The 115,343-nt window shown below is 55.8% G+C and carries 91 protein-coding genes and 2 tRNA genes (1 of these 93 only partly in view); 51 read left to right on the top strand and 42 right to left on the bottom strand.

Going from position 1 to position 115,343, the window contains the following annotated elements:
* Positions 1-687 precede the first annotated feature (687 nt).
* Positions 688-1,161: an ATP-binding protein gene (locus H6F46_RS00445; RefSeq protein WP_190354742.1), complete on the top strand. Its 474-nt coding sequence runs from the start codon at positions 688-690 to the stop codon at positions 1,159-1,161.
* A 1-nt stretch (position 1,162) separates the two neighbouring features.
* Here the strand turns inward: H6F46_RS00445 and H6F46_RS00450 are convergent, their stop codons facing one another.
* The 3 genes from H6F46_RS00450 to smc form a co-directional block, all read right to left on the bottom strand.
* Entirely contained in the window at positions 1,163-1,756 is a 594-nt protein-coding gene (locus H6F46_RS00450; protein WP_242027720.1) for a Uma2 family endonuclease, read from the bottom strand.
* A gap of 3 nt (positions 1,757-1,759) precedes the next feature.
* A complete protein-coding gene (locus tag H6F46_RS00455; RefSeq protein WP_190404959.1) occupies positions 1,760-2,338 on the bottom strand; it encodes a Uma2 family endonuclease in 579 nt (192 codons plus the stop codon).
* 277 nt (positions 2,339-2,615) lie between these two features.
* The gene (smc, locus tag H6F46_RS00460) at positions 2,616-6,251 is read right to left on the bottom strand and encodes a chromosome segregation protein SMC (protein ID WP_190354744.1); all 3,636 of its coding nucleotides are present in this window, start codon (positions 6,249-6,251) and stop codon (positions 2,616-2,618) included.
* A gap of 187 nt (positions 6,252-6,438) precedes the next feature.
* Here smc and H6F46_RS00465 point away from each other — a divergent pair, with 187 nt between their 5' ends.
* On the top strand, positions 6,439-7,338 hold the full coding sequence (locus H6F46_RS00465) for a DUF4238 domain-containing protein (RefSeq protein ID WP_255508839.1): 900 nt from the start codon (positions 6,439-6,441) through the stop codon (positions 7,336-7,338).
* 97 nt (positions 7,339-7,435) lie between these two features.
* Here the strand turns inward: H6F46_RS00465 and H6F46_RS00470 are convergent, their stop codons facing one another.
* Together H6F46_RS00470 and H6F46_RS00475 are read right to left on the bottom strand one after the other, a co-directional pair.
* A complete protein-coding gene (locus H6F46_RS00470; protein WP_190354746.1) occupies positions 7,436-7,846 on the bottom strand; it encodes a PIN domain-containing protein in 411 nt (136 codons plus the stop codon).
* Positions 7,843-8,091, bottom strand: a complete 249-nt coding sequence (locus H6F46_RS00475) for a hypothetical protein (protein ID WP_190354747.1) — start codon at positions 8,089-8,091, stop codon at positions 7,843-7,845. The genes H6F46_RS00470 and H6F46_RS00475 overlap by 4 nt, the downstream gene beginning before the upstream one ends.
* A 226-nt stretch (positions 8,092-8,317) precedes the next feature.
* Here H6F46_RS00475 and H6F46_RS00480 point away from each other — a divergent pair, with 226 nt between their 5' ends.
* The gene (locus H6F46_RS00480; RefSeq protein ID WP_190354748.1) at positions 8,318-8,725 is read left to right on the top strand and encodes a hypothetical protein; all 408 of its coding nucleotides are present in this window, start codon (positions 8,318-8,320) and stop codon (positions 8,723-8,725) included.
* An 81-nt stretch (positions 8,726-8,806) separates the two neighbouring features.
* Here H6F46_RS00480 and H6F46_RS00485 read toward each other — a convergent pair whose 3' ends face one another.
* Both H6F46_RS00485 and H6F46_RS00490 read right to left on the bottom strand, forming a co-directional pair.
* Entirely contained in the window at positions 8,807-9,139 is a 333-nt protein-coding gene (locus tag H6F46_RS00485; protein WP_099532102.1) for a hypothetical protein, read from the bottom strand.
* 83 nt (positions 9,140-9,222) lie between these two features.
* Positions 9,223-10,293: a sodium-dependent bicarbonate transport family permease gene (locus H6F46_RS00490; protein ID WP_190354749.1), complete on the bottom strand. Its 1,071-nt coding sequence runs from the start codon at positions 10,291-10,293 to the stop codon at positions 9,223-9,225.
* Between the two features lie 794 nt (positions 10,294-11,087).
* Between H6F46_RS00490 and H6F46_RS00495 the strand changes: the two genes are divergently transcribed.
* The 3 genes from H6F46_RS00495 to H6F46_RS00505 all read left to right on the top strand — a co-directional run bounded on the left by H6F46_RS00495 (position 11,088) and on the right by H6F46_RS00505 (position 13,984).
* A complete protein-coding gene (locus tag H6F46_RS00495) occupies positions 11,088-12,008 on the top strand; it encodes a response regulator (RefSeq protein WP_190354750.1) in 921 nt (306 codons plus the stop codon).
* A gap of 511 nt (positions 12,009-12,519) precedes the next feature.
* The gene (gene hemC / locus H6F46_RS00500; RefSeq protein WP_190354751.1) at positions 12,520-13,482 is read left to right on the top strand and encodes a hydroxymethylbilane synthase; all 963 of its coding nucleotides are present in this window, start codon (positions 12,520-12,522) and stop codon (positions 13,480-13,482) included.
* Positions 13,483-13,687: 205 nt separating this feature from the next.
* Positions 13,688-13,984 carry a hypothetical protein gene (locus H6F46_RS00505; protein WP_190354752.1) on the top strand — a complete coding sequence of 99 codons (297 nt, stop codon included), beginning with the start codon at positions 13,688-13,690 and terminating at the stop codon, positions 13,982-13,984.
* Between the two features lie 163 nt (positions 13,985-14,147).
* On the opposite strand, the gene H6F46_RS00510 is transcribed toward H6F46_RS00505, so the two are convergent.
* Both H6F46_RS00510 and H6F46_RS00515 read right to left on the bottom strand, forming a co-directional pair.
* On the bottom strand, positions 14,148-14,906 hold the full coding sequence (locus tag H6F46_RS00510) for a HEAT repeat domain-containing protein (protein WP_190354753.1): 759 nt from the start codon (positions 14,904-14,906) through the stop codon (positions 14,148-14,150).
* A gap of 11 nt (positions 14,907-14,917) precedes the next feature.
* Positions 14,918-15,568, bottom strand: a complete 651-nt coding sequence (locus H6F46_RS00515; RefSeq protein ID WP_190354754.1) for a thylakoid membrane photosystem I accumulation factor — start codon at positions 15,566-15,568, stop codon at positions 14,918-14,920.
* A gap of 462 nt (positions 15,569-16,030) precedes the next feature.
* On the opposite strand from H6F46_RS00515, the gene H6F46_RS00520 reads away from it, so the two are divergent.
* A complete protein-coding gene (locus H6F46_RS00520) occupies positions 16,031-17,014 on the top strand; it encodes a GntR family transcriptional regulator (protein ID WP_099532097.1) in 984 nt (327 codons plus the stop codon).
* A gap of 84 nt (positions 17,015-17,098) precedes the next feature.
* On the opposite strand, the gene H6F46_RS00525 is transcribed toward H6F46_RS00520, so the two are convergent.
* Complete coding sequence (locus H6F46_RS00525) at positions 17,099-17,563, bottom strand: hypothetical protein (protein ID WP_190354755.1); 465 nt, start codon at positions 17,561-17,563, stop codon at positions 17,099-17,101.
* A gap of 182 nt (positions 17,564-17,745) precedes the next feature.
* Here H6F46_RS00525 and psb28 point away from each other — a divergent pair, with 182 nt between their 5' ends.
* Positions 17,746-18,087: a photosystem II reaction center protein Psb28 gene (gene psb28 / locus H6F46_RS00530; RefSeq protein WP_099532117.1), complete on the top strand. Its 342-nt coding sequence runs from the start codon at positions 17,746-17,748 to the stop codon at positions 18,085-18,087.
* Positions 18,088-18,186: 99 nt separating this feature from the next.
* Positions 18,187-18,705 (top strand): molybdenum cofactor biosynthesis protein B, encoded by a 519-nt coding sequence (locus H6F46_RS00535; protein ID WP_190354756.1) that lies wholly within the window; start codon positions 18,187-18,189, stop codon positions 18,703-18,705.
* A gap of 327 nt (positions 18,706-19,032) precedes the next feature.
* Here H6F46_RS00535 and H6F46_RS00540 read toward each other — a convergent pair.
* The 4 genes from H6F46_RS00540 to H6F46_RS00555 all read right to left on the bottom strand — a co-directional run bounded on the left by H6F46_RS00540 (position 19,033) and on the right by H6F46_RS00555 (position 21,726).
* Positions 19,033-19,113: transfer RNA gene (locus H6F46_RS00540), tRNA-Leu, on the bottom strand.
* Between the two features lie 14 nt (positions 19,114-19,127).
* On the bottom strand, positions 19,128-19,991 hold the full coding sequence (locus tag H6F46_RS00545) for a M48 family metallopeptidase (protein WP_190354757.1): 864 nt from the start codon (positions 19,989-19,991) through the stop codon (positions 19,128-19,130).
* A 59-nt stretch (positions 19,992-20,050) separates the two neighbouring features.
* Positions 20,051-21,397, bottom strand: a complete 1,347-nt coding sequence (murA, locus tag H6F46_RS00550) for a UDP-N-acetylglucosamine 1-carboxyvinyltransferase (protein ID WP_099532093.1) — start codon at positions 21,395-21,397, stop codon at positions 20,051-20,053.
* Between the two features lie 59 nt (positions 21,398-21,456).
* On the bottom strand, positions 21,457-21,726 hold the full coding sequence (locus H6F46_RS00555; protein ID WP_190404960.1) for a hypothetical protein: 270 nt from the start codon (positions 21,724-21,726) through the stop codon (positions 21,457-21,459).
* 69 nt (positions 21,727-21,795) lie between these two features.
* Here H6F46_RS00555 and H6F46_RS00560 point away from each other — a divergent pair.
* Both H6F46_RS00560 and H6F46_RS00565 read left to right on the top strand, forming a co-directional pair.
* Positions 21,796-21,879, top strand: a tRNA-Leu gene (locus H6F46_RS00560).
* A gap of 14 nt (positions 21,880-21,893) precedes the next feature.
* Entirely contained in the window at positions 21,894-22,670 is a 777-nt protein-coding gene (locus H6F46_RS00565) for an RNA methyltransferase (RefSeq protein WP_190354759.1), read from the top strand.
* A gap of 175 nt (positions 22,671-22,845) precedes the next feature.
* Here H6F46_RS00565 and H6F46_RS00570 read toward each other — a convergent pair whose 3' ends face one another.
* The 3 genes from H6F46_RS00570 to psbX form a co-directional block, all read right to left on the bottom strand.
* A complete protein-coding gene (locus H6F46_RS00570; RefSeq protein ID WP_234406568.1) occupies positions 22,846-23,415 on the bottom strand; it encodes a biopolymer transporter Tol in 570 nt (189 codons plus the stop codon).
* Between the two features lie 28 nt (positions 23,416-23,443).
* Positions 23,444-24,640: a Ycf66 family protein gene (locus tag H6F46_RS00575; protein WP_190354760.1), complete on the bottom strand. Its 1,197-nt coding sequence runs from the start codon at positions 24,638-24,640 to the stop codon at positions 23,444-23,446.
* Positions 24,641-24,776: 136 nt separating this feature from the next.
* Positions 24,777-24,899: a photosystem II reaction center X protein gene (gene psbX / locus H6F46_RS00580; protein ID WP_099533165.1), complete on the bottom strand. Its 123-nt coding sequence runs from the start codon at positions 24,897-24,899 to the stop codon at positions 24,777-24,779.
* 258 nt (positions 24,900-25,157) lie between these two features.
* Between psbX and H6F46_RS00585 the strand changes: the two genes are divergently transcribed.
* Positions 25,158-25,445 (top strand): YggT family protein, encoded by a 288-nt coding sequence (locus tag H6F46_RS00585; RefSeq protein WP_099533166.1) that lies wholly within the window; start codon positions 25,158-25,160, stop codon positions 25,443-25,445.
* Between the two features lie 51 nt (positions 25,446-25,496).
* Here the strand turns inward: H6F46_RS00585 and H6F46_RS00590 are convergent, their stop codons facing one another.
* From H6F46_RS00590 to H6F46_RS00600, 4 genes are all read right to left on the bottom strand, one after another.
* Positions 25,497-27,197 (bottom strand): MBL fold metallo-hydrolase, encoded by a 1,701-nt coding sequence (locus H6F46_RS00590; RefSeq protein ID WP_347278310.1) that lies wholly within the window; start codon positions 27,195-27,197, stop codon positions 25,497-25,499.
* A gap of 50 nt (positions 27,198-27,247) precedes the next feature.
* Positions 27,248-27,370: a hypothetical protein gene (locus H6F46_RS19480; RefSeq protein WP_099533167.1), complete on the bottom strand. Its 123-nt coding sequence runs from the start codon at positions 27,368-27,370 to the stop codon at positions 27,248-27,250.
* Positions 27,371-27,691: 321 nt separating this feature from the next.
* A complete protein-coding gene (locus H6F46_RS00595; protein WP_190404961.1) occupies positions 27,692-28,585 on the bottom strand; it encodes a PD-(D/E)XK nuclease family protein in 894 nt (297 codons plus the stop codon).
* A 27-nt stretch (positions 28,586-28,612) separates the two neighbouring features.
* On the bottom strand, positions 28,613-29,206 hold the full coding sequence (locus H6F46_RS00600) for a Uma2 family endonuclease (RefSeq protein WP_190354762.1): 594 nt from the start codon (positions 29,204-29,206) through the stop codon (positions 28,613-28,615).
* Positions 29,207-29,323: 117 nt separating this feature from the next.
* Here H6F46_RS00600 and H6F46_RS00605 point away from each other — a divergent pair, with 117 nt between their 5' ends.
* From H6F46_RS00605 to H6F46_RS00615, 3 genes are all read left to right on the top strand, one after another.
* Entirely contained in the window at positions 29,324-30,301 is a 978-nt protein-coding gene (locus H6F46_RS00605) for a serine/threonine-protein kinase (protein WP_190354763.1), read from the top strand.
* A 13-nt stretch (positions 30,302-30,314) separates the two neighbouring features.
* Positions 30,315-32,180, top strand: a complete 1,866-nt coding sequence (locus H6F46_RS00610) for a serine/threonine-protein kinase (protein WP_190354764.1) — start codon at positions 30,315-30,317, stop codon at positions 32,178-32,180.
* A 343-nt stretch (positions 32,181-32,523) separates the two neighbouring features.
* Positions 32,524-32,811, top strand: coding sequence for a hypothetical protein (locus H6F46_RS00615; RefSeq protein WP_190354765.1), 288 nt, complete (start codon positions 32,524-32,526; stop codon positions 32,809-32,811).
* 188 nt (positions 32,812-32,999) lie between these two features.
* Here H6F46_RS00615 and H6F46_RS00620 read toward each other — a convergent pair whose 3' ends face one another.
* Positions 33,000-33,164 (bottom strand): hypothetical protein, encoded by a 165-nt coding sequence (locus tag H6F46_RS00620; protein ID WP_190354766.1) that lies wholly within the window; start codon positions 33,162-33,164, stop codon positions 33,000-33,002.
* Positions 33,165-33,452: 288 nt separating this feature from the next.
* On the opposite strand from H6F46_RS00620, the gene nrdJ reads away from it, so the two are divergent.
* A complete protein-coding gene (gene nrdJ, locus H6F46_RS00625) occupies positions 33,453-37,862 on the top strand; it encodes a ribonucleoside-triphosphate reductase, adenosylcobalamin-dependent (RefSeq protein WP_190354840.1) in 4,410 nt (1,469 codons plus the stop codon).
* Positions 37,863-38,022: 160 nt separating this feature from the next.
* The gene (locus H6F46_RS00630) at positions 38,023-39,741 is read left to right on the top strand and encodes a tetratricopeptide repeat protein (RefSeq protein ID WP_190404962.1); all 1,719 of its coding nucleotides are present in this window, start codon (positions 38,023-38,025) and stop codon (positions 39,739-39,741) included.
* A 64-nt stretch (positions 39,742-39,805) separates the two neighbouring features.
* Here H6F46_RS00630 and H6F46_RS00635 read toward each other — a convergent pair whose 3' ends face one another.
* Positions 39,806-41,443, bottom strand: a complete 1,638-nt coding sequence (locus H6F46_RS00635; RefSeq protein ID WP_099533173.1) for an acetolactate synthase large subunit — start codon at positions 41,441-41,443, stop codon at positions 39,806-39,808.
* A gap of 159 nt (positions 41,444-41,602) precedes the next feature.
* Positions 41,603-42,994 (bottom strand): aldehyde dehydrogenase family protein, encoded by a 1,392-nt coding sequence (locus H6F46_RS00640; RefSeq protein WP_190354768.1) that lies wholly within the window; start codon positions 42,992-42,994, stop codon positions 41,603-41,605.
* A gap of 716 nt (positions 42,995-43,710) precedes the next feature.
* Between H6F46_RS00640 and H6F46_RS00645 the strand changes: the two genes are divergently transcribed.
* On the top strand, positions 43,711-46,758 hold the full coding sequence (locus tag H6F46_RS00645) for a CHAT domain-containing protein (protein WP_190354769.1): 3,048 nt from the start codon (positions 43,711-43,713) through the stop codon (positions 46,756-46,758).
* A gap of 138 nt (positions 46,759-46,896) precedes the next feature.
* Positions 46,897-47,163 carry a hypothetical protein gene (locus H6F46_RS00650; protein WP_143473006.1) on the top strand — a complete coding sequence of 89 codons (267 nt, stop codon included), beginning with the start codon at positions 46,897-46,899 and terminating at the stop codon, positions 47,161-47,163.
* Between the two features lie 202 nt (positions 47,164-47,365).
* On the opposite strand, the gene speA is transcribed toward H6F46_RS00650, so the two are convergent.
* Positions 47,366-49,513, bottom strand: coding sequence for a biosynthetic arginine decarboxylase (gene speA, locus H6F46_RS00655; RefSeq protein ID WP_242026374.1), 2,148 nt, complete (start codon positions 49,511-49,513; stop codon positions 47,366-47,368).
* A 323-nt stretch (positions 49,514-49,836) separates the two neighbouring features.
* Here speA and ndk point away from each other — a divergent pair, with 323 nt between their 5' ends.
* Positions 49,837-50,286 (top strand): nucleoside-diphosphate kinase, encoded by a 450-nt coding sequence (ndk, locus tag H6F46_RS00660; protein WP_099533180.1) that lies wholly within the window; start codon positions 49,837-49,839, stop codon positions 50,284-50,286.
* A 159-nt stretch (positions 50,287-50,445) separates the two neighbouring features.
* Here the strand turns inward: ndk and H6F46_RS00665 are convergent, their stop codons facing one another.
* Complete coding sequence (locus H6F46_RS00665) at positions 50,446-51,429, bottom strand: TIGR02281 family clan AA aspartic protease (protein ID WP_190354770.1); 984 nt, start codon at positions 51,427-51,429, stop codon at positions 50,446-50,448.
* Positions 51,430-51,712: 283 nt separating this feature from the next.
* Here H6F46_RS00665 and carA point away from each other — a divergent pair, with 283 nt between their 5' ends.
* Positions 51,713-52,894 (top strand): glutamine-hydrolyzing carbamoyl-phosphate synthase small subunit, encoded by a 1,182-nt coding sequence (gene carA, locus H6F46_RS00670; RefSeq protein WP_190354771.1) that lies wholly within the window; start codon positions 51,713-51,715, stop codon positions 52,892-52,894.
* Between the two features lie 377 nt (positions 52,895-53,271).
* Here carA and acsF read toward each other — a convergent pair whose 3' ends face one another.
* Entirely contained in the window at positions 53,272-54,333 is a 1,062-nt protein-coding gene (gene acsF, locus H6F46_RS00675; protein WP_099534061.1) for a magnesium-protoporphyrin IX monomethyl ester (oxidative) cyclase, read from the bottom strand.
* Between the two features lie 295 nt (positions 54,334-54,628).
* Between acsF and H6F46_RS00680 the strand changes: the two genes are divergently transcribed.
* Together H6F46_RS00680 and hemN are read left to right on the top strand one after the other, a co-directional pair.
* Positions 54,629-55,405: a heme oxygenase (biliverdin-producing) gene (locus tag H6F46_RS00680; protein ID WP_190354772.1), complete on the top strand. Its 777-nt coding sequence runs from the start codon at positions 54,629-54,631 to the stop codon at positions 55,403-55,405.
* Positions 55,406-55,621: 216 nt separating this feature from the next.
* Entirely contained in the window at positions 55,622-57,025 is a 1,404-nt protein-coding gene (hemN, locus tag H6F46_RS00685; RefSeq protein WP_190354773.1) for an oxygen-independent coproporphyrinogen III oxidase, read from the top strand.
* A gap of 464 nt (positions 57,026-57,489) precedes the next feature.
* On the opposite strand, the gene H6F46_RS00690 is transcribed toward hemN, so the two are convergent.
* A complete protein-coding gene (locus tag H6F46_RS00690) occupies positions 57,490-57,693 on the bottom strand; it encodes a hypothetical protein (protein ID WP_099534076.1) in 204 nt (67 codons plus the stop codon).
* Positions 57,694-57,812: 119 nt separating this feature from the next.
* Positions 57,813-57,977: a hypothetical protein gene (locus H6F46_RS00695; protein WP_158234473.1), complete on the bottom strand. Its 165-nt coding sequence runs from the start codon at positions 57,975-57,977 to the stop codon at positions 57,813-57,815.
* 192 nt (positions 57,978-58,169) lie between these two features.
* Here H6F46_RS00695 and H6F46_RS00700 point away from each other — a divergent pair, with 192 nt between their 5' ends.
* The 3 genes from H6F46_RS00700 to H6F46_RS00710 all read left to right on the top strand — a co-directional run bounded on the left by H6F46_RS00700 (position 58,170) and on the right by H6F46_RS00710 (position 60,379).
* Positions 58,170-59,273 (top strand): class I SAM-dependent methyltransferase, encoded by a 1,104-nt coding sequence (locus H6F46_RS00700; protein ID WP_190354774.1) that lies wholly within the window; start codon positions 58,170-58,172, stop codon positions 59,271-59,273.
* A gap of 89 nt (positions 59,274-59,362) precedes the next feature.
* Positions 59,363-59,638 (top strand): hypothetical protein, encoded by a 276-nt coding sequence (locus H6F46_RS00705; RefSeq protein WP_190354849.1) that lies wholly within the window; start codon positions 59,363-59,365, stop codon positions 59,636-59,638.
* A 66-nt stretch (positions 59,639-59,704) separates the two neighbouring features.
* Positions 59,705-60,379 carry a hypothetical protein gene (locus tag H6F46_RS00710; RefSeq protein WP_190354775.1) on the top strand — a complete coding sequence of 225 codons (675 nt, stop codon included), beginning with the start codon at positions 59,705-59,707 and terminating at the stop codon, positions 60,377-60,379.
* A 360-nt stretch (positions 60,380-60,739) separates the two neighbouring features.
* On the opposite strand, the gene H6F46_RS00715 is transcribed toward H6F46_RS00710, so the two are convergent.
* Positions 60,740-61,753, bottom strand: coding sequence for a type I glyceraldehyde-3-phosphate dehydrogenase (locus H6F46_RS00715; protein WP_099534083.1), 1,014 nt, complete (start codon positions 61,751-61,753; stop codon positions 60,740-60,742).
* A gap of 810 nt (positions 61,754-62,563) precedes the next feature.
* Between H6F46_RS00715 and murC the strand changes: the two genes are divergently transcribed.
* From murC to sir, 4 genes are all read left to right on the top strand, one after another.
* Positions 62,564-64,105 (top strand): UDP-N-acetylmuramate--L-alanine ligase, encoded by a 1,542-nt coding sequence (murC, locus tag H6F46_RS00720; protein WP_190354776.1) that lies wholly within the window; start codon positions 62,564-62,566, stop codon positions 64,103-64,105.
* 364 nt (positions 64,106-64,469) lie between these two features.
* A complete protein-coding gene (gene murB, locus H6F46_RS00725) occupies positions 64,470-65,393 on the top strand; it encodes a UDP-N-acetylmuramate dehydrogenase (protein ID WP_099534146.1) in 924 nt (307 codons plus the stop codon).
* Positions 65,394-65,649: 256 nt separating this feature from the next.
* A complete protein-coding gene (locus tag H6F46_RS00730; RefSeq protein ID WP_190354777.1) occupies positions 65,650-66,843 on the top strand; it encodes a glycosyltransferase in 1,194 nt (397 codons plus the stop codon).
* Positions 66,844-66,996: 153 nt separating this feature from the next.
* Positions 66,997-68,952 carry a sulfite reductase, ferredoxin dependent gene (gene sir, locus H6F46_RS00735; RefSeq protein ID WP_190354778.1) on the top strand — a complete coding sequence of 652 codons (1,956 nt, stop codon included), beginning with the start codon at positions 66,997-66,999 and terminating at the stop codon, positions 68,950-68,952.
* A 108-nt stretch (positions 68,953-69,060) separates the two neighbouring features.
* Here sir and H6F46_RS00740 read toward each other — a convergent pair whose 3' ends face one another.
* On the bottom strand, positions 69,061-69,780 hold the full coding sequence (locus H6F46_RS00740; protein WP_190354779.1) for a YdcF family protein: 720 nt from the start codon (positions 69,778-69,780) through the stop codon (positions 69,061-69,063).
* Positions 69,781-69,843: 63 nt separating this feature from the next.
* A complete protein-coding gene (locus H6F46_RS00745) occupies positions 69,844-70,758 on the bottom strand; it encodes a hypothetical protein (protein WP_190354780.1) in 915 nt (304 codons plus the stop codon).
* Between the two features lie 225 nt (positions 70,759-70,983).
* Here H6F46_RS00745 and ctpB point away from each other — a divergent pair, with 225 nt between their 5' ends.
* The gene (gene ctpB, locus H6F46_RS00750) at positions 70,984-72,342 is read left to right on the top strand and encodes a carboxyl-terminal processing protease CtpB (protein ID WP_190354781.1); all 1,359 of its coding nucleotides are present in this window, start codon (positions 70,984-70,986) and stop codon (positions 72,340-72,342) included.
* A gap of 168 nt (positions 72,343-72,510) precedes the next feature.
* Here ctpB and purH read toward each other — a convergent pair whose 3' ends face one another.
* Entirely contained in the window at positions 72,511-74,094 is a 1,584-nt protein-coding gene (purH, locus tag H6F46_RS00755) for a bifunctional phosphoribosylaminoimidazolecarboxamide formyltransferase/IMP cyclohydrolase (protein ID WP_190354782.1), read from the bottom strand.
* A gap of 56 nt (positions 74,095-74,150) precedes the next feature.
* On the opposite strand from purH, the gene H6F46_RS00760 reads away from it, so the two are divergent.
* Positions 74,151-74,786 (top strand): alpha/beta hydrolase, encoded by a 636-nt coding sequence (locus H6F46_RS00760; protein ID WP_347278311.1) that lies wholly within the window; start codon positions 74,151-74,153, stop codon positions 74,784-74,786.
* 653 nt (positions 74,787-75,439) lie between these two features.
* Entirely contained in the window at positions 75,440-76,081 is a 642-nt protein-coding gene (locus tag H6F46_RS00765; RefSeq protein ID WP_190354783.1) for a peroxiredoxin, read from the top strand.
* 208 nt (positions 76,082-76,289) lie between these two features.
* Here H6F46_RS00765 and H6F46_RS00770 read toward each other — a convergent pair whose 3' ends face one another.
* Positions 76,290-77,255, bottom strand: a complete 966-nt coding sequence (locus H6F46_RS00770) for a LysR family transcriptional regulator (protein ID WP_190354784.1) — start codon at positions 77,253-77,255, stop codon at positions 76,290-76,292.
* A 336-nt stretch (positions 77,256-77,591) separates the two neighbouring features.
* On the opposite strand from H6F46_RS00770, the gene H6F46_RS00775 reads away from it, so the two are divergent.
* On the top strand, positions 77,592-77,873 hold the full coding sequence (locus H6F46_RS00775; protein ID WP_190354785.1) for a hypothetical protein: 282 nt from the start codon (positions 77,592-77,594) through the stop codon (positions 77,871-77,873).
* Positions 77,874-78,062: 189 nt separating this feature from the next.
* Entirely contained in the window at positions 78,063-80,711 is a 2,649-nt protein-coding gene (locus H6F46_RS00780) for a CHAT domain-containing protein (protein ID WP_190354786.1), read from the top strand.
* Positions 80,712-81,005: 294 nt separating this feature from the next.
* On the opposite strand, the gene H6F46_RS00785 is transcribed toward H6F46_RS00780, so the two are convergent.
* Positions 81,006-81,614, bottom strand: a complete 609-nt coding sequence (locus H6F46_RS00785; RefSeq protein ID WP_099534148.1) for a hypothetical protein — start codon at positions 81,612-81,614, stop codon at positions 81,006-81,008.
* 170 nt (positions 81,615-81,784) lie between these two features.
* Positions 81,785-82,804, bottom strand: a complete 1,020-nt coding sequence (gene gap, locus H6F46_RS00790) for a type I glyceraldehyde-3-phosphate dehydrogenase (RefSeq protein WP_099534102.1) — start codon at positions 82,802-82,804, stop codon at positions 81,785-81,787.
* Between the two features lie 1,267 nt (positions 82,805-84,071).
* Between gap and H6F46_RS00795 the strand changes: the two genes are divergently transcribed.
* The 3 genes from H6F46_RS00795 to H6F46_RS00805 are packed head-to-tail and all read left to right on the top strand — an operon-like array spanning position 84,072 to position 88,638.
* On the top strand, positions 84,072-85,373 hold the full coding sequence (locus H6F46_RS00795; protein WP_190354787.1) for a polysaccharide biosynthesis/export family protein: 1,302 nt from the start codon (positions 84,072-84,074) through the stop codon (positions 85,371-85,373).
* A gap of 49 nt (positions 85,374-85,422) precedes the next feature.
* Entirely contained in the window at positions 85,423-86,832 is a 1,410-nt protein-coding gene (locus H6F46_RS00800) for a GNVR domain-containing protein (RefSeq protein WP_190354788.1), read from the top strand.
* 30 nt (positions 86,833-86,862) lie between these two features.
* Positions 86,863-88,638 carry an ABC transporter ATP-binding protein gene (locus tag H6F46_RS00805; protein WP_190354789.1) on the top strand — a complete coding sequence of 592 codons (1,776 nt, stop codon included), beginning with the start codon at positions 86,863-86,865 and terminating at the stop codon, positions 88,636-88,638.
* Between the two features lie 198 nt (positions 88,639-88,836).
* Here H6F46_RS00805 and H6F46_RS00810 read toward each other — a convergent pair whose 3' ends face one another.
* Complete coding sequence (locus tag H6F46_RS00810; RefSeq protein ID WP_158234476.1) at positions 88,837-89,943, bottom strand: tetratricopeptide repeat protein; 1,107 nt, start codon at positions 89,941-89,943, stop codon at positions 88,837-88,839.
* Positions 89,944-91,012: 1,069 nt separating this feature from the next.
* Between H6F46_RS00810 and prfB the strand changes: the two genes are divergently transcribed.
* A protein-coding gene (gene prfB / locus H6F46_RS00815) for a peptide chain release factor 2 (RefSeq protein ID WP_143473080.1) occupies positions 91,013-92,138 on the top strand; the annotation gives its coding sequence in 2 pieces (ribosomal slippage) (positions 91,013-91,087 and positions 91,089-92,138; 1,125 coding nt in all).
* Between the two features lie 92 nt (positions 92,139-92,230).
* Here the strand turns inward: prfB and H6F46_RS00820 are convergent.
* The 3 genes from H6F46_RS00820 to H6F46_RS00830 all read right to left on the bottom strand — a co-directional run bounded on the left by H6F46_RS00820 (position 92,231) and on the right by H6F46_RS00830 (position 95,834).
* Complete coding sequence (locus H6F46_RS00820) at positions 92,231-93,145, bottom strand: branched-chain amino acid transaminase (protein ID WP_190354790.1); 915 nt, start codon at positions 93,143-93,145, stop codon at positions 92,231-92,233.
* Between the two features lie 100 nt (positions 93,146-93,245).
* Positions 93,246-94,337, bottom strand: a complete 1,092-nt coding sequence (ychF, locus tag H6F46_RS00825) for a redox-regulated ATPase YchF (RefSeq protein WP_190354791.1) — start codon at positions 94,335-94,337, stop codon at positions 93,246-93,248.
* An 81-nt stretch (positions 94,338-94,418) separates the two neighbouring features.
* Positions 94,419-95,834 carry a hypothetical protein gene (locus H6F46_RS00830; protein ID WP_190354792.1) on the bottom strand — a complete coding sequence of 472 codons (1,416 nt, stop codon included), beginning with the start codon at positions 95,832-95,834 and terminating at the stop codon, positions 94,419-94,421.
* Positions 95,835-96,037: 203 nt separating this feature from the next.
* Here H6F46_RS00830 and cobA point away from each other — a divergent pair, with 203 nt between their 5' ends.
* Positions 96,038-97,720: a uroporphyrinogen-III C-methyltransferase gene (gene cobA / locus H6F46_RS00835; RefSeq protein WP_190354793.1), complete on the top strand. Its 1,683-nt coding sequence runs from the start codon at positions 96,038-96,040 to the stop codon at positions 97,718-97,720.
* Positions 97,721-97,870: 150 nt separating this feature from the next.
* Here cobA and H6F46_RS00840 read toward each other — a convergent pair whose 3' ends face one another.
* Complete coding sequence (locus tag H6F46_RS00840; RefSeq protein WP_190354794.1) at positions 97,871-99,037, bottom strand: hypothetical protein; 1,167 nt, start codon at positions 99,035-99,037, stop codon at positions 97,871-97,873.
* A 459-nt stretch (positions 99,038-99,496) separates the two neighbouring features.
* On the opposite strand from H6F46_RS00840, the gene H6F46_RS00845 reads away from it, so the two are divergent.
* A complete protein-coding gene (locus tag H6F46_RS00845; RefSeq protein WP_190354795.1) occupies positions 99,497-99,880 on the top strand; it encodes a histidine kinase in 384 nt (127 codons plus the stop codon).
* 191 nt (positions 99,881-100,071) lie between these two features.
* Positions 100,072-100,431 carry a dihydroneopterin aldolase gene (folB, locus tag H6F46_RS00850; RefSeq protein WP_099534150.1) on the top strand — a complete coding sequence of 120 codons (360 nt, stop codon included), beginning with the start codon at positions 100,072-100,074 and terminating at the stop codon, positions 100,429-100,431.
* A 104-nt stretch (positions 100,432-100,535) separates the two neighbouring features.
* On the opposite strand, the gene H6F46_RS00855 is transcribed toward folB, so the two are convergent.
* On the bottom strand, positions 100,536-101,258 hold the full coding sequence (locus H6F46_RS00855) for a DUF4079 domain-containing protein (RefSeq protein ID WP_099534122.1): 723 nt from the start codon (positions 101,256-101,258) through the stop codon (positions 100,536-100,538).
* 534 nt (positions 101,259-101,792) lie between these two features.
* Here H6F46_RS00855 and H6F46_RS00860 point away from each other — a divergent pair.
* The 9 genes from H6F46_RS00860 to H6F46_RS00900 all read left to right on the top strand — a co-directional run.
* Positions 101,793-104,192, top strand: coding sequence for a glycosyltransferase (locus tag H6F46_RS00860; protein WP_190354796.1), 2,400 nt, complete (start codon positions 101,793-101,795; stop codon positions 104,190-104,192).
* A 320-nt stretch (positions 104,193-104,512) separates the two neighbouring features.
* Positions 104,513-105,049: a pentapeptide repeat-containing protein gene (locus H6F46_RS00865; RefSeq protein WP_242027721.1), complete on the top strand. Its 537-nt coding sequence runs from the start codon at positions 104,513-104,515 to the stop codon at positions 105,047-105,049.
* Between the two features lie 366 nt (positions 105,050-105,415).
* Complete coding sequence (locus tag H6F46_RS00870; RefSeq protein ID WP_099534125.1) at positions 105,416-106,804, top strand: hypothetical protein; 1,389 nt, start codon at positions 105,416-105,418, stop codon at positions 106,802-106,804.
* 150 nt (positions 106,805-106,954) lie between these two features.
* Positions 106,955-109,663: a DEAD/DEAH box helicase gene (locus H6F46_RS00875; RefSeq protein WP_370567059.1), complete on the top strand. Its 2,709-nt coding sequence runs from the start codon at positions 106,955-106,957 to the stop codon at positions 109,661-109,663.
* A 24-nt stretch (positions 109,664-109,687) separates the two neighbouring features.
* The gene (locus H6F46_RS00880; RefSeq protein WP_190354797.1) at positions 109,688-111,049 is read left to right on the top strand and encodes an MFS transporter; all 1,362 of its coding nucleotides are present in this window, start codon (positions 109,688-109,690) and stop codon (positions 111,047-111,049) included.
* 386 nt (positions 111,050-111,435) lie between these two features.
* Positions 111,436-111,777: a DUF760 domain-containing protein gene (locus tag H6F46_RS00885; RefSeq protein WP_099534128.1), complete on the top strand. Its 342-nt coding sequence runs from the start codon at positions 111,436-111,438 to the stop codon at positions 111,775-111,777.
* A gap of 110 nt (positions 111,778-111,887) precedes the next feature.
* A complete protein-coding gene (locus tag H6F46_RS00890; protein ID WP_099534129.1) occupies positions 111,888-112,559 on the top strand; it encodes an RNA polymerase subunit sigma-70 in 672 nt (223 codons plus the stop codon).
* A gap of 239 nt (positions 112,560-112,798) precedes the next feature.
* Positions 112,799-114,559 carry an ABC transporter ATP-binding protein gene (locus H6F46_RS00895; RefSeq protein WP_190354798.1) on the top strand — a complete coding sequence of 587 codons (1,761 nt, stop codon included), beginning with the start codon at positions 112,799-112,801 and terminating at the stop codon, positions 114,557-114,559.
* Positions 114,560-114,626: 67 nt separating this feature from the next.
* On the top strand, positions 114,627-115,343 hold the 5' portion of the coding sequence (locus tag H6F46_RS00900) for a glycerate kinase (RefSeq protein WP_190354799.1). 210 nt of this gene lie beyond the right edge of the window; the window shows 717 of its 927 coding nt (coding positions 1-717); the start codon lies at positions 114,627-114,629; the stop codon falls past the right edge of the window.

Below are 115,343 nucleotides of genomic sequence, written 5' to 3' on the forward strand. Positions count from 1 at the left end.
AGGAGCAACCCAAGTGTTGGTCAATTCAGGCGTGATGTCTGAGGCATGATGTCTTAAGCGTAATGTCGGCGTAAGATGCAGCCGTTGCACTGAAATGAACCGAGTGAATGAAAGAAGCCAGATGAAATGCACCGGATGAAATACGCCGCATCGCGTAAACAAATCAAATGGGGCAAATGGGGTCAATCGAATGGGGTCAATCAAATGACATCAGGCGAACCAAATTGAGCCGATGACAACGGGATCGCGCCGAGTCCGATCGGCCCTTGATGTAGATGAGCACCGAGCATGGACACCCGGGATGAGCGTCGATGGGGATTGCCGCCATTCCAGTTGAATAGTCCGGAAGGGTTGAGCCATCCTCCGAAGCAAGTTAGCCTGGGGAGTAATGCGTGATCCTTCACGAATTGTCCCTGGGATTGGCGGCTGAGGGTTGAGTTGGCTGGGCCTGGGCCACAACGTGCAACGGGTTGCGATCGCGCCCCGAAACGGACGAGTCTCGGTCACGGGAATTCCGCCCTGGCTGGAGTAGGAATCGTGAGCTATCAGTGGAGTACCTGGAATGGTACGGACTACGGCTGATTTTGGCACAATGCCTGGGATGGCGTGGCTAAAATTCAGGGTTGAGACTGAAGGCTTGAGAAATTCCGAACGCTTTGCTTGAACGCGCCGCAGAGGTTGGATGCTTTGAATCCCAGCGTAAACCAAACGATTCGACTTCGCATTGCTAGCGATTTGGCGGTGCTCGATCGCGTTTTGAACTGGTTTGACACGCTCGATCGCCCCCACGTGCCTCGTACTGTGTGGCTCCAATGCCTCTCGGTGCTGGCGGAGGTTTTTACGAATGCGGTGCGCCATGCCCATCGCCAACACCCTTGCGACACCCCGATCGAGCTGGAGGCAGAACTCACGGCCACGGCCTTGACCTTGCGCCTTTGGGATCATGGGGAACCGTTTGACTTGCGACAGGCGGTGTTGGAACGGGGCCAAACTCCCGAACCCCCAGAAACTCTTGATATTGAGAAGCTCAGCGGTGGCGGACGGGGCTTGACCATTCTGAATCGGGTGGCCGATCGCCTGAGCTATGATCCCCAGCCGGATGGTCGCAACTTGTTGGAATTTGTGAAATATTTTGAACCGGTGCTCCCGATCGCGGATTGAGTCAAACCTCGCCGCCAAACTCAATCGCCTCGTACAGATCCGCAAGCGGCAATTCCACTGACACCGCATCCAACAACACCCGATCGCTCAATTGCCCATATTCACTGAACAGCCACTGCTGATCCCCCGTTCGGGCATAGAGTTCCACATGGGGCTGATATTGATCAATTAACAAATAGTTTTGCAAGCTTGCGATCGTCCGGTAGGCGGCGAATTTTTCAGTGCGATCGTAAGCTGCTGTTGATTTGGAAAGTACCTCAGCAATCAGGATTGGATTCATTACGGTATCAGTGCGATCGGGCTTCCGCTCAATGGGTCGCTTTGCCACCATCACATCAGGATAGGTATATAAATTCGGCTCCGGAATCCACAGCCGCTGATCTGCCAATGCCAGATCATAGGCTTGTCTTCGCAAGGCAAATTTCAGAATCGTAATCAAATTAATCGCAATGAAATTATGCTCCGGTGTACCCCCTGTCATTGGAACAACTACCCCATTGCGATATTCATTTCGAGTTTCAGCCAGAACTTCTTGGGCTAAATAATCATCAGCGGTAATGATTGCAGGTTCCGGTAATAGGGCGATCGGCATCATTCACTAAAACTCCAGCGCTTCATAGAGGTCAGAGAGATTTACTGTTACCGCAAGTTGATCGAACAACACCCGATCGCTCAATTGCCCATATTCACTGAACAGCCACTGCTGATCCCCCGTTCGGGCATAGAGTTCCACATGGGGCTGATATTGATCAATTAACAAATAGTTTTGCAAGCTTGCGATCGTCCGGTAGGCGGCGAATTTTTCAGTGCGATCGTAAGCTGCTGTTGATTTGGAAAGTACCTCAGCAATCAGGATCGGATTCACTACCGTATCGGTGCGATCGGGCTTCCGCTCAATGGGTCGCTTTGCCACCATCACATCAGGATAGGTATATAGATTCGGCTCCGGAATCCACAGCCGCTGATCTGCCACAAAAATACTGTATCCCTGACCTTTTAAAGCGGTTCTGAGCAGAGCATTCAAGACACTCGCAATTTCGTTATGCTCCGGTGTACCCCCCGTCATTGGAACAACTACCCCATTACGATATTCATTGCGAGTTTCAGCTAAAACTTCTTGGGCTAAATAATCATCAGCGGTAATGACTGCAGGTTCCGGTAATAGGGCGATCGACATGGCAAACCTCCTAGAAGATTGCTGGGGGTATTGACCCAATGGCCTCAATCGAGTTGTTTGCTCCAAACCCAAAAGAGGGAGAGCAGATCCCCCTCTTCATTTATTTTATGGTGCAAATTTGGGCAAGCGATCGCGCTGAGTCTTCAGGAGTCGATCGCGCATGATTCTGACGACTGCAACCGGCGCGATCGCATTTCGATCATTTAAGTGACTTATTGCCTGTCGTTACGTAATTTGTGCGATTCTTAGGCGATCGCCCGTCAGGATGAGAGTTTTGTTACAACACCACGCCCAGGACTTGGGTTTGTGCGCCTCGGGCTTGGGTCACACCAATCACCCGATCGGACGCTTCAATGGTGGGACGGCGCAAACTAACCACAATGAACTGCGCTTCGGCGGCCTGTTGTTTCACCATTTTGGCCAGGCGCTCCACGTTCGACCCATCCAGGAACATATCCACCTCGTCGAAGGCATAGAACGGCGAGGGGCGGTAGCGCTGAAGGGCAAAAATGAAACTGAGGGCCGTCAAGGATTTTTCGCCCCCGGACATGGAAGCCAGCCGTTGCACCGGTTTGCCTTTGGGGTGGGCCACCAGGTTGAGGCCGCTTTCTAGGGGGTTTTCGGGATCATCCAGTTGCAAGCGGCCGTCACCTTGAGATAGCTCGGCAAAGATGATTTGAAAGTTGCGATCGACCGCATCAAAGGCTTCATAAAATGCCTGTTGGCGCAAGGTGGTGAAATTTTCCACCCGCAACAACAATTCCGTGCGCTCCTGCTCGATCGTCGCCAGTTTTTCACTCAGTTGATTCAGCCGGCCTTGCACTTGATCGTATTCTTCCAGGGCCAGCATATTCACCGGCTCTAGACTTTCCAAGCGGCGCTGCAAAGTGCGAATCATTTGATCCAGTTGTTCGCGGTGGGCGGCCAATTCAGCGGGATCACTGGGCAGGGGTTCCGAGTCGGGCGGCAGGTCGGGCCGATCGCCCTCGGCTCGGTTTTCCAGCTCTTGCAATTCCGATTGCTGTTGTTGTTGGGTTTCTTGGAGCCGATCGCGCTGGAATTCCAGGGTTTGGAGCGCTTGGCGTTGACGATTCAGCGCTGTTTCTTGGCGATCGCGCTGTTGTTTGGTTTCGCCAAGGGTGGTTTCCAAAGCCGCAATTTGCCCTTGTAGATCAGCGATCGCTTGATCCAATTCCGTTTGGGTTTGCTGAAGCTGTTGGAGCCGATCGCCCACTGTGGTGATTTGGTCTTGGGCTTGGGCGATTTGTTGCGCCAGTTGTTGGCGCTGTTGGCTGAGGCGATCGACTTCGCGGGTTTGGTCGGCCTGCTGGGCTTGGGCCGATCGCAAATTGTCCGCCAATTGTGAGAGCACCGATTCCCGATCGCGGATTTCCGTTTGGGCCTCGCTCCATTGGCTGTGGGCGGGCGAGTCCTCCAGTTGGGCGATCGCCTGGCGCAGGTTGGCCAACTGGCGCTCGGCGGCCGGCAAGGCCCGATCGAGCTGGGCCAAGCGTTCCTGGCTGGTGGTCAGTTCCTGGGTCAGCCGATCGCGCTGTTGGGCCAGGCGATCGCGCTGGCCCGTGGTGGCTGTCAGGGCCGCTTGCAGTTGCTCCAGTTGCCGTTGGGCATCGCGGCGGGCCTGGCGCAAATCGTTCAGGGTTTGGGTGTGGCGCTGGCTGTCCAATTGAGCCTGGGCGATCGCCCCATCACAACGGCCCAACACCCGATCGATATCCCGCAGCCGATCGCGCAGTTCCGCCGCCGCCTTCGCCTCCTCCGTCAGTTCGCCCCCGCCAAACCGCAGGCCGCCCCGGGACTTTTGCATACTGCCGCCGGTCATCGCCCCGCTGGTTTCCAGCAACTCCCCATCCAGCGTCACGATCCGATGGCGACCCAGGAGCGATCGGGCCTGATCCAACCGCTCAAACACCACCGTCCCGCCAAACACATACTCAAAAATGTTCCGGTAGCGATCGTCAAAATCCACCAGGTTGACCGCGTAATCCAGCCAACCCGCCACCGCCGCCCGACCCCGAGCCATGGCCGCCGACTCGCCGCCGCCACCGCCGCGAATTTTGTTCAGGGGCAAGAAGGTGACACGCCCAGCCCGCTCCCGTTTCAGGATTTCGATCGCCGCCGCCGCCACCGCATCATCTTCCACCACCAAATGGCCCAGCCGCGCTCCGGCCGCAATCTCCAAGGCCACCTGATAGCGCGGTTCCACCTGCCCCAAATTGGCCACCAGGCCGCAAACGCCCGGTAAGTCACTTTGCAGCAGCAATTGCACCCCAAACGTGCCTTGGGCTTCCCGTTGGGCCTGGGTTTGGGCTTCCAGTTTGTCCAGTTGCCGTTGCACTTGTCGCTGCTCGTCCTGCAAGCGGCTGCGGGTTTTCTGTTGGAGCTGCAACTCCTGCTCAGCGGCGGCCAACTGTTCGGCGGCCGTTTGGATTTGGGGTTCCAAGCTGCGGGTTTGCCGATCGACCGTTTGGAATTCCCGATCGTGCTCATTGAGGCGATCGCCCGCCCGCTCCCATTCCGTGGCGATTTCCGCCAATTGGGTTTCGATTTGCTTCAGCCGCTCCTGCAAGGTGGCCCGTTCCGTACGCTGGGGATCGATCGACTCTTGGATCGTCTCCAACTGGTGGCGCAAGTCCGTTTGCTGTTGCACCCAAGCCTGGGACGCTTCCGCCAACTCCGCCGCCTCGGCCCGGGCCCGGTTCAGGTTGGCCGCCGCCCGATCGTGGGCCTGTTGCAACTCCTCCAGGCGCTCTTGCAATTCCGGCCCGGTGGCGGCCAAGGCGGCCTCGGTGCGATCGACCTCCGTCACCTCCGCTGTTAACCGGGCGATCGTCTGTTGTTGGGTTTGCTGCTGGTGGGTCAGCTCCGTTTGTTGGCGTTGCACCTGATCCCGTTGGGCCCGGTGGGTGGCTAGCTCCGTTTGCAGGGCAATTTGTTCCGACTCCCCCAGGGATTTCACCGTTTGGTTCAGCCGCTCCAGTTCCGCCGCCTGGGTTTCGACTGTCGCCCGTTCCGCCACCAGGCGATCGGCTAACTGCGCCAAATCCTGTTCCCGCTGGGCGATCGATTGGCGCAGTTGCTCCACCTTCGACTGTTCCAGCAGCCAATCCACCACCGCCAAGCGCCCTTGCTGGCCCTGCATTTCCTGGCGAATTTGTTGATATTTCAGAGCCTTGGTGCGGTCTTTGGCCAGGCGATCGCACTGAATTTGCAACTCCTGCTCCAGGATGCGGCAGCGATCTTCCCGTTCCTTCACCTCTTCGAGGGTTTGCTTGGTTTGGATAATTTTGCGATCGAAGTTGGCCACCCCCGCCAGCTCATCAACAATCTGCCGCCGCTCCCGGGGGTTCATGGAAATGATGCTGGTCACGTCCCCTTGCAGCACCACGTTGTAGCCCTCGGGATAAATCCGCAGCTTCGAGAGGGATTGGTGCAACTCGCTGAGGGTGCAGGGTTCGCCGCCAATGTAGTAGTTGGAGGTGTAGGTTCCCTGTTGGGTGACGCGCAGTTTGCGGGTGACAGTCCATTCACTGAGGGGCTGACCGTCGGCATCACGCAAACCGGGCAAGTCTTCGGCGGCTTCGGCGGAAACGGTGGCCAGCAGGGCGGCTTCTTCGCTCAGATCAAAGGTGACAGTAACGGCAGCTTCCACGGTCGATCGCTTGCCTTTGCCTTGGCCCTTGCCCATTTGTCCCTGGTTCACCAAGTCGGGCAGGCGATCGGCCCGCATTCCTTTGGAGGAGGAAAGACCGAGGGCAAACAGCAGCGCATCGAGAATGTTGGATTTACCGGAGCCGTTGGGGCCCGAAACCACGGTGAATCCGGGCAGCAAGGGAACTCGCGTCGTGCCGCCAAAGGATTTGAAGTTCGTGATTTCAACTTGCTTGATATACAACGGGCCGGCGACCGCTCACGGGGCGGGTTACAGGGACGGGGAAGACGGAAACAGCGTTCCACCGCGCTATCTTACCCAAAACTCTTGCGAAACGGCGATCGGCCCGTCACGCTGTGTCATGCCTCGGGCAGTCCAGTCTGCTATGACAATGGATTTTTGAAAGAGTCTTTAAAGTTAAACCAAGGTAATGAAGAAGCGCCGTCAACACTATGTATGGAGACATTACTTGGAAGCGTGGGCACTGAATGGAAAATTATGGTGTCATCATTTCGGCAAAAACGTGTTCTCAACAAGTACGCAAAACGTTGCCCATGAGAGAGACTTCTATCGCCTTCGCGAAATGTCTGAATTTGACCTTTCAGTAGTTAGAGAGTTCGTAATAAAGCCATTGACCTTGGATCTGCGTGAAATTGCTGAAGGGTGGGTTTCCCAATTTACTCAGTTATTTGAGATCAAGCGACAATTGCAAGATCTAGGAGATGTGTATGTCGAACCTGTTTTAGATGAATATATCAACAATCTAGAAGAGGATATTTTGGCTGATCTTGAACAACGAGCAGTTCCTTTTCTTGAGATGCTTCGCGGCGAGAACTCTATATTGTTTTCTGACGCAGAAGAGTCCGTGTTTCACACTTGGTTCCTAGCTGCACAATACTTCCGTACACCAACTATGTTGGAGAAGATGACCAGTGATCTCAGGACGATACCAGGCTTTAATATTGATGCATCTTTTGGTTTGATTCGGACAATCTATTCATGCAATGTTGGTCGTGCACTTTGGCTTAGACGGAACAACCTTCATGTGACCTTTCTCCGTGCCAGTTCTAGCCCCCTCATCACTGGAGATCAACCCATGGTGAATATGAAAGCGATCAACCTAGAACCAGGATTACCCCCACAGGAGCTTGAACTCTACTATCCAGTATCCTCAAGTTTAGGAGTTTTATTTGACTTTGGTGCTCCTTCTCGTTCTTGCACTGTGAAGCATCTAAGTACAGAGGAAGTACGCGCCTATAATCGGGTGATTGTCCAAAAATCGACACGACAAATCTATGGCATTGATCGCGCTTCCATCGAAGATATCTAATGGCAGAGCTGTAAACCAATCTGAAATTTTCAGAACTTAATTCGATTATTCAAAAGCTTGCTAGCGTCGATTGAATAACTCAAATTAGCCTAAGCAACTAAGGCGAAATGACTGGTATTTCTAGTCGGTTAAAACGTCGATAGATTTGAAAATCACTATCCAGGGTCATCACTGTACTGTTCGGACGTTGCTCTGATAAACAAACTAAGCAAGCATCCGCTAGAGACATAGGCACAGAATGGTATTGACGCATCAACTCGATAACCCTAGCCTGACTGTTTTGAAGCGAGAAATCAACCCTTAGTAATCCCCGCTCAATCCACTGAAGCATCATCTCTCGACCACAATTGGTACGCCCGAGCAGAAACCAAGATTCCGTAAGAACGGGTTCACAGGTAATCAGGGGAGATGGCAGTTGCCTAAGCTGTTTTGTCGCCCAGTCATGGTGATGGTCACGCCGGTTAATGACGGCAACCAAGGGGCCGGTGTCAATTAAAACCTCTTTCACTCGCGCCCCATGCCTTCTAGATAGTCGGGATTTGTCGAGAGATCACTTGGCCCTTCAGCACTGCCAATTAGAGAACCAGCGAGATCAAACACTGAAGGAGAAGGCTCTGGACGGCTGAGGAGCGGGGTGACTTGCGATCGCTCGGCCAATAGCAAGTTGATGAATTGAATTACCAGTTGTTGGAGCGCTTGGGGAAGCTGGCGAAACTGATCTAGAAGGGTTTGCTCGATCGGGCTGGGAGTCATGGGGCGATTACTGGTGAGACTATGACCATTTTATGAGGATGAATCAATTTGTTTTTCAAGACTCGATCGCCCCGTTGAATCAAAACTCTGATTGCAAACGCTCAGGCAACGTGATCGCCCAATCAAAAAATAGTGGACGGAGCGATCGCTTTCTGTTCCTCCACATGGGTTGGCGCTGAGGAAGTGGCGCAAGGTATCTTGCAGGCATCCTCTTCCAAGTCAAGCTTTGATCATTGCCATGATGGATAGCTATCCTGGAGAACTTGAAGCCCTAACGCTATTGGGTCTGGCGGTCGTAGGGTTAATCGTTGGTGGGTTGCTGGCAATTGGCTTTCTGTTGATCTCAATTTTTGTGCGCCGCGACGAATCTCCCGGCGTGATCAAGGCATGGGCGATCGCCGCCTTATTGATCTTCATCATCAACGTCTTCGTCTATAGCTGGTTAATCGGGCTTGGTCGCGATAACCTCGTCCGCGATGGCGAGCAACGACCATTAATTACCCCGCCCCCAGTCTTGTTTGTCAGCATGAGCCTGATCAATTCCCTCGGGCCCAGCGTGAGTGTCCTGAGTCCGCTCGTGGTGTTTTGGGTGAAGCACCCTCCCCGTTCTCGACATTCGCCCAGGCAAGATTAAATATTAAAAAACCGGGGTCATCCCCCGGCTCTCGTGATCAAAGTTGTGTTTCAAAACTGGTTGCGTTTCAAAACTGATGACCTAGCAGCCCTCAGGCCCACAGAAGCTGTGCGCATACAGCACCTCCGCATCACAGATATAGATGATGCCTGCGTAATTCAGGAAGAACTCCACCGCCACGCGATCGGCGATCGCCTCAGCCAGGGTGCGAGTGTCGGTCAACACCTCAAACTTGATATTCGCTTGGGTGTCGGAAACATTGGGCTGCCCGGACGATCGCACGTTGCGGCTGCCCTTGCCGCCCGTTTCCAACACCGTATACCCCTTGGCCCCGCACTCTTCAATGATCTTGGCCACCTTCTTCAGCAACACCTTCTCGGTGATGATGACAAGCTTTTTGGCTGGTTTAGCCATGTTGGTTACCTCTTTTGTCTACTACTCTAACGAGTCTGTCGGGCCGTGAGAAAACACCGACAGACCCCACCTGCTTGGGGCGATTAACCCCCGAGTGCTTGAGCCAGCCCGATAAAGAATGGAATGCACAGACCGATCGCGATCGGCGTACCAACGGCCGTGGAAGCACCAATGTAGGCGGAAGGGTTCGCCGACGGGATCCCAGCGCGCAAGGTGGGCGGGCCCGAAATGTCTGAGCTAGAGGATGCAATGACCGCCAGCACAACCACACCACCCAGGCTGAAGTTCATCGTGTAGTGAGCAATCATGCCCAGACCAAAGGCAATCAGCCCATGGAGAAAGGGGGCCACCACACTGTAAACAACGTACCACTGAGCCACTTTGCGCAGTTCGCCAATCCGCGACCAAGCTTCCATCCCCATCACCAGCATCAGGATTGAAAGCAAACCCCGGAAAGCCGGATCGTAGAAGCTTTCGTAAACGCTTTCCGGCTTGGTGAGAATCCCCAAGGCCAAACCGAGCAACATGGCAGACAAAGCGGGCCCTTGCAGGCTTTCTTCGATAATCGGCCAGATTTTGACCTTACTATCACCCTGCTGCTGGTCGCGATATTCCTGACGGGTGCTGGGCTGCTCCTGGGAATTCACAGCAGCGGCTTTGCTGCGCTTTTTCTGGTTGAGATAAATGTTGGCTACAACAATTGCCGTGACCAGCGCCGGAATATCCATGAAGGGATAAAGCGCGCCCGCCCATGCTTCATACCCAATCTTTTGTTCTTCGAGCAAGGTCAGGGCTGCCGCCATGGTGGAACCACTGACCGCCCCAAACAAGCCACCCGTCGCGATCGCATCAACGGTCTTGACCTTTGGTAATTTGGCCAAGGTGTAGCGGGCGATGAAGACAACTAGAATCCCTACGGTTGCTGCAAATATAACCGGTAAAACCATTTCGGTCAGGTTGGAATTCCGAATTGCAATTCCACCGGTCAAACCGATTTTGGTGAGCAACATGAAGACGATGATTGTACAAATCGACTCTGGAATTACCAATTGGCTTCCGAGTGCTGCAATCACCATCCCCCCAATCAAAAAACCCAGTGTGGGGGACTGCAACTGAATAATGAAGTCCTTGACGAAAAGGGACAAGAAATCCACGGATACCTCCTAGTCCACTGCATGAACTTTAAAAGCGTTAAAGAAAGTCAGAGGGAGGCACTTCATTCCCATAGCACAGATGTTGCTCAAAAAATCTGTATCTAGGGTGTTCGGAAGGAGCCGATCTCCAGGCAGGTCTCGAAATAGTTGTGCTGAACTAATTTCTATAGACTCGTCTATCAGTTTTCTATAGATGGGTACGTGATGTAAATCCTTATGGGCACTGGACTGTCTTGGAAAACTGATTATGGGGTAAATCAGAACAAATATCGTGATGCTTGACTTTTAATGGCTTTGAATAATTGATGATTGGGACAATTAGAGCAGCTAATTGTTGGATCAATCCAGGCAAATATATTTTTCGTTAGCTCGGGATGCATCAGGTAATTGTCAGGTAATTTTTTGTCTCATTTGACCCGCAAGTTCTTGACTTTGATGCCGGATTTTGCTGAATCGGCTAGTTTCCGGCGATGATTTTCCGCCTATGGAGGGCGAAACTGTGGCGTTGGGGCTGGTTGGGGGCAATGCCTCACGGGTGTGGTTCCCCGGAATTCATGCTAGGACTGAGGGGGTATGATTTTGGGGCAATGGCTGCCCGGTGTTTCCCGGAACGGCCGCGGCGGTTGAGGAGTATGTCAAAATGCTCTCTGGATTGCCGCAACCCGTTTTGCGCCGTATTTTGCAAGCCGGTTGATGGTTGGTTGCCCGCCATTAATCAGGCCCCTAGGGGAGGTGTGATGCATCCTGTTTCGATCGCGATCGCACCCTATTGCCCCTGATGCACCCCACTTGCTATGAACAAACTCATCGTTGACCTCGAAGGCCTCCGCGAACAGTTGAAAAGCGCTCGCCGTCCCCCCAAACCCAAGATGCTCGTCGTCGATGACGAGCCGGATAATCTCGACTTGCTCTATCGCACCTTCCGCCGAGATTTCAACGTGCTCAAGGCCGAAAGCGGGGCCCGAGCCTTGGAACTGTTGGCCGAGGAAGGGGAAGTGGCTGTCATCATTTCCGATCAACGGATGCCAGAGATGAAGGGAACGGAGTTTTTGAGTAAAACCGTGCCCCAGTTTCCAGACACCGTGCGGATTATTTTGACGGGCTTCACGGATGTGGAAGATCTGGTGGAGGCGATTAACTCAGGACAGGTGTATAAGTACATCACCAAGCCTTGGGATCCTGATGAGTTGAAAACCGTGGTGCAACGGGCAGCCGATAGTTACGATTCTTTGAAGAATCGTTCGATCGAGCTGGAACGGGCCCAGGCGCAGATGCAACTGTTGGCGGCAATTTTGGCCGCGGCCGACAGCGGCACTTTTGAGGTTTGTGCGGAGCGGCTGGCGACGGCGTTTGTGGAACGGTTCGAGGCCGATCGCTGCACCATTCAGCTCGTGCAAGAAGGGCAACTGGGCAACTACAGCGGCCAAGCGGGAGCTACTTCTCTGGTGGGTGATCCGCTCAGCCAACAGGCGATCGCTGAGAAAAAGCTGCAAGTGTGTTTGAATGCGGCGGCGAATGCGGAGTTGGCCGGAACAGCATTCTATCAAGAGAGCGGGGTGGCAACCCATGTGGTGATTCCAGCCATCTATCGCGATGCGGTTGGGGCTTTGGTGTCGTTGCAGTTTGCCAATCCCATCACCCTGGAAGAAAGTGAAGCAACCCAAATGTATTTGGCGGTGCAACAGGCGGCCTTTGTGCTGACCACGCTGCCCTAGTAGCACGGCAAGCGGATTTTGAGCTGATTTCGATCGGTCAACTCAGGTCAATTCAGATCAACTCAGGTCAATTCATTAGGTCAATTCAAATAACCGTTGCTGTTGCCAGATCGCTCACCAGATCGCTCGGCAACAAGGGGCTGGCGCATCTTGTTATAACGACTGACTCCGCAATATTGGCCCCATGAATCAAGGCAGCCGCGCTACTCGGTTGAGTTGTGAATTTTTGGGGAGATAGATTTTTGGGGGCTTGATCCCCTTTGGGGTGATTGTTAACGAACATGTCGATCGCTCGATCGCGATCGCGCCCGAACGGTACGCTAGACCGCGCCTGATCCCACCGGATGCTCGGGTTTGCTTCTCCCAGTTAGCGAGCAAAGTCCCATAAAAATTCCAACCGGATGCGCCCGATGGCGCTGAGGGGTGGCCAGATTGGCTCGATCGTCCGCCAACTGCCGATCTAGACAATCTGAGGATTGCAACTAACGTTCGTTAACCGACCTCCAACCGTATGTCCGTCGCTAGTCCCACCCGTACCATCCGCATCGGCTCTCGTAAAAGCCAATTGGCTCTTGTGCAAACGCACTGGGTACAAGGAGAATTGCAGCGGCATTTTCCGGACATTACGTTTGAGGTCTGCGCGATCGAAACCCAAGGGGATAAGGTGCTGGATGTGGCCCTGTCCAAAATTGGGGACAAGGGGTTGTTTACCCGCGAGTTGGAAGATGGAATGCGCGACGGGATCTATGATCTGGCGGTGCATTCCCTGAAAGATTTGCCAACCCGCCTGCCGGAAGGGCTGACCTTGGGTTGTGTGACAGAACGGGTGAACCCGGCTGATGCGGTGGTGCTCCATGCCCAACACAAGGGCAAAACGATCGACCAATTGCCCGCAGGCGCTGTGATTGGTACGTCGTCCCTGCGGCGGTTGGCTCAGTTGCGCTATCACTACCCCCATCTGAGCTTCAAGGACATTCGCGGCAATGTGAATACTCGGCTGAAGAAGCTCGACAGCGGCGAGTATGATGCAACGATTTTGGCGGCGGCCGGTTTGCAGCGGATGGATTTAGCCGATCGCATCGATCAGTTGTTGCCGTCGGATGTGTCGCTCCATGCGGTGGGCCAAGGGGCCTTGGGCATTGAGTGCCGCGAGGGCGATGAGGACATTTTGCGTGTGCTGAAGGTGCTGGAGCATGAACCCAGCAAGTGGCGCTGCTTGGCGGAACGGGCTTTCCTGCGCGATTTGGAAGGGGGCTGCCAAGTCCCGATCGGGGTGAATACCAGCTTGGAGGGTGATACCCTGACCCTGGCGGGCCTGGTGGCCAGTGTGGATGGCAAGCAACTGATCAAGGACACCGTGAGCGGCCCCCACACCAGTGCTGAAGATCTGGGCACGGAGTTAGCCCAAAAACTGCGCGCCCAAGGGGCCCAGGAAATTTTGAATGAGATCCTGGCTCAGGTCAATCGGGGCTAAGGGGTTGCCTGCGGGCGGCTCCTGATGTGGATCCTGATGAGGCGATCTTGGGCCCACAACCTGAGTCCATCACCTGAGTCTGTGGGTTTTGGATGTCGGTTAATCCGGTTCGCTGGGTTAATCCGGTTCATGCTGAATTTCGCTTGAGGATCCTGGGGGCGATCGGGCAAGATGGAACTGTCTTGCTCGATCGCCCCTTTGGCTCATGGATATTGCCAGTCTTTTGCTGCGTGCGGCCGTTGCTCACATTCCCCAAACGGTGATGATTCCCCTGTGCTTTGGGTTGGCTTGGTATTTGGTGGCCGTTCTGGTGCGATCGATCGCCAGCTTCACCCAAGAGGGCGTTTCGCGGGTGCGCACTTTGCACCAAATTCCCTGTGCAGACTGTGCCTTTTTCACAGGCGATTACCACCTCAAATGTCCCGTCCGTCCCAGCGAGGCCCTGTCAGAAGCGGCGATCAACTGTCCAGATTTCCAGCCCAAAACCACTCCCCTGGCTTAGGGAATGTTTGAGCAAGATTTTGGGGCACAGGTCAAGCCAGCATCGCCGTCGGGGCAAGGGGCTGAAGCCCCTTGTCTTTGTTGGTTGGGAAGACCCGTCAGGCGGCCGTTTAGGCTTCCGCGTGAGGGGTGAATTCAACTTAGGGGTGAGTTTGACGGCTCGGTTATAACCAGCCTTCCTGCTCCAGTTCCGCAATGATTTGCAAAGCGCGGGAATCTCCCAGCTTCAAGAGGGCCGATCGCGCGTCTTCCTTGATGCCGAGTTCGCGATCTTCCACCAGGGCTTCAATCAACCCATCCACGGCTCCCGCATAGATCGCATTGGAGGGCAAGTCGCGGCACAGTTGCCCCAGGGCCCAAGCACAGTTACTGCGCACGGCCGGAACAGGATCTTGGCGCAGGGCCACAATCAGCGGCGGCACGGCCCCCACGATCGCCTCATAACCCACGGCTCCCATTTGCCCCAGGGAACTGGCCGCCCACAGGCGCACGGCCGCAATGTCCCGTTGCAGGGTTTGCACCAACGGAGCCAAGGCCCGGCGATCGCGCCCATTGCCCAGGGCCCAGACAATGCCTTTGCGCACGTAGCCATTCCAATCCCGTTGGAGTTGGCCAATCAAGGGGTCGATCGCCTCTGGATCTGGGTTGCGGCCCAAGGCATAGGCGGCGCTCATCCGCACCAACGGACAAACATCGTTAATGAGTAAAATCAGCCGTTCGCTGGCTCTGGGGTCTTGCAGCTCACAAAACGCTCTGGCTCCCACCGCACGCTGGGCCGGATCCGGATCTTGCAACAGTTGCAACATCACGTCTGGATCGGGGAGCGGCGCGGCTTCGCTCGGGGGCGGAGTTTCGAGAATGTTCAGATGATCTGACTCTGCTGAATCTAAGTCGAGTAACCCGAGGTCATCATTCACCGGCATAGCAGTCCTCCTTAGCGATCGCGGTTGGCCGATTGCGCCTTGGAGGCCGGCTTGGCCGGTTCTGGAACCAATTCCACATTCACCTCATTCACTTCCCGGCGGCGCAGTTCCACGGACTCCGAGCGCGGCAACAGGTTAAACACTGCTCGGAACCGATCGTCCAGTTCCTCGAAGGACACTTGACCGGCGCGATCGAGCAATACTTTCCCCGATTGATCAATTAAAACCGTTTGGGGCACAACGCCACGGTAGTAGTGCGCCGGTTGCAGTGGATCCGCTACCGGCTCCAGGGGCAGAGAATCGGCCACAATGGGCAAAAAGTCCGCCGCTTTGCCGTAAAACGCCTGCAATTGGGAAATTGTGGAGGAAAATCGCTTGCAATCGCGGCTATCGTCCACAAAAAACACCAGCAGGGTGGGTCGCTGCCGTTCCCGCGATTGGGCCAAGGTCACCCGAGGCGGCACCAAAGAACCGTTGCCCGCATAGAGCGCAAAAATATTGCCATCAAAATTATCGTCATTCAATGTGGCCTGGGCTGGCAGGGCCCCCAAGGCCCAACCCCCGATCGTTAAGGACAGCAACAGGGCGATCGCCCGAGCTAGCCCCTGTCGTCCCCACCAGCGAGCAATAGCGCTGCCCAGTGCCAAACCCCGAACCCACATGACTATCCGTGACATTGAAACCGTGACATTTAAATCGTTAAAAAACGCAAGACAAAAACGCGAAACAGACAGCGTATAAGCCCCTTGCAGAGCCTATCCTATCGCGAACCGCGAAACCCCCCACGTCTGAATTGTGGCCTAATGCCCCGATCGGTCGCCGCAACTCTGGGACAATTGCGCCGGTCTGCCGGAGTCTCTCCGGGCGATCGCGCCAGGCTTCCTTGGCGGAAGATGTGCCACCCAACGGGCCGATTGGAATTTCCATGGGTATGATGGGGGGCAAGATCAGCCCAAAACCAGCCCTGTTCCGGTCAGTTCTTCGCCTTTTCGCTGAAAGGATCCTGGTCGGCACGCTGGGTCAAGGGTTTCCGTGACCACTCCTCTTCAGCGCCTCTCTCCCCTACGCTTACCGTTGTCTGTTCTATTCATTAACCCATTGAGCGAGCGGCTCTAGCTTTAGCTATGGTTCGGTTCCGTATTCAAGCTGACAGTGATATTCCGGCATCCACGCAGTTGTTTAACCAAATTCGGTTTGCGATCGCCTCGCGGCAGTTTCCGCCGGGGCATCGTTTGCCCAGCACCCGCCAACTGGCCATGGAAACGGGCTTGCATCGCAACACCATCAGCAAGGTCTATCGCCAGCTTGAAGATAACGGCCTAGTGGAAGCCCAGCCCGGCTCTGGCATTTACGTGCGGGCCTTGGGCCATGAAGGCGGGGCCCAACTCCGATCGCCCGTTTTTGACAAAAACCCCGAAGCCTATCAACTGGTGAAGCAAAGCCTCGATCGGCTAATCGAAGCCGGTTGCAGCCTCAGCACCGCTCGGGAACTGTTTTTGGGGGAAGTGGATTGGCGGTTACGATGCAGCGCCCGCGTGATTGTCACCGCCCCTCAACAGGACTTGGGAGTGGGCGAAATTATGGCCGGTGAAATTGAGCAATCGCTGCAAATTCCCGTGCAATTGGTGGCCATGGAAGATTTGCCAGCCGCGCTCGATCGCACCGCTTCCGCCACCGTGGTCACCAGCCGCTACTTCATTGGCGATGCGGAAAAAATCGCCGCCCCCAAATCGGCCCGCGTCATCCCCGTGGATATTTATGACTATGCCGAAGAAATTGAATTCGTGAAGAATCTCCCGGCCGGTACGCGGATCGGTCTGGTCAGCATCAGTCCCGGTTGGCTGCGGGCTTCGGAAGTGATTGTCCATAGCTTCCGGGGCGAAGAAATTTTGGTGATGACCACCCTCCCCAGCGACACCTACAAGCTCGGGGCATTGGTCAAAACCGTGCGCTATATCGGGTGCGATCGGGACAGCTTCCCCAAGGTCAAGGCCGCCGTTTCCGCGCACCGAGAAGACATCATCCGTCCCCCGCAGGTGATCTGTTGCGAAAACTACATCGGCAGCCAATCCATGAACCATCTCCAACGGGAGTTAGGCCTGGCCTAGGAACGGCCAAATTTAACCATCGGCCAGACTAGTGATTGGCCATAGTAAACATTGGCCGCGGCAAAATCACTGGCCATAGCAAAGTTACTGACCACGATAGTTGGACAGTCGCGCCAGGGTTGCCAAGGGTTGGACACCCGGATATTTTCGCCCCCGAATTTCCCAGGTAGGATAGCCCTCGATCCCCGCCTGCGCGCACAGTTGCGGCTGCGGGTTGCGGCCTCGGGGGTCGCACTCAATGTAGCGAATTTGGTTGAACGCCTGACCAAATAATTCCTTTTGATTTTGGCAATGGCCGCACCAGTAGGCTCCATACATTTTTGCGCCAATTTGCCGCAGGTGTTGGGCCAAGCCTCGGGGGGAAACCGCCAGCATCCCTTCCCAGGATTGTTCGATCGCCCCTTGAATGGCGGGAGCTGCGGCCTTGGCCGGGTTCGCTGGGGTGGCTGCTTCTGCCAGGGTCGCCACCAGTCCCGCGCCGGCCAGGGTGGCGGCACAGCTCAGAGCAATCCAAGCTTGAGTCGTTAGCAAGTTGCGGTTAGGTTTCATAACCAATCCTGTTGTGCTCGTTGGAGTGCGGGTGTTAGGCGCGGGTCGTTAGGCGCGGGTTTGTAGGCATTGATGCGCGGCGATCAGCGGCGGTTGCCCATTTGGTGGGGTGGAGGTTTTGTGCGATGATCGAACGACGCTTTTTGGCGGTTCATCACGCTTCAACTACCAGTTTTAACAATATGGCAGTCATTCAATTCATCCGAGGCATTAACGAAGAGGTGGTACCTGATGTCCGCTTGACACGATCGCGTGATGGGAGCAACGGCCGCGCCATCTTTATCTTTGATAACCCTAAAACGTTGGCTGCATCCGCTGATCAAGAAATCACCGGCATGTACCTGATCGACGAAGAGGGTGAGTTGATGACCCGTGATGTGAAAGGCAAGTTTGTTAACGGTCAGCCGTCGGGCATTGAAGCCTACTACGTCATGACCTCGGAGAACGATTGGGAACGGTTTATGCGGTTTATGAATCGCTACGCTGAAGCGAACGGCTTGGGCTTCACGAAGGCTGACAGCTAGCGATCGCCCAACTACTCAATTAGCTACTCAATTACGCCTAGCCACTCAGCGCCCGACCATTCCACCATCCCAGAACCATGCCCGAGGGGGTGATCGCCCATGAGTCAGCCACAGTCCCTGGAGGGGCCCCATCCCGATCGCGAGTCTCTTCAGGTGCGTTGTGCGGTAATCACCGTCAGTGATACGCGCAATTTTGAGACCGATCGCAGTGGGCAACTGATTCGCGATCGCCTGACCTGGGCGGGCCACTCGATCGTGACCTACCAGATTTTGAAGGATGAACCGGCGCTGATTGCGGAAACAGTATTGCAACTGTGCCAAAACCCGGATATTGATGCCCTGTTGCTGAATGGGGGCACGGGCATTGCGCCTCGGGACACAACCTACGACGCGATCGCCCGGTTGCTCGACAAGACTTTGCCCGGATTTGGTGAGCTGCTCCGGCAACTGAGCTTTGCAGAGGTTGGCTCACGGGCCATGGCTTCCCGGGCGATCGCTGGGGTTTGCCAAGGAAAGTTGGTGTTTTCGATGCCCGGATCGAGCAATGCGGTTAGCCTTGCCCTGGATTCTCTGATCTTGCCGGAGCTAATTCACTTGGTGACTCAGCTTCAGAAATAGCGGATAGAGATTCTGGGTTACAGATCGAAGTTAAAGATCAAAAATACAGCCCTTACCTCGATTACTAAGCACAGTAGCCCGTAGGGTGGGCACTGCCCACCGAGCCGTTGCTTCATGGTATCTGTGATATGGCGTGCCAATCATTTCAGGTGAAGGCTGTGTGGATCGAAATGTTGATTTAGGAAGCTTCCTGGGTCGATTCAACCCGAGCTTAATTCAATCTTAATTAATCACGAATTCACTGATCAATTGGGTGAGTTGATCAATCGAGCAATTTAGTTCGATCAACTTCCAGCCTGATTGATTCTGAATTTGATGAATCAAAAGTGGGCAAGGAGAGATTCGAACTCTCATGGATTTCTCCGCCGCATTTTGAGTGCGGTGCGTCTACCGTTCCGCCACTTGCCCGTAGCGCTCTGCAATTATAGCGGATTTTTTGAAAAATGGTGCAACAAATCTCGATATTCTCGGCTGTGGGCCCAACGATCAATTTCACGGGCCCGTAACACGGGAACAGGATGGGTCAAAGTTGCGGTGCGAGCGCGTTTGAGGGCAGCTCCCAGTTGGGATTGGTCGATCGCGTCATAGGCCCGAGCCTGGGCCAGGAATGCTTCGACATTCAACAGGGGCGCAAGATTCGGTGAGCCACCCGCCAATTTCATCAACACCGAAGCCACCACCGTAGGATCTTGCACGGCCAACAGGGCCGCTCGATCGCAGGTGAATTCTGCACAACGAGACCACTCCAGCAGCCGCTCCTGCAAGCCCTGGGCGAACCACCGTCCCCACTCGGGCACTTGTCCCGCCGCCAACACCAACACGTTGGCCAGGGTCAGGTAGAGGCTATGTTCACACTTGAGATGGCCCAGCTCGTGGGCAATCACCGCCTGGGTTTCCAGGGGGGTGAGCAAGTCCAACAGGGCCGAGTGAATGACCACGAAGGGCCGCCGCCCTCGCATGGCAAAGGTGTAGGCGTTGGGAACCGGGTGTTGGCGCACGTAAAGCTGCGGTACTTCCAAGTCCAGCCGCTGGGCTGCCTCTTGCAACAGGTGGTGCAGATGGGGCAGTTGGTGGGGCCCCACCAACAGGCTGGCGGCAATGTTTTCGAGATACATCACCTCCTCCGCGATCGGGCCCACCAAATTACGTACCAGCAAATCCAACCCCGGCCAGCGATCGAGCGATTGGGTCGCTGCCAAATCGAGGGGGTGTCGAAATTGGTTGGCACGCAGCCCCAACAACCGCAAAGGCGCTGGGGAGGTGGAATGCTCGGAACCGTCAGCCATGGTGTTGGAAAAAGGAAGATTTGGAGGATGGGCCGCGGGGCCCTGGCTCTGGCTTGAGTTTAGCTCACGGCTGCGGGCACTGCGCCCTCTGCAAAACCATTCAGGCGCTGGATGTTGGCCCCGATCGAGCGGAGTTTGTTCTCAATGTTTTCATAGCCCCGATCGAGGTGATGCAGGCCACGGATCGTGGTTTTGCCCCGGGCTGCCAAGCCCGCCACCACCAAGGCCGCCCCCGCCCGCAAATCCGAAGCGGTGACCGGCGCACCGGACAGGAACGGCACGCCCTTGACGATCGCCACCCGATCTTTGACCCGAATGTTGGCCCCCATGCGATTCAGCTCTGCCACATGGCGCAGACGGTTTTCAAACACCGTTTCGGTAATGGTGCTGCTGCCTTCGCAGAGGGTGAGCAGGGCCATGAATTGGGCTTGCATATCCGTGGGAAAACCGGGGAACGGCAAGGTTTCCAAATCCGTGGCCAACAGTCCATGGCCGGGGAAAACGCGAATGTTGGTTCCCTCGATCGCCGTTTGCACCCCGATCGCCTCCAACTTGGCCAAAGTGGCGCTCATGTGGTCGGGAATCACTGGCCCCACCAACAGGTCTGATCGTGTGGCCGCTGCCGCCACCAAAAACGTTCCCGCTTCGATGCGATCGGGAATCACGGAATGTTCAGTGGAATGGAGCTTTTCCACGCCCTCAATCACCACCGTGTCCGTTCCTGCGCCGCGAACCTTCGCCCCCATCGCGTTGCAGAAATTCGCCAAATCAATAATTTCCGGCTCCCGCGCCGCGTTTTCCAGGATGGTTTCCCCTTCTGCGAGGGTGGCCGCCATCATCAAGGTTTCCGTGGCTCCCACGCTGGGATAGTCCAAATAAATGCGGGCCCCCGTCAGGCGCGACTTGCCGCGAATGCTGGCGAATACAATCCCGCTGTCGATATGCACGTCGGCCCCCATGGCCTGGAGACCCCGCACATGGAGTTCCACGGGCCGCGCCCCGATCGCGCAGCCGCCGGGCAGGGGGAACCGGGCCTCGCCCATCCGGGCCAACAGGGCCCCAATGGCAAAGAAGCTAGCCCGCAGTTGGCTCACCAACTCATAGGGAGCTTCGGCGCGGTTGATGTGGCGTGCGTCAATTTCCCATGTGTCACCCAGGCAGCGGGTTTTCAGCCCCAGCGCTTCCAACACCTGCCCCATCCGCGCCACATCCACCAGCAAGGGCACGTTACGGATTCGGCATTCTCCGGAGCACAGCACCGTGGCCGCCAACAGCACGAGGGCGGAGTTTTTGGCTCCACTGACTGAGGCATGGCCGCTGAGTGGCTGACCACCCACGATTTCGAGGATGGGTTCATCCGCTTCGCGGGAAGCAGAGAGGGGGGAAGTGCTAGACGGGGAAACTATGGCCGTGGTCCTCCAAAAACGCGCGCCAAGCTGAAATGTTGCGAGAATGCAAATTTCGTTTAGATTCTACACAACTCAACTTCCCTGGCAATGTTCTCCAGATCCCGAAACCCACGCATGGGGGGCGATCGGTCAATTCCGGTTTTGGCACTTTCCCAGCAAGCTGCACCCCCCGTCAGGGCGATCGGACGGGGCGGGTCGATTACCTGAGCCAATTCTCCTCGGAGGGGGTTAACTAGCGTCTGAGGGGTACTGGAGCGGGAGCAAAGATCATGGGCGATCGCTGGCGATCCGATCGCCATGGAACCCACTTTTTCAATGCTGCTCAAAAAAATCCAAAAAAATTTCTAAAAGGGGTTGCGCTCCAGACTGAAAGTGCTAATATTGATTCCGCGCAAGCGGAACTGGCGGAATTGGTAGACGCGCAAGATTCAGGTTCTTGTGTTCGCAAGGACTTCCGGGTTCAAGTCCCGGGTTCCGCATCTTAAACGCCAACATGATTACAAGCGTCAAAAACCCACTGGTTAAGCAGCTTAAAAAGCTCCATCAAGCCAAGGGAAGACGCGAAGAAAATCAATTCTTAATCGAGGGAACTCATCTGTTGCAAGAAGCAATTGCAGTGGATTATTCCCTCGATTTTGTTTGTTGCACACCCACTTGGCAAGAAAAATATCCGGCGGATTTTGCGCGGGCGGCGGCCCACGCCCCGATCGAGCTGGTGGCCGAGCCAGTGCTCCAAGCGATTGCCACCACAGTGAACCCGGACGGGGTGGTGGCGGTGGCCCAGCGTTGCCCGATCGCCCCTCAGCGATCGCTCCAAATTGCCTTGGGCTTGGAACGGCTTCAGGATCCGGGGAACCTGGGCACGATCGTGCGGGCGGCGGCGGCGGCCAGTTGTGACCAAATTTGGTTAAGTGACGACAGCGTTGATCTGGATCATCCCAAGGTGTTGCGCTCCACGGCGGGTCAGTGGTTCCGAATGCCGATGCAGGTGGCGGAAGATTTGCGATCGACTGTGTGCGACCTGAAGCAACAGGGCTTCAAGATTGTGGCCACAGTACCCACGGCCGACCTCAGCTATTGGGAGGCGGATTTGCGATCGCCTGTGATGGTGTTGTTGGGCAACGAGGGCGCGGGTCTTTCTCCGGAGCTAATTGCTGAGGCGGATACGGCTGTGCGCATTCCCCTTGCACCGGGGGTTGAGTCCCTGAATGTGTCAGTGACGGCGGCGCTCCTGTTGTACGAAATTCAACGCCAGCAAACCCGGGCCTAGAAACCCATTTCAGCCCAGAGCTTCACCCAAGCATTTCTCTCCAAATTTTCAACCAGAATCCTCAATCCAACTCTTCAACCAGGGTCTTCAATCCAAAACTTTAACCAAAATCTTTAACCAAAATCTTTAACCAGAATCTCAGGCCCCAGCCTGTAGGGTTGAGAACTGAGAAGTGCTAGGGTTCCGTGCTGGGTTGGGGTTGTCCTTCTGGCAAATCCAGTTCGATGTTGGTTCCCCGATCGAGCACTTCAATATCCCACTGGCCCCGGGCCCCGCTTTCAAACACAATAAAGCGACCATCGGGACTGATGCGGGGCGATCGTACCCAACCGCGATAGCCCTGGGTGAGCACTTGAACCTGGCCCGTCGCCCGATCGTATAGCTCAACTTCTGGGCGGGCGTAGTCGCTGGCCAGATACACCAAATAGCGACCGGTTTGGCTGAGGCTGGGTTGCTCGGCGATCGCGTCTCGGCGGTTTAACCGAGGCAGCTCAATGAAGCGGCGCTGCTGCAAGTCAAATAGCAAAATCTGGCGGTTGCCCCCTCGGTTGGAAACAAAGGCCAACATCCGCCCATCGCCGCTGAGACTGGGCTGCTCATCGGCATAGCGGGAATTGAGGGTGAGGGGAATGTTGAGGTTGGCTCCGTTGCCACAAGCAACCAGGAGCGCGGCTGTGCTGAGAACAACCGCGCTCCGGCTTAGGGCCCGTTGACCCAATCTGAGGGACGATCGCAAAACGGACAAGGGCGTTTAGGGGAAGTTTCGCTGGAGGTTAGCGTTCAAACTTAACAGGGCGATCGAAGTCGTCTTCGTAGCGATCGCTGCCATTACCGTCGGAAAAACGGGCTTCCGAGTCACGGCTGCTGCCCAGGGATCCATCACCTTCTTCGTCCTTGGGACTCAGATCTAGGGGCGGACGACTGCTGGCCTGGTCGGCGTAGCGATCCCAATCTTCTTCGGTGGGTTCCGGGTCGATCGGTTGATAGGACACGTAGCTATCGGCGGGTTCCACCTCTGCGGCATAGCCATCGCTGTAGCTGCTTTTGCGGGCGGGCGGTTCGTCAACGTAGTTGGTGCGGCTGACCGGTGGCTCATCGGCCAAGGGAGCCGTGCCAGAACGACGCTTGCGCGTGGGAGCGCGATCCTCGGGGCCGCTGGGTCGATCGCGCCGACTGCGAGGGGATCGATCGGGCTGTTCCCAGCGATCTTCGCCCCAAGATTCCTCCGATCGGGTGGGGTCAACTCTTGTGGAGTCAACTCGCGTGGAGTCAGCAGCGGGGCGACGGCTCGATCGGCTCACGGGCGGCTCGCTCCAATCGGCTCCCGTTTCGGGGCGGTTGGGCGGGCGCTGGGCGGGCCGACGCTTGCGAGGAACACCACCACCATCGGGGCTGGCTCCGGCACTGGGGCCGCCAAAGGAATCGCGGTCATCGCGCGGGGGGCGTTGGGTCGGCGGTCGGCGGCGCGGCGGCGCATCATACCCACCATCGCGACTATCGCGGCTGTCGCGGACTTCACGGCCATCGCGCGGTCGGCTGCCATATTCCTCGGCGGCGCGGCTGTCGCGGCTATCGTCGCTGCCCCGAATCCGGCGATTGTAGGGCTGGCGTTCGATCGGCTCCATGTCATCCAGTTCCGCCCGATACACCCGACTCACGGGCCGATCGTCATCCACCAGGGGTGCAGTGCGCTTGGCCTGCTCCGTGGTCACGTTCCGCAGCCGAATACTTTCGTAAGCGAAAAAGATGGCTGACCCTGCCAACAGGAATTGGCTGAATTGCAGAATCGGATCCAGCCGCCAGCTATTAAAAAACAGAATGCCACCGCACAGCAGACCCACCGCCGCGAAAAAGATGTCGTAATCGCGGGCCAGTCCTGGCTTGTACGATCGAATGAAATAGAGTGCAGCGCCCGCCACCGCGAGGATGATGCCGATGAGGCTGCCCCAGCTAAAGCCAACGTTAACCATCGTCCCTCAAGAACGTTACGGGTTTATTCTAACGACGAACGGCGGCTCCGATGGGGTTACCGGAACCGCCGTCCTTTGCGGGCGATCGCGCCGAGGCTATCCCAACCGCAGGGGCTGAGCGGCACGACAAGCAACCTTAGAAAGTGCGTTTTACCTTGTCGTTCTGGCTGATGACGATCAAGCCAACGGTAATCGGCAGCACCACAATTACGGCTCCCAAGAGCAGGCTCCACAGGAAATTCGCCAAAGAAGCAGTCATAGTTATCCTCGGATTGAAAACGCACAATTGGCTCTAGGGTTGTATTTTATCGCCCGATCGACGCTCTGTCGCCCCAGCGGAATTGAGAATTTCCCAGAATGATCCGTCAAGCTTTACGATCATCCGTGCTGCGGCTGATATCTCCGAGCGGGGTTGGGTGGCATCTGGGCCGGGCGCTGCCCTCTGAGCCAGATTTTGCGCTAGCCATCCCCCCGAGGCCGATCGCCCGCCCTTCTCAATTTCTACCCCAAGTTCGGCATGAGTACCGTTGTGATTGGATCGTGGGCCCTGAGCCTGCTGTTGGGTCTGTTCATTTTGTTGTTCATTGTCCGAATCGTGCTGACTTGGTATCCCCAGGTGGATGCCCAAAAGTTGCCCTTTAAGTTGGCGGTGGCTCCGACGGAACCCTTTTTGAAGGTGACCCGCGCGATCGTCCCCCCGATCGGCGGCGTAGACATCAGCCCGATCATTTGGGTTGGGTTGGTGAGCCTGTTGCGTGAAGTGCTGCTGGGGCAACAGGGGCTGATCACCATGAGCTTGAACTAACCGAAATGCCGAACTCTAGCCCAGCTCAAACGTTATTTAGGTGGGCTGTGTTTAGGTGGGCTGTCGATCGCTGTTGCTGGCATAGACCGGACAACAACCATCGGGAGCCACGCGGCGATCGGCCAGGGGAGAGGCGGGATTGCGGCAATGTTGCCCCCGATAAAATTGGCAAGTTTGGCAACAGATCAAGTCCGGTGTGTCGGGCCAGGCGGTGTTGCGATCGAGCACTTCCCGAGGGGACATGCCTCGCAACACCAAATCCGATCCCTGCCAGCGCACTTCCACCAGCCCCGTTTCCGCAAAGGCTTTCCAGCGGGGACTATGGACGATCGCATCAGGCAGATGCACCGTGGCGGCTCCCTCTCCGGTGCTAATTTCCCCTTCATATCGCTCGATCGGGGCGGCCGGTTGGGCAAAGCTTTCCCCGATCGGCAACTCCAAAGCAGCACCCGCACTGGGGCAATGGATTTGGTAGCGGCTGTTGAGTTCATCCAGGGCCGCCAAACCCGACAAATGATCAATGCCCCCATGGACGAACACCACATGCTGAGGGCGCATGTTGTGGATCAGTTGCAGCGTGCCCAAGCCGTCCGAATGTTCCGACAGTTCATAGGTGCTGTAAAGAATTCGATCGCCCTCATGGGGGCTGCGGAGAGGCTCGGCTTCCAACCGGCCACCCGCGGCTGCCTGCACAGACACCAACCAACGCCCCGTCTGACAGAAGCGATCGCACAGTTGGGCCACGGGCAAATCATCATCCACCAACAGCAGGCAGGGGCCTTCCAGGGCCAAATCGGGCCCGTTTTGATCGCTCGACAGCCGCCGCACCAGTGGCCGCACCCGATCATCCCAAAACAGATTTTGATGGCGGGCAAAATTCTGCACCGACTCCGGCAATCGATCGAGAATTGCCAAATAGGCATCACAGCCGGCCGCCACCTGGCGATCGACCCAAATGGTGAACTCGCGCCCCGTGAAGTAGTGGTGGCTGCGCAACAGCATCAACAGTTCTTGGCCCAGACCCAACAGCGGCACGGGCAACAGCACCGATCGCCCCTGGGCCAGGGCTTGGCTGACCTGATCCGCGAGGTCATTTTCCTGGCGGCGACGACGCGATCGACGGGCCACCCCGTAGGATCCCTCCACGATCAGCACATCCGGTGCAAGGCCGCGCACCTCCGTGAGGGGCATTCCTTCCACCAACCGGCCATTAGACAGGAAAAAATCCCCGCTGTAAGCCACGCAATATTCGCGCGATCGATTGCTGCGGGATTCGGCCCGGGACTGGTATCGCAACAGGGTGAGGGCCGCTCCCGGCAAATGACCAGCGGGCAACAGCTCCACCGTCAAATCATCAGCCAAGGCCACGGGCGATCGCCAAGGAAGGGCCTGGCAAAACAGCGGAATCGACTCCAGAGGGCGATCGAGCCAATTGGTGGGCAACAGTTGGGCCGTTTCGCCGCTGGCAAAAATCGGCAAATGGGGAAATTGCTCATGGAGCTTCAGCAAGCCGCGTGCATGGTCGCGGTGGGCATGGCTGCAAACCACCCAATCGGCCGGCATTCGGCCCCAGCCCACCATGCCCGATCGCGGTCGGATGGGGTTTGGATGATCCCACGCTTCACCCAGGAGGGGCGACAGGCTCCGCAAGCCACAGTCCAACATGACGCGATGGGTTCCCAATCGCACCACCAGACACATCCCTTCGCCCCCATGGCCCACGGCATAGGGCAAGCACTCTAGCTCGGTCACAGGTTTGGGTTCCTTGATCGATCGGCCGCCATTGGGCCGATCGCCCTTCGTTAGTGAGCCGAACCGTTGCCGTGATAGTTATCCGTGTCGTAAAACCCGTTGCGCGTGCCAAAAAACAGGCAAGCCACCGTGAACAAACCGGTCAACACCGCCAAAATCAATTTCACATCCATGGGACGCAACCACTCACACCAGCTAAAGGAAATAGGGGGGGAAGCTTGGGGAAATGTTAAATTCCCAAATTTTCCCAAATTTCATTGATGCCCCGGGCCGAAACCAAGGATCCGGCGGCGGGTTTGAGGCTTCGAGCCTTTCCTCTACCGTATCGAGCGGCTCCCGGGCTGTCAAATCGGGATGCAGCCAACGGCCCTGAGCAGATTGAGGCCAGGACAGATCAGATCCAACTGAGACCCAACTCAGTCCCGATCAGTTGGCAGCAAATTTCAAAAGTTAATTCCAAAAGCTAATTCTAAAATCCAATTCAAAAGCCCAATTCAAATCGGGATTTCCTCGATCGCGTCCCACAGGCGATCGAGCGGTTCCGTCAACGTCCAGGGCAGCGCCGCCACGGCCGATTCCGCCACCGAGGGCGATCGGCCGCAACGGCTGGCAAAGGAACACGATCGACAGGCGGGGCTGTGGGCCGGCAATTGCGGCAGCGCCTGCCCCCCGTGATAGGCGGCGATCGCCTGATCAATCGCTTGGCCCATCTCCAGCAATTGCGCTTGGGTTGATTGGTGCCAATCGGTGCTGTATGCAAACGTTTCGCAAGCCAACTCCGGCCCGTTGGCGGCGGTCGGGGCGGCCGGCGATCGGACAAACCAATAGCTCATGGCCAGGCGATCGGGCGGTAAATGGCTCGTTTCCGCCAACACAAAAAGATACAAACGGGTTTGCCAATCCTCTTGCAGTCGATCGCGCGACAGGGGTTGGGCGTGAGTTTTCCAATCAAAAATCTGCGCTTCCGTGGGCCGGGTTGCCAATAGGTCATACACCACAGTGAGTAGGCGATCGCCCATCACCCAAGTGCGGCGATGTTCCGCATCCAGTTCCCAATCGCTGGCTCCCGATTGATCCCACCACTGGCGCAGGCTATCCCAAGTGCGATCGACCGCATGATGGAGCGCTTGGGCTTCCGCATCCCCTTCTGCCCGCAAAACCAAGGACATCTTGGCCGCCGATTCAGCCCCCAATTCAGTGAGTTTGCAGTCCGTTCCACGGTTTTGAATGGATTGTTGCATCAGCCAATGGAATCGACTGCCCCAAACCATTCGTTCCTGTTGATGGGGATTGGCCGGCAACAGTAAACAATCCAAATAGAGATGTTGAAACTGTCGCGGACAGGTCATCCAAGCATTCAAAACCCCTTGGGACAAATGCTGCATCATGCAAAGCAATGTGGCTATCCAAAGCCATTAAAAATCAAGTTCTTGAAATAGTTCAGCGATCGGGAGGCTGAAACCTGGAATGATCGCTTCACCATCGAGGCGATCGGCTGTTTTAAGCAGGCGATCGGGTTCTTGGGGCGATCGATAAACCAAAATATAGCGCTGCTGTGGATTAATCACCCACATTAACCTTGTACCGTTAGCAAAATATTCCGTGATTTTCCCGTCAATTTCTTCGACGGTGTTTCCTGGCGATAATACCTCAACGGCTAAGTCGGGTGCGCCTTCGAGAAAGCCGGTGGGTAGGGTGGTGAGTCCTTGCAGTCGGTTTTTGGCAAAAAAGGCTAAATCGGGCGATCGTCTGTTGCCATTTTGCATCTTGAAGCCAGTGCTGGAGTCAAAGAGCAATCCCAGTTTTTGGCTCCGAATATAACTCCCCAATAAAATCATCAAGGTGCTACAAATGTGGCCATGTAAAGCATCTGAATTTCCTATATCAATCAGTTGATTATTGACAAGTTCATAGCGGTGGCCGTCGTTAGGCAGGGCCATGAATGCGGCATCTGTCCATGGGGGTGATGAGGTGGACTCGGGGGTGGATCGAGGTTGCGTGAGGGTCATGGCTGGCCTCGGGCGATCGCCTGGATAAGACCGATTATAGCGATCGCCCCTGGGCTGACCCAGAACGGCTGACAGGGCATAATCGAGGGAATGCAGTCGCGGACAACGGCAAGTGAGATGACGCTGAACCCTGGAGATCGGTTAGATGGCGATCGCTACAAAATTGAGCGGGTTTTGGGCTGCGGGCGATTTGCAATTACCTACTTAGCGATCGATGGTCAAAACCAAAACCGGGTGGCGATCAAGACCCTAAACGATAGTGCCAAGGTTCATCCTGACCTGGGCAAGCTCTGCCAAATTTTTCGGGATGAGGCGATGCAACTCAGGGCTTGCAACCATCCCCATGTGATGAAGGTCGATCGCCTGTTTGAGGAGGATGGTGCGCCTTGTGTGGTGATGGAACACATTGCGGGTGCAGACTTACAGGAATTGGGGCGATTATCTGTGGATGAAGCCATGCGCTACATTCGGCAAATTGGCTCGGCTTTGGACTATATCCATGGGCGCGGATTTATCCATCGTGATGTGCGACCGGCCAATATTCGGTTGCGGGCAGGTGAACCGGCGGCTGTGTTGATTGATTTTGGGTCAGCGCTGAATTTTTCGGATGAGTTGAGCGCGACGGAAACAGCCAGCCATGCGGGCGGTTGTGCAGCGCCGGAAGCCTACACGAGCAAGGGCGATCGCGGTTCCTACACGGATATCTATTCCTTGGGGGCGACGCTCTACACGCTTTTGGAGGGAAAAGCACCGCCCGATGCATTGGAGCGGCAACTCAAGGGCGTGGCGATTTCGTTTTCAGGGCAATATGATGCCAAGATTTGCCGGTTAATTGAAAAGGCGATGAAGCTGAACCCGGCAGATCGTCCGAAATCGGCGGCGGATTGGTTGCAACCGTTTCCCCAGGAAGCCAAGAAACCGTCATCGCTTAGCCTCAAAGGCTGGAATTGGCAAACGATTGCAGCCGTAATTGCAGCAGTTGGCGGTTTGTTGGCTGGTATTGGGGCAATGGCGGGCTGGTTTAAAAATGAACCGCCTACGCCGTCTTCGCCTGCTGCTTCGACGATTCAGTCCCCTGCCAAGTCAACTAAATAGAACGAGTATTTTTATGGTTTTGAGGCCGGGCGACACCCTGCGCGGGGGGCAATACGAAATTATTGCTGTTTTGGGGCAAGGGGGATTTGGAATTACTTACAAAGCTTTGGATCGTCATCTCAAGCGGTATGTGGTTCTGAAGTCGCAAAATGAGTATTTGCGGTATGACCCAGACTATGAGAAATACGTGGCGCGGTTTATGAAAGAAGGGCAAATCATGGCCACACTTGCGGCTCGTGAAATGCACCCCAACTTAGTCAAAGTATTTGACCTGTTTTCAGAACCGGTTAATCATCATTACCTGATGATGGAGTTCATTGAAGGACAGAATCTATTTGAGGCGGTGAAAGCAAGGGGGCGATTGCCAGAAATGGAGGTGATCTCCATTGCTAGACAAATTGGCAGTGCATTGGAGTGGATGCACGATCATCAGCTTGTGCATCGTGATGTACATCCCGGCAACATTATGCTGCGCCCTGATGGGAAAGCTGTACTGATTGATTTGGGAGGGGCTAAAGAATTTATACCGTCTTCCCAAAGTTCAAAAGGTATAAAGGGAAATGAAGCATTTGCACCCTATGAGCAAATTGTTAAGCCTGAAAAGGCAAGATATCCTTCAGCAGATATTTTCGGTTTGGCAAGTAGTTTATATTTTGCAGTCACCGGCGAAAGGCCTACTAAATCTCTATCTAGAAAGTTAGATGGCGGAAACTTAACGCCACCTTGCCAACTAGTCGCAATTTCAGAAAATTTCAATGCAATGCTGATGGCAGGATTGGAGCTAGAAGCGGCCGATCGCCCACAATCAGTGACTCAGTTTTTGCAAACTCTCACTGATAGGGATCGGCCACCTGAACGAATTGCTGAGAACCCTCCGCAACCTGAACCATCTGTCCAAGGTAATGAGACCGCTAGTCTCCCTTGGGGATGGCTTCTGGGGTCTATGATCGCTTACACAATTATTGGGATTGGTGTCAGTGTGCCACCATCATCACTACTAATTAACTGGGCTGTGGCTATGGCTATGGCTGTGGCATGGACATGGGCTGGAGCTGGGGTTGGGGCTGCTGAGGCTGTGACTGAGGCTGTGACTGAGGCTGTGACTGGGGTTAGTCTGACTAGGGCTAGGCATAGGGCTATGGCTATGTCTTTGGCTGGGGCATGGGCTGTGGCATGGGCTGTGGCTGGGGCATGGGCTGTGGCTGGGGCATGGGCTGTGGCATGGGCTGTGGCTGGGGTTTGGGCTGTGGCATGGGCTGGGGAATGGGCATGGGCTGGGGCTGGGGTTTGGGCTTGGTCTATGGCTGTGGCATGGGCAATTACTGGGGCTGGGACTACATCTTTGGCTAGGGCTATGGCTGTAGCTAGGGCTGTAGCTTGGGCTGTGGTTGGGGCTATGGCTATGTCTTTGGCTGGGGCATGGGCTGTAGCTTGGGCTGTGGCTGTGGCTGTGGCTGTGGCTAGGGCTATGGCCATAAATGTAGCTGGTCGTGTCGCTATGGCTAGGGCTATGGCTAAAGCTGAGGCTATAGCTAAAGCTGAGGCTAGGGCTGAGGCTAGGGCATGGGCTAGCTATATGGCTATGGTTGAGGCTAGGGCTGATGCTGTGACTGTGGCTGATGCTGTGACTGTGGTTGTGGCTGTGGCTGTGGCTGGAATGGCTCTATGGCGGGGATCTTGGGAGTTTATTGGTGGTTATGGATTTGTGTTTGTGGGTCTGTGGTGGGGAAGCTGGCCCCTGACCCTGGGTTTGCTCCCAGGAATTGCGGCTGAGGGAATGCGAGACCGCAAAGGGTTAGCGATTGTTTTGCCAACTCTGGCAGCTTGGATGGGCTTGGCGATCGGGTGGTGGATCTATCGCGCCGTGCATCCCGCCTAGATGGTTTTGGAGGAAATGCAGTCGTGGACAACAACAAGTGAGATGACGCTGAACCCTGGAGATCGGTTAGATGGCGATCGCTGCGAAATTGCTGCTGAATTGCATCATCTCGTACACCATCATCGGGATTGGTGCTAGCGCCTCAGTCACCCAACTGCCATCACTTAGCGGGTTGGTTTTCATCGCAGTTTTAGCCGGGTCTGGAGCTTGTTTTTGGGCTGAATATGCAGCTCTTGACTATCTGCTTGCTGTGCTTGGCCATACCTTTAGACTGACATCTAGACTCTTCCCAAATCTGATATCTACACCGCAAGATCGCACCTCAAAAGCTCTATGGGACATCGTGGGCGCTGCTGCGTTGCTGGCTTTGAGGGCCGTGGCGATCGCCTGGACTATTGCCGGGGCTGGGGTCGTTCTGTGGCACGGATCCTGGGAATTGGTCAGTGGCTATGGATGGTGGGTTGCGGCGCTCTGGTGGGTGAGCTGGCCCCTCAGCTTGGTTCTGTTCCCAGAATTCACAGTTGACAACCTGGGAATCAACAAAAAATTAGCCGTTACTTTGCTAACCCTAGCGGCTGGAGTCGGCCTCGCGATCGGGTGGTGGATCTATCGCACCTTGCATCCCGCCTAGCCAGTTTGAGTTGAGTTGCTAAGCTCTAAGTTCAGCAAACGATTTTCCTAAAAATTTAATCTTTTTCTGTATTCTGACTTCCTAATTTCAGCTCCATGAAAATTACTCATTTTACAGAAAATCTTGATAAGAATTTTTAGAAACAATTGACCTGAATTCTCCACGTCCGGGTTACCTTCAACAGAGTCTCAACGACCCAAAATCATTGAGTCGATCGCCCCAAAAATCCGCACCAGCCCGATCGCGCTGCTTTCGGCGCTCAACCAACAAACCACCCCAACTAACCATCCCAACCAACCATCCATCAGCCCCAAAGAAGTCCCGACCCAGACACAGAAATTTTCACCTCGCATTTCTGAATTTTCACTAAAAGTAAGTGAGTTTTTCAGCAACCATGCGCCAGAAACTGCGCGGCAACCTAGACAACTGGCTCAGGATCCATTTCAAGTGGGCCCCAGGGTGGCAAAAATACGAAAATCGTCGTTGACTGGTGGCGGATTCGCCATCACCCTGGCAACAATCATTTACAAGTCACCCAGATTTGGTGTTTATTGGATCGGCTGGTCATCGATCAACGCTACATCTTGCGTTGTGACCAGCGGCCTTTCGTGTCGTCTCAACTGTTGTTCACAGCCAATCCCATGGTGCAAGAACTGAACCGCGCTCAGCAGCAACCCGTCGATTTCCCTGACCACGCCCCCACCGCCTACCCGGTGTTTTACCGCACCTACAGCCGTCGGATGGACGGGGAGCGGGAATCGTGGCAGCAAACGACCGATCGCACCCTGCGCGGCTTGGTCAAGTTGGGCAATCTTTCCGATCAGGAAGCGAGCCTGCTCGATCGAATGCAGAAGCGGATTGTGGCGCTGCCATCGGGGCGTTGGCTGTGGGTTGGGGGCACGGACTGGCTGGAAAACCCGCAAAACTTTTCAGGAGCCTACAACTGCACCAGCACCAATGTCATCGACTGGAAAGCCTTTGGGCTGATGATGGACTTGGCGATGATGGGCTGTGGCACGGGCGGCGTGCTGGAACCGCGCTACATTGAACAGCTCCCACCAGTGCGCAACTCAATCACCGTAACGGTGACGGGCGAGCTGGGTACGGTTCCGGTGGGTCAACGCTTGCAGGAAACAACGGTGGATATCGTTGGCAACGCGGTGCGCGTGGTGGTGGGCGACAGTCGCCAGGGCTGGGTGAAGTCGTACCAAACCTTGCTGGATCTGTGCAGCGATGAGCGCTTTGATGGCGAAGTGCAAGTGGCGATCGACCTCAGCAACGTGCGGCCGGCGGGGGAAACGCTCCGGGGCTTCGGCGGCGTGGCTAACCCGATCAAGCTGCCGGAACTCTACGATCGGGTGACTCGCATCTTGAACCGGGCGATCGGTCGGCAACTCACCTCGGTGGAATGCTGCTTGCTTATCGACGAAGCGGCTGTCACAATTGTAGCAGGCAACATAAGAAGAAGTGCCGGAATGCGTCAGTTCAATAGCACTGACGAACTGGGAGCCAAGGCCAAAGACAATTTATGGCAGCAGGATGAGGCGGGGAATTGGCGAATTGATCCCGATCGCGACTCCCTGCGGATGGCCAATCACTCGCGAGTTTTTCATCACAAACCCACGGAAACGGAGTGCGTTGACGCGGTTCGCAAGCAGTTCTATTCCGGCGAAGGTGCAATTCAATGGGCTGGCGAGGCGATCGCCCGCAGCAATGCCGATTTGATCTCTGGAGATGATGAAAAGAAAGCGTTTATTGCTGCTTTTCAGGAACAGAAGGGCGCAGAGTGGCTGAAAGCAAAGTCACCAGAAATTGATGAGCGAGAATCTGCCCATCGCCTGCAACGCTATGGCTTGAATCCTTGCGTCACGGCTGATACCTGGGTACATACAGAATTTGGCCCGCGCCGGGTCAAAGAGCTGATTGGTCAACAGCATGGAACCTATGTCAATGGCGAGCTGTTTAGCACCACGGCAGAAGGCTTTTTCTACACAGGCGATAAACCAGTCTTCAAAGTAACCACTCGCGAAGGGTTGTCGCTGCGACTGACTGCAAACCACCAACTCTTGCGCGTGAGTGCTCAAACTCAAAAACGGCAGTATTTGGAATGGACCGCTGTTGAAGATTTGAAACCAGGTGATCGCCTCTCTATTCATAATCACCGTGATATTCAACCCTGGCCGGGTCACGGAACTTTTGATGAAGGCTGGTTGCTCGGAAACCTGGTTGGTGATGGCTCCCTCGCAGAAACAAGCTGGAGTGATCAAGGAATCCTCCGTTTTTGGGGTGATTCGCAACAGGAAATGGCTGAATATGCTGTGGCAACACTCCAAAAAACCGTTGCCTGTGGTGCAAAATTAGCTGGCTCCTATCATCCCCATCATCACCTACATCAAATTGCTTCGAGTGGGTTAGCAGCCCTAGCCGATCGCTTCGGTATCCACCGTCGTGAGAAATGGGTGACTGGTGAAATTGAGCGATCGAGCTATGAGTTTCACTGCGGTTTCTTGCGAGGGCTGTTTGATGCTGATGGCAGCGTTCAAGGCACTCAGCAAAAAGGCATTAGCGTCCGCTTGGCCCAAAGCAACTTGGCAACCCTAGAAGCTGTTCAGCGGATGTTGCTGCGAATTGGAATTGTTGCAACGATCTACCAAAATCGTCGGCCAGCCGGTGTCCGTTTGATGCCCGATTCCGATCGCAACTTGGCTCCTTACTTCTGCCAAGCGCAACATGAATTGGTGATTGCCAATGACAACCTCCCGGAGTTTCGCGATCGGGTCGGCTTCCAGCAACCAGAAAAACAAGCCAAGCTCAACGAGCTATTAAGTAACTACAAGCGCAAGCTGAATCGCGATCGCTTCAGTGTCACGATCGCTGAAATCGCACCTGACGGAATTGAAGCAGTTTATGACTGCACAGTTCCTGGCCCATCACGATTTGATGCGAATGGCTTCGTGGCTCACAACTGTGGTGAAATCCTAGGCGCTGATTTCCACTGCGTTGCCGGGAATACGCTGCTGATTACCCGGGACGGATTGCATGAAATTCAGTCCTTGGTGGGGCAATCCGTGGAAGTTTGGAATGGACGGCGCTGGAGTTCTGTTACGCCAATTTTGACCGGTCGCGATCGGGCACTTTTCCGCGTGAATTTTGCCGATGGTACGCATTTGGATGTTACGGAAGGCCATCGATTCTTTGTCAAAGATCGCTTTGGTCAGACCTATCAAGAACGGACAACGGCCGAATTGATCGACCAATTGCCGAACCTGAAATACGCCATCCATACGGAACCCTTCCAAATTGACCACCGCGATGGCGAGGCGATCGATCCGATCTGGGCCTACACCCTTGGGCAATTGGTTGGGGATGGTTCTCTCTGTCAATCCCATGGCAAGCCCCAACTGCAACTACGGCTTTATGGGGTCAAGAGCTACCAGAAGGAATTGGCGATCGCGGGTCGCACCTCGGGTCAACCTCGGTTCTATGCGGAAAACCCCGATACCCCTTGCTTGCTCTACACCGGCTTCGATCGAGAATTTGATCCGGAGCAGGTGCGGAACCTGAAGCAGACCGCTGAACCCTTTGAGGCGATCGCTCGCTGGAATCGTGAGGCCATTCTGCACTTCATTGCCGGTTTGATTGATGCGGATGGTTCCCTAACCGCAACCGGTGGTGTCCGCCTCTACCTCTCGGGCTACGATCGCGCCTATCGGGTCTATCTGTTGTTGCTGAAATGCGGCATTCGCTCTTCCATCAACCTGATGGCTCGGGCAGGAGAAGCGACCAACCTCGGCCTGCGTCAGAAAGATTTGTGGTACTTGCAAATCACTGACTGCGCAGCCATTCCTTGCCAGCGAGTGGATACCAGCCGTGGTCATCAACCGGCCGCTAAGGGTAAATGGCAGGTGATCCGCTCGATCGAACCGCTGGATGGTCGCCACGACACCTTCTGTTTCAATGAGCCGGAATTCCACAAGGGCGTTTTTGGCGGTACGTTGACCGGCCAATGCAACCTGAGCGAAATTCACCTCAATCAAATCGATCCAAAAGATCACCAAACCCAAGAGGATGCCTTCAAAGCTGGGGCCTTGTCGGTGGCAGGTTTACTCAACCATCGGTTCCAGGAAGAGCGCTACCAATACAGTCGATCGATTGACCCGATCGTGGGCGTTTCCTTCACTGGTTTGTTCGATTTCTTTGTGCAAGCCTTTGGGGTCGATTGGTTGCGCTGGTGGGAAGCGGGTCGCCCGGACACCGTGCAAGGTTTGGAATTTAAAGATCAGGAGCGGCAATACCTCAACCGTTGGCGGGAAATTGTCCACCAAACGGTTTGGGACTACTGCGATCGCCACGGTTTGCGCCGCCCCAACCGCTGCACGACGGTGCAACCCTCGGGCACAAAATCGCTGTTGACGGGGGCTTCACCCGGTTGGCATCCACCCAAGGCCGCGCGGTTCATTCGGCGGATCACGTTCCGCAAAAACGATCCGGTGGCGTTGGCTTGTCTGGACTATGGCTACAGTATTGTGCCGTCCCAGTCCGATAAGGATGAAAACGGCAACTTGCTGAATGATCCGTTTGATCCGCGCTGCACTGAGTGGCTGGTGGAAATTCCGGTGGCGGTGTCTTGGGCAGACTTGCCGGGGGCAGACACGATCGCGATCGAGCAGTTCAGCGCCCTGGCTCAGTTTGACTTCTACATGCAGGTACAAACCCACTACACCACCCACAACACCAGCGCCACGATCGAACTGCGGGAGCCGGAAATCGAACCGTTGGGCCGTCGGATTCACCAGGCGATCCAAAACGATGAGGGTTACATCTCGGCAGCGTTGCTGGCCCGGTTTGACGATCTGCAAACCTTCCCCCGGTTGCCCTTCGAGCCAATTTCGCGGGAAACCTATCAGGAAATGCACGATGCGGTGCTGCAACGGCGGCGGATCAGTAGTTTCCATGAGGCCCTGCGACGCTATGACAAGGGCGAAATGGCGGAAGCGGGCCCGGCGGGCTGCGATTCGGACAAGTGCCTGCTGCCAGAAACGAAGGGCTAGGGCCGGGGGCGATCGCACCGGTTGAGGCTGGGGCTGTGGTGGTCAGCCCAAATGGCTGATTGTCAGCGCCCCGGCCATCCTAGACTAAAGTCTGTCTTGGGTTGGTTTTGGGGTGATTTTGAGTTCGATCATTGCGAAATGGCGCGATCGGTTGTGCCACATGCCGAATGCTGCTGAGTTATATCAGCAATTAGCAACGGATTTGTGGGCCGCCGGTCAACTGGCCGCGGCCGATCGCGCCTTGGCCCAAGCACTGAAATTAGCCCCCGATCGCGCCAGTTTTTGGGTGCAGCGATCGGCCCTGGCTCACCAATTGGGAAACATTCAACGAGCGGCAACCGATCAGTGGCGGGCCCTGGAACTTGACCCGCAATTGGTGAGCAGTCGTGACCATTTGCAATTGGGTAATCAACTGGCTCAGCAGGGAAAATTAGCCCAAGCTCGCCAGTGCTATGAGTGGGCGATCGCCCAAGATCACCAATGCTGGGAAGCCTATTTTAACTGGGGTTGGGTTGCCCAAAAAAGCCAGGATTTTGCGGCGGAAGTTCAGATTTACCAACGGGCGATCGCTCAGGGTTGTCCCGATCCAAGACTGCCCGATCGCTTGGCCCAAGCCTGGGCCCGGCTCGGCAAAGCGGCCTATCTCGATCGAGCCTATGACCAATCTATTCAGGCCTATCAAAACGCCCTGAATCTCAATTCCCAACAAGCCAGCTACTGGAGTGATTTGGGTTGTGCTTTAACCGCAACGGGGCAGTGGACTGAAGCAGAAACAGCGCACCAAAAAGCAATTGCCCTTGATCCTCAAGCTGCCAATTATCATTATAATTTAGGAAATTTCTATTGGAAAAAGGCTGATTATTTGCAAGCCATTTCAGCCTTTCAGAATGCGATTCGGCATAATCTGCAAGATGCCAAAAGTCATTGGAATTTAAGCCATATTCTCTTGGTGTTGGGGCAACTCACCGAAGGATTTCGAGAATATGAATGGCGCTGGGCAACGGTGCAACCACCCCCAGAAATACCCCATCCCCAATGGCAAGGAGAATCGCTACATGGCCGCACCATTCTCTTGCAGGCAGAACAGGGACTAGGGGACTCTTTGCAATTCATTCGCTATGCGGATTTATTAGCAAGCTGGGGAGCAAACGTTTGGTTTAGTGGCCCTGTCGTTTTGCATCGATTTTTTGCCCAATTACCTGCTATCGATCGGGTCTTGCCTGTGCTGGAACCAGGGCAAATTCTTCCCGGCGTAGACTATCGATCGCCCCTCTTGAGCTTGCCCCACCAATGCAAGACCGATTGGGCAACAATTCCCAACCAAGTTCCCTATCTAACCGTTGATCCTGCCTGGCCACTGCCGCCGCCTTTCAAGGAATTACCCGCAAAACCCAAAAAGATTGGCATCGTTTGGGCGAGTGGCTATCGAGTGGAAGACGAACTGCATGATATCTATCTTGATAAGTCCCTACCTTGCGAGCTTTTGCTGAAGGCTTTGCAGGAATTTCCAGTGATGCTTTATAGCTTACAAGTTGGAAAAAATGCCCAGGACTATCAACCCTTGATCGGTCAATTTCCAAACCTCAATTTAGTGGATTGCAGCCCTTGGATTCAGGACTTTGCGGATACGGCGGCTATTTGTCAACAGCTTGATTTGTTGATCTCGGTAGACACTTCGGTGGTGCATTTAGCGGGTGGGTTGGGCAAGCCCACTTGGGTGTTGCTGCCGGCCCGCTGTGATTGGCGATGGCTGCTCGATCGCCCCGATTCTCCTTGGTATCCCACCATGCGGCTGTTTCGACAAGCAAAACCGGGCGATTGGTCAGAACCCTTGCAACAGGTGCGATCAACCCTGAATCATTGGTTGACCGTATCCTAGATTCCGATCATGGTGATTGCCTTGAGTTAAAGATTAGGTCACAGGGTGAAGACGAAATTGCAGGTTAGATCGAGCAATGTAAATTGCCGGATTTTTGCGAAAACTTGAAATTCTCCTGATAGTCCACAGGGCAATCAATCACAGCAGGTACAGAATCCGCCAAGGCCTGTTTCAAAATCGGCATTAAGTCTTCATTGGACTCCACCCGATAGCCTTTTAAGCCCATACTTTCGGCAAATTTCACAAAATCAGGATTGCCAAATTTGATGTAGCGCGATCGCCCAAAAGCATCCTGTTGCTTCCACTCAATGAGTCCGTAGCCACTGTCATTGAAAACCAACGTGACAAAGGGAGTGCCAATGCGCAGGGCGGTTTCTAATTCCTGGCAATTCATCAAAAATCCACCATCACCAGTCACGGCCAAAACCTTGCGATCGGGATGCACCAGTTTGGCGGCAACGGCTCCCGGAATTGCGATGCCCATGGCTGCAAACCCGTTGGAAATGAGGCAAGTATTGGGGCGATCGCAGTGGTAATTCCGTGCAATCCACATCTTGTGGGCCCCCACATCGGAGATCAAAATATCTTCGGGGGCCAGCACTTGCCGAATGTCATAAACAATTTTTTGAGGCTTAATCGGAAATGCTCGATCGCCTGCATATTGTTCATAATCCTCACGAATTTCAGCCCGCAATTGAACCGCAAAGGGTTCTGGTTGGTGGGAGCGATCGGTACGTCGCAACAGCTCCAACAACGAATCAGAAATATCGCCTACCACTTCCACTTGGGGGATGTAGCTACTATCAATTTCAGCGGGCATTGCACCCACATGGATAATTGGAATGGAGCCGTAAGGATTCCAGCGCTTGGGTGAATATTCCACCAAGTCATAGCCGATCGCAATGATCAAATCAGCGGCTTCAAATGCACAGGTAATAAAGTCCCGTTTTTGGAGTCCCGTTGTCCACAGGGCTAAGGGATGAGTGTAGGGAATAATGCCCTTACCCATGAAGGTGTTGACCACCGGAATTTGCAATTGGGTGGCAAACTCGGTGACCGCTTGATCGGCCCGGGCCCGAATGGCTCCATTGCCGGCCAGAATCAGGGGATTTTTTGCTTTGGCAATCAGGTTTGCTGCTGAATTGAGGGCACTGAAAGAAGCAAAAGTTTTTTCGTTCTGATCCGTGGCTAAGGGTTTGCCTTCCACGGCCATGGCAGCAATATTTTCGGGTACGTCAATATAAACAGCGCCGGGTTTTTCACTTTGGGCCCGTTTGAAGGCTTTGCGAATAATTTCCGGGGTGTTACTGGGGCGAACGACTTGGCTGCTCCATTTGGTAATTGGGGCAAAAATTGACACCAAATCCAAATATTGATGGGATTCAATATGCATTCGATCGGTGCCCACTTGTCCCGCGATCGCCACGACCGGTGACCCATCCAAATTGGCATCGGCCACACCAGTAATCAGGTTGGTGGCTCCGGGTCCCAAGGTGGATAAACAAACCCCAGCTTTGCCGGTTAATCGACCATAAACATCAGCCATGAAAGCAGCTCCCTGTTCATGGCGAGTGGTGATGAATTGAATTGAAGATTGGCTGATCGCTTCTAACAAATGAAGGTTCTCTTCTCCAGGCAGTCCAAAAATATATTGCACGCCTTCGTTTTCAAGGCATTTGACCAATAATTCTGCGGTATTCATAGATTAGGTTCCGGGATCGTCAATGGTGGTTGTTTAAACGAGTCAATTCCTGAGAGTCAATTCCTGAAGGACGGCGGTAGCTGTGGGTCATAGCAAGGGGCCGATCGTCGCGGGAGCAAGGGGCTGAAGCTGCTTGTCTTCTTCAATTTTTTCAAATGCCTAGTGAACCCAAACGGTTTTGGCGTTCATAAATTCCAACATGCCCTGACGAGCGAGTTCACGACCATAGCCGGAACGTTTGATGCCGCCAAAGGGCAATCGCGGATCCGATTTCACCAGGCTATTGACAAACACAGCGCCCGCTTGTAGTTGTTGAATTCCTTGCTCAATTTCTGAAGAATCCGTAGTCCAAATGCTGGCCCCCAAACCGAAGGGTGTGTTGTTGGCTAGGGCGATCGCCTGGTCGAGGGTTTCGGTGTGGAAAAGGAGGGCAACGGGGCCAAAGAATTCCTCTTGGGCGATCGGGGCGTTGGGGGGCAAGTCCGCCAGCAGAGTTGGGGGATAGAAGTGGCCGCCTTGCAGGGAGGGCGGCAGACGATCGAGCAGGGCCGCCCGATCACCCCCAACCACCACCCGGGCCCCGGCGGCGATCGCCCGGCTCACTTGGTCTGCCAACTCCTCCAGAATTGAGGCCGTGGCCAGGGGCCCCAACTGGGTTGCGCGATCGCCCGGATCGCCAACCACCAACCGAGCAAAGGCTTGGGCAATGGCTGCTTCAAAGGCCGGCCCGATCGATCCCACGGTGATGAATCGTTTGGCGGCGATGCAGGTTTGGCCATTGTTCAGCATTCGCGACGCAACGGCCGTGGCCACCGCTTGCTCAAAATCAGCACTGGGGCAGACGATGAGCGGGTCGCTGCCGCCCAACTCCAGCAGGGTTTTTTTGAGGTGGGTTCCGCAATGGCTCGCCAGGGCGCTGCCTGCCCCTTCGCTGCCGGTGAGGGTGGCCGCCGCCACGCGCGGATCCGCCACCAAGGTCGCCACCCGATCGCTCCCGATCAGCAAGGTTTGGAAGATACCCGCCGGAAAGCCCCCCGCCAAAAATAAGTCCTCTAGTTTTTGGGCCACCTGCGGCACGTTAGACGCATGTTTCAGCAGGGCCCCGTTACCGGCCATCAGGGCCGGAGCGGCAAAGCGAAACACTTGCCAATAGGGAAAGTTCCAAGGCATGACGGCCAAAATGAGGCCCAAGGGTTGATACCGAATGAAGCTGCGGTGAGCATCGGTTTCAACCATTTCATCCGCTAAGAATTCGGCTGCTCGATCGGCATAAAAACGACAAACGGCGGCGCATTTTTGCACCTCCCCGATCGCTGCGGTTAGGGGTTTCCCCATTTCCAAAACAGCCAACCGGGCGAGGGCTTCACAGTCCGTTTCCAGGCGATCGGCCACTTGGTTTAACCAGGCTGCTCGTTGGGCGATCGGCACAGTTTGGTAAGCCTGAAAGGCGCGATCGGCTAACTCCAGTTTGGTGGCTAATGCCTGATCGGTTAGGGGTTCAAAACTTTGAACCCATTGCCCCGTTGTGGGATTGATGGTTGCGATGGCCACTGGACACCTCCTAGTTTGTCCATCTCTGATCAGAACCTCTCTAGAACTGATCCAGAACTCATTAAGGACTGATCAAGCACTAATCAAGCACTAATCCAGTTCTAACTCAAAAGCTGATTGAAGGGTCAACAAAGGGCTAGTCAAAGAAAAATAACAGCAAGAAACAACGAGTAATTAAGCACTAATCAGTGGGCAATTCAAGTTGATTATGAACATCAATTGTGAGCATCAATTGAGAATGCCAAATTATTGTTCAGGAATTGCTGAAATAATCAATAAAAAACCAATAAACAGGAATCAAATAATCAAGATCGAAAAAAGAATTGAAAAACCTGAAAGAAATTCATGATCGATCATGATCGATTCATGTTTCATTCAACACCTATTGCTATCCTAGATGGGTTTTGGGGCCCAATTCTCGGTACTTCACAAAAACCGTGTAACCTTATACAAAACTACATCATGCCCAATCACACCAACCGTTAATGGGCCGTGAATGGGTCACTAGGGTGCAGCGCTTTACGAACGCTGGCAACTGAGTTTGTGCGACTGGGGCCAAGGGGTGTTGTCTTGAATTGCCGTTGTTTTTTGGATTAAGACTGTGCTGAGTTGCGCGTGACCTAATCGTTCTGCCGGGTCGCTTCAGCCTCGCCTGCGATTCACTGCCGCATCACTGGTTTCTCAGCTCTCCTCTTACTCACCCAAGGACAACTCCCATGGCAACTTGGCTCGATCGCTCTGGTAATCGGTTGCTGGTGCTGCTGTTGTGGGGCAGTTGTTTGGGGGGTGGGGGCGATCGCGCTTGGGCCTTTGATCCCGAGCATTTGCGCCAACTGTTTGCCACGAACCAATGCGAAGGCTGCGATCTGTCCGGGGCGGATCTCAGCGGCCAACGGATGAGCTATGCCAACCTAAGCGGGGCGGATCTGCGAGGTGCAAATTTATCGGGGGCCAATCTGAAGTCGGTTTTGGCTTGGCGTGCCAACTTGGCCGGGGCCAACTTGACGGGAGCCAATTTGGAAGATGCCAGCCTGTCAAGGGCCAATTTGCAGGGGGTGAATTTGCGATCGGCCACCCTGGAGGATTGCGATCTAGATGGCACGGATTTGACGGGGGTTGACCTCAGTGGCGTGGACTTGTCCCGAGTCAATTTCAACGGGTCTAACCTGACGGGGGCCCAGTTGATGGGGGCTGATTTGTCCTGGGCCGAGTTAAACCGGGCCAATTTGACCAATGCCGACCTCACGGGGGCAATTCTGTTTGGGGCTGACTTGAATCAGGCGAATCTGACCGGGGCCAAGCTGGATGGAGCCAACATCGATGGGGCCGAAATGGCGGGGGTGATTGGCTACAGCGGCCCGCTGCCCAAGGCGGGGCCAGCGATTCTGATTCAGGAGCAACAGGACTCGGCGGAGGGTAATCGCCTGTTGGAGCAGGGGGTGAGCCTGTTTGGCCAAGGTCAGTTGCCGGAAGCGCAGGCCACCTGGGAACAGGCCCTGGGAATTTATCGGCGCGATCGGGATGGGGCGGGCGCGGCGGCGGCCATGGCTCAATTGGCCTTGGTCAACTTTCAGCGGGGGCAACTAGATCAAGCGATCGATTGGGGATTCCAGGCGCTGAATCTGGCTCGGCAGGAGCGATCGGCCAGTGCCGAATCGGTGGCCTTGGGAATCATTGGCAATGTTCACTACGAACGGGCGGATTATCTGAAGGCTCTGGAGTTTTATCAACAACGGTTACAGGCTTCCGCTGGGGGCCCCTTTTACCATGCAGCTTTGATCGATCGCGCCAAGGGGGCGATCGCCATTGGCGACTATGCCACCGGCATGATCGACAGTTTGGAGGTGCTCAACGATCCGCTGCAAACGGCCACGCCTGTTCGGCGTTTAGGGGCCTTGATCACCATGGTGCAGGGCCTGATCGGTGCGGGAGACTATGCCCAAGCTCGCCGCTACCTGAGCGAAGCCCGCCAAGATCTGAAGGGGGTCAGCAATCGCCTGTGGGAGCCGGAGTTTTGGCAACTGAGCAGCGCCCTTGACTTGAACCAAGGCAACTTTGCGGCGGCGATCGCAGCGGCGGAACAGGCCTGGGCGATCGCCCCCAGCCCCCGATTGAAATATGCGGCCCAACGCTCGATCGGCCTGGCCCAAGCGGCCCAAGGCAACTGGGGCGCGGCCATCAAATCCTATGAAGCGGCGCTGAAAATTGCCCAAACGGTGAACGATCGGCGGGGCCAAGTGGAAGTGCTCAGTGACCTGGGCTTGGCCCTACACCAATCCGGTGACCTGAACCGAGCCGCCAGCGTCCTCACCCAAGCGAGCGAGGGTTGGGATGAGCTGGTGAAAACCTTCATTGGGGAAGATTATTTCAAAGTGGGCTTTATTGAGCTGCAAACTCAAGTCAATCAACGGCTTCAGGATGTGTACTTGGCTCAAAACCGCCCGGAACAGGCCCTGGTGGTGTCAGAGCAGGGGCGATCGCGCGTGTTTTTGGACTTGATGATGGGGAAATTGGCCGCCCAAGGTCATTTGTCGAACCCTGATGCCGCTGTGTCGGTGGAAAGCATCCAGGCCACAGCCCGATCGCAGCGGGCTACTCTGGTGATCTACGCGGTTCAGCAAGAGGACAGCACGACCTATTGCAGCATCTACAGCAAGTCTTGCCAATTGACCACCGCCAAGCCCCAAACCAGCGCCCTCAACCCGCCGCCGCCGAACCAGGTGAATATTTGGGTGGTGTCGCCCGAGGGACAAATTCACTTTCGGCGCGGCCAGTTACCCCAGGCCGAAAACCAGCCTCATCCGGTTCCCTTGAATGATCTGGTGGGCCGCAGCCGCAGCAAGGTGACCTTTCAACAATTGCCCAGCCTGCGCCAACTCCACAGCCTGTTGATTGAGCCGATCGCCGATCTATTGCCCAAGCAGCCGAGCGATCGGGTGGTGTTTATCCCCCAAGGCACGCTGTTTTTGGTGCCCTTTGCGGCCCTGCGCGATGCCGATGGCCAATACCTGATCCAAAATCACACCCTGTCGGTCTCTCCCTCCATTCGTGTGTTGGCCCTGGCCAGCAGCCAACTGCCCCTGCTCTCGACGGGACAGCCCCAACCCCTGCGCGGCCCGGCTTTGGTGGTGGGTAACCCAACCATGCCCCAAATTCCCGATCGCAACTTGGGCGACCAGGAGCGCTCCTTGGCCCCCTTGCCGGGAGCCAGCTTGGAGGCCCGGGCGATCGCCCAATTGCTGAACACTCAACCCCTGGAAGGCGCAGCGGCCACCGAAACCGCCGTCACCGCCCGAATGGAAGAATCCCAAATTATTCACCTTGCCACCCATGGCCTGCTGGATGACTACTTTGGTGAGGGGGTCATTCCGGCGGTTCCGGGGGCTTTGGCTTTGGCTCCCAGCCCCAATCCGGAAGGGGATGACCAAGACGGATTTCTGACCACTGAGGAAATCTTGAACCTGAAGCTGAAGGCGCAGTTGGTGGTGCTGAGTGCCTGCGATACGGGGCGGGGCCGACTCACCAGCGATGGGGCGATCGGGCTGTCGCGGGCGTTCATTGTGGCGGGCGCGCCCAGCACGGTTGTTTCCCTTTGGGCAGTGCCAGATCAGCCCACGTCGGAATTGATGTTGACGTTCTACCGGGAATTTTTGAAGTCGGGCGATCGGGCAGCGGCCTTGCGGGCGGCCATGCTGGATACCCAACAGCGTCACCCGGATCCGGTGAATTGGGCGGCCTTTTCCCTGGTGGGGGCAGCCCGTTAGGAATCGACGGGAAAACAGGCGATCGCCCTTGAATCTGTAACGTTCTTCAACGGAAGATTGACAGGCTTGATGATCATTCCGTAGCTTTAGATACAGAATTAGATACAGAAAAAGACTGGTCTTTTAAGCTGGGCGTTGATGTCCAAAGGAGTTGAGGCCATGCAACTGAGCGATCGCGTCACCCGTTCCTACAGCCCCACAACCTGGACGGCCGCGGCCAACCTTGCCCGCCCTCAGGAGCGCTGCTGGGTTGATCTGCTCTGGTTGCCCAATGATGCTTGCCACGATCGGGCGCTGTTGCTTTGTGAGCATGAGGATGAAGCCTGGACGGTGTGGATTCCTGGCCATGGCGAAATGGTGATTGCTCGATCGCAAATGGGCCCGATCGTCTGCGAAGCGGCCTAGCAACTTCGGCCAAGGTTTCCGTCCGAAATTTCCGAACAGAGCAGTGGCCAAGCAGCAGGATCAGCCGCTTGGCCACTGTTTGATTTGATCAGCACCATCCTGACTCACGCGAACCAGGGGCACTCACAGGGCATGAGCCGGAAAGCCAACACCCGATCGAGGTCAGCTCCCGGTAAAGCCACCCCTGCGAACGCTGATCAGCCTAAGGCGCGAGGTAGGTATAACCCTGAAGGCTGCGCTCATAGTTTTGTAGCAACAGTTGTGACTCCCGCAAGGAAATGTGTTTTTCCTGCATGGCCTGCTCCGCTTGCCGACGAATACTTTCCACCAAATCATCCGACTCGTATTGCACGTAGCTGAGGGCTTCCTTCATGGTGTCGCCCTTCACCACATGCTCAATCCGGTAGCCCTTGGGGGTGAGGTGGATATGAACCGTGTTGGTGTCGCCAAACAGATTGTGCAGGCTGCCCATAATTTCCTGATAAGCGCCGTTCAGGAACATGCCGAGGTAGTAGGGTTCATATTCCCGATCGCCATAGGCCTCCTGTTGGCTGGGATCAACCGGCTTCAGGGCGTGCAGTTCCAACACGTTTTTCACGTCGCGCAAATCGATGAATTGGTCGATTTTGCCGTCGCTGTCGCAGGTGAGATCGGCCAAAATTCCCCGCTCGGTGGGTTCTTCATCGAGGCGGTGGATCGGCGCGATCGGGAAAAGCTGCCCGATCGCCCAAGTATCCGGGGCCGACTGGAACACCGACATATTGATGTAGTAAATCGACGACATCATCTGTTCTAGGTATTCCAAATCATCGGGCACGTAATCTTCCTTGCGGACAATTTCCCGAATCTTGGTGCAACAAGCCCAATACAACCGCTCAATTTTGGCGCGATCGGTCAGGCTCAAATAACCAAAACTAAACAGACTCAAGGCCTCATCCCGGGTTTGCGTTGCATCGTGGAACATCTCTTGATAGTTGTCCCGATCGATCAACGAATAGGTTTCGTAAAGGCTCTTGAGGGCTGCGTGGTCTTCCGGTTCCGAGGGTTGCGGCTCCGTGAAAGCCATTTGGCTCACACTCAACACATCAAACACCAACACCGACTGGTGCGAAGCCACCGCCCGCCCGCTCTCGCTAATCAGGGTGGGAACCTTCACCCCTCGCGACGAACAGGTATCATTCACCGCCGCCACAATATCATCGGCGTAATTTTGCAGCGTGTAGTTGGTGGAAGCGTGGAAATTCGTCTTGGAACCGTCATAGTCGATTCCCAAGCCGCCTCCCACATCCAGGTATTGCATCCCCGCGCCCAGTTCATGCAGTTCCACATAAATCTGGCTGGCTTCGCGGATCGCATCCTTAATCACGCTGATTGAGGAAATCTGAGAACCGATGTGGAAATGCAGCAACTGCAAACAGTCGAGCATATCCGCTTGGCGTAGTTGATCCACCGCGCCCAGAATTTCCGGAATCGTCAGGCCAAATTTTGCCCGATCGCCCGCCGAATCTCCCCAGCGGCCCACGCCCTTGGCATTCAGCTTGGCCCGGACACCCAAAATTGGCTTGATGCCTAACCGTTGACTGGCGGAGATGGCAAGTTTCACCTCTTCCACCTGCTCCAGCACAATTACGGGCGTTTTGCCCAAGCGCTGGGCCAAGATCGCCGTTTCGATATATTCCCGATCCTTGTAGCCATTGCAAATCAGCATGGCTCCCGGGGTGGTCAACATCGCCAGGGCGATCATCAATTCTGGCTTTGACCCGGCCTCCAGGCCAAATTGATAGGGCTGGCCAAATTCCACCAGGTCTTCAATCAAGTGGCGCTGCTGGTTGCACTTGACGGGGAACACACCCTTATAGCCCCCGGCATATTTGTACTTGGCGATCGCCTTCGCAAAAACCGCCGTGAGCCGTTCAATGCGATCGGCCAAAATATCCGTGAACCGAATCAACAGAGGCAGACCCAAATTTCGCTGCTTGAGCGCTTCAACGAGTTCATGCAGGTCGATCGCCCCGCCGCGCTCCGCTTTTGGCGAAACCGTCACGTGACCCGCTGCATTAATCGAAAAATACGGCTCACCCCATGCCCGAATGCGATAGGTGGCTTCGCTGTTCTCGATTGTCCAGGGACGTTCCCCGGTCACGCTATTTGTTTTTTGTGCCAATTCCGTTAAACCCTGAATTGCCGTGCGTGCATCGGCCCGCATTCCGCGCTTGCGTCGTCCGCCCCGGTCACTGCGGGCTGTTGCTTCCGCTGCCTTTGCAGTAACCGACCCGTCCACCATTGGACTTTCGGCCTGGGCGATCGTCGATTCCGCCGTGGCAGTCTCGACCGTCAAATCGATCCCCATTTTTCGTCAACCTCCAGACGACAGTCCAGCTAGCAGCGGGTCTGCTTGATTGATATTGACCGGTAAGAACCGGACTAAGATAAACCAGCTTCTCAGTGTATCCTAATTCCAATCAAAAGGGCGGCAATCCCGGTGGGGTAAGGATTTGGTTAACTTTTGGTTATAGCCCCGCAGTCCTAGAACGACCGGTGAAGTCAACCGTGAAGCGCTAATCGACAGTCCCGGCGATCGATCCTGACCAAACTGGCCCATTTTTTTGCACTATTAGAAGGGCAAAAATTTCCCGCCCCTATTATTTTTCCCTTTCTTGAGGAGTGCAAGTCGTGGAACGTACGTTTATTGCCATCAAACCCGATGGCGTGCAGCGCGGTCTGATTGGTGAAATCATCAAGCGTTTTGAAGTCAAAGGCTTCACCCTCGTGGGTCTCAAGCTGCTGAACGTGAGCCGCGAGCTAGCCGAAGAGCACTACTCGGTACACCGCGAGCGCCCCTTCTTTGCTGGTTTGGTGGAATTCATCACCTCCGGCCCCGTGGTGGCGATGGTGTGGGAAGGTGACGGCGTGGTGGCATCGGCCCGCCAAATCATTGGGGCCACCAACCCCCTGACCGCCAATCCGGGCACGATTCGGGGTGACTTTGGGGTCAACATTGGCCGCAACCTGATCCATGGTTCCGACGCAGTGGAAACGGCCCAGCGCGAAATCGCCTTGTGGTTCAAGGATGAGGAGCTGGCCAACTGGTCTCCGACGATCAGCAAGTGGCTGTACGAATAGGATCGTTGATTAACCCTCGCCACTCGCGAGATTGGGGTGCGTCCTCAAATTCGATTCATGAAAACTTGATTCGTTGGGGCTGAGATATGTGAATCTGCTCAACCCCATGATCCTGGACAAGGGGCTGAAGCCCCTTGTCTTTGCTGCTTTTGGGGTCTTTTAGCCACGACTGTGGAACTCGATTTGATTGCCCCGAATGATCAGGTCATAGCCACCGAAAAAGTTTTGACCCAATAGTCCAATTTCCAAGGCCGGCGCAACGCCCACTTCTAGGTTGCTGACCGACAGGCCTTCCACTTGCACGGTGTCAACGCGGGCCAAGTCCATGGTGACGCGGCGATCGCTCGGGGTGGAAACCAAGATTTTGTCGTGGGGCCGAATACCGAGGGTTGACAGCATTTTGCTGGTGATCACGGTGGCGCTGGCTCCGGTGTCCAACATCATGGGAAATTTGCGCCCGTTGAAGGTCACTTCAATGACGGGAATGCCACTGACCCGCCGAATGATGGGGATGGTGGCGATGACGGGCCCGGAACTGGCGGCGGTGCTGTTTGGGCTGTCGCTGCCGGTTTCCGGAGCGGGCAGGTTGGAGCTGGTGTCAGGGTTGCCGCTGGGGCTGCTGGCGGGAATGGGGGTGGCGGCGGCTCCGGGCTGGGTTCCGCCGTTGCTGTCGGGGGTGGTGTTGCTGGTGGGGGCGCTCAGGGGTTGGGCGGCAATGGTGGCGGGGGGCTGGGCGATCGGCTGGCGCGATCGCTCCCGAGCATAGGCCAAGTTGCTGCGGTATTCCTGGATTTTGGCTTGGGCTTGGGCATGTTGGGCACTTTGGGGCGGGACTGATTGCAGCACCACGATCGCCTCTTGCCAACGGGACATGACATATTGCCAATCCGCTGGAATGTAGGCCGATTGGGTGAGCTTCGCTGCGCCATAGCCCAAGTCGAGGGCTTTTTGGAAGGTGGCGGCTCCGTCGATCGACGGGGTGGGTGCGGTGGGGGCTTGGGGCTTGGCGGCGATCGGGACGGGGGCGCTTTCGTTGGTTTCGACGGGCGCGGGGGCGGGGGCAGAGCCAAGGGGCAGCGCCTCACAACCGGCCAGGGCGATCGCCCCTAGCCCAATCCAGGTTGCCCACAGTTGCTTCCACATGGCTTTGATTTTTGGCTTGAAGGTTAACTGCAACGTTGACTGTAAAGAAGCCCCTTAATTTGGGGGATGGGTCGGGAAAATCAGCCCTTGGCATCTTGATCGATCAAAGTTGATCGAACAGGCGACAACCCCTGAAACCGACCTTGCCCCAATGTTTTTTCCTAGGTTTCCCAAAATCCTATAGAAAACTGTCGAATTTGATAGCACTCGCGGGCCAGAAATGATTGTATATAGACTTGATTTTATGCTCACTTCATCGACTGCTGCACAGGCATTGCTCACCATGTCTTCAACTTCCGATCGCCCAGCGCTTTTAGTCTTGGCCGATGGCAGCGCCTATTTGGGTCGCAGCTTCGGAGCCACCGGCACAACCGTTGGCGAAGTCGTCTTTAACACCGGCATGACTGGCTATCAGGAGGTGCTGACCGATCCGAGCTATTGCGGCCAGATTGTGCTGTTCACCTATCCGGAGTTGGGCAACGTTGGCATCAACCCGGAAGATGAAGAGTCCGATCGCCCCTATGTGTGCGGGGCGATCGCCCGCAACGTGTCTCGCCGGCCGAGCAACTGGCGATCGACCGAGGCCCTGCCCGACTACATGGGCCGCCATGATATTCCAGGCATCTACGGGATTGATACTCGGGCGATCGTCCGCAAAATTCGGGCCGTGGGGGCCATGAACGGGGCAATTTCCACGGAAATCTTGGATCCGGCAGATTTGCTGCGGTTGGTGCAACAAACCCCGAGCATGGCGGGCTTGAACCTGGTGAAGGAAGTCACCACAGCGGAAATTTACGAGTGGACGGAAGGAACCCAACCGGAATGGGAATTTAACCCGGCGACGGAGGCGGCCAAGGCCACCACGGGTGATCAGCCGTTGACAGTGGTGGCGCTGGACTTTGGCGTGAAGCGGAATATTCTGCGCCGGTTGGCGAGTTTTGGCTGCCGCATCATTGTTGTGCCCGCCAGCACCCCGATCGACACCATCTTGGGATTCAATCCCGATGGGATTTTCCTCTCGAACGGCCCCGGCGATCCGTCCGCTGTCACCGAGGGCATTGAAACCGTGCAACAACTGGTGAATGCCAACAAGCCCATGTTTGGCATTTGCATGGGTCACCAAATTTTGGGCTTGGCCCTGGGAGCCGAAACCTTCAAGCTCAAGTTTGGCCACCGCGGCCTGAACCAGCCGGCTGGCTTTGCGGGGCAACAGGTGGAAATCACCAGCCAAAACCACAGTTTCGCCATTTCTGACGGTTCCCTGACGGAAGGAGAGGTGGAAGTGACGCATTTGAACCTGAACGATCGAACGATCGCGGGCTTGCGCCACCGCCAATTGCCGCTGTTTTCGGTGCAATATCACCCAGAAGCCAGCCCCGGCCCCCACGATGCCGATTATCTGTTTGAAAAATTCGTGCGATCAATGCAAGATGCCCGCCGCAATCGATCGGCTGTCACGGCCTAGGCAACTGGGATCGTGTTTGGGCAATCAATCCCAATCGACAAGAACTCAAGCACGCTAACCCAACAAATCTAAGGTAGGGGCGCACATCGGTGCGCCCTAAATTGATTGTTTTATTTACTATTCTCGTGCAGAAATTTCAAATTCTTCCATAAAAAAAGGGGCCGAAGCCCCTCAACCACCAAAATTCCACCAAAGATTTAGAGAACTTGACCAGTGAATGATCGCCCTCATGCTTCATGCTTTAGAACTCAATTTAGAACTAACCATCAAGCATCAGAGTCGATCGCATCACCGGACGAGGAAAGCACTCAATTACAGACAATTCAGCCTGGGTCACTGAGTTAACAACCTAGGTACCAACTCAGCTAGCACCTCAGTTAGCGAACGGTTCCCCGTAGTGCTTCCGCATCCACCCCTGGCAACAGGAACAGACGCAGCAAATGCCCAAAAATTTGCACCTGAATCGGGAGCTTCTTCAGGGATTTCAACCACTTGGGCTGTGGTGATTTCTCGATCGCGCTCATCTGCTGATTCAGATCAGAACATTGATGGAGTCGATCGAGAAATTCTGGATGATCCACATTTAAAACAGACGGGAAAGCCCGCGCCGCCGTTTCGTTGGTTTTGCGAATCACTTCCGCATCGAAATCCGTGGGATTGATGCCAAGGGTGTGATAGAAATTCGCGCGCTCATGAACTGTCAAGGTGTGGGTTGCAAACACCGTCAGCAGGAAAAAACGGCTCCAGAGGCGCGATTGCCAGGTTTGCCACAGGCCGGGCTGCGATCGCAGGAGGGCCTTGAAAATATCGCCATGGCGATTTTCATCCTGACACCAAGGTTCAAAGTATTTGAACAGGGGATAAAACTGATTTTCGGGATGGGCGGCCAGGTGACGATGAATCAGAATGTAGCGCCAATAGCCAATTTTTTCAGACAAATAAACCGTGTAAATCACCCACTCGATCGGGAAGAAGGTGTACTGACGATTCTTGGTTAAATGTCCCAAATCCAGAGTACGCCCAAAGTCTCCCATGGCTTTGTTCAAAAATCCCGCATGGCGAGCCTCATCTCGCGCCATCAATTGGAACATTTCCGCCAACAAAGGGCTGCGCTGCTTCACACGGCGCGACAGTTCCTTAAAGAGCAAAAATCCCGAAAACTCAGAAACGCACGATCGCTCCAGGTAATCAATAAATGCTTGCCGAGCCTCGCCCGTAATATGATCCCAGGACTGATTAAACGATTGATCGCGCACAAAGTGGTCGCGATTATAGTCCGCGCGCATTTCCGCCAACATCGCTTCCAGTTCCGTGGCTTGGGCTGACAAGTCCAGGCCCGCCGCCACCTCAAAATTTGTGGTGTAAAAGCGTGGTGTCAGGAGATTTTCTTGAATTGCGACCTGCTTGGCGATCGCGGGTTTTGCCAATGAATCAACCATGGTCAAAGATCAAAGATCAGAAATTAAGGACTAGACCAAAACGGAACGAAGACTAAACAAAAACTCAACTTGCGCCTGCGCTAGCGTTCGGAGAACCCCAACCGTCAGCACTGAGCCATGGGACAGGGCAGGAATTGGGCTTGCTGGCGGGACTGGATGAGCCGGATCGTTGGGGATGACCACCTGCCGGGGGCTGGTTTGTTAAGTTATGAGAATTTCCTACTATTGAATCATTTAATCGCTATATGGTTATTTATCGTTAACAGAATTTTACGCAGCCTAGGAGCGGGCCACCATGAGCCACGACCTGAGCCACGACCTGAGCCACAGTACCCAACCCCTCGCCCCCGGCCACCAGCTCGCCGCACGCCTGCGGGAGGGAACCCAGCAATCCCACACCAGCGCCGAGAACACGGCCTACATGAAGTGCTTTCTGAAGGGCATTGTGGTGCGCGAGGCTTTCCAGAAACTTTTGGCGAATTTGTATTGGGTTTATGATGCCCTGGAAACGGAACTCGATCGCCTGAAAAATCACCCGATCGTTGGACAAATCTACTTTCCAGAGTTGCTACGGCGGGATCAACTCGCCCGCGATCTTGCCTTTTATTACGGGGAAGATTGGCCAACCCAAATTACTCCTAGCCCAGTCACACTCAACTATTTGATGCGAATTCATTGGGCGGCTTCAGAGCAGCCAGAACGGTTAATCGCCCATGCCTATGTGCGCTATTTGGGTGATTTGTCCGGCGGTCAAGGTCTGCGAACGATCGCCCGATCAGCTTTGAATTTGCCAGCCGATCAGGGAACCCGTTTGCATGAATTTGACTCATTGCCAACGCCCGAAGCCAAACGAGATTTCAAGATGCGCTATCGGGATCTCTTAAACGCACTGCCCTTGAATGAATCGCAAGTGGCGGGCATCGTTGAAGAGGCGAACCTCGCCTTTAGTTTGAATCGCCAGTTGGTAGAAAGTTTGGAACCGGTGATTCAAGCGGCCGTGAATCCCGCGATTTTTGAAGAAGTGGTTTTGCAATCTCGTAAGGGCAGCACCGAATTGGTGAGTGTGAGTTAGCGATCTCCCGCCATATTCGCCATTCATCTGCCGTTCACTCGCAATGGCTGGTGAATCTGGTGAATTCTCAGCCAATCAACTGTCCATCCCACAACAACCATTGCTCGGGCGATCGCTCGGTGAATTAATTTATTGATTTTCTGGGCGATCGCCGCTTTCTTTGCCTGTTCGCATTTTGCCTTTTGGTGTTTTTGAATCCCGCTAGGAACTCCACCCATGCAAGTTTTAGATCAAGCTTTAAATTTGGCCTTTGATGCAGATTTGATTCAAAAATATAATTGCTCTTTACCTCGCTATACCAGCTATCCGCCAGCCACGGAACTTTCGACTCAGTTTCCAGAACAAGACTGGATCCAATCCATTCAGCGTGGCAACGATCGCAAAACGCCCCTTTCCTTATATTGCCACATCCCCTTTTGCGAGTCGGCTTGCTATTTTTGTGGTTGCAACACGGTCATCACTCAACACAAGGCCGTCACAGAAACCTATTTGGATTATCTGCAACGTCACATTGAGCAAGTCTCAAGGTATTTATCAGATGATCGATTGGTCAATCAGATGCATTGGGGAGGCGGCACTCCGAATTATTTATCGATCGAGCAGGTGCAGCATCTCTGGAAAATTCTGCACCAACATTTTCAATTCACTGACGATGCAGAACTGTCGATCGAGGTGAATCCGCGACCGCTCACGGAAAGCTATGTTTCGGCCTTGCGATCGCTCGGCTTCAATCGCATTAGCTTTGGCATTCAAGACTTCAATCCTGTTGTTCAAGAAGCCATTAATCGCATCCAGCCAGAAGAAATGCTCTTCCAAGCGATGGATTGGATGCGGGCGGCTGAGTTTGAAAGCATCAATGTCGATTTGATCTATGGGTTGCCTTTCCAGGATCTCAACACCTTCCGAGAAACGCTGCATAAAACCCTAGCCCTGAATCCCGATCGAATTGCAGTGTTTAACTTTGCCTATGTGCCTTGGATGAAACCAATTCAGCGGCGGATTCCCTACGATGCATTGCCCTCAGCGGAAGAAAAACTAGACATTTTGCAGATGACGATCGCCACCCTCACGGAAGCGGGCTACACCTTCATTGGCATGGATCACTTTGCAAAACCCGATGATGAATTGGCGATCGCCCAGCGCCAGGGACAGCTTCACCGCAACTTCCAAGGCTATACAACACAGCCCGATTCTGATCTGATTGGGTTTGGTATGACTTCCATCGGAATGCTGAATGATGTTTATACCCAAAATCAAAAGCGTCTGCGGGATTATTACCGAGCTATTGACTATCAAACGCTCCCGATCGAGCGTGGGGTGACCTTAGACGCTGATGATATTTTGCGGCGTTCAATCATCATGGAACTGATGTGTCAATTCCAGGTCGATCGGGATGCGCTGGCCCAAAAATATGGACTGTCCTTTAAGCACAGTTTGGAAGCCCATTTTCCGCAGGAATATTTGGATTTACGGAATCTGGAAGCCGATGGCCTGTTAACCCTGATGACCAACCGGATCACCATCACCCCGATCGGTCGCCTGTTGGTGCGCAATATTGCTTCTGTGTTTGATCGCTATCTGCGTGCCCAGACCTATAACGGGTTCTCAAAGGCAGTTTAGAGAACGAATGAAGGGGATCAGCCTGGCGATTATTTTGCAGTGATCCCAAGCTGTAGAGACAAGGGGCTTAAGCCCCTTGTTTTTGTTGAGTATTATTTTAGGGAGTGATCTTCACTTGCTCTGAAAGCTATCTGTAGGGTGGGCAATGCCCACCTAATAATTGCTTTATAGCATCTGTGGCATGGTGTACCGGTCATGCTGGATAAAGGCTGTATTTTCGAGAAATGATCTCCATTGGCTCTGAAAGTAAGCTCCAGTTAATCTCCATGAATTAAAGTCTGCATTCTCAAACTCATTGCCAAAAAGTTGCAGCTTCAAATTGGTAAACAATGGGCAATGTGATACATGGTTCGTGATGATTGGTTTGTCAAAAATAAGGTTAGAACCACAGGGGCAAAATGATTGACAGCAAAATAACCGAGGTGCAGTAACAGGGCCCAGTCAAGGCCCGCAACCCCCAATCCCTAACGCTGACAAATCAAGCCAGCGGCCATCAAGCTAGACAGGGCCTGTTCCACTTCCGGGCGTGTGTATCGAGAGCAGGCGGAAATGGTGGCGGAGCTGATGGCGGTGGAGTTGTGGGCCAGCATTTGCACCAGGGCCAAAATTTCTCGTTCCACTTCAGTCAAAGTGTACTGAATGCGTTTACCCATGCGAACTTCAGTCATGACGACAACTCCAACCTGTGTGATGCAACCAAAAATCATTTCACCGAGCCGCGAAATTCACCCCATGTGCATCGGGGTTAGCAATTGTCGCGACTGGTTCGTCTAAAGAATCGTGGTTTTCAGATGGTTTTGCGGCGATCGCCATCCGTAGCCAGTTGTGAAATTGCCCTAGGCGAGATGCGATCGAGTGGGGGTGAGTGGTGCGATCGCGATCGCAAGCCAATTGCTTTCCGGTTGCCCTGGCCCGATCGCTCCCCCAAGATTGCGCCAAAAGATTGCCCCATCAGCTTTCCTGACAAGGGTTGATCAACAGTACAATCGCAATCAACCGAGGTTCCTCAACAGCTACGGCAACCCAATTCAGCCGAGTTCTGTTGATCTGGTTGGGAAAATCAGGACACCTTGGGAACCGACGGGTTGCGTTTGCACAATTTTTGGAATCTGGCTGCGTGATTGATTCATCTCCTAACTCACCCTTGCTCCCGAATTCGGCAGAAACCAGCGCTCCTGAAGGGCCGATCGAGCCGACTGTGGTTACGGATCCCGATCGGCTTGATCGCGCCCTGCTGCAAGGGGCCCACGCCTGGGAAGCCTCCCGTGGGGAGCTGGCCCTGCTTTGTGTGCCGGGGATGATCGATTTGCATGTGCGGCGGCTGGAGATGTTGGCCGCCGTGTTGGGCTATCCCTTTTCGCCGGAGGAAATGGCGCGGGTGCGAGCCACGGTGACCCAAAACGTGGAGGAAGGGTTTGCGGCTTCTCCCTATTCGCAATTGCTGGTGCGCTATTCGCCAGCTCCGCCTCCCCATCGGGGTCTGGTTTGGGACATCCGACCGGTGGCCATCTCCTACAGCGATCGCGCCAAATTGTTTTTGCAATACCGCCCGCCTAAGGATAGTGATCGCTATCCCGATGCCAAGGTGCTGGATTTGGCGGCGGCCCTGAGGGCCCAAGCCCCCGCCGCCACAATTCCGGTGTTGGATGTGGGAGCCGGGACGGGGCGCAACGCGATCGCCCTGGCCCAACAAGGCCACCTGGTGGATGCGATCGAGTTCACCCCCGAAATGCTCGACACCATTCGCCAACTGGCTAAGGATGCGGGTGTGGCGATCGACCTGATTGAGCAAGATATTCGCGATCCTGCCTTTACCCCCAAGCCCGATCGCTACGGTCTGATTGTTCTGACCGGTATGGTGCAATATTTCAGCGATCCGGCCCAACTGGCGCATCTGTTGGCCAAGCTGACTCCGGCGTTGCGGCCCGGCGGGAAAATTGTGATGGACTGCTTTGTCACCACCGATGGCTATGACCCCACGCCGCTGGCGCGGCAACTATCCTACGTGACTGATAGTTTTCTGTTGCAGCCAACGGAGCTAACCCGGGCGATCGCCTCGTTGCCCCTGCGGGTGGTGTCCGATGAGCCGGCCTTGGCCTATGAGCGGGAACACTTGCCCCCGGAAGCCTTGGCGGCCCGAGAGTGGTTGGATCCCTGGGCCACGGGCGATCGACTCTTCCCCTTGGGGGATCAACAACGGCCCCCAGTTTCTCTGCGATGGCTGGTGTATGAACGGGTCACGCCCTAGCGCTTTCGTTGGAAATTGCTCGATTTTCAGCGTTTCTGGCTTGTCTGACGGTTGATTTGAACTCAGAGATAACTCAGAGATATTGTCCTATGCCTGCAACCAATCCCAATTCCCCCGGTTCTCAACCAACGCCCGATCACCCCACTTGGAGCAGCCAGGCCCTGAGCCGTTGTTTACCGACACCGGAATGGATGTTGAGTATGGCCGTCTTGCCCGTTTTGACTGGTTTTGTGGGGATTCGGATGTTGGCAACGGCAACGGCAGAATTAGGAGAATTAGCGGAAGAAATCTTTCGGGGCGATCGGTTGCCCTTGCTGAATATTCCCCAACCCCAATCCAATGAGACCTCAATGGTTGAACAGTAATTGTCCTTCGTCGGTCGTGCGACGATCGGGCTATTGGATCACTCCTAACTTGGTTGCCAAAACACCATGCCCAATCGCCTAGCCCCCCTCTTAAACCCCGATCGTCGATATACCTTTTCCGACTACTTCGACCTCAATATTTCTACCCGCGAGCTGGTTGAATATTTTGGCTGTTCCTACCATCTTCAGCCCCTTAATCTCCCCCGCTGGCAGCAATCCAGCGGTGCGGCTGCGACGCAAACCCTCCGGCCGAGTGATGGCGTAAGCCTGACGGAGCAATCTCGCCTCCGTGCCACCTACACCCAAAAACTGCCCTTCATTTCGTTGACTTCGGAAACGGCCAAACGAGAATTTTATATTGCACCCCTGTTGTTGGAATTACTCGACTACGCCCCGATCGAAATTGAAGTGGAATATAGCCTCAATGGTGGTGAAAACCTCAGTGGAACCGTGGACTATTGCCTCAAGGCAGCCGATCAAATGCTGATTATTGAAGCGAAAAAGGGCGATTTAGAGCGCGGTTTTAACCAATTAGCCGTTGAATTAATTGCCTTAGATCGGGCGATCGCCCCTGGCCAACCCTGGTTATACGGAGCCGTGACGATCGGGAATGTTTGGGTTTTTGGCCAACTCGATCGCGCTAGCCAAGCGATTTATAAAGACCTCAATGCCTATACAATTCCTGGAAATCTAGACGACCTGATCGCCATTTTGCTGGGTATTCTTCAGGCTAAGTCGTGACATTTTAGAGGATCTCTGAAGAGCCTAAATGGCTAACCTTTCAGATCTTGCAAGCCAGCGAAGACAAGGGGCTTAGGTTCCGTGCCCCAGTCGTCGTAACAAGGGACTTGAGCATCTTGCTCCCCACGATCCGCTAACGGCAGATCTAGGGTTTTGGGCTAAATGATGATTATTGCTTGACCTATGCCAAAAAATGCTTTTCAGACCTCTTCTAAGTCAAGACTCCAAAATAGATTCATCAACAATCAAAAAAGGGAGGCAGAATATAACATCCTGCCTCCCGCATGATTCAAAAAACTACTAGCGAAGACTAGCTACAGAACATTGCAAGATCGAGTAGCTAGCTGAAGCCTTTGGAAACTACTTCCACTTGCGGGCAACCAGTTCCGCCAAGTCCACAACGCGCTGGCTGTAGCCCCACTCGTTGTCATACCAAGCGATGACCTTCACCATGTCGCCGCCCAGCACCAAGGTCAGGCTAGCATCCACGATCGAGGAAGCATCGGTTCCCTTGTAGTCCGAGGAAACCAAGGGCAGATCGCTGTATTCCAAAATGCCCTTCAGGCCGTTTTCAGCAGCGGCCTTCAGCACTTCGTTCACCTGCTCGGCGATCGTGCTCTTTTCCACTTGGGCCACAAAGTCCACCACCGAAACGTTCGGGGTCGGCACGCGCATGGCGATCCCGTTCAGTTTGCCCTTCATTTCCGGCAACACCAGGGCCACAGCCTTGGCAGCACCCGTGGAGGTGGGCACAATGTTCATGGCCGCAGCACGGGCCCGACGCACATCCCGGTGGCTGGCATCCAGCAACCGTTGGTCGCCAGTGTAGCTGTGGGTGGTGGTCATGGTGCCTTTGATGATGCCAAAGTTCTCATGCAACACCTTCACCACGGGAGCCAAGCAGTTGGTGGTGCAGCTCGCGTTACTAACGATGTTGAATTTGTCGTGGTCGTAGTCGCTGTCGTTCACGCCCATCACGAACGTGCCAACACCGTCACCCTTGCCCGGAGCGGTGATCAGGACTTTCTTAGCACCGGCTTGGATGTGCTTAGAAGCGCCTTCTTCGCTAACAAATACGCCTGTCGATTCAATGATCAGGTCAATGCCCCACTCGGCCCAGGGCAACTTGAGCGGATCCCGATCGGACACGCATTTGATCGTTTTGCCGTTGACGGTAATGGAATTTTCGTCAGCCTGAATGTCGGCATTTAGCTTGCCGAGCATCGTGTCGTACTTGAGCAAATGGGCATTCGTCTTGGGGTCGGACGTATCGTTAATGCCCACCAGTTCGAGCTGGCTATCTTGGCGGGTCAACCAGCATCTTAAGAAGTTACGACCGATTCGGCCAAAACCGTTAATGGCGACTCTAATCACTATGCTATGCCCTCGCGTGCTTTAGGGTGTATTAAGGAAATAGTTGACGGGTTTCCCACATTTTCGGAGCGGGAATGCCAGCCCTAATTCAGCAACCACTGAAGTTGCTCAACTAGACCACGGGTTGACGCTTTGTCGGCTGCTGCTGGCGAACCAGGCTGACGCTGATCTCTGCGTCTGTTTCGAGTCTCGGACTGCCCGCCCGCGACTTGAAGGCGTTGATTGTACCCAAAATCATATGGTACAGGCTAACTGCACGATCTGATTCCGGGAACTGAGGCGGGGTTGATCGGGTCGATCGATCCCCCCAAAACAGAGGGCGAGCACACGAAAAGCTGCCCCAAGCGATCGCCTGACAAGTGCCAAGCCATCATGCCAGCAATGTGCCCACATTTAACCATCGATCCCGGCCCAATCCCAAACTAATCGCAACGGATTTTGCAGAATTTTTGCGGGGATCATGATCGCTGGTTGCTGTTTGGCCTCGAAGTGAGTGATGGCCGCTGGGAATGAGACCCGGTGGGGCGATCGCCAAGAGCTGGGTTTGGGCTTGGTTAAGGTCTGATGGAGGTCTGCTGGAGGCTTGGCTAAGACCCCTCAAACACCCTTCTGGGTCGATCGGGCCAATTGGGCTGTTCCCCATCAAAATGGGTTAAATTCGCAAGAAATTCGTCAGATTTCAGGCCGCAATCGTTCGCCGAAACCCACAGCCCAGGCTGGTTTCAGGAGGATCAACGCTTCTCTGCGGCAATTTGACCGTTGCTGATATGATATGGCGTGATTGTTGGTGTGGTGTTTTGAGGAGCGGCAATGCCGAATCTTGTGGATTTTAGCGGAAGGCCTTTCCACTTTATTGGCATCGGTGGCATCGGCATGTCGGCTCTCGCGTATATTCTGGTCAAGCAAAAGATCCCCGTTTCTGGATCGGACGCGCGATCGAGCCATATTACCCAACGCCTGGAACAACTAGGTGCTCAGATTTTTTGGCAACAATCCGCAACGAACTTTGATGCCTTTCGTTCCGGTGTGCCTTTTGCAACTCCTCCCGCGCTGGCCTCTGATGTTCCCTTAGCGGCAACGGCCCTAGCCACGGCTCCCGAGACCGAAGCGCACTCCACCGCACCGCAAGCCCTGCCGCAGGTTGTCTGTTCAACGGCGATTCAGGCAGAAAACCCGGAATATCAAGCGGCGGTAGAGCTGGGTTGCCCAATTTTGCATCGCTCAGACCTGCTGGCAGCGCTGATGAGCCGATCGCGGGGGATCGCCGTTGCCGGAACCCACGGCAAAACCACCACCAGCAGCCTGATTGGTTACATGCTGCTCCAGGCAGGCATTGATCCCACCATCATTGTGGGCGGCGAGGTGGGCGCTTGGGAGGGCAATGCGCGCTTAGGTCAGGGCCCTTACCTGGTGGCGGAGGCGGATGAGTCCGATGGCTCACTGATTAAGCTTTCTGCGGAACTCGGCGTTATCACCAACATTGAACTCGACCACCCCGATCACTACCAGTCGCTTGATGGGGTGGTCGAAATCTTTGAGCAGTTTACCCACAACTGCCAACGCTGGGTGGGGTGTTTGGACTGTCCCACGCTGCGCGATCGCCTCAAACCCGATATTTCCTACAGCCTTGATCCCGATCGCGTGGCCGATTACACCGTGCTGAACCCCCAATATACGGCCCAGGGTGTGACAGCCACAGTGCTAGAACGTGGGGAGGTGCTCGGGGAAATCCAACTGCAACTGATGGGCCAGCACAATCTCAGCAATGCCCTGGCTGCCGTGGCCGTGGGTCGGGACTTGGGGTTGGACTTTGCCCAAATTGCTGAAGGATTGGCGGGCTTTCAGGGGGCCCAGCGTCGCTTCGAGCATCGGGGCACCGAGGGGGGAATCGCCCTGTATGACGACTACGCACACCATCCGAGCGAAATTCGCGCCACCTTGGCCGCGGCTCGCCAACGGTTGAGCGCCCAAGCAGGGCAATCGCGAGTAGTGGCAATTTTTCAGCCCCACCGCTACAGTCGCACCCAAACCTTTCTTGAGGAGTTTGCCCAATCATTTCAGGATGCAGATTTAGTGGCCATTGCGGATATTTATGCCGCTGGTGAGAAACAGGTTCCAGGACTCAGCGGCCAAACCTTGGCCGATCGGGTGGCGGCCTACCATCCCGAAGTGTCCTATTGCGGCTCGCTCGACAACACACACCAATTTCTGTCTGCGGCTCTTCAACCGGGTGACCTGGCCCTCTTTTTGGGTGCGGGGAATCTCAATCAAATCGTGCCTTCGGTGCTGAAGGATTTGGCAGCCCGGGCCGATCGGACCACAGATGATTGCAAAACCAGCAGCGCTCTCTAATCTGCGGGTGCATTGCCCGATCGGGTGCTGTTGCTACTTCGCTGACTGAACCGTTTTGAATCGACCTTTAGAGTTTGGATGCGCTCCATCGCATTCCAGTTCTCTATATCTAGGCTCATCTAGGCTCTGGAGCTTGATTTTGAATTTCGATTCTGGATCTTGATTTTGGATCTTGATTCTGGATTTCGATTTTGGATCTGGGTTGCGGGTCTTGGTTGCAGCTCCTAGTGCTCTGGTTCGGTTCCGCCTCTCGGCTTCCTTGCACCAGTTCACTGCATCCTCCCTAGTTGCAGTTTCTAATCGCAATTCGCAATTCGTTTGTTGCAATCCCTTGTCGCAATCTGTTTGTTGCAATTTTGAACCTATGGTGACTCAACTGCACTCACCCGCCACAAAGACGGGTAGCCTGATTCAGTCCAATGTCTCCCTAGCGCGGTTTACCTCTTTTCGGGTTGGGGGGCCAGCCGAATGGTATGCCGCTCCCAAAACCCTTGATGATTTATACGAGTGCTTTGAGTGGGCCGATCGCAATAGTGTTCCCGTGACCCTTTTGGGGGCGGGATCCAACCTTTTGATCAGCGATCGGGGCATTTCGGGTTTAACCATCGGCACACGCTATCTACGGCGGATTCAGATCGATCGAGAAAACGCCAGGATCACGGCCGGCGCTGGCGTATCCATGGCCGCCTTGGCCTGGAAAGCGGCCTATCTGGGCTGGGGCGGTCTGGAATGGTCGGTGGGCATTCCCGGCAGCATCGGCGGCAGCATCGTCATGAACGCTGGGGCCCATGGCAGCGAAATTCGTGACGTGTTGTTGCAAGCCACCGTTTTGGCTCCCCAAACGGGTCAAATCCAACACCGATCGGCAGCGGATTTGGGCTACAGCTATCGCACTTCCAGCCTGCAAGGAGACAGCCAACTGGTCACGGAAGCCACCTTCCAACTCCAGCCCGGCCACGACTCCCTAGCCCTGCAAGCCCAAACTCGCGAGCACCTGGAGCGCCGCCACGCTACCCAGCCCTACCATCTGCCCAGTTGCGGCAGCGTGTTCCGCAATCCGGAACCCCGCAAGGCCGGCTGGCTGATTGAGCAGTCGGGCTTGAAGGGGCATCGCATTGGGGGCGCGGAAGTGGCCCAAATGCACGCGAACTTCATCTTGAACCGCGATAACGCCACAGCTGCGGACATTTTTAATCTGATTGATTGTGTCCGAAATGAGGTGTACAGCCGTTGGGATGTGCTTCTGGAGCCGGAGGTGCGGATGTTGGGGCCATTTTGCGCCGTTTAACGCTGTCTGGTACTGCTTTTCACTGGCCAGCACCGCCCCAGCGCCCTTGAGTGGGTGTTGACGCGATCGCCTGTTGCGGGGCTTCGCGTCACGGGGCCAAGGCTCGATCGATCAGTGTATCGGCATTTGATCGGCTCTTGAGCGGCGTTCGATCGGTGTGATCAATTCAACCAAAGCCAGCGCCCCTAGGCAGCAACGGGCATGATTCCCGCCCCGTCAACCCATTAACTCAGCCCCTGTCAGGATGCATCACCCCATGATTCCATGCGATCGCCGCTATGCCCTGGTGCATGAATGGTTAACTCCGCTGGCCACGGGGGGGTCTGAGTTGGTGGTGCGGGAAATGGTGACCCAGCTCGATCGCTGGTTGCCGGAACCGGTGGCTTTGCACGCGCTGATCGATTTCGAGTCTAGCAATTCTGAAAGTTACTTGTATGGCCGAGCGATCGGCCATACCTTTTTGCAGCGCTTTCCGGGAGCCATTCGTGGAGTGCAGCGCTATTTGCCCCTTTGGCCCTTGGCGATCGAGCAATTAGACCTGCGAGCCTATGACATCATTCTGTCCTCGTCCCATGCGGTGGCGAAGGGGGCGCTGGTGGCGGCCCATCAGTTGCATGTTTGCTATTGCCATGCGCCCATGCGCTATGCCTGGGACTTGACCCATGATTATTTGGCGGGCAATCGATCGGGTCGTGGCCCGATCGGCTGGCTCACCCGCTATTTGCTGCATCGGCTGCGGTTGTGGGATGTGCTGGCGGCGAATCGGGTCGATTTCTTTGCGGCCAACTCCCGCACCACGGCCAATCGAATTTGGCGCTGCTATCGACGGCGGGCGGAGGTGATTTACCCGCCGGTACAGGTCGATCGATTCCCCCTGCAAACCACCAAGGATGACTATTACCTCTGCGTTACCAGGCTAGTGCCCTACAAGCGGGTGGACTTGATTGTGGAGGCGTTCAATCAGTTGGGGTTGCCCCTGATGGTGATTGGGGGCGGGCCAATGCTGGAATCCTTGCGCGAACAGGCTCAGGCCAACGTGCAACTGTTGGGCGAGCAGCCGGACGCAGTGGTGGCCCAAGCCATGGCCCAGGCCCGGGCCTTTGTCTATGCGGCGTTTGAAGATTTTGGGATTGCGCCCGTGGAAGCCCAGGCCTGCGGCACACCCGTGATTGCCTTTGCCCAGGGGGGAACCGGCGAAACGGTGCGCGACTGTCGCCAGGATCCCAAAACGGGCACGGGGCTGCTGTTTGAGCAACAAACCAGCGAGGCGATCGCGGCGGCGGTGACGGTCTTTGAAGACTATCGATCGCGCCTGAGTGCTGAGGCGATTCACCGCCATGCCCAGTCCTTCAGTCCCGATGTGTTTCGCGATCGTTACTTTGGGTTTGTGAACTGGTGTTGGCAGGAGTTTCAGCGCGATCGACAGACCCCAACTGAGTTTTTCCGTTAACATCCGCGCAACTCAACCCGCCTAAGCCCTACAGTGAATAGTGATGGATCGTGGATCCTACCGAGCCAATGGTAGGATGGAGTATCAATTCTCCGATATCTCGATCGACTTACGGGGCATTCAATCCCCCCCTTATTTGCCACTGCTGGACTCATGGCCAAATCTGCTAGCTCGCCGGTTGCTGCACCCACCGAAACTCGTCTCTCGAAAGTTGAAGGACTCAAAGAACGAAGCAACTTTCTCCGGGAACCCGTTGCGTCGGAACTGTTGCTGGACACCAATTATTTTTCCAATGATGCGATTCAAATCCTGAAATTCCACGGCTCCTATCAACAGGTCGATCGAGACCTGCAAAAGCCGGGCCAGGAAAAGCCCTATCAGATGATGTTGCGCACCCGCAGCCCGGGAGGGTTCATCCCGCCGCAACTATATCTGACGCTTGATCGCCTGGCCAGTGAATATGGCAACGAAACCCTGCGCGCCACAACCCGTCAGGGCTTTCAGTTGCACGGGATTCTGAAAAAGAACCTGAAGGCCACGATCGCCGCGATCGTCAACAGCATGGGGTCAACCCTCGGCGCTTGCGGCGACCTGAACCGCAACGTGATGGCCCCACCAGCGCCCTACAAAAACCGCCCCGAGTATCAACTGGCGTTGGCCTATGCCAACAACATTGCGGACTTGCTCACGCCGCAAACGGGGGCCTACTACGAAATTTGGCTGGATGGGGAAAAGGCCATTTCCGCCGAAGAAGACCCGGCCGTGAAGGCGGCCCGCCAAAGCAACGGCTCCACGCCCATGCGCCTGGACACGGAAGAGCCGATCTATGGCGCAACCTACATGCCCCGCAAGTTCAAATGCGCGGTGACGGTTCCGGGGGACAACTCCGTGGATTTGTTTTCCCAGGACTTGAGCTTGGTGGTGATCACCAATGAGCAAGGGGAGTTGGAAGGGTTCAATGTCTATGCCGGTGGCGGTTTGGGCCGCACCCACAACAAGGAAGAAACCTTTGCCCGCATTGCCGATGAAATTGGCTTTGTGGGGGCGGCGGATGTCTATGGCCTGGTGAAGGCGATCGTGGCGGTGCAACGGGACTATGGCGATCGCTTCGATCGTCGTCACTCCCGGATGAAGTACCTGCTGCACGATTGGGGGGTGGCCAAGTTCCGCGACCATGTGGAAGATTACTTGGGCAAAAAGCTGGAACCGGCGCGCCCCCTGCCCGCCTGGCGCTATGAGGACTTCTTGGGCTGGCACGAACAGGGCGATGGCCATTTGTTCTTGGGCCTGTCGATCCAAAATGGGCGGGTGCATGACCAGGGTGATTTCAAGCTGCGATCGGCCCTGCGGCAAATTGTGGAACGGTTCCAGTTGCCGATGCTGCTGACTCCCCATCAGAATGTGCTGTTCTATGACATCAAGCCGGGCGATCGAGCCGCCATTGCAAAAATCCTGACCGACTGCGGGGTTTGGGCGATCGAGCAAATTGATCCCCTGGAGCGGCTGGCGATGGCTTGCCCGGCCATGCCCACCTGCGGTTTGGCGATCACCGAATCGGAACGGGCCCTGCCGGGCTTTGTGGAGCGCATTCGATCACTGATGGAGCGCTTGGGCTTGGGTGATGAATCCTTCGTGATTCGGATGACCGGTTGCCCCAACGGTTGTGCTCGGCCCTACATGGCTGAGTTGGGTTTTGTGGGCAGCGCGCCCAACGCCTACCAGGTCTGGCTCGGGGGTTCTCCTAGCCAAACCCGCTTGGCCCAAACGTTTACGGAACGGATGAAGGATACGGATCTGGAATCGTTCCTGGAACCAATTTTGGTTTACTTCAAGCGATCGCGCGAACCGGGCGAAAGCTTTGGCGATTTCTGCCATCGGGTCGGGTTTGATACGCTGCGGCACTTTATGCAGGCCTATCGCCCGATCGATGCCAAGGCGGAGAAGGACGGCCAGCGAGCCAGTAACGGCAGCGCCGCTCCCCGCCATCGCATTGGCATTCGCGATGAGTTGTACAAGTCGGTGCAGGCCCTGGCTGCCGATCGGGGACAGTCGGCCACCGCGTTGATCAATGAGGCGATCGCCGCTTACCTGAATCAGCAGTCCAACTAGCTGCCGATTTCAAGCCAATCTCCAGCCGATCGATCTCGGATCGGGATCGGCTGGATTCAGCAAGCCTCAACAAGCCTCAATCGATCGGTTGTTGAGCCGTGCGGATCCCTAGCGGGTTGATGGTGCTTGAGAAGTCGCTGAAGGTGCGCGATCGGGCTGGGGCAATCCCTGGCTCGATCGCGCACAAATTTTAGATAGCCCCGCTTGATATTCACAGCGAAACGCTCGCTGACACCAAGCGGCCATATTCACCTGCTCTAAACGCCCCACCTGTTGGCATTGGGGACTATTCCACTGGCTGCCGATCGCCCAAGCGCCCGCACGTCCCACATCCAAAACGGTTTTCAGCGGGTTTTCTTGATTAGCAGGCACACCCGTTTCCGGCACGGTCACCACATCAACCCAAATACCGTGACTGCCCAGGATGAGCCGAGCCATGGCCCCGGCTCGCCATTGGTGGGAACCGGAAGTCATCAAAATCACCCGTTTTGCACCCCAACGCTGCAAGATCGGCAGACTCCAATAGCAGTTCCCAAACGTGGATTGGGCGCATTGCTCCAGCCAAACGCGATCGCCCTTCACACCAGCGCGATCGAACAACGCCTTGACACAGGGAGGCTTGGAACCCCCGGAAATCAGCACCCTCTGTTGGGGATGAGCCGCTGCCCACTGAACCGCCGCCATTTCGCGCCGAATGCTGCCCCCCAAGACCCACAGCACTTCCGGCGGGCCCGAAGCCGCCACCATCAACCGTCCGCCCCACCACAGGCCCCCCAAGGCCAGCAGACCAGCGGTCATCAGCCCAATTTTTCGATGAAATGGCTGCATAGGGCGATTGAGGGGAATCTAATGACTGAGGCGACTGAAACGATGAACTGATTAACACTCGATTCAACGCGCAGCAACACCGGGCGGCGGCAAAAACTGCGATCGACCATTGGGCAGCCGTGGGCCCCGCTTGGCTCCCATGGCTAACAATTCCTGTTCAGCCCGCTGAATCACTAGGCGATCGACTGCCGCTTGATACACCTCATTCCAGGAGTAAAACCGCACCGCCAACGTGTTGGGATCCCGGCGCAAAAAGTCCGCTGTTTCTTGGAAAAACGGAGCCACCCGCCGATATTTTGAAGTCATGGCTGCCCAGCGACCCGCCATTTCCAGGGAAGCCACGGTGGCCGGAATGTCATTCAGCAACAGGTATTGATCAAACGCCTTGAAGCGCCAAACCCAAAAGGCATCGGGTTGGTGCTTGGGATCCAGCACATCGGTCATGCGGGTCATGAGGGCCACGGATTTTTCCGGCTTGCCCGCATAGTACGCCACACCCGCCGAAATGAAAGGAGCCAGCGTGGTGAATCGGGGATCCCGCAGGGTCATCAGCTCAAAGTAATCTTCATTGGCCGTGTAGCCCGTGGCCTGGCGAACTTCCGTGTCTCCGAAATATTGCAAATAGCTTAAAAACGCCCAATTGGCCAGCAAATTATCAAACCCAAGGCTGGGCATTCGGGCCGCCAATTGCAATTGTGTACGGGTGCGATCCTGAGCCAAAACGGGATCTTCCAATCCCTGGGGAGCGCGTTTGATGGTGGCTTGTTGCAGGAGGACGATTCCCCCGATCGCGATCAGGGCGATCGCCCCATTGGTGAAGTGGCCTAACCATTGCAGCCGCCGGAGCGATCGGCTCAGGGCTGCGGTTGATGTTGCGGTTGATTCGGGCGAACTGGATAGGGACGATGAAGGGGATGGGGTCGATCGAGCAACCTGGGGGGATGGCGATTCAGGGGGCTGAGTACGTTTCCAAATCATGGTCAACTGCCCGTTAGAGATCCATGCGGGATTGAATGTGGCGATTCGATCGGTGTCTGGAGTCACCCACGGTTCCCGATCGGCGCTCTATGATGAATAGCAATCATCTATCAGCCATCCTGCCATAACTCCCAAAATTGCTGGGTGCTGGTTGGGGGCTAGTTTTGTATTCCCTTGATTTCATTCAAAAACGTTGGCCGTATGCCCCAGGTTGATCCCAAATCTATGCCCGCTGTCTCGTCGGTTTCGCGTCATTGGTTTGATTGGCGGCGATCGCCCAAGAGCCTGGGCGTAAAGGTGGCGATCGCGGCGGCCAGCGTTGCCCTGCTTCATCCAGCTCTGAGTTCGCCGGCCTTCAGCCAAGACCGGGAACCGCCCGCCCCGGAACCCGGCCAATTCCAAGACAGCCCCAAGCAAATCGTGGATGAAGCTTGGCAAATCATCAACCGTGAATATGTGGATGGGCAGTTTAACCAAAATGATTGGCAAGCCATCCGCCAAGACCTTCTGAGCCGCCAATATACGTCGCGGGATGAAGCCTACGAAGCCCTGCGCAAGGCGATTAAGCTGCTGAACGATCCCTACACGCGCTTCATGACTCCTGAGCAGTTTGAGGAGCTGACCAACCAAACGGCCGGCGAGCTGTCTGGGATTGGGATTCGGATGGGGGTAGATGACAAGACGAAGCACTTGCAAGTGGTGGAGCCAATGCCCAACTCACCGGCCGCTCGGGCCGGTTTGAAGACGGGAGATCTGATCCTGTCGATCGATGGGCAAGCCACCAAGGACATGTCTCCCGACAAGGCTTCCAGCTTGATTCGGGGCCAGGCGGGCACGGCGGTGAAGCTGGAAATTCAGCGGGCGGGCGGTGCGCCGTTTTCGGTGTCTTTAACCCGCGCCCGAATTGAAGTGCCGATCGTTCGATCGAGCCTGCAAACGGAATCGGGCATTCGGGTAGGCTATATCCGCCTTAATGAGTTCAGCGCCCATGCGGCCGAACAGATGGAGCGGGCGATCGAGGATTTGAAAGGCAAGCAGGCCGAAGCGTTTGTCTTGGATCTGCGCGGCAATCCGGGCGGTCTCTTGAACGCCAGCATTGAGATTGCACGCATGTGGCTCGATGCCGGAAGCATTGTCAGCACGACCGATCGCGCAGGAAACAGCCAAGCCGCCCGGGCTAACCGCACATCCCTCACGAACTTGCCGCTGGCGGTGTTGGTGGACGGCAATTCCGCCAGTGCCAGCGAAATTTTGACCGGGGCGCTGAAGGATAACCGCCGGGCGCTCGTGGTGGGAAGCCAAACCTTTGGCAAGGCCCTGGTTCAATCGGTGCATAGCTTGGGTGATGGTTCGGGTTTAGCCGTCACGATCGCCCATTACTACACCCCCGCTGGCACGGACATTAACAAAACCGGTATCAGCCCCGATGTGGAAATCAAGCTATCGGATGAGCAGGAATATTATCTGTTCTCCAATGGCGGGCGGCTGTTGGCCACCGAGAGCGATCCCCAATACACACGGGCTGTGACCATGCTTCGGAATCGGATCGCGGCCAATAACAATGTGGCCCCGCTGCCCCAGTAGGGACAAACTCAGTAGGGACAAAATATCCCCAACCTGAACCCGTCAATCAACGCTAACCATGACTAGACAAGGGGCTTAAGCCCCTTGTCTCCGATGATGCAGTCAGCGAGTGATGCAGTCAGCGATCGGCCGGACTTGGGAATGGCTTCGGAGCAGACTGCACAACCGTTAGTGCAGGAAGTGGCGGCGATCGGTCATCAGCATCACCAAACCCAGTTCATTGGCCGCTTTGATCGAGTCTTCATCGCGCACGCTGCCACCGGGCTGGACGATCGCCCCGATGCCCGCCGCCGCCGCCGTCCGCACCGAGTCATCAAAGGGAAAGAACCCATCGCTGGCCAAAACAGCGCCCGGGGCTTGGTCGCCTGCTTGGTTGAGGGCGATCGCCACGGAACCCACGCGATTCATTTGGCCGGCACCGATCCCCAGGGTCGATCGGTTGCTGGTCACCACGATCGCATTGGACTTCACATGCTTCACCACCCGCCAGGCAAAGGCCAACTCCGCGAGCTGATCCGCCGTTGGTTGCTTTTCCGTCACCACGCGCCAGGTGTTTGGGTCGCTGGGTTCGTCGTCGGCCGCCTGGAGCAAAAAGCCGCCCGCGATCGTCTTCACCGTGGCCGCCGGCCCCGCCAACAGATCCGGCAGCACCAAGACTCGCAGGTTTTGTTTTTTCTGCAACAAGGCGCGAGCTGCCTCATCACAGCCAGGAGCCACAATGCATTCCAGGAAGGTTTCCGTGAGCGCGGCGGCCGTTTCTGCGTCGATCGGGCGGTTCAGGGCCACGATGCCGCCAAAGGCTGACACCGAATCCGCTTCCAAGGCCTTGCGATAGGCCTCCAACAGGGGCGCATCAGCCGACGATCCCAGGGCCACACCACAGGGATTGTTGTGCTTCAGAATAGCCGCCGCCGGAGGAGCATCGGCGGCCACAAATTCCGCAATCAGGCTCCGGGCCGACTCCAGATCCACCAAGTTGTTGTAACTCAGTTCTTTGCCTTGGAGTTGTTCCGCAGCCGCCCAACCGCTGGGGGTGGAGCCGCTGCGATACCAAGCGGCGCTTTGATGGGGATTTTCGCCATAGCGCAGGCTTTGCACCCGCTTACCCGCGATCGCCCATTCCACTGGCGTTGCCAAGGCCGGTCGATCCAAATCGGCGGGATTGTCGGCCTGTTGGCTCAGGTAAGTGGCGATCGCGCTGTCATAGGTGGAGGTGTGCCAAAAGGCTTCGCGGGCGCACTGCAACCGGAATTCCAGGGATGGTGTGCCATTGCTGCTCAGCTCATGTAAGTAGCGATCGTATTGAGCTGGGTTGCACAGCACCGTTACGCGGCTGTGGTTTTTGGCAGCGGCGCGGATCATGGCGGGGCCACCGATATCAATTTGTTCGATCGCCTCCGGCAGCGTCACCCCTTCCCGGGCGATCGTCTGCTCAAAGGGATAAAGATTCACCACCACCAAATCGATCGCGGGGATCTCATTGGCAGCCAAATCAGCGCGATCGCCCTCCAAATCGGTGCGGGCCAAAATTCCCCCATGCACACGCGGGTGGAGTGTCTTGACCCGGCCGCCCAAAATTTCCGGGAAGCCTGTATAGTCCGAAACCTTGGTCACGGGGAGTCCTGCGGCTTTGATGGCATTAGCCGTGCCACCGCTGCTGACCAGGGTAAAGCCGAACCGTTCCACCAGTTGGCGAGCCAGTTCGATTAGACCAGTTTTGTCAGAAACACTAAGCAGGGCTGTCCGCGTCATGGAAGAGTCCGTTAGGATTGAGGCTTAACGGGTTCATTCTACCGAGGAGTTGTCGCGTGGCTTTATTAGAGGCGATCGCGATTTCCCCCGAGGCGAACCGCACACCAGCGGCAATGCTGGTCGCGCTTCATGGTTGGGGGGCAAATGCAAATGATGTGGCCGCGTTGGCTCCGTTGCTGAACTTGCCAGATTGGCAGATGGAATTTCCCCAAGCCCCCATGGTCTATCCCTACTCCAATGAAGGGCGCATGTGGTACGACTTGGAATCGTCCGATTATCCAGGCTTGCAGGCCAGCCGAGACCAGCTCCAAAACTGGCTGTTGGCCACCACGGAGCGATCGGGCATCCCGCTCGATCGAACCATTCTTTGTGGATTTTCCCAAGGTGGAGCCATGGCCCTAGACGTGGGGTTAGCGCTACCCCTAGCCGGCGTTGCTTCCCTCAGCGGCTATTTTCACACCCTGCCGCAAGTCAGATCCCTCAAACAGGGGCCCCAAGTGCTGGTGACCCACGGCCGCCAAGATCTCGTCGTTCCAATCCAAGCCGCCTGGCAAGTGCGCGACGATCTCCAAGCCCGCGATGCCACGGTCACCTATTTGGAACTCGATGGGGGCCATGAAATCCAAATGAGCCAAATTTCCGCCCTGCGCACCTTCTCCCTCGCCTGCATTTCAGCATCCTGCCCAAAATGATGGTTTAAGCAAGCATGGCCGATCGTTCAAGCCAGCATTGCTGAGGATTCAAAACCGCATGACGAACCTTTCAAGATCATTGCGGAACTTTACGGTTTGTCCCCAGAAGGATTGCAGATTCACGAAGACTGATAATTTCGCTACAGAGTCCTGCTATTCTGAACATCCAGATCGCAAGATTCGCATCCCGGGCCGTGATTAGGATGACCTGAACGCCTAATCGTTAAAGCGCTTCATTAATTTTTCCAGCAGTACAAGCCCCAGCTACAGCGGAGCTGCCAAGCCGAATCAACCGCATTTGTCGCCTGGAATTCCGCTGGCGGGCCTGTTGGGTGAAAAAGATCGAAAATCCGGTCGGAAAACTGGGGTTTCGTGGCATCATGATCTGCGGGCGCTCTCCCCTCTAGCCCCCCAGACCCATCAGCCCGCAAATTCACTCCTGACTGGTTTGATGCATCGTCGCGGGCGGGCAGTCCGAGACTTTAAACGGACGTGGAGGCCAGCGTCAGACTGGTTCGCCAGTGGTGGCCTGTGAAGCGTCAACCCCATTCAGCGACCTCGACCCGATTCGCTGGGTTCAGGCGCAGTGAGGAATCCTCACCCTTTGGGGCGAGGAGGATGTCAATCAATTAATCATTGACCAACGAAGAATCATGACTCTCAGACTTGGCGATACCGTCCCTAATTTCACGCAGGCTTCCACCCACGGCTCGATCGACTTCTACACTTGGGCTGGTGATAGCTGGGTAGTGCTGTTTTCGCACCCGGCGGACTATACCCCCGTGTGCACCACCGAGCTGGGCCGCGTTGCCCAACTGAAGGATGAATTTGACAAGCGTAATGTGAAGGCGCTGGCCCTGAGCGTTGACAGTGTGGATTCGCACCATGGCTGGACGGCCGACATTGAAGAAACCCAAAGCACGACGCTGAATTACCCGATTCTGGCCGACGAAGATAAGAAGGTGTCGGAACTGTACGGGATGATTCACCCCAATTCCAGCACCGGTAACACCCTGACGGTGCGATCGGTCTTCATCATCGATCCCAACAAAAAGCTGCGTTTGACGATCACCTATCCCGCCAGCACTGGCCGCAACTTTGATGAGCTGTTGCGTGTGATTGATTCGCTGCAACTGACCGATAACTACAGTGTGGCTACGCCCGCTGACTGGACAGATGGTGGCGATTGCGTGGTGGTTCCCTCGATCCCCACCGAGGAAGCTCGCCAGAAATTCCCCAAGGGCGTGACGGAAATCAAGCCTTACCTGCGCATGACTCCCCAGCCCAACAAGTAATTTCAATCAGTTTCTAATCTCCGGTGGTTTTTAATTTCAAGCTGAATCCTTGAGCTTGGGGTTAGGGCCACCTGGTGGTTAGCAACATCAACACATCAACAAATAGCCCCCCGATCGCCCTGGTGTGATCGGGGGGCTATTTTATTAGTCTGGTGTATTGGTTTGGTGTATTGGGCTGGTGTGTCGGGCTGTATTAATGGAACACCGATTAGGCAGGCCGTCCCGATCGCTTGAGATTGGGCCAGGGCTGTTCTGGTCGGGGTTGGCCCGGCAGCGTTAAATGGGCGATCGTTTCCTTCAGCGCATCACGCACCGCAAACACGGGCGGCAAATGCAGCGCATTGGCCAAGATGGCCAGGCCGATGTGTCGGTGAAAGGGCACGGGCAGCCGATAGGCCCTTACCTGGGCTGGGATCGGTTCGGCGGCCAGCCGGGCCATGACCGTTGCGCCCAATCCTTGGGCCACCATGCTCAGGATGGTGGAATCTTCCCGGACTTCGTAGCTGGGTTCCACGTTCAGGCCCAGCTTGGCGAAGCGATCGAGCACAATTTGCGCACACAAAAATCGCCGGGGCGGCAAAATCAGCGGGCGAGAAAACAAATCTTCCCAGGCAATCACCTCCGTGGCGTACCGATCGCTGCTGGGGACGATCGCCCAATATTCATCCATCATCACGTTCCAGGTTTCAAACTCACTGCCTGCGGGCAACAGAACAAAACCAACATCTGCCCGGCCGGCGCGGAGTTCTTCCTCAATGTCCTGGCTGGTGTCGTATTCATCAATGGCGATCGCAATGCCGGGGTAGCGGTGGCGCAAATGCTCGATCGCCTGAGGCAACAAGTGGGTGGCCACGCTGCGAAAACAGGCCACGCGCACATGGCCCGAATCGAGGCCGCGGGCGCTTTTGGCCTGGCGCTCAATGTTGTTGAGCAGTTCCAAAATTTTGCGGGCACTGTCGGCAATTTCGCGCCCGGTGTCGGTGAGGGTTGCGCCGTGGCGGCCGCGATTCAGCAAAATGGCCCCCAGTTCGTCTTCGAGGGTGGCGATCGCGTGGCTAACGGCGGATTGGGAAATGTCGAGATCCAGGGCGGCTTGGCTGAAATTTCCCCGATCGGCGATCGCCACCAGGGTTCGTAGTTGAGACAACTTGAGTTTTGCAGCAATTTCGCCCATAGCTGAGTCGATGTTGAATCGACTGGAAAGCGATCTAAAGATTCAGCAACTGATCCGGCAAATTCAGCAGATTAAATTTGCCAGGCCAAATCCGGCAAATTGAGAAAAGTGCCGTCAGAACCCGGAGCCGAATTGCGCTCGCCGAATTGCTTTCCATGCTATACCGGCACTTTGGAGGATCAACCAAGACATCCATCGATTTCATTCATACCTCCCATGCAAGCCATCGGTCGATCGAACCGCCGACCCTTGATAGGGTGAAGGCACAGCAAATCTCCTGGCTACCGCCTTCCACAACGATGGCCAGGAGATTTGTTTCTTCAGGAGAACCGAGTCATGCACTTTACCTCTGCAACCCGATCGCCCCTGCGGTGGTTGGCGGACTGCTGTGCTGAAAACACCATCCTAGGCAATTTTGGGCAACGGCTGGCCCATTGGGGTCATCAAGCAGTGATGCGGCTCAGCACGCCCGATCAAATCCGAATTTGGTCGCGGACGCTGCCAACCGGTGAGGAAATTTTTTACGGTTGGGATCCACGCACGGGCGATCGATTCTCTAGCCCGGCTGAGCGGGAACTCCGGAGCTGGCTAGAGGAGCGCCATCGCTATCGGTTTTGAATGACTGGCCATCAAACCAGTTCAAGACTAGGTAGGAACTAGTCAAAAGCCAGTCAAAAACCGGTCAAAACAATCAAAATCACGCTCAAAGCACCGTTAAAAGACCCGGGAAGAGACCGGGAATTCTGGATTGGTCGGTGATAGTGGAGAAAGGAAATTGATCCACAACAGCGAGCGTGATTGATGGGCATGGGGCAAGGTAACGAGCGGGCGTGGGGGCAATGGGGCCGATCGCTCCGATGGTTGGGTTGGGTGGGTTGTGGGTTGGTGTTGGGAACGGTTTCCTTCGCTGCGTTCCCCGCGATCGCCCAAGGGCCAGCCCCAGCCCCCCTGGCCACCCCGGCCGCCGCTCCGGAGTTTGAACAAGCACGCCAGGCCTACGAAGCGGGCCGGTTTACGGAGGCGATCGACCATTGGCAGCGGGCGGCCCAACAGGCGGCCCAACGGGACGATCGCGCAGCCCAAGGAGCCGCCTGGCATGGCATCAGCTTGGCTTGGGGGCAATTGGGCGATCGAGCAGCGGCCTTGAAGGCAGTGCAGCAGAGTTTGGGCCTGTTGGCGGCGTTGCGCGGCGAGGGAGCCGTGCGGCTGAGGGCGGCGGCCTTGAATCAGCAAGCCCGGTTGGAGCTGACCGCAGGGCAGGCGGCCCGAGCGATTCAACTTTTGGAGCAGGCGGAATCCCTGTATCGATCGGCGGGCGATCGGGATGGGCAATTGGGAGCCAGCCTGAATCGGGCCCAGGCCCTGCAAGCCCTGGGACTCTACGGGCGTGCTCTGATGGTGATTGAAGGGCAAATTGGCACTGCCCCGGAGGCCCCCCGCGAACCCACACGCTTGCAAGGGTTGGGCCTGCTGTCGGCTGGGGAGGCCTTGCGATCGCTGGGGCAATTGGCCCGAGCGGAAACTTGGTTGAGTCAAGCGGCAACGGTGTTGGAACAGTCGGGAACCCTGGCCGATCGCAGCACCGCCGCCCTGGCCCTGGCCCGCACCCGGGCCCTGTTGGCTCGCCAAGGGTTAGATCGCAATGATCCCCAATGGACGACTCTTCGACAACAGGCCATGGCATCGTTCGATCGAGCAAGGGTGGCGGCAGCGGCAGCCGGGAGCGATCGCGATCGGCTGTGGGGTCAGTTGGAGCGCTGGGAGATGGTGTTTCTGGGTTTGGAAACGGGCAGCTCACCCGGAGAAACCGTCAGCAAGGCTCAACTGCAAGCGTTGGCCACCCAGGTGGCACAGCTCCCGATCGGGCGCGATCGGATTGCGGCCCAAATGCGCCTAGCTCGCTGGTGGTCAACCGTGAATGAACCGGCCTTGGCCCTGGCAGGGTTGCAACAGGCGGCCCAAGCGGCCCAAGCCCTGGGCGATCACCGTTTGACGGCGGCGGTTTGGGGTCAGTTGGGCGAAACCTATCGGCAACGGGGGGAAACTGCCCTGGCGGCGCGTTGGCTGGAGCAATCCCTGGCGCTGGTGGAAGGGTTGGCGGCTCCGGAGGTGACCTATCGCACGGCCCGTTCCCTCGGGCAGTTGCGGGCCCAAGGGGGCGATCGCACTGGTTCCCTGGCGGCCTATCGCCTGGCCACCCAAGCGATCGGGCAATTGCGCAATGATCTGGCCGGGATGGATTCCGTGGTGCAGTTTTCCTTCCGCGATCGGGTGGAGCCGGTTTATCGGGAGTTTGTGGATCAGTTGTTGCGGGGCAACCCCAGCCAGGAAGACTTGCAAGCGGCCCGATCGGCGATCGAGGCTTTGCAGTTGGTGGAATTGGAAAACTTCTTTCGCCAAGCTTGTTTGGATGCCAAACCGGAACCGCTCGATCGGGCCATTGACGGGCGATCGGACACGGCCGCCGTGGAGGCCATTGTTTTAAGCGATCGCGTGGCCACCCTCACCAAATTACCGGGCCAACCATTGCGCTATGCCGTGGTTCCTGTGCCCCGAGCCACCGTTCTCCAAACCCTGCAACGGGTGCAACAGGCCGTCCAAGACCCAACCATTCCCAACCGGGAGCGCTTGCGCCTGTCCAAGCAGGTTTATGACTGGCTAGTGGCTCCGATTGCCCCAGAATTAGCCCAATCGGGAGTCAAAACCCTGGTGTTTGTGCTGGATGGGCCCTTGGCGAATATCCCGATCGCCGCCCTCCATGACGGAGAGCAATATCTCCTGGAGCGCTACAACACCACCAGAGCCTTGGGTTTGCAGCTTTTTGCCCCCAAAGCCCTGAACCCGCGATCGCTCAACGTCTTGGCGGCGGGTGTTTCGGAAGTGGCCCCCAGTTTCCAGGCGGAAAAATTGGGAGCCTTGCCCTTTGTGGCCGATGAGCTAGATATTTTGGCCCAGGAGTTACCGGCGGCCGTCCTGCGCGATCAGGCCCTGACGGAGCAGGCCCTGCGCCAAGCCTTGCAGCAAAACAACGCCCCGATCGTCCATGTGGCAACCCATGCCCAGTTCAGTTCCCGAGCCGATCGCACCTTTCTGTTGGCTTGGGATCGCCGCATTGAGTTGGCAGATTTTGACCAACTGTTGCGCCGACCGGCCAGCCGCCCCCCGATCGAACTCTTGGTGTTGAGTGCCTGCGAAACAGCCCGAGGGGACGATCGCGCCACCCTGGGTCTCACGGGCATTGCCATCCAGGCCGGCACTCGCAGCGTGTTGGGAACCCTGTGGCAGGTTAGCGACGAATCCACCGCTTTGCTGATGGGAGATTTTTACCAAAGCCTACGCACCGGAGCCACCAAGGCCGAATCCCTGCGCCAGGCTCAGCTTGCCTTGCTCAAAAACCCCAACTTTCGCCATCCCTTCTTTTGGGCCCCCTATATCCTGGTGGGCAATTGGCTGTGAAACCTGAAGTCAAAGCTGATCTTCCGGGACGGGATCAAAAAGAGCCGCTACGATCGGGAGCAGGCCACGGTTTGGCCCCAAAAACTTCCAAAGCCCCAAAAACTTGCAAGCCATTCTGGAATGGTTCGGTTTTTGAAGGGTTGTTTTGAAGGGTTGTGTTGAAGGATCGTCGCGATCGAGGACTGAAACGAGGATTAAGACTATGAATTGGCATGATCTAGGCACGTTGGTATTGCTGCTGAGTCCCGGGCTGTTGCTGTCGGCCATTGTGATGGGCATTTTTGCGGCCGGCGGCTAGGGCATGGGGCAACCCCCGGGCGGCACGGCATGAACCAACTCGCTGCCCGATTGGGGCCAGTCGCGCCGGTAGCGTGCGCCGGCCGGATCGCCCCAACCCAACTGCAACACCACCTCGCAGGGCAACGCTTGGCCGCGCGGATCCAAACTGACCCACTCAGCGCGATCAATCAAGCGCTGCTCATCACTGGGGGTGAGGGTGCAAAAGTCTCGCCCCCCGGCCACGCTCAGGTGGCGATCGAACCCCACCGTGACCGATCGCCAAAATTCGATCGCATCATCCTTAAAGCGCTGAAGGGTATGAATATCCTCCGGCAGCGCAACTAATTGATCATGTAATTCGGGATAGTTCAGCCGGTGGGGGCCGAGAGCGATCGATCGCCACACCAAGCCCGACACCCCCTGTTCACGCTGATAGGCATGAATTTGGGCCCGGAAGTTTTGATAAGCCGTAAATTTTTGAATCCCTTTGGGGTCAATCAGGCGATCGAGCGGCGCAATTCCTGATACTTTCGCCGTCAAATGTAGGCGTTGACCTTGCATACAGGCCCGCTGTTCTTCCGCCAAAATTTGTAATAACTCATCGGTGCTGTAGGGTTTTTCCATTTTTTCCTCCACAGTGCCTTCAGAGTGTTTTGGGATGCAATTTCATGACAGCATCACAGGCTAAAAGTGATGGGTCGAATCAAGCCTTCCACCATTACGAAAGTGCGAGAGCAAGGGGCTTAAGCCCCTTGTCTACTGCGTTAATCAATTAGCCAGTGACTAGCGAATGATTAGCTAATTTTGGCAGCCATCGCCACGATCGAATCAACCATCCGCATCGAGTAGCCCCACTCGTTGTCATACCAAGACACAATCTTGAAGAAATTCGAGTTCAGCTCAATGCCCGCCGTTGCGTCAAAGATGCTCGAATGGGCATCGCTCGTGAAGTCCGTGGAAACCACCGGATCTTCCGTGTAGCCCAAAACCCCCTTCAGCTCTCCTTCAGCGGCGGCCTTCATGGCGGCGCAAATGGCTTGGTAGCTGGTGGCTTGCTCAGTGCGGAAGGTCAAATCCACCACCGACACATCGGCCGTGGGCACGCGGAACGCCATGCCAGTCAAGCGCCCCTTCAGGGCCGGCAGAGCCAGGGTCACGGCCTTGGCGGCTCCGGTAGAGGCGGGGATGATGTTTTGCATGGCGCTGCGGCCGCCGCGCAAATCCTTGCGGCTGGGGCCGTCCACGGTGGGCTGGGTGGCGGTGGCGGCATGGACGGTGGTCATCAACCCTTCAGCAAGACCGAAGTTGTCATGAATCACCTTGGCGATCGGGGCCAAACAGTTGGTGGTGCAACTGGCGTTGGACACAATGAAATCTTTGGCCGGGTCAAAGCTGCTGTGGTTCACGCCTACCACCAGGGTCGGCACGCGATCGGGATCCTTCGTGGGTGCGGAGATGATCACGCGCTTTGCCCCAGCGGCCAGGTGCTTGCTGGCTCCCGCATGGTCAATGAAAATTCCGGTGGCTTCCACCACAAAGTCCACATTGTGGTCACCCCAGGGCAACTCCTCCGGGTTGCGACAAGCAAAACAGGGAATCAGTTTGCCGTTCACCACCAGGCCGCCTTCGGCCGCTTCCACCGTGCCCTTGAACCGGCCGTGGGTGGAGTCATATTTCAGCAAGTACGCGAGGCTCTCGGGGGGGAACAGGTCGTTAATTGCGCAAACTTCAATGTCGGGATTGGCGATCGCACCGCGAAACACCAATCGGCCAATGCGTCCGAAACCGTTAATGGCAACCTTAATCGGGGCCATGATCAAAACTCTCCTGCTTGCGAAGTCATGAATCAAACGGGCTTGAACCCACAGGGTCAGCCCCGGCAGTTATTTTGACCCAAGGGGTGAGGGAATCAATCCCAACGCGGATCAATCTCTCACGACCCTAAACCGGATTCAGGCAAGGGGTGACGGTTCTTGGCTTTTTTTCAAGACTCTTTTTCCAGTTTGCTCAACCCGATAGGGGGTTTGAAAGGCCAAAACGGATGCCTAATTCAGCGCACCAACCGACGAAAACAGGAAGCTGAAGCCGCTTGACCCGCAAATCGGGTGGTGATTGGTGAGTGTCTCAAGAGATCACCGAGCCATCTTCTAAAGCTGTTAAAGCTGTTTCTAAAGCTGTGGTGGGGCTGTGGTGGATTGGGTTTGGTTGCGATCGGGGTGATCGGTTCTGGGATCGGTGTTAATCGATTTCCTCGATCGCCGCTCGGTCAGGGAAGCACAATGGGTACATTTTCCAGGAGGGTGTTCGGAAGGGGTTGACCGGTGATGTTTGCCCTATGGTGTTCGCCAGGTATTTGCCAAGTATTTGCCAAAGTATTTCTCGAAATCTTGGTCAAACATTCACCAAGTCACAACAAACCTGGCAACATTAAGAATTGATGGAAAAATAGGAAAAGGCCGAAAATTTAGCCAATTTCGGGCGAGAAGTTTTATGCAAGATGAATTTTGAGTCAACCCTGCAAGATTACGGGGAATCTCGTGAAAATTGCTACCAAATCTTGATCATCACTAGTGCAATCTAAAGGGGCATCTGACCCGCCATCGATCGAGCCGTTGCCGAGGGATCCCGATCGCAACCCCCCCTCGGTTTCCCTTGCAGCAACCCTGAAACCCTTGGATTTTTGGGGATTGATTGCGATTGATCCCGATCGCCCCGTGAAGAATAACCGGATTCTGCGATGGGCAAGTTCCCTTGCAGCCGATCCCCAGGGGGAGTAATGGATGAGTTAACCTGAGCACCATCCTCGCTATCGGTCAGATTATGATGGTCGCGATGGTAGTTGATTCCCTGGAAACGATCACTTCTTGGGCAAATCTTGGGCAAATCTTGGGAAATTCCTCAAAATGCCCCAATTCCCGATCGTGACTGGGATTGAGGCGCAGGCCGCCCACCAAGACCCCTCAACCAGTGCGATCGCTCCATTGACGCAACTCATTCAAGAATCGGGTGCATTGCAGCGCAGTTACCGTTCTATGGTCACTTAAACCCTTGCCCGCGCATTTGCTCAATCCTCTGCTGTCTATGTCAGCCCTGCTTCAAAGCCCTCGGCCGTCGAGTCGAATAACTGCACTGCTTGTTAGCATTTTGGGTGGTTGCTGTTGGGGATCGATCGCCCAGCCCGTGGCGGCCCAGCCCCTTGGCCCTTTTGATGAACCGGCCCTCAGTGCGCCCGACGGCCCCTCCAGCGTTGCAGCACCCGATTCCACCCTCAATCCATCGGCTCACTCCACCTCCGGCAATTCCACGCCAGATTCCGCGCCAAACTCCGCGCCGAATTCTGCAACCCTCCAGCCTTTGCCCCGATTGCTTCCGGCTCCCACGTCCACCTCGGCGGGTTCCGTGCTTGATCCAACGCTTCAGCCCCCAATCGATGGATATCAATTGGATACGGGCGATCGGCTACAGGTGGAAATTTTTGATGTGCCCGAATTCAGCAATCGTATCTACCTGGTGCTGGTTGATGGCACGATTTCCGTGCCCTGGATTGGTTCTGTGCGGGCCCGAGGCTTAACTCCTCAGCAATTGGCCAGTGCCCTCAGCCAGGCCTATCGCCCCTTCGTCAAGACCCCGATCATCACCGTCAATGTTTTAACGCCCCGCCCGGTTCGGATTGGCGTTTCTGGGGAAGTGAATCGGCCCGGCTCCTACGCGATCGAGGTCAGCAATCGGGACGTAGCGCCCAATCAGCTTCCCCTTCAATGGCCAGACGTGACTCGGGCGATCGTGGCGGCCGGCGGCATCACCCCCCTCGCCGATATTCGCAACATCCGCCTCCGGCGCTCAGATCCCAGCGGCACTCCCCAAGACCAAACCCTTAACCTTTGGCAACTGCTGGAAAGTGGCGACCTCAGCCAAAATATCCTGCTTCGGGATGGAGACATGCTGATGATTCCAAAGGCCAGCACCTTTTCTTCTGAGGAGGTTTCGCGCGTGGCCCGGGCTAGCTTTGCCCCCGAAACGATCGGGGTGAACGTGGTTGGCGAAGTGAAAGCCCCCGGCCTCATCAAGCTGCCACCCAATGCCACCCTTAATCAGGCCGTCTTGGCGGCCGGCGGATTCCTGCGCCCCCGCGCCGTCTCCAGCCAAGTTGACCTGATTCGGATTAATCCCGATGGGTCAGCCACCGCCCGCCGCATCCCCATTGACCTGCAAGCCGGCCTGAATGAGGAAACCAATCCCCTGTTGCTGAACAACGACATCGTGGTGATTAACACCAATGGCGTGACCCGGATTACGGACTTCCTGCGGGTGTTGCTGTCGCCTGTGGATAATCTCTCGAACCTGCGTCGCCTATTGGCCCCCAGCGTTCCCGATTTTCAGTAATTCAATAAACTGCCTAGCCCTCGGCCTTCGATTTCATTACCTGAACCCTATGCAGTCCCAGACATCCCGCGAGGCGATCGACTTCAATCCCCTAGGGCTTATCCTTAAGGCTTGTCAACGGGCCTGGCTACCGGCTGCTTGTGTTTTTATTTTGGGCATGGGTGGTTCTGTGTTGGCGGCTCGGCGCGTGAAGCCTGTGTATGAGGCTGGAGCCAAGATTCTCTTCAGAATTGACTCCACTCAAGAGCTGACGGGTCTTGCACGGGATGAGTCGGATAATCCGCTGCGATCGCTGTTGGTTGACCAGAGTCCCATCAGTAATCAGATGGAAATTTTGCTCTCGGAACCATTACTAGAGCGCACCATCAAAAAGCTGGACTTGCGAGATAAAAAAGGCGAACCCTTAGGGCCAGGGGAGCTGAAGACAGCGCTGGAAGTCAAGATCATTGGCGCAACGGATGTGGTCAGCATTACCTATGTCAATGAGTCTCCAGAGTTGGCGGCGGCGGTTGTGAACTCCGTGATTGAGGTCTATCGCAATAACAACGTGGCGATCGCCCGAGAAGACACCGTTCAGGCTCGCATTTTTCTGTCCCGCGAGTTGCCACAGGTGGAAAAGCAACTGCGAAATTTGGAACTGAGACTTCAGCGATTCAAAGAACAAAATCAGGTGATTAATTTAGAAGAGGAAGCGCGAACTTCGGTGCTGGCTCTGCGGTTGCTTGATGAGCAAATTACCAACACAGAAGCCGCAGCGATGGAAGCGGCGGCCAAAGCCACAGTCTTGCGCCGTCAACTCAATCTTTCTCCCCAGGAAGCTGTGGTGGTGGCAGCCGTCAGCCAGTCCCCCAGTGTTCAGAAAGTTTTGGTGGATTTGCAAGACACCCAAAAAGAACTCGCAGAGCAACGATCGCGCTTTACGGACAGCAGCCCCACGGTTTCCCGGTTAATGGAACGGGAGCGGCAGTTGCAAGACATTTTGCAAAAGCGAATTCAAGAAACTTTGGGTGATCGGCAAGCGGTTCCGCCCAGCTTCTTGCAGGCTGGGGAATTGCGGGTGACTTTAATTCAGCAATACCTCAACTCCGAAACGGAGCGAGTGAGCGCAGTCAATAAACTCAAGTCCTTTGAAGATAGCCGATCGACATATCTCCGACGGAGCCGTAGCTTGCCCAAAATTGAACAAGAGCAGCGTTATTTGGAACGCAAGCTAAAGGCCGCCCAAGGAACCTATGAAACCCTACTTTCCAATTTGCAAACACTCCTGGTCAAGGAAGAACAGCGCAACAACAGCACCAGAATTTTAGAGCCAGCGACTGTGCCTCGTAAGCCATCTTCTGGTGGCAAGGTCAAGGTTTTAGCCCTAGGGTTATTTGGCAGCACCCTAATGGCTTCTGCAATTATCATCATTGCGGAAGTTTGGAGTTCTCGATCGCGCTCTGAAAAAAAGATGAGTTAATTAATTACTGCTTTTACGTTGCCCCTTCCCATGACTCAGGCTTTGCATCCCCTTCGTCGTTTATTTCTTTACCTGCCGCAATATCGCCGTCAGCTTTGGCAAGCGACAGCCTATTCGGTTTTGAATAAAATTTTTGACCTGGCTCCACCAGCTTTGCTGGGCTTAGCCGTTGACACATTGGTGCAGCGGCAGGATTCCTGGTTGGCTTCCTGGGGGCTTCAGGGAATCACCGAGCAATTCCTGGTGCTGGCGGTTTTAACCTGGCTGATTTGGATTTTGGAGTCTGTTTTTGAATATGCCTACAAGCGCGTTTGGCGCAATTTAGCCCAATCTATTCAGCATGATTTGCGATTGGAGGTCTATGACCATTTGCAATCCTTGGAGCTGGCTTATTTTGAAGAACGCAGCACCGGAGAATTGCTCTCAATTTTGAATGATGATGTCAATCAGTTGGAGCGTTTTTTAGACACGGGTGCAAATGATGTTTTGCAGGTGACCACGACCGTTTTGATCATTGGGGGTAGTTTTTTTGCGGTTGCACCTCAGGTGGCCTGGCTATCCATGTTGCCCATGCCATTTATTTTGTGGGGATCGATCGCCTTTCAGAAAAATTTGGCCCCTCGCTATTCCGAAATGCGAGAAACCGTGGGCTTGCTCAGTGCCCGGTTGGCGAATAATTTGGGTGGCATTTTAACCATCAAAAGTTTCACGGCGGAGCGCTATGAACACGATCGGGTGATGATCGATAGCAATGCCTACCGTCGTTCTAACCGACGAGCGATCGCCTATAGCGCTGCCTTTGTGCCCTTGATTCGAATGGTGATCCTTTGTGGGTTCACGGCCACTTTGGTGGTGGGCGGTTTGGAAGCGGCCGCGGGGCGCATGTCGATCGGGGTTTATAGCACCTCAATTTTCATTATTCAGCGGCTTTTGTGGCCCCTCACTACTTTGGGTCAAACCCTAGATAACTATCAGCGAGCCATGGCTTCTATTCGGCGAATTTTTAATTTGTTGGATACGCCCATTGATGCCCATTCAGGGACTAAAACCTTTGCCCCTTCGGAGATTCGCGGCGAAATTGTGCTTGATCGCGTGGCCTTTGCCTATCGGGGTCGATCGCCCGTGGTGCAAAATCTTTCCCTCACGATCCCTGCTGGTCAAACGATTGCAATTGTGGGGGCTACTGGCTCCGGCAAAAGCACCTTGGTGAAGCTGCTGCTGCGTCTTTATGAAATTAACGATGGCGCTATTTTGCTTGATGGGATTGATACCCGTGAAATCGACCTAGAAAGCTTGCGCGGAGCCATTGGTTTGGTGAGTCAAGATGTTTTTCTGTTCCATGGAACGGTGGCTGAAAACATCGCCTATGGGACATTTCACGCCACCCCGGATGAAATTCTAGCGGCGGCCAAAATTGCGGAAGCTGATGATTTCATTCAACAACTTCCCCAGGGCTACGAAACCATTGTCGGTGAGCGGGGTCAAAAGCTGTCGGGTGGGCAGCGGCAACGGATCGCGATCGCCCGAGCGGTTCTGAAAAATCCCCCCATCCTCATTTTGGATGAGGCTACGTCGGCGGTGGACAACGAAACCGAAGCGGCGATTCAACGATCACTCGATAAAATCACCCAAAATCGCACCACGATCGCGATCGCCCATCGCCTCTCCACCATCCGCAATGCGGACTGTATCTATGTGATGGATCAGGGGCAATTAGTGGAATCGGGCCGCCATGAAAACCTGCTCGATCGCAACGGAATCTATGCCGAATTGTGGCGATTGCAAACCGGCGATCAGGCGGCTTAGGGGCTGTCGTCATTTCCATCGCCGTAGGGGTTGGGTCTCCCACCCCTAACCCGGGCGATCGCTACAACCCTGTCCACCCCTGGGAACACCCAAGGATCACGGGAATGGGCGAGGAGACCTTGCCCCTACGGCTGATTGGTTTGCAGAACGAGGTCATCAGGGTTTCAGGCGATTGATTCCGAGAAACGACGATCGGCCCTAGCTCTTCGCCTCATCACTCAGCATCCCGATCGTGGTTTCCACCGCACTGCTATCCACCTCCGAGTCATCGGGCGAGTGACCCACCAGCGCCTCCCGCTGCCGAGCATACTCATTGGCTTTGGCATAATTTCCCAACGAGTAATAGGCCACTCGCAAACTCGCTAGCGCCTGTAACTCCACATCCAAGTCAGGAATCAGGCGCGAAACGGTCAACCGTTGCTGGTAATACTCGATCGCCGTGCCATAGTCAGCCTGGGCATCGTAGGCCACACCCAATGCTCCTAGGGTTTGCTCTTCACCTCGCAAATCCTTGAGGGCCCGCGTCACCGTTAGCCGCTGCTTGCAGTAATTAATGGCCTGTTGCATATTGCCCAGATGCCGACAGGCGCTCGCCAAACTGCGTAAAACCTGGTTCGCCGTTGCATAGTCATCATTGGCGTAGGACAACCGCAGTAGTTGGTCATAATATTCCACCGCGCTGATGTAGTCGCCGCAGGCATAGTAACTATTGCCCAAATTCTTGAGCACTTGCCGCTCGGCTTCCCGATCGCCCACCTGTCGCACTGCATCCAGGCTTTGGCGCTGATAAACGATCGCGTTGGGATAGTCCCCGGCGGCTTTGTAGGTCAAACCTAAATTATTCAGGATGGCAATTTGGCTATCTAGCTCCCCCATATCTCGGGCGATCGCCAGGGCCTCCTGTTGATACACAATGGCGCGATCAAACTGGCCCAAGTGACGGCAAGCATTGCCCCAATGGGCCAAGGCGTGGGTTTGGCCTTGCCAATTGCCATGGGCCCGGGTGGTGGCCAGCCAGCGACGCGCACAGTCCAGGGCTTGCTCATACTGATGGCGGGCATAGTAGCCCAAAAACAGGCCGTTATAGGCCCGTTCCTCGCGATGGTGATCCTTCACCGAGATCGCCAAGGTCAACAACGCCTCAAATAACTGTTCTGCCTGATTGAACTGCCGTTCTCGATAGGCCTCAAAACCGTCATGGAGCAGCTTGGCCATGGTGGTTTCCGCTTCTCGCAAGTCGGCATTGGTCGTGATTGTTTCATCCGAATCCATATCGTCCCCAGAGTCTCCGGCAGGATTCGACATAGGCGATGTCGAGAAATGACGGTTAGCAAACCAACCACAATCTTGGATTTGCACTTCCATATCTCTCAAGTTCCCGATCGCCTCGTTAGGAATAACCGCTCGGTCGTTACCCTTGAACCATTAATCAGCCCACCCATTAGGCCATATCAGGAGCAAGTTTGGCCAACGCCCACTGATGATTCCTAAACGGTTTCATTATACGTTGGGTCAGAAAAGTGCGTTTGCAAGCTCCTAGGAGCGATCGCGCACCAACCACACTGAATTGCAACTTTGAACCTGTCACTGTCTCCTGAGAGGATGTCTGAAAAGCCAAAATTGAGACGATCCTTGCCCTGCCGATCAACGAAATCAGAGGTTTAAGCCCCTTACCCTCGTCCTCATCGGGATTCGGCAAGTCCCTAGGGGCGCTGTTCAGACATCCTCTAAGATTTGGCGATCGAGTCTGCCACCTTTCTGAAGCATGGAACTCAAAAAGATCGCCATTCAGAAACAAACCCATTTGGGCAGATAGCTTATCAGAAACACCCGAACGCCCCACAGGGGATGAAACCCATCAGTGGGCGATCGCTCGGTGGTTATAGAGTCCCTGCAATCGGTCGGGGAGCGGCATCGATTTAGGGGATCATCTCCTCTGAAGCTGCCACGACCCAGCATTATTGTGCCCACAGCTCGCCTAGAACTTACAGGGGCGGCTCGATTGTCGCTACAGCCCAGCCCAGACCGGTCGATCGCAATTCGATCGCAATTCCACTTCCGCATCAGCAAAAGCAGGCAGGCAGAATGCCACAGGATTGCTATAGTCTTTAGGCTGTGACCTTGCCAACTGTTTACTGATCCTGTTTGCTAATCGCCCTTTGCTGATCGTGCTAATGACAGCGGCCTGCAAAGACATGCAAAACAAGATGTGTAAGCACGCACAAAGACCAATCCAAGGCCGATCCAAAACCGATCCAAGACCAACGAAAACGCACAAACCTGTACGAAAATGTACAGAAATGAGTAGCGCAAATCCCAGCGTTTAGCCCGTTTCATTACCTTGTTTCATCGCCTTAATTGCTAATTTGACCCTATGCTTGATGCCTCAGACCTGAAACGCCAAATTGATTTGCTGTGCGATCGCCTGGGCAACGCTCAGGACTGTCTTTGACCAAGCTGCTCTGAACGCCAAAGTAGCCGACTTGGAAAACCTAGCCGCCCAGCCAGACTTTTGGGACGACCAAAGCCAGGCCCAGCAAGTTTTGCAAGATTTAAATGATGCCAAGGGAGATCTACAACAGATCGATCGCTGGCAAAACACCCTCAACGACAGCCGCGCCGCCCTGGAGCTACTGGAATTAGAACCCGATGATGGTCTCCTCCAGGAAGCCTTCACCTCCTTAAATCAATTGGCGGCGGAACTGGATGCCTGGGAACTGCAACGCTTATTATCTGGCCCCTACGACAGCAAAGGAGCCGTTTTAAGCATTAACGCTGGGGCTGGGGGAACCGATGCCCAAGATTGGGCCGAGCAGTTGATGCGGATGTATACCCGCTGGGCAGAAAAACAACAATATAAAGTAGCGATCAGCGAGCTTTCTGAAGGTGACGAAGCGGGGATTAAATCCGTTACCTTAGAAATTCAAGGTCGCTACGCCTATGGCTATTTGCGATCGGAAAAGGGTACCCATCGTCTCGTGCGAATTTCGCCCTTTAATGCCAATGGCAAGCGCCAAACCAGCTTTGCGGGCGTGGAAGTGATGCCAATTTTGGATCATTCCATTCAACTGGATATCCCAGACAAAGATTTAGAAATTACCACTTCGCGGGCCGGCGGCAAAGGCGGCCAGAACGTGAACAAAGTGGAAACGGCCGTGCGGATTACCCACTTACCCACGGGGTTGGCCGTGCGTTGCACCGAGGAGCGATCGCAACTGCAAAACAAAGAAAAAGCGATGGTTCTGTTGAAGGCCAAACTGTTGGTGATTGCCCAAGAACAGCGGGCCAAGGAAATCGCAGATATTCGCGGCGACATGGTGGAAGCGGCCTGGGGAACCCAAATCCGTAACTATGTGTTTCACCCCTATCAGTTGGTGAAAGACCTGCGCACGGAATTAGAAACCACCGATATTCAGTCGGTGATGAATGGTGATTTGGGGCAATTTATCGAAAGCTATTTGCGCCAAGAAAGTCAAGCCGCCGATGCCGTTGGCTTGTAGTCCATTACCCTAAATATCTACAAGACAAGGGGCTTAAGCCCCTTGTTCCGATCACTTGCTGAGTCAAGTTTTGGTTATGTTTGACGTGCCATTTACAGCGCGATTTTGTGAACCCAATCGGCGTAGGCCGGTTCGCGATTTTCGACGATCGCCGTGAGGGTGTCTCGCAACAGATTGGTGACGGGGCGATCGCTCCCCAAGGTGTAGTTTTCAATCTTGCTCACCGGGGCGATTTTAGCCGCCGTGCCGCTGAGGAACACCTCATCTGCAATGAACAATTCGGTTTTATCCACGGGGCGAATTTCAACGGGAATCCCCCGATCGCGGGCGATCGTCAAAATGCTGTCGCGGGTGATCCCTTCCAGGATGTCTTGCTCAAAACCAGGTGTAATCAACGTGCCATTGCGCACCAAAAACACGTTCATCCCCGAGGCTTCGCTCACCTTGCCCTGGGAATTCATCATGATTGCTTCATCAAAGCCCGATTCCACCGCTTCGGTTTTGGCTAGGGATGAGGTGATGTAAGCACCCGCGATTTTGCCGCGCAACGGCAGGCTGCGATCTTCTTGGCGCACCCAGGAGCTAATCCGGCAAGCCACCCCTTCTTGGGACAGGTAATCGCCCATTTCCAAACCGTAGATAAAGAAGCTCTTTTCCACGCTGTGCAAACGGGGCGCAATCCCTAAGTCAGAGGTGTAAACAAAGGGGCGGATATAAAACGATTTGGTCGGTTTGTTTTGGCGGACAAATTCTTCGATCGCCCAAAGAATTTTGTCGGCGGGCAAATCGTAATGCAGGAATTTGGCACTTTGGCTGAGGCGCTTGCTGTGGCGATCGAGCCGGAACAGCAAAATCGTGTTCGGATCCGCCGGGTCAGGAATCCCGCGCAACCCGCCAAAGGCCCCCGTGCCGTAGTGCAGCGCGTGGGTTGCGATCGACAGGTTGGCATTCTCGAAGGGAATAAATTCGCCTTTGTAGTAGGCGATCGGCATGAAATTTTGGTGCATGGCGGGTTGCTGCGGAATTGCGATTCGATGGGATCAAATGGGCCAAATAACCGGGCGACCGGCGGGCAAGATGCCCGCGCTACGGTGATTCGGGGCAGGGCTAGACGTTAAATCTAAACAGCATAACATCGCCCTCTTGCACCACATATTCTTTGCCTTCACTGCGGACGAGGCCCTTTTCTTTGGCGGAAGAAAGAGAGCCAGTCGCCACCAAATCCGCGTAGGCCACGGTTTCGGCGCGGATGAAGCCCCGCTCAAAGTCCGAGTGAATCACGCCAGCCGCTTGGGGGGCCGTCATGCCCGCATGGATCGTCCAGGCGCGGGTTTCCTTTTCGCCAGAAGTGAAGTAGGTGCGCAGGCCTAACAGGTCGTAGGTGGCGCGAATTAGGGACTTCAGCCCCCCCTCGGTCACGCCCAATGAATCGAGGAAGTCCGCCCGTTCTTCATCGGATAGTTCAATCAATTCCGCTTCCACTTGGGCGGAAATAATCACCGTTTGGGCGTTTTCGGTCTTGGCCAGCTCCCGCACCTGCTCCACCCATGGGTTGCCGGTGGCCAGGTCATCTTCCGAAACGTTGGTGGCGTAGATCATCCGCTTGCGGGTCAGCAGGCCCAAGGTGGCGATCAGGGGTTCCTCTTCTTCGGTCAGGCTGACTTGGCGGGCGGGGCGACCATCTTCAAGGACGGCCAGGATCTTTTCGAGCACGACCAACTCCGCTTGAGCCTCTTTGTTGGCGCGGGCTTGTTTGCGGACGCGATCGGCTCGGCGCTCCACCTGGGCCAAGTCCGAGAGGATCAACTCCAGATTAATGATTTCAATGTCGCGGATCGGGTCGATCGAGCCGGACACGTGGATGATGTCGTCATTCTCAAAACAGCGCACCACATGGACGATCGCATCCACTTCCCGAATGTTGGCCAAAAACTGGTTCCCCAGCCCTTCGCCCTTGCTGGCTCCCTTCACCAGGCCGGCAATGTCCACAAATTCCACCCGCGTGGGGACGATTTGCTTGGACTTGGCCAAATCACTGAGCACTTGCAACCGTTCATCGGGCACGGAAACCACACCGACGTTGGGTTCAATGGTGCAGAAGGGAAAGTTGGCGGCTTCCGCTTTAGCGTTGGCAACCAGGGCATTAAACAGGGTGGACTTGCCCACGTTGGGCAGTCCGACGATTCCGGCTCGGAGCATGGGTCGATCGGGCGGGGTGGCTGGGACTGAATTGCAGTCTACTAGCTTATCGGAAATGGGGGCGGCCGGCTGGCCGTGGCCCTAACGCGGGACGGTGGCAACCTGGGCTAACCAGCGATCGATCCGTTGATCCCACTCCACGGACTGGCCCGGCTGGGAGCGATACCAGGCGATCGCCGCCGGACGACCTTGCCGCGCCGCTAGGGTGGTGGCTTTCCAAAACATCACAGAGGCTTGGTTTGGGGCAAATTGCAGCACCAAATTAACCTGTCGCTCCAGTTTTTCCCCTTCGGCGGAACGCAACCACCGCACCACCGTTGCCTGATCCCCCAGGGAGGCTTGTGCAAAGCGATCGAGCGCCCGTTGCCAACGGCTATCGCCTAGGTCGGCCAAAATCTGGCTGGGGATATCTTTTTGGGGTGAGTCGGCTCGCACCCGGGCCAGATCCGCATGGTAGCGCAGGGCATCGTATTGGGCCTGTACCCGATCGTCCCAAACCAGCGATCGATTCACCAGCCGATCGCGCAGGGGCTGCAATTTGGTTAAGGCCGGCGACCAAAGTTCCAGCTTGACCAGCTTCAGGGCCTCTTGGTATTGGGCTAAGTCGGTTAAATCGGTCGATCGCAGCAACGGTTCCGTCAGCACGATCGGTTCTAAGGAAACGGGATCCGGCGCAAACCCGGAGGGGATCGCTCGGTAAATTGCTAAGTCCGGTGCATCGGTGGCTGATTGATCGACAATTAATTCCGGTTCCCGATTGCCGGTGATCGATTCCCAAACGGGCGATCGATCCTTGGGGCTGCTCCACTGGCCTTGGACGCTCAGGTGGCCCGGTCGCCCCAAACGGCTAATGTTCAAATGCACAATCACGCCGTAGCGAAGTTGCTGGTTCGATCGGGGCAATTGTCCGCTCACCGTTAACCAACCGCCGCCCGCTGGGCCGCCCTTCAGGCCTTGCACCGCCATGAGCGGCAAGGGATCCGTGGAACCGCTGGTGGCCACACCGGCCTTAACCAAAGGAGCCAGCACCAAGGATTCCGGCGGCCCCTCCAAATCGAGCGTCGTGGTGAGCCGATAGGCCAAGGGGCGATCGCCCTGGGGTTCCGGGTTCGGGGCCTGGTAGGCCCGCAACTGGACGATCGGCCAACATTGGGGCCCCGCCGTGCAGTTGGGTTGCTGTTGCCGCACGGTGGCCACCAACCATTGACGACCCAGCGGCACAATTTCCCCCATCCGTTGGTTGCCCTTGGTCAATTCCGCCCGCAGTTGGGCCACGGTTTTCAGGTCGCGGGGCGTGATGCCTCCGGTGGCGGGCAACCATTGATCCAACCAAGCAGCCGCCTCGGGATCAACAATTGAGCGAACTCCCACCGCAAAGCCCGTCGTTACCAGGGCGATCGCCCCGCCCAGGGTCAACAGCGCCGCCACAGACAGGGACAGGGAAGCCGCCCGTTTCCAGGGTGCAGAGGGCGAAACTGTGTGGCGAACTTTGGCCATAACCAAGACCGGGGATGCAGCAGGTTGAATCAATCTAACCGATCGATTCACTCCATCGATCGCTCAAAAGGTATCTCAACCCGGATCGGCGGGGCGATCGGTTGGGCTACTCGGCGGGAGGCAGTGGTGCAGCCCTGGGGGTCGGCGGCCTCGGGCCGCAGATATGCGAAGTTGGAAATAACCGTTGCGTATAGGAGCCAACCATGGCCACAGCCTCGCCCAACCCGATCGACCCGTCCGTTGTGAACCCGCCCGTGGCCTTGGTGGGAGCCGGGCCCGGCCATGGGGCCTATCTCACCTTGCAAGCGGCTCAGGTGCTGCGCCAAGCGGAGGTGTTGGTGCATGATGCCCTAGTCGATCGGGCGCTGTTGGACTGGATTCCCGCCACCTGTGAACGAATCGACGTGGGCAAACGGGGCGGCCAGCCCTCCCCCAGTCAACCGGAGATCGATCGCTTGCTGGTGGCACAGTGGCGATCGGGAAAGCGGGTGGTGCGTCTCAAGGCGGGCGATCCCTTTGTGTTTGGGCGTGCCAGCAGCGAAATCCAAGCCCTGCAAGCGGCGGGGGCAACCTTTGAACTGATTCCCGGTCTGTCCAGTGCCCTGGCGGGGCCGCTGCTGGCGGGCATTCCCCTCACCGATGCGGTGCTGAGTCGTTGCTTCGCCGTGGCCAGTGCCCATGAACCCGATGAGTTGCACTGGGAAGCCCTGGCCCAACTGGAAACCCTCGTGTTTTTGATGGCGGGCCGATCGCTCCCGGAAATTACCCGCCAACTGATTCGCCACGGTCGATCGTCCGTCACGCCCGTGGCCGTCATTCGCGCCGCCGCCACTCCCCAGCAACAGGTTTGGACGGGCACGCTGGAATCGATCGCCCTGCAAACGGAGCGCATTTCCCTCTCGCCGGCCGTGGTGGTGGTGGGGGAAGTGGTGCGACTGCGGGATTTTCTGGCTCCTTGGGGTCAAGGGTTTGTGCTACCCCAACTGCCTGAGCTGCGTGAGTTGGGGCCAGCCGAGGAGATCGACCCGGTGGATCATCCTTCCTTGGTTCAACCGTTAATGGTTCAACCCTCGATGCCCCGACCCTCGATCACCCAACCCTTAGCGGGCAAAACCGTGCTCGTGACCCGATCGATCAACCAGGCAGGCAGCTTCACCGGCCGGCTTCAGACCGCCGGGGCCCAAGTGCTGGAAGTGCCCGCCCTGGAAATTGGCCCGCCCAGCACCTGGGAACCGCTCGATCGGGCCATTGCTGACCTCCAACGTTGTCATTGGCTAATTTTGACCTCCACCAACGGTGTCGAGGCATTTTTTAGCCGCCTTCAGGCTGCTGGCAAAGACAGCCGCGCCCTGGCCCGTTGCAAAGTGGCCGTGGTGGGTCAAAAAACCGCCCAATGTCTTCAGCAGTTCGGCATCGTGCCGGATTTCATCCCCCCGGATTTCATCGCCGATGCGCTGGTGAGCCATTTTCCCGAATCCCTGCGCGATCGCACCGTGCTGTTTCCGCGCGTGGAAACCGGTGGGCGCGATGTGCTGGTCAAAGAACTCAGCGACCAAGGAGCCACCCTCTGGGAAGTACCCGCCTACGAGTCCCGTTGTCCGGCAGCCCTCACCCCTGAGGCGATCGCCCTGCTGCGGGCCAAGCGGGTGGATGCCATCACCTTTGCCAGCTCCAAAACCGTCAAAAACTTCCTGATCCTGCTGCAACGGGCAGGCTTTGAAATTGATCAGGTGGCGGGGGCTTGCTTAGCCTCGATCGGGCCGCAAACCTCCCAAACTTGCCGTGATCTGTTCGATCGTGTCGATGCGGAAGCGCGGGAATATACCCTTGATGGATTGGCGGAAGCGTTGGAAACTTGGGCGATCGCGCAACAATCGACCCCCTAGCGCCAGCCGCCCCATCCCCAAGCCCAAGATTGACAGGCTCCAAATCAACTCCCCCCACCCAAGCGACCCAGGAAGGATCGTTAGGCAGGGGGAATTCGTTGTGCTGATTCTGAATTGAAGCTGATTCGGAATCGAAATCAGCCCGCCATGCTACTGCGGTGCTGCCTGGGCATTGGCCCGGGCGATCGCCGCGTTTTGGGCATATTGCGGGGCCCGATTTTGAGCAATGGAAGCATTCGGGCTGTCGGCCGGCACTTTCTGCATCAGAGCCGAAGCCGCCTGCCACTCTGCCGCCACCGTTGTCCATTCCGCCTTGGTCTTGGCCGTTTGGGCTAACTTGGCCGCGCTGGTGGCCTTGCGCACCGCTTCCGCAAAATCCGGATTCGGTTGATTGGCTGCGGGCGAAGCGGCCGGAGCGGGGCTGGCCGCCGGAGCCGCTGCTGGGGCTCCGGCGGCGGGGCTGGCCGGCGCAGGGCTGGCGGGAACCACTGCCGGAGCTTCAGCGGCGGGGGACTCGGCCGCCGGGGCTGGACTGGCCGGCGCAGGGCTAGCAGCGGGCGCTTCCGCTGGGGCCGGGCTGGCGGCGGGAGATTCGGCCGCCGGGGCCGGACTGGTCGCCGGAGCCTCAGTGCCATCGGCCGTAATCGCCGGTTCCGCTGACTCTGGGGTGACGGGTGGCAAATAAACTTGCACCTCCGGCGGCAAACTGGCCACCACCTCGTTGAGATGCCCTTTGGTGTAGAGGTAATACAACCCGCCCCCAATGGCAATCAGCCCCAGCAGCAACCCAATCAGGCCGCCGCCACCGCCCTTTTTGGCAGGCTTGGCCGGCTCGGAACTGTCTTCTGACTCCAAGGATTCATCATCATCCATGGGCAGTGAGTCATCTTCCATGCCGTACTGCGCGCCATAGCCGCCGCCGTAGCTGTCGTCATCCGATAGCGCATCCATATCCACGGGGGGCGTGTTGGGTGCTTCGATTTGCGACATGCTCAGCGCATCGAGGCCGTAGGGTTCGTCGTCGTCGAGGGAAATCGAATCAGTCCAATCGGTTAGCAAGCTGCCCGGCTGCCGCCATTCCACGGCGATCGAGCGGAGACCCTTCACCCCCAACTGGAGCATCCCCTTACGGATGAAGGCCAGCAGTGCTTCGCGGTTGACAGGCTGGGAGCCTTCCAACACCACACGCAGCACATCGCCACCACTTTCGGCTTGGACGTTGATGCCTTTGGGTTCCAGCGATCGCCGCATCAAGGCAGCAATCGCCTCCGGGTCGCCTTGTTTGGCGCGTTCCAGTTGCGGGTTCGTCGTTGCCATCGAAAAAATCTAACGAGGTTAACTCTGCGTTCGCGCGACTTCAGCACCCCACGGACGATCGTGCCAACGGCCAGGGTGGCCCGACGAAAATCGGCGGCCGGTTGGACTGCATCGCACCGTTGCACCCTGTACGGTGGCTGGGGGCTGGGGCGAGGAACCCATTGGCTTCCAAGTCTAGGGGATTGTGGCGGCAGTCATGGTGTTACCGCAACGCTTAGTTATCTCCTAACCGGGTTGCCGGGCCCTTTCCTGAACGGTTTAGCCCAAGGGCCAAATTCAGGAAAGGAGGCTAGGGGCCTTCTTCGGTCATAAGCTTCAGCCAACATCCACGGGGCGATCGGGGCTGGGGCGGTCTCGCAGACTATCCTACTCAAAATTTTTCGAGATGAAGACGGTTTTGATGGTTTGATGGATGTGTCGCAAGCATTTGGGTCTTTTCACCAGTCTTTGGGCGCGGTTATGGGTACGGCGTGTCACATTCTTGTTGAGGGCAATTCCGCAGTTGTCTATTCCAGTCGGAATGGTCAGCCTCAAAAGGTTTTGCCGGTTTTGGAGCCATTTCTAGACAAGTTTTGGCAGGAACGGGAAATTTCAGGCGAGTCGATCGACACTCCCGGTTGCCTGTTGGCACAAATCGTAGTGCGGTTTGGGTTTGAAAGCGCCGAAGATGATTTTTCCAACTTGCGGGTGGGGCCGTTGTTTGATGCCACGGTGCAATATCTTTACCAAGTGATGGGCGATCGCTCGGTGACAGTGTGGGTGCCAACGGATGCCTACCGAGCGGATCCCGGCTTGGGGTTATCGGCTTGTCAGCGGTTGGAACCCAGCACCCTCAGCAACTAAGTTTCCGCCACTCAACGCAGTGACTCAACGCAGTTCTAGGCAGGTCTAGAAGGTCTAGGCAAGGGGCAAAGTCATGGCCCCTGGTGTCTCCGTGCCGTAGGCATCGGAGCTGCGGAAATTTGAAACTGCCAACAGTGCCGCTGAATTGCTGCTGACTTGAAATGGTAGGGAGAAAAAACTTGGCTCAGAGTTTGGATCGGATCTATATCTCGCAAGTGCGATGCTACGGTTACACGGGACTTTTGCCAGAGGAAAAAGTTCTGGGGCAATGGTTTGAAGTGGATGCGACGCTGGATATTGACTTGGCTCCATCGGGCCAGAGTGATCGCATTGAAGATACGTTGGACTACCGCGCAGCGATCGAGCATATCCGCCAAACCGTTTCCCAATCCAAGGTGGACTTAATTGAACGGGTGGCCCAAAACATTGCTGATGGGCTGTTGACCCTGAAGGGGGTGGAACGGGTGGTGGTGCGGGTAACGAAGCCAGCCGCACCGATTCCAGAATTTGCAGGCACAATTGCGGTGGAAATTACCCGATCGCGTGGCTAATTCCTTGCGGTTAATTCGGTTGCCGTCGATTTGGATACAGTCGATTGGGTTGTAACCCCAATATCTGACCTTGGCTCGATCGCTTGGACGATCACCCTTACAAACTATGGAGCTGGCGGGGCAGGCGCTTGGCAGGTTTGAGTTTCGGCATTGCAGCCACCATACACAAAGCTCTTCTGCCAACTGAGGGGCAACTCCAACAAATCCCTTGCGCCGGTAAATCCCAGACCTAAGAACAGCAACAGGGCAACCACATTGGCCACAATATGGGCTTTGCGCCAGGTCTTGTTGCGGTAAATTTCCGGCAAAATTGCCAGGGCAAAAATCATTAATAGGCCAGCCAGGGTTCCATAGTAAAAATGGGAAACCCACCATTCATGATCGCGGCGATAGATTCCTTCTTGGGCTGCAATGATGGTTAGGCCCATGCCGGACAGGGTGGCAAATGTGGCTCGCCACTGTTTGCTGCTGGAGCGATACAAACAAATTAATGAGCCGATCGTTACGCCAAAAAATGCTAATTGGGTTGCCAATAGCCCACCCTTTTGGCTCCAATTAGCTGCATCCAACAGGTTGGTTTTGTCTGCAAATAAAATGTAGGCAAATGCAACCAAAATAATGCCAACAATCGATCCCGTCAGCCAGCGCCCAATCTCCACATGTTCGAGGCCAACGCTGGGCGGGATCTTTGATTTTTGACCGGCGGCGTTGGCAAGCCGACGTTGGCGAACCTGCCAAGCGGCCCGCGACACAATGCCAATCATTGGGAAGACAAGGACAACGGCTAGCCCTGGATGCAAAATCCCCAAAATGTCTACGGCTGTCATGGGTCTCTCTAGGTATTCGGGCTGATTGAAGGATGCTCAAGCACGATCGAGGAAGTCCGATTTTGGGCAGCTTTTAGATCGCCTTTAGGTGGCCGATCTAAGCACTGATTCAAGCCCCGCAACCCCTGATCAAAATTCTGATCAGAATATAGCTTGATCGCCCCGATGCCGTTAGTGAATTGTGATGGATCGGGGCGATCGCCGTTGTAACCCCATCTTTCAACCCTGTTGAAGATGGCGATCGCTCTTGCTGATAGTGCCCATTAGTGCCCGTTATTTTGTAAAGATATTTTTACAAAGAATTGTTACTCTGGCAGAGGGAGTGATGAACGACGCATCTTGCTCGATCGGGGGTCACCGCCGAATCAATCCGGAGTCCATAGGCTGGAATGGTTGAGTGAGCTTGGACTTGGGGATGAGCACGGCAGAGGCGACCAAGTGACCAGCGATCGAGTCAGATCCGATCGAGTCCTGACGGTGACATGAAATAGCGAAACGGAATGGCGTTTTGACGGTTGTAACGATTCTGAACCTATGACTCTTTCTTGGTTACGTCGTACCTCGCCGGCCCGGGCGCATGGTTCAAAACCACGGCGATTGACGGGGCGTTGGCTGGGCATTTTGGCTGGGGCGATCGGACTAATGCTGCTGCTGGCGGAATCCCTGGCTCGTTGCACTGGCCTGACGGAATTTGCCCAGTCGTCTTTGATGTTGCCCCTTTGGGGGTTGGAACTGTTGGGACAAACACCCGACCAGCCCGAATATCGCAGTTGGTTAGTGGCGATGGTGGTGGGGTTGGTGGCGACGGTGGCCCTCGTACCTCGCTGGCGACGAATGCCCAGCCAACGATCGCGCGCCTTGGTGGTGGCGATCGTGGGTGCTTTGACCCTGCGCTATATCGTTTGGCGGGTCACCATGACGCTGAATTTCAGCACGGTGGCCGATGGGCTGGCCAGTGGCTTGCTGTTGGTTTGTGAAATTGCCCTTTGGGTAAATAGTGGTTTGGATTTGGCGCTGATGTTGCGATCGGGCGATCGCCGGGCCGAAGCGGCCCGAGCCGCCGCGTTGGTTGCCACGGGCTATCAACCCACCGTGGATATTTGGATCCCCACCTATGGCGAGCCGGTGGACGTGTTGCGCCGCACGGTTATTGGCTGCCAAGCACTGAACTATGGCCCCAAGCAAATCTATTTATTAGATGATGGCCGACGGTCTGAAGTGCGTGACTTGGCCCAAACCCTAGGCTGTCATTACCTGACGCGGGCGAATAACACCCATGCCAAGGCCGGTAATTTAAACCATGCCTTGGGTTGCACCCAGGGGGAATTAATCGTTTGTTTTGATGCGGACTTTGTACCCACTCGCAACTTTTTGCAACGAACGGTGGGGTTTTTCCATGATCCCTCGGTGGGTCTGGTGCAAACTCGCCAGCATTTCTTTAACCCAGATCCGATTGTTTATAACCTGGGGCTGGGCGATCGCTTCACCACAAACCGTGACGTGTTCAGCCGCTATATCCAATCGGTGCGAGACGGCGTGGGCGCAAGCATTTGCTATGGCTCGTCCTTTGTGGTGCGCCGCAGTGCCCTGGAGCAGGTGGGCGGCTTTGTCACCAGCAGTCTTTGCGAAGACTACTTCACGGGGATTGCCTTGATGTCCAGTGGCTACCAAATTCGCTACTTGAATGAGGCCTTGAGTGCGGGGCTGTCGCCTGAGAGCATGTCGGCTTACATTGCCCAACAGCAGCGCTGGGCAGCGGGAACCATGCAGGGCTTTTTCATTCCGGAAAATCCGCTGACCATTCGGGGGCTGACGTTGGTGCAGCGGTTGCACTATGCCCAAGGTTGGTTTTACTGGGGCTTGTCGCTGATTCGGCTGTTGTTTTTGATGGCTCCGTTGCCGATCGCCCTGCTGGGCATTTCGCCAATGCAGGCGGATGTGATGGAGTGGTTGCTGTGGTTTTTGCCGCTTTACGTGGCCCATTTGGCCACCTGCAATTGGTTAAACCGGCGATCGTGTTCGGCCACCTTGGGCGATGTCTATGCGATTGTGAATTGCTTCCCGATCGCCCTCACGGTGTTGCACACGCTTTGGCGGCCCTTTGGCCGCGCCTTTCGGGTCACTCCCAAGGGCATTGCCCGCGATCGGGCGGTGTTTAACCCCATGCCGGGGCTGCCGCTGCTTGGCATTTGGGGATTGACGGCCATGGCTTGGGGCTGGTCTTTGGCGCAGGTGTTGGGGTGGTTGCCCTTGCCAGCGGGTCAAAGCGGTAGTGAGCTGAATTTGGCTTGGTTGACCTATAACTTGCTGTTGGTGGGAGCGGCGGTGTTGGCTTCCGTGGATGCTCCGAAGCCGAATCGGCATGAGTGGTTCCGGCGCGATCGCCCGGGGTTGCTGCAACTAGCCGATCGCCCCTGGCCCATGGGAGTGACGCTGCGTCTGGCTTCCGAATCGGGAGCCATTGTGGCCCTCACCCGATCGCCCCAACCCACTCCAAAATCGGGGATTGGGGCCCGTTGGGCAGCGGTGCGCCGGATCCTGTTAGGAGAACCGCAACCATCCCCAGTGACCCAGACCGCTTCGATGCTTGCGGATTGCTCGCCGCTGAGTGTCACCCCCGAGAACCCGGAGCAGGGGCAATTACACCTCATTGATCGCGCCTTTGGTCAGCCCTTGGTTTTGCCGGTGCGATTGCTCCAGCAGCCCGATCGCGATCCCCAAACCGAGGAAGCACTTTTGGAAGTGGCCTGGGAACCTCTGACCCCGACCCAACAACGGCAACTGGTGGAATGGCTCTATTGCCAGCCGGGCCAGTGGCAGCCTCGGGAATCGCCCGGGGAGTTGGCTTCCTTGGGGTTACTGTTGCGATCGAGCCTGTGGGCTTACCGACGACAGCGCGATCGCCGGGCCCGTGAGGCGATCGTGCTGCCCTAGGGGTAATCAACAGTGATGATTCTCAAAATTTCCTCAAGCATCACTCTCCAAGAATCATTCCCCAAGAGTCATTCCCCAAGAATTTTTTCCCTAAAGTCCTTCTTGGACAATTACCACCGAAAAAATCACCACCGGAAAAATCACTACCGGAAAAATCACCACCGACGGATCGGCTCGAAAAGGCTCATGGCAAAATGCCTATAGCCTCAAGCCGTTTCTCAAGCTGTCTTTCGGGGATCGCCGTCATGATCGTTTTTTCCCACCATTCTTCCCAACTCTCACGATCAGCTCGATCGATCCTGTCCTGCGGTTTTCTGTCTTTGGGTTTTTTGCCTCGTGGTTTCGTGTTTTCCCGACTACGGGCCGCCGTGGGAGCGATCGCGCTCACGGCCCTGCTAATGGCGAGTGGGCTGGGGATCGCTGCTCCCGCTTGGGCTGCCAGCTCTGCCGCCATCCGGGCCATTGACGATGCGGAAGTGAGCAACCGCAACTTCGCCGGCCAAAACCTAGAGCGGGCTGAATTTGCCAGCGAAAACCTGGAGCAAGCCGACTTCCATGGGGCCAACTTGCGAGGAGCCGTTTTCAATGGCAGCAATCTCAGCGGCGCAAACCTGCAAGGCGTGGATTTCAGCAACGGAATTGGCTACCTGAGCAATTTCAACGGCGCGGATTTAACCGATGCGGTACTGTCCGATGCGATGTTGCTGCGATCGACCTTCAAAGGGGCCAAGGTACAGGGAGCCGATTTTACCTACGCAGCGCTCGATCGCCTGCAAGCGGCCCGGCTCTGTGAATATGCGGCCGGCACCAATCCCCAAACCGGCGCAGATACTCGAGAATCGCTAGAATGCCCCTAGGGCAAATATCATTGGTTTTCCCCGCCGATTTCCCCCAGCGCTGGCCCCGAAGCGTCACTTCTGACCGATCGACCTCATGGGTACTGGTGTCAAAAATCACGCCTAGACCCTATCCCATGCGCTATAAATGCCATTGAGAGGAATGTCGCTGGATGCCATTGACTGGTGTTTAGCTCATCGGACAGAGCCAGACCGCTGGGCGGGGAGCCAAACAGCTCAAAAGTGATGATTCCGACCGCCTCGCTCAGAATGTCGGTTAAGATTCGGAAGATTCAACCTCAACCAACCTAGACATTGAGATTCCCAACCGCCAACGGTGGGGAGGCTGTCTAATCACCATCAGGCAAACCTATCGGGGGCAACGCGATGAGCCGAGAACGCGATCGAGAAGAATGCCTTGAGAAGCTTGTGTGGGCGACTCAGGCATCGGGGCTGTCGATTGATCGGGCCCCGCTCGATAAGATTGCCGCCACGATCGTGCAAACCATGACCGGCCCGTGGCGCTATTTCCACACGCCGGAGCACATCTTTGAAGTGGGGGGCCATGAAGACCCGATCGAGGTGCTCTCGGCCCTGTTCCATGACTTGGTTTATGTCCAGGTCGATCGCAGCGTTAACTTCAACCTCAGCTACTTCATCACCCCCTTTGTGCGCGAAGAGGGAGAAGCTTTAATTATTCGCGATCAATCTGAACTCTTGGAAAAAGACCAAACCTTTGCGTTGGTCACCGATATTTTTGGCTTTGAACCGGGGCAAACCCTCTCTCCCTATGCCGGGATGAATGAGTATCTCAGTGCCCTGGCCGCTGGCAAAATTTTAGAAGACTATGCCCCCGCTGCCCTGATTGCCCAAATCACCGCCTGCATTGAGGGAACAATTCCATTTCGGCCCAAGAGTGCCGAGGGGTTCAGTAACTGTGATGTTCTGTATCAGCGCCTGAACTCGGTCAATGAAAAATATGATTTGGGGCTAGATGAGGCGTTAATTGAAAAAACCGTCAAGCGATCGGTGCGCTTGGCCAATCGGGACGTGGGCAGCTTTGCCAACCCCAGCGCCGCTCGGTTCTTGGACAACACCTGGAGCCTGTTGCCGGAAACCAACCACAATCTGAAGTTTTCCACCTCCTACACGGTCTATCAATACCGAGTTGCCCTCCAAAAAATGGAAGGCTTCATGAATTCCCTGCAACCGGAGCGCATTTTTCATCAGTTCCGCGATGAGCCAGATGATGCCACCTTTAATGCTTTGGTGGAACAGGCCCGCAGCAACTTGGAAATTGGTCGCCTTTATCTGGGCACAAAATTATTTACGATCGCCTTTCTAGAGGCCCTATCCATGCGCTTTGGTAAGGATATTCCCCTGTCAATGTTGATGGGTGAAATGCCAAGCGAAGGGTTCAATGTTTCCTCCTTGGCGGACTTTTTGCCCGCGCTGGATCATGTCTATTACCCCCGCAACACCATTGAAGAAGAGGTGTTGACCCTGGTGGAAGTGGGCCGGTTGCAGGATTTTGACTACGACATCAAAAACTCGCCCCTCACGACCTACATGGTGAAGGCCATGGGCTATGACGAAATGTCACGACTGCGCGATCGGGGCAAGGCCTTCTTTGCCGGTGAACTATCCGCCGAGGCCTTCATTGCGGAATGTCCCCAAAAGATTGTGGCGGACGTGACGGAAGGGCTGGGCAAGCTCTTTGACAGCCGCAAGTCTGCCCTCAGTGGCCACAAGTTGGTGGCGGAAGTACCCGCCTAGGAATGACCGTGGAGCCGGTTGGGGGATGGGGGCGTGGTGGCACGGGTTTTCCAATTCGCTCTACTATTGAAGACGGTTCTAGCCTGTGCATCACCCATCCAACAGGTTAGGGTCGATCGCCCCTTCACCCCGTTTGAGTAACTGCCGCGCGTGACTGTTTCCCCCATTTCGCCCCAGGCCGGCTCAGTTTCGATCGCTCAAGGGCCGCCTCCTGCCGATGTTTTTGCCTTTGACCTCGATCGCTTTCAATTGGAAGCGATCGAGGCGTTGAATGCCAACAAGTCCGTGGTGGTTTGTGCCCCCACCGGTTCCGGCAAAACCCTGGTGGGTGAATATGCGATCTATCGCGCCCTCAGCCAAGGCAAACGGGTGTTTTACACCACGCCCCTCAAGGCCCTTTCCAATCAGAAATTCCGCGACTTTAAAGAGCAGTTTGGCGAAGATCGAGCGGGGTTATTGACCGGGGATGTGTCCATTAACCGCGATGCTCCCGTGGTGGTGATGACCACGGAGATTTTTCGCAACATGCTCTATGGCACCCCGATCGGGCAAATCGGCACTTCCATGACCGATGTGCAAACGGTGGTGCTCGATGAATGTCACTACATGAACGATTCCCAGCGGGGAACCGTTTGGGAAGAGTCGATCATCTATTGCCCCTTTGAAATTCAACTGGTGGCCCTGTCGGCCACCGTGGCCAACAGCCAGCAGCTCACGGATTGGCTGAATTATGTCCATGGGCCCACGGAGTTAATTTATTCTGACTTCCGCCCAGTGCCCTTGCGGTTCAGCTTTGGCAACTACAAAGGACTGTTTCCGCTGCTGGATGACGAAGGCAAACGGCTGCATCCTCAGTTCAAGTCGGAGCGCCGCAACCGTCGCAAGCCCCGTGACCAGGTGAAGCGGGATCTGCGGGCCGAAACGCCGGATATTCCTTTTGTGTTGGCCCAACTCCAGCAGCGGGACATGCTCCCGGCCATTTATTTCATCTTCAGCCGCCGAGGGTGCGATCGTGCCGTGGCCAATGCGGCCGGCCTCTCCTTGGTGTCCGATCGCGAAGCCGCGCTGCTGAAAACCCGCATCGATAGTTTTTTGGTCAAAAATCCCGGCGCGGCCCGCGATGGCCAACTGGCCGCCCTCTATCGGGGGATTGCTGCTCACCATGCGGGAATTTTGCCCGCCTGGAAAAGCCTCGTTGAAGAACTGTTCCAAGACGGCCTGATTAAGGTGGTGTTTGCCACGGAAACCCTGGCCGCTGGCATCAACATGCCCGCCCGCACCACGGTCATTTCCAGCCTGTCTAAGCGAACCGATCGGGGACATCGCCTGTTAAACGCCTCCGAGTTTTTGCAAATGGCTGGCCGAGCCGGTCGCCGGGGCAAAGACATTCAGGGCTATGTGGTCACCCTGCAAACGCCCTTTGAAGGAGCCAAGGAAGCGGCCCACCTGGCCACCTCCCAACCGGATCCCCTCGTTAGCCAGTTCACCCCCACCTATGGCATGGTGCTGAACCTGCTGCAAACCCACTCCCTAGAGGAAGCACGCAGCCTGGTGGAACGCAGCTTTGGCCAATATCTCTCCACCATTCATCTGATTCCCTACCAAGAGGAAGTGGAGGAACTGGCGACCGAGCTGGAGCAACTGCAGGCCCAAACAGCCGAGGTGGACTTGGCCCAAGTGGCCCAATACGAAAAGCTCAACCAGCGCCTCAAGGCTGAAGAACGGTTGCTGCGAACCTTGCAAGAACAAGCGGAGGTGGTGCGCGGCAAGGACTTGGCTCCCGCTTTGCAATTTGCCGTGGCGGGGACTGTCCTGGCTCTTAAGGGGCCGTCAATGCCGGTGAAGGAACCTTTGCCAGCGGTGTTGGTGCTGAAGGTGGCTGGCTCCGGGCGATTCCCCTATCTGGTTTGTTTGGGGATTGACAATGCTTGGCATGTGGTGAAAACCGAGGATGTGGCGGGCCTTTACGGTGAATTTCCGCGCATTTCAGCGGTTGATCGCCTGGAACCCCCGGTGGCTTTACCCCTGCGACCCGGCCAGCACCTGGCCGGCGACGAAGAAACCCTGGCCATCATCCATCGAATCCCTGTGCTGCCTGATCCGGAGGATGCGCCGGAAGTGATTGAGCAGCGAGAACGGGTGGAAGCGGTGGCGGCCCAATTGGAGGAGCATCCCGTTTCCCAATGGACTAATCGCAAATATCTGTTCAAGGCGTTGCACAACTTGGATGCGTTGGCGGCCACCCTGGCGGAAAAACGCGGCCAGTTGGGGCGCATGTCTGAGCGCTATTGGCAGGAGTTCGTGAATTTGATTGAAATCCTGCAATATTTCGAGTGTTTGGACGAAAACCACAAGCCCACGGAATTGGGCCAGGCGATCGCCACGTTGCGCGGGGAAAATGAACTGTGGTTGGGGTTGGCTCTGATGTCTGGCGAGTTCGATCGCCTGGAGCCGCCGCAACTGGCCGCTGCCTGTGCTGCCCTGCTGATTGAAGAACCCCGCCCGGACACTTGGACGGACGCACTCCCCACGGATGGCGTGTTGGCCACCCTGGAAGATCTGAGCGATCAGCGGCGAGAACTGTTTAAGATTCAGCGGCGCTATCGGGTGATGTTGCCGATTTTGCTGGAAGACGAGCTGATCGGTTTGGTGGAGCAGTGGGCCTTGGGGGCGGAGTGGTCGGACTTGTCGGCCCGCACCAGCTTGGATGATGGGGATGTGGTGCGGATGGTGCGCCGAACGCTGGATTTGCTCTCCCAGGTGATTCATGTGCCCTATTTGGCGGGAGACTTGAAGGATCGGGCCAGCGAAGCGCGGGCCCTGCTCGATCGCTTCCCGGTTTCGGAAACGGTCGATTAAATCCTTACGGGGTGGGGTCTGTTCATGGCCGTGTTGCGTCACACCAAAAAACGACTGAAACAGTGGCTGTTTCCCAAAGGCCGATCGCTCCGTTCCACAGTTCAATCCACGATTCAAGCCGCAGTTCAATCCACAAATCAAGTCACAACTCAATCCACTGGCCAACAATGGTTACCCCCCTTGTCCGGCGTGGTTTGGATTTTGACCCTGGGGCGCGTTTTGCTGCACCTGGGCACTGGCTTGGTCATGTTCTACGGAGCAATCTACTTTGTGGAACAGGTGGGTCTGTCGGCCACCGCCGTGGGCACGGCACTGGGGTTGGGTCAGTTGTCGGGGGTGCTGGGCCGGGTGGCCAGCGGTTCTTGGTCTGATTCGCCCCGGGTGGGCCGACGCAATGTGTTGCTGTTGTCGGCGGTGGCTTCGGCCCTGGGGGACGGGGTGTTGGGGTTTGCGGCGGGGTTTCCGTTGCTGATTGTGGGCAATCTGCTGATGGGCTTGGGCGTGGGGCTATATTGGCCGGCCATGGAAGCGTTGGTGGCGGACTTTACCCCGGAAGAGCATCGGCGGGAAGCCTTTGCGGTCACGCGGCTGGCGGATGTGGTGGGGTTGGGCTTGGGCACGGCGATCGGGGGATTGCTGGTGGGCCAAACGGGTCTCTATCGATTGCTGTTTTTGGGCGATGCCCTGTCTTTTGTGCTGTTTGCGGTGGCGGTGGTGGCCCTGGTTCCCGATCGCCGGCCCGCAGTCCAAACGGCGATCGGCCATTGGGCCGGCTGGCGCAAAACCCTGAGCGATCGACTCCTCGGCCTGTTTGTGATTGCTAATATTTTGTTCACCACCTATTTGGCCCAGGTGGAAGCCACCTTGCCCCTTTATCTCAAACGGATCGTGGGCTTGGCTCCCGCGCAAATTGGCGTGCTGTTCTCGGGGCATATTATTTTGGCCGCCGTGACCCAACTGCCCATGTCCCGGCTGCTGCGCCCCTATGGCCATGCCCGATCGCTGGCGATCGCCGCTGGGCTATTTGGGGCGGGCTTTGTCGCCGTTTGGTGGATTCAGCCCGGAGCCTGGGCCTTGGCCGGGGCGATCGGGGCCTTGGCCCTGTTGTCCCTGGCTATGGTGGCCTATACGCCCTCTGGCTCGGCCCTGGTGGTGGATTTGGCTCCGGAATCCCTGCGCGGCACTTACCTTTCGATTAATTCCCTCTGTTGGGCCGTGGGCTATGCGGTGGGGCCGCCGTTGGGCGGGTTGGCCCTGGATGCCACCCCAGCGATCGCCCGGGGGTTCTGGATTTGGCCCGTGTTGAGTGTGGGACTGGTGTTGGGCTTGTTGCACTGGCTCGATCGCCTGCTCGATCGACACCTGAACCGGGCATCCTCAACTTAGGATCAGTGGGAAAAGGGTTCGGCAAGAAAAATCACCGCCCATCAACTTCCGTTGCAGACTTGAACAAAAATGTCACAATAGGGCCAGATTGTTGAGCAATGTTCGTTAATTTCCGTTAGTGCTTCTATTTGTGCTTCCGTTGGTGCTATCCCACTCGATCGGGAATGCGTGCAAATTCATTCACCGTCCCCTCAACTGCCCTTTGCACCTTTCCAGTCCCGTTCTGGGTAATTCTTGAATCACCAACCGTTGCAATGTGCGGCAGATCGTTGTTGCATAAGGTTGCAGGTGAACTCAACAACATCGTTAACGCCAACCAGAACGCTAACCAGCATTTCTGTAGGATTCTCCAAGAGTCCGATCGTCCTTCCGACTGAATCGACGCTATGGTTTTTAACCCCGAAACGGCTGACTGGTTTGATGACGCATCGAATGACGATCGCGTCAATCCGCTGCTGCAATACCTCCAGCGTCAATCGCCGGAAGTGTTGGCCCGCGTGGCCCGGGCGGTGACCCCTGATGTGAAGCAAATTGTTTCCCAAAATGTTCAAGGCTTGGTCGGTTCCTTGCCCGGTGAACATTTCAGCATCCAAATCGTGACCGATCGAGAAAACCTGGCCGGATTGTTGGCCTCGGCCATGATGACGGGCTATTTTTTACGGCAAATGGAACAGCGAATGCAGATGGAAGATGCCCTGCATGATGTGGCTTCCTTAGGGGATGATTAGCCCCCGAAGGTAGGCTGATGGTTTCGGCCAGTGCCCATGCCTAATCCCAACGAGGGGATGAAGCCTCTTGGCCGAATTTTGCCACCGCAACGGATATTGCTTGATTGCCCATGGATGCACCCAGTTTTCATGAATGTCGCCATCCGATCGTTCAATCACTCAATCAATACAGTGATTCAGAATTATTGGACTTATTTAAACGCTATCCCGACTCCGGCCGCTATTTTGTAGCCCTGTTTTGTCGCTATAGCCCGATCGTCTATTCCCTGGTACAACATTCCGCTCCGTCTGATGCCCAGGCGGATTATTTATTTGCCCAAATTTGGTTCCGAATTTTTCGTGAATTACCCACTTTAGATTTGGAGCGGGCCCGGGCAACTCGCATCGATCGCGCCGATGAATTTACCTTGCAAAACTGGCTCATTAACATGACTGCTTTGATGGTGAATCAGGCGGAATTGCCCCCTGTGGAATCCATTCACTATTCCTTGACGGCCGCCCCGCCGCCCCTTTGGTGCTACCTGCAATCGGCGCTCGATCGGCAAGATCCCACGGCACGTCTGATGGTGTTGATGGCCCAAACCCTGCATTGGAGCGAGCCACGGATCGCCGCCTATTTGCAAGCGGAAGGGGAATCCTTGTCGCCGGCCGCCGTTCGGGCCAAGTTGCGCCAAAGTTACCGCGCCTTGGAATCAGCCTTGCCGCCGGATATTCGGGCGATTTATTTGGGTGAATCCTTTGATGGGCCCGGCGCAGGAGAAGCGGAAACGGCCTTAAATTAAGACTCTGAACCAACGGCGCTCAACTCAAGACTAAAGCGCAGGATTCTGAAAACCTGAGGCTCAAGGCTCAAAATCTAAGGCTCAAGATTCAAAGCTCAAGATTCAAGGCTCACAATTCAAGAATCAAGACCCCAAAAAACAAAAACCCCGAGGTGAAAACCTGGGGGGCAATTTGCGGGCAAAGTTTGTCTGTTCAACAAACTCTTCCAAAGAATTCCTATATCAGGATGGTCTAATTTATGGCTGGCTCCAATCGATCGAACCTGAAAATTTTAGGCAATTATTTACGACCCTATTGGAAAAAAACCTCGATCGGGATTGGCACATTACTGTTGGTGAATGTGTTGGGGGTTTATATTCCCCTGCTGATTCGGAATGGAATTGATGAGTTACAAGCGAGCTTCTCGTTTGATCGTGTCTTTGCCTTTGCCGTGACCGTGATGGTTTTGGCCTCGGTGATGTGGGTAATTCGGATGGTGTCGCGGGTGCTGGTGTTTGGGGTGGGTCGTCAGGTGGAATTTGACCTGAAACAACGCATTTTTCAACATCTATTGACCCTGGAGCCGGCCTATTTTGCGGTGAACACGGCCGGAGATCTCATTAACCGCACCACCAGCGACGTGGACAACATTCGCCGGTTAATGGGGTTCGCCGTTTTAAGCTTGGCCAATACCCTATTTGCCTATGCGTTAACCCTGCCCATTATGCTCAGCATCAACGTGCGGTTAACGCTGTTGGCTCTGTTGGTTTATCCCTTGATGTTGGTGTTGGTGCAGTTGTTTGCCAATCAATTGCGAACCCAACAGTTAGAAGTGCAAGAACGGCTCTCGGAAATGAGCGACCTCATTCAAGAGGACATGAGCGGCATTTCTCCGATCAAAATCTATGCCCAAGAGGAGAATGAGCGGCAAGCTTTTCGGCGGGTTAATGATCAGTTGCTGCGGGTGAATTTGAGTTTTGCCAAGACTCGCAGTGTGCTGTTTCCACTGCTGGGTGGGCTGGCGAGTGTCAGCTTGCTGGTGCTGTTGTGGTTTGGTTCCGACGCGATCGCCCAAGGGGAATTGTCGATCGGGAATTTTGTGGCGCTGCTGATTTATGTGGAGCGATTGGTTTTCCCCACGGCGCTTTTGGGTTTCACGATCAGCACCTATCAACGGGGCGAAGTCAGCATCAATCGTGTGGAAGCAATTTTGCAAACGGAGCCGAAGATTATCGACAACAGCGAATCGATCGCCCTGCCGCTGGATCAAGTGGTGGGCCACCTCAAAGCCACCCACCTCAGCTACGGCTATCCGGGGAGCGATCGGCTGGCCTTGAACGATCTGAACTTCGAGATTAAACCGGGGGAAATGGTGGCGATCGTGGGCCCCGTGGGTTGCGGCAAATCCACGTTGGCCAATGCTCTGCCGCGCCTGCTGGATCTGAAGCCGGGGCAACTGTGGCTGGATGGAATTGACATTACCCAACTGCGAATCCAAGACCTGCGCGGGGCGATCGCCTATGTGCCCCAAGATAGTTTTCTGTTCAGCACCTCGATCGCCAATAACATTCGCTACGGCAATCCTGCGATCGACCTGGGGGCCGTGGAAGCCGCCGCCGACACCAGCCAAATTCGCAACGAAATCCTCACCTTCCCCCAGCAATACGAAACGGTGGTGGGCGAACGGGGCATCACCCTTTCCGGCGGCCAACGCCAGCGCACCGCCCTGGCCCGCGCCCTGTTGATCAGTTCCCCAATTTTGATTTTGGATGATGCCCTATCGAGCGTGGATAACAAAACCGCCACAGAAATTTTGCGCAATCTGACGGACGGAACCGCTAAGAAAACCGTGATTTTTATTTCCCATCAAATGTCCGCCGCCGCCACTGCCGATCGGATTTTAGTAATGGATCAAGGCTCCATTGTGGATATGGGAACCCACGATGAATTGCTCTCGCGTCCGGGGCTATATCGTGACCTTTGGAATCAGCACACCCTAGAAACAATGTTGGTTGCCTAGGGGCTGTTATCAACTGTTTGCTTGCGAACAAATCGCCCCTAAAAACTTGGGAATTCATTGGGAATTCATGCCGAATTTTGAAGAATTTTGTGTCGCCTTGGGCCAGCGATCGCGCTTGGCCTTTTTGCTTAGTCACCCCAGCAATCGGGCCATGATTGAGCAAGCTTGGTGGCCTTTGGCCTTGGAGTTAGGGCAATTACGCGCCCAGAGCGATCGCCCGATCGTGTTGGGAATTTTGGGTGTGCAAGGCGCAGGAAAGACCACCCTTTGTGAAGCGATGGTGGTGGCTTTGGAGCTGTTGGGGTGGCGAACCCTCAGTTGGTCGATCGATGACCTCTACAAAACCTATGCCGATCGGCAACGGTTGCAAACACAGGATCCTCGGCTTATTTGGCGGGGGCCGCCGGGAACCCATGATGTTGATCTGGGGCTGGAAACGTTACGGGTCTTGCGATCGCCCCAATCTTCCACCATAGCCATTCCGCGATTCGATAAATCCTGCCATGGGGGACAGGGCGATCGCGTGGCGGCGGAGATGATTCAGCCGGTCGATATTGTGTTGTTTGAAGGGTGGTTTGTGGGAGTGAAGCCGATTGATTTCACGACCCTTGTTGATTGGCCAGCACCCATTTTTTCGGAAGCCGATCGCGCCTTCGCCCAGGATTGCAATCAACGATTACGGGACTATTTACCCCTTTGGGAATGGTGCGATCGGCTCTTGATTTTGAAACCCACCGACTACCACTTTTCAAAACAGTGGCGACAACAGGCCGAGCGCGATCGA

Origin of the sequence: Limnothrix sp. FACHB-1083 (assembly GCF_014696485.1) — a bacterium.
Lineage (GTDB): Bacteria > Cyanobacteriota > Cyanobacteriia > CACIAM-69d > CACIAM-69d > CACIAM-69d.

Bases quoted from the DNA above. Each gene is read 5' to 3' on its own strand.
- H6F46_RS00450 (WP_242027720.1), bottom strand. From the start codon at position 1,756: ATGATGCCGATCGCCCTATTACCGGAACCTGCAATCATTACCGCTGAT.
- H6F46_RS00455 (WP_190404959.1), bottom strand. From the start codon at position 2,338: ATGTCGATCGCCCTATTACCGGAACCTGCAGTCATTACCGCTGATGAT.
- H6F46_RS00465 (WP_255508839.1), top strand. From the start codon at position 6,439: ATGAAGAAGCGCCGTCAACACTATGTATGGAGACATTACTTGGAAGCG.
- H6F46_RS00475 (WP_190354747.1), bottom strand. From the start codon at position 8,091: ATGACTCCCAGCCCGATCGAGCAAACCCTTCTAGATCAGTTTCGCCAG.
- H6F46_RS00485 (WP_099532102.1), bottom strand. From the start codon at position 9,139: ATGGCTAAACCAGCCAAAAAGCTTGTCATCATCACCGAGAAGGTGTTG.
- H6F46_RS00495 (WP_190354750.1), top strand. From the start codon at position 11,088: ATGAACAAACTCATCGTTGACCTCGAAGGCCTCCGCGAACAGTTGAAA.
- hemC (WP_190354751.1), top strand. From the start codon at position 12,520: ATGTCCGTCGCTAGTCCCACCCGTACCATCCGCATCGGCTCTCGTAAA.
- H6F46_RS00505 (WP_190354752.1), top strand. From the start codon at position 13,688: ATGGATATTGCCAGTCTTTTGCTGCGTGCGGCCGTTGCTCACATTCCC.
- H6F46_RS00510 (WP_190354753.1), bottom strand. From the start codon at position 14,906: ATGCCGGTGAATGATGACCTCGGGTTACTCGACTTAGATTCAGCAGAG.
- H6F46_RS00515 (WP_190354754.1), bottom strand. From the start codon at position 15,568: ATGTGGGTTCGGGGTTTGGCACTGGGCAGCGCTATTGCTCGCTGGTGG.
- H6F46_RS00520 (WP_099532097.1), top strand. From the start codon at position 16,031: ATGGTTCGGTTCCGTATTCAAGCTGACAGTGATATTCCGGCATCCACG.
- H6F46_RS00525 (WP_190354755.1), bottom strand. From the start codon at position 17,563: ATGAAACCTAACCGCAACTTGCTAACGACTCAAGCTTGGATTGCTCTG.
- psb28 (WP_099532117.1), top strand. From the start codon at position 17,746: ATGGCAGTCATTCAATTCATCCGAGGCATTAACGAAGAGGTGGTACCT.
- H6F46_RS00535 (WP_190354756.1), top strand. From the start codon at position 18,187: ATGAGTCAGCCACAGTCCCTGGAGGGGCCCCATCCCGATCGCGAGTCT.
- H6F46_RS00545 (WP_190354757.1), bottom strand. From the start codon at position 19,991: ATGGCTGACGGTTCCGAGCATTCCACCTCCCCAGCGCCTTTGCGGTTG.
- H6F46_RS00565 (WP_190354759.1), top strand. From the start codon at position 21,894: ATGATTACAAGCGTCAAAAACCCACTGGTTAAGCAGCTTAAAAAGCTC.
- H6F46_RS00575 (WP_190354760.1), bottom strand. From the start codon at position 24,640: ATGGTTAACGTTGGCTTTAGCTGGGGCAGCCTCATCGGCATCATCCTC.
- psbX (WP_099533165.1), bottom strand. From the start codon at position 24,899: ATGACTGCTTCTTTGGCGAATTTCCTGTGGAGCCTGCTCTTGGGAGCC.
- H6F46_RS00585 (WP_099533166.1), top strand. From the start codon at position 25,158: ATGAGTACCGTTGTGATTGGATCGTGGGCCCTGAGCCTGCTGTTGGGT.
- H6F46_RS19480 (WP_099533167.1), bottom strand. From the start codon at position 27,370: ATGGATGTGAAATTGATTTTGGCGGTGTTGACCGGTTTGTTCACGGTG.
- H6F46_RS00595 (WP_190404961.1), bottom strand. From the start codon at position 28,585: ATGATGCAGCATTTGTCCCAAGGGGTTTTGAATGCTTGGATGACCTGT.
- H6F46_RS00600 (WP_190354762.1), bottom strand. From the start codon at position 29,206: ATGACCCTCACGCAACCTCGATCCACCCCCGAGTCCACCTCATCACCC.
- H6F46_RS00605 (WP_190354763.1), top strand. From the start codon at position 29,324: ATGACGCTGAACCCTGGAGATCGGTTAGATGGCGATCGCTACAAAATT.
- H6F46_RS00610 (WP_190354764.1), top strand. From the start codon at position 30,315: ATGGTTTTGAGGCCGGGCGACACCCTGCGCGGGGGGCAATACGAAATT.
- H6F46_RS00620 (WP_190354766.1), bottom strand. From the start codon at position 33,164: ATGCGAGGTGAAAATTTCTGTGTCTGGGTCGGGACTTCTTTGGGGCTG.
- nrdJ (WP_190354840.1), top strand. From the start codon at position 33,453: ATGGTGCAAGAACTGAACCGCGCTCAGCAGCAACCCGTCGATTTCCCT.
- H6F46_RS00630 (WP_190404962.1), top strand. From the start codon at position 38,023: ATGCCGAATGCTGCTGAGTTATATCAGCAATTAGCAACGGATTTGTGG.
- H6F46_RS00635 (WP_099533173.1), bottom strand. From the start codon at position 41,443: ATGAATACCGCAGAATTATTGGTCAAATGCCTTGAAAACGAAGGCGTG.
- H6F46_RS00645 (WP_190354769.1), top strand. From the start codon at position 43,711: ATGGCAACTTGGCTCGATCGCTCTGGTAATCGGTTGCTGGTGCTGCTG.
- H6F46_RS00650 (WP_143473006.1), top strand. From the start codon at position 46,897: ATGTCCAAAGGAGTTGAGGCCATGCAACTGAGCGATCGCGTCACCCGT.
- speA (WP_242026374.1), bottom strand. From the start codon at position 49,513: ATGGGGATCGATTTGACGGTCGAGACTGCCACGGCGGAATCGACGATC.
- H6F46_RS00665 (WP_190354770.1), bottom strand. From the start codon at position 51,429: ATGTGGAAGCAACTGTGGGCAACCTGGATTGGGCTAGGGGCGATCGCC.
- carA (WP_190354771.1), top strand. From the start codon at position 51,713: ATGTCTTCAACTTCCGATCGCCCAGCGCTTTTAGTCTTGGCCGATGGC.
- acsF (WP_099534061.1), bottom strand. From the start codon at position 54,333: ATGGTTGATTCATTGGCAAAACCCGCGATCGCCAAGCAGGTCGCAATT.
- H6F46_RS00680 (WP_190354772.1), top strand. From the start codon at position 54,629: ATGAGCCACGACCTGAGCCACGACCTGAGCCACAGTACCCAACCCCTC.
- hemN (WP_190354773.1), top strand. From the start codon at position 55,622: ATGCAAGTTTTAGATCAAGCTTTAAATTTGGCCTTTGATGCAGATTTG.
- H6F46_RS00690 (WP_099534076.1), bottom strand. From the start codon at position 57,693: ATGACTGAAGTTCGCATGGGTAAACGCATTCAGTACACTTTGACTGAA.
- H6F46_RS00695 (WP_158234473.1), bottom strand. From the start codon at position 57,977: ATGGGGCAATCTTTTGGCGCAATCTTGGGGGAGCGATCGGGCCAGGGC.
- H6F46_RS00705 (WP_190354849.1), top strand. From the start codon at position 59,363: ATGCCTGCAACCAATCCCAATTCCCCCGGTTCTCAACCAACGCCCGAT.
- H6F46_RS00710 (WP_190354775.1), top strand. From the start codon at position 59,705: ATGCCCAATCGCCTAGCCCCCCTCTTAAACCCCGATCGTCGATATACC.
- murC (WP_190354776.1), top strand. From the start codon at position 62,564: ATGCCGAATCTTGTGGATTTTAGCGGAAGGCCTTTCCACTTTATTGGC.
- murB (WP_099534146.1), top strand. From the start codon at position 64,470: ATGGTGACTCAACTGCACTCACCCGCCACAAAGACGGGTAGCCTGATT.
- H6F46_RS00730 (WP_190354777.1), top strand. From the start codon at position 65,650: ATGATTCCATGCGATCGCCGCTATGCCCTGGTGCATGAATGGTTAACT.
- sir (WP_190354778.1), top strand. From the start codon at position 66,997: ATGGCCAAATCTGCTAGCTCGCCGGTTGCTGCACCCACCGAAACTCGT.
- H6F46_RS00740 (WP_190354779.1), bottom strand. From the start codon at position 69,780: ATGCAGCCATTTCATCGAAAAATTGGGCTGATGACCGCTGGTCTGCTG.
- H6F46_RS00745 (WP_190354780.1), bottom strand. From the start codon at position 70,758: ATGATTTGGAAACGTACTCAGCCCCCTGAATCGCCATCCCCCCAGGTT.
- ctpB (WP_190354781.1), top strand. From the start codon at position 70,984: ATGCCCGCTGTCTCGTCGGTTTCGCGTCATTGGTTTGATTGGCGGCGA.
- purH (WP_190354782.1), bottom strand. From the start codon at position 74,094: ATGACGCGGACAGCCCTGCTTAGTGTTTCTGACAAAACTGGTCTAATC.
- H6F46_RS00765 (WP_190354783.1), top strand. From the start codon at position 75,440: ATGACTCTCAGACTTGGCGATACCGTCCCTAATTTCACGCAGGCTTCC.
- H6F46_RS00770 (WP_190354784.1), bottom strand. From the start codon at position 77,255: ATGGGCGAAATTGCTGCAAAACTCAAGTTGTCTCAACTACGAACCCTG.
- H6F46_RS00775 (WP_190354785.1), top strand. From the start codon at position 77,592: ATGCACTTTACCTCTGCAACCCGATCGCCCCTGCGGTGGTTGGCGGAC.
- H6F46_RS00780 (WP_190354786.1), top strand. From the start codon at position 78,063: ATGGGGCAAGGTAACGAGCGGGCGTGGGGGCAATGGGGCCGATCGCTC.
- H6F46_RS00785 (WP_099534148.1), bottom strand. From the start codon at position 81,614: ATGGAAAAACCCTACAGCACCGATGAGTTATTACAAATTTTGGCGGAA.
- gap (WP_099534102.1), bottom strand. From the start codon at position 82,804: ATGGCCCCGATTAAGGTTGCCATTAACGGTTTCGGACGCATTGGCCGA.
- H6F46_RS00795 (WP_190354787.1), top strand. From the start codon at position 84,072: ATGTCAGCCCTGCTTCAAAGCCCTCGGCCGTCGAGTCGAATAACTGCA.
- H6F46_RS00800 (WP_190354788.1), top strand. From the start codon at position 85,423: ATGCAGTCCCAGACATCCCGCGAGGCGATCGACTTCAATCCCCTAGGG.
- H6F46_RS00805 (WP_190354789.1), top strand. From the start codon at position 86,863: ATGACTCAGGCTTTGCATCCCCTTCGTCGTTTATTTCTTTACCTGCCG.
- H6F46_RS00810 (WP_158234476.1), bottom strand. From the start codon at position 89,943: ATGTCGAATCCTGCCGGAGACTCTGGGGACGATATGGATTCGGATGAA.
- H6F46_RS00820 (WP_190354790.1), bottom strand. From the start codon at position 93,145: ATGCACCAAAATTTCATGCCGATCGCCTACTACAAAGGCGAATTTATT.
- ychF (WP_190354791.1), bottom strand. From the start codon at position 94,337: ATGCTCCGAGCCGGAATCGTCGGACTGCCCAACGTGGGCAAGTCCACC.
- H6F46_RS00830 (WP_190354792.1), bottom strand. From the start codon at position 95,834: ATGGCCAAAGTTCGCCACACAGTTTCGCCCTCTGCACCCTGGAAACGG.
- cobA (WP_190354793.1), top strand. From the start codon at position 96,038: ATGGCCACAGCCTCGCCCAACCCGATCGACCCGTCCGTTGTGAACCCG.
- H6F46_RS00840 (WP_190354794.1), bottom strand. From the start codon at position 99,037: ATGGCAACGACGAACCCGCAACTGGAACGCGCCAAACAAGGCGACCCG.
- H6F46_RS00845 (WP_190354795.1), top strand. From the start codon at position 99,497: ATGGGTACGGCGTGTCACATTCTTGTTGAGGGCAATTCCGCAGTTGTC.
- H6F46_RS00855 (WP_099534122.1), bottom strand. From the start codon at position 101,258: ATGACAGCCGTAGACATTTTGGGGATTTTGCATCCAGGGCTAGCCGTT.
- H6F46_RS00860 (WP_190354796.1), top strand. From the start codon at position 101,793: ATGACTCTTTCTTGGTTACGTCGTACCTCGCCGGCCCGGGCGCATGGT.
- H6F46_RS00870 (WP_099534125.1), top strand. From the start codon at position 105,416: ATGAGCCGAGAACGCGATCGAGAAGAATGCCTTGAGAAGCTTGTGTGG.
- H6F46_RS00880 (WP_190354797.1), top strand. From the start codon at position 109,688: ATGGCCGTGTTGCGTCACACCAAAAAACGACTGAAACAGTGGCTGTTT.
- H6F46_RS00885 (WP_099534128.1), top strand. From the start codon at position 111,436: ATGGTTTTTAACCCCGAAACGGCTGACTGGTTTGATGACGCATCGAAT.
- H6F46_RS00890 (WP_099534129.1), top strand. From the start codon at position 111,888: ATGGATGCACCCAGTTTTCATGAATGTCGCCATCCGATCGTTCAATCA.
- H6F46_RS00895 (WP_190354798.1), top strand. From the start codon at position 112,799: ATGGCTGGCTCCAATCGATCGAACCTGAAAATTTTAGGCAATTATTTA.